This is a genomic window from Leptospira kanakyensis (assembly GCF_004769235.1).
GTDB classification, from domain to species: domain Bacteria; phylum Spirochaetota; class Leptospiria; order Leptospirales; family Leptospiraceae; genus Leptospira_A; species Leptospira_A kanakyensis.
In genome coordinates, this window is sequence record NZ_RQFG01000018.1 from 173,014 (window position 1) to 288,356 (window position 115,343).

Below are 115,343 nucleotides of genomic sequence, written 5' to 3' on the forward strand. Positions count from 1 at the left end.
TCTATATAAATTAATATATCGAGAACTTTGTAACTTCCACTTCCGAAAAGGCGACGCACACCTGATAACATAGGAATAAAAACAAAATTTGATGCAACCGTAGTGAGTATAAATAAAGTTTCTGAGTTTGTAAATAGATACCTGATGAGTACGTTGGATGTGAGACCAAGAAGGCCAAAACATAATGAAAATGCGGCAAAATCAAGTAATATGTTGTATTGTTTTTTATATTCGATAAAAAACACCAAAGCGCAGATGATTCCAATCATTAAAAAGAATGAATGGAAGAAAATTGTTGTTAGGTTCTTTAAAGCAATTTCTCTATATAGTGCAGTTTGTTTTCCAACTAAATTCTCCACAATTGTAATCACAAATAGGATACCCTTTTTGTGATACAGTCTTAAGTAATAATAATTTGAATCATCATTGGGAATTTTAACCCAATTGAATTTTGATTGGAATATATTAGGGAGTCTTTCTTGGTCTGAAAAATTTCCATACTTAAAAATGGAATCTCCGTATTCATTAAATATTTCTAAATTTAAACCACCATGTTCTATTAAAAAAAATAGTTCTTCCTTTGTTTTGTGATTCGGCAATGCCTTTGAACGTAACCAAATATATTCTGAATCTGTAATTCGTTGGAGTTCAGAGTCATTGATCCAACCTGAAATTGATTCCCAATACACTTTATGCATTTTTTGAAAATCGATTTCACCATCATCATTGGTCGGAATATCACCAACAAAATATTCAGTATTTTCAGCAAGGTAATATTCTGCTAATGAACTATCTGTTGGTTTGGTGATGGAATAAACGTAAGAGGAAATAGAAACAGAGAATACGAGAAAAAGGAGGCAGATGGATAGAGTTGGTTTTTCTAAAAATCTGCCGCCTAGGTTTAACATACCGTCAGCTTAGTCTTCTAACGAAAACAAAATAGGCAATCTGTGCGCCATTTTCTTAGGTTGTCCTTGGACATATCCTGGACTGAAACGAACACGTTTGATAAGTTTCATAGCAGCCTCTTCAAACCCATAACCAACTCGACCGGATACAATTTTTGCCGATTGTAAACTTCCATCTTCATTGACTTGAACGAGTAGTACAACTTGTTTCTCAACAATATTAGCAGCTTTGGCTTGGGGAGGAAAATACTCCCGTAAATCAAAGTCAATGATTGCAGTCGGCATTTTGTCACCATTGAAGGAGAAAAGATATCCATCTTTATCAGTTCCGTTACCAGAGAGTTGGTTGGGATTGATGTCAGAGTTATCTGGTTCATCGGCTTTGTCTTTGTTACTACCTTCCACCCATTCTTGTTTTTCTATAGGTGCGGGAGAAGATGTTCCACCAATGAGTTCGGGAGGAATGTCTTCAAAGCTAACATCTACATCTTCAAAGTTGGATTCTTCAACGACTTCGTCACCACGCAATTGACTAATCTTATAACCTGCGTAAGTTGCGGTATGGACAAACAAACTTCCGATCAAACAAATATGAAACAAACGTTCCCTATTTTCTTTGATAGAAACTTTGAATAATTTCCATAACTCCGCTAAACGATTCATTTTTTTACACTGAGGGCAATTTTAGTAACACCCGCTTTTCGGATGATTCCCATCAGCTCCGTAATTTTACCATAAGGAAGGCTTTCGTCTGCTGATAACGTCAAGCGCATGTTAGGTCTAATTTTAGCTTCTCTTTCGAGATTTCGAACCAAACCCGTAACGTCGGTATCTTTTCCTTCCAAAAGGAGAGCGCCTGTTTTTGTAATGGCAACTTGTACCGACTCGGCAACGTTCGGATCAGCAGCTTGCACTTTTGGTAAATTGATATTCAAACTTTCTTTTTTTAGAAAGTTAGCCGTTACCATAAAAATGACAAGAAGTACTAAAATCACATCCACCATTGGGGTGATGTTTATACTTCCAATTTCTTCGTCTTGTGAACCTGATGCTCCAGCCATAATTATACCTTTGTCTTATTCATTTGATAAGAGAGTAGTTCTTTTTTCAGGATTTCTAAATTCTGTAGAATTACCTTGGACTTTCTTGAAAAATAATTGTTTGCCATTACCACTGGAATGGCCACTGCAAGACCAGCCGCTGTTGCTAGTAGAGCTGTTGAGATGGAACGCATCACTACTTCTGCCCCAGAACTTCCCAAAGTTCCCAGACCATAGAAAGCCTTGATGACACCTAATACGGTTCCTAAAAGTCCAATAAAAGGAGCGTTGTTACCAAGTGTATTTAAGATAGGTAAACGTTTTTCTAATTCCAATTTTTCGGATAAGATTTGGCCATCTAAACTTTCATCCAAACCTTTGCGGCCTAATTTTAATTGTTTGAGAGCAAATTGTAGGAATCTTGTATAAATAGATTCTTCACCCGCATCCGTTTTCCAGTGAATTTCTGGTTCTTCTTGTAATGATGTTCTAACTTCGGTTAGATAATCTTCGTTTTTTTTACCTAAAGATTTTTTATAATAAATTAATCTCTCTGCAAATACGGCGAGTGCAATCACACTCGCAATTCCCATTGCAATAAAGATTAATTCTTCACCTATTTCTACATACTCTTGCATACTATTCTCCGTTTTGAATGTTGTTAAATAATAGATATAATGGAATTTGATCTGCGCTGATTTGGTTGTTTGTTGATGAAAAACAAGATCGTAAACAAGCATTCACACTTGCGCCAACTAAACTTGATTCTATTAACGCAGGAATTGTAGACTTAGTGCAAACTCCTGAATCAGTTTTTGATTTCCAATCAGTCACCTGGCAATTGAAGGCACAGGTTTGTGCAATCCCTGACATATTTTTATATGCTGTGTTTGAAAGCATTGATTGGCATGTGTTTGTTTTTGCAGAAGCCGTTGTTTCCGTAAAAGTAGTACCAATGGATGTGGCATATGCTTTAAAACATAAATCTTTGTTTGTAATCATTGATTCACATGTTTCTTGAGGTGCGTTTGCTGTCATAAGGTATTGTAACAATACAGTTTCTTTGTATGAATCTTCAAACTTTTTAGGTTCGGAACAAGAGATACCAAATATTAGACAACTGATAAGAATGAAATGTTTCATTAGAAATGCACCTCCATCCCAACGTTAAAGAAAGGAATGACTGTTCCACCTGGAAGTTGTAAAGTTCCGAAAGTATCACTCTCTCTGGGATTTGTAGCGGAGAATGGCCTCGAGTTATCATAATCAAAACCGTTTTTGTTTTTTCTCATATATACGTTTACGATTTCTAAATACCAATTTAGATATCCCCAAGAATAGTTTTCGAATATATCAAATCGAATGTCGAAACGATGGAAGTCGGTACCTCGTTTTACATAACCATACTCGGAGGTGTAAGGGTTATTGGAATATTGTGGGTTCCAATAAGTTAGTCCATTGAGTGGATTTGAAAATCTACCACCGTCATCACCAATCACTGGTCTCGAAGGAACTGATGTTAAATAACTCCAACGACCACCAATTTGATAACTTTCTGTGACTCGCCATCCATAGATAAAATTAGCAACGTGAGTTCTATCCCAAGGTGCCAACTGCTCTTTTGAGTTTGGAAAGTATGCAGCTAAAATTTTTCTCTCAATACCACCAACTTGCGAATTGTCACCTTCGTAAACTTGGTATAAGTTTGTGTTTTGAAAGGATTGTGACCAAGTATACGAAATCCAACCGAACCAATCTCTTGTTCCTGGGCGTGCATTTTTTCGAATTAGAAGTTCATATCCATGCGACCAACCGGTTGCTCTGTTTGAATAATTTAACGGACGATTGGAAACGATAGGTTGTGTTAACCACTGTCCTTTATCCGGATTTAAACCAACAGGAGTGGAAACGTATGGATCATCAATGATGGTGTCAGTGAAGTTGTTTTTAAAAACTTCCATTTTAACCTGCCAAACTTGATCAATTTTTTGATCAATCCCTGCACTGATTTTCCTTGCTCTTTCAAAACGTAAGTCAGGGTTACCTGTTTCCGGATTGAAGTTGGTTGTGAGAGGAAATCTTGAAACATCTCCACCACTTCCATAAAAAGTCAGACCTTGGCCCACTTCAGGAAATGTATAAGATGCTGTTGCTCTTGGCGTTAATGCTCCATTGCCAGTGACTTGCACATAGTCGTAACGTACACCTGGCTCAAAAGCAAAGTTTCCATATTTAAAATGTAACGTTGTATATGCGTTGTAATAAGGAGTGTTTCCTTGAATGTTAAGAGGGCGACCAACAAAGTCAGGATTTGCCGAATTGTATGGGTTAGGTGCCGGATTGGTTGGATCGCGTAAAGCAACTTCCGTTCCATAATCTCTGAAGGAAAACTTTCTAACTTCAGTTCCAAAATCTATTTTTAGAAATCGTGTCGCAGTCCAATACGCATCTTGACGAACCCCAACATAACTACCCCGTTGGTATTGTTTTCCTTGGATGGATCCAAAACCAACATTATACTCACCAATAGGATCAAAGTTAATCAGTGTAATACGGTTTTGAAACTTGTCACCTGGAATCCAAGTATAACGAAGCGCTGTAGTTCGAAAACTTTGTCCAAAACTTGCCCTTGCTCCACTGAGGAGTGCAAAAGAAGCTGCCGTTGGATCATTTGACGGTTTGTTGGGTACGTCAATGGCGAAGTTGTCTTGAGCAGTCAGGTTATAAAAAGCAATCTGATGTTCTGGCGTAAAGTTATGAACATATTTGATTTGTGAATCGTTGTAACGTGGAAGACGGATCCCTTCAGGTAATAAACCAGTAGCTCCTAAAGTTTTGTCTAGATATCCAAGTTTACCAGCAATGGCTAGATATCCTTTTCCTCCAGAAGTGGGAGTGGCCGCATAAGCAGTAGTATTCCATAAAGATACTTGAAAAGCACCTTTGGTTTTTTGAACTGAATCTACAGTTTCAATTTCGATGATACCACCGGTCGCATTATTAAAGTTTGCTGGATAAGCACCGGAATATAGGTCGATGGATTTGATTAAATCATTATGAATGACCGATGTTAATCCATCTAAGTGGAATGGATATAAAATCGGGAGGTCATCATAAAGATAGGTGTTGGCATTGGGATTGGCACCACGAACGATGATTCCATTGGCACCACCACCAAAACCGATATTGGGAATGACTCCTGGAAGAGTTTCCAATGCACGAAGAGCCTCACCAAAGGTTCCTGGCATCCTTTTGATTTCTTCGTAACGAACTTTAGTTCGGGATGCAATGGTTTTTTCTCTTTCGCCTTCGACGACGATTCCCGTTCTAGGAGCACTCGCTTTTTTTTCTGTATAAATGGTTCTTTCTTCATCCGAAGATCCAACAGAAATTTTAATTTCTTGGATCCCAGTATCACGTAATAAACGTAAGGTGTAATCTCCTGGAGTTGGGAAATCGAGTGTAACATTTCCTTCTGCATCAGTCTGTGCAAATTTTTTGGTTTCGAAAATCAAAACAGACAAATTCTTCTCGGCGATTTCTTTTTTCGGATTGATTAGTTTTGCGCGAATACTCACAGCAAAAATTGGAGATCCTAAACAAAAAAGAAAAATCCCAAATATGATTCGATTATTTAATTTGAATTTTACTGAGTTCATTGAAGTTTAAATACCATGGGAGGTCTCCCGTTTCTTGTTCGAGGTAAATGAGGGTACAGGGTAGAGGATATCCAAGGAATGGACATTCTGTACGAGTAATCGCGATCGTACAAAAATCTAAATTTCTTTGGATTGGTTTGTTTAAAATGACCAGCGGTGGGTTAGGAATGGGATTACCACATTTTTCTGAGGCAAATTTTGCCGCTGCATAGACTTGGCTCTGTGCATCATCTGTTTCGACACGATCCACAGATGGGCCACAATTAATGAGAAGTCCACTAGCAAATAAAAAAAACAATATTCGAATCTTCATTTGTCACCTTTTGGTGTTGGAGTTTCTTCTTGTCCAACCACATCTGCTGTCACATTAACAACGGTAACAAGGCCTAGTGGGAAGTATGCTTTGTCTTCTCTTTGGATTTGGATATTGATGAGAGTTTTTCCATTAGGATATTTTTCTAAAATTTGACTCATCGCAAGTTCTACGTTAGGTGCTTTTGTTACAGGAAACATTCCAAGTAAATAGAAGGCGGAATCTTGCCCTGTCCCTTTTCCTAAAATTTTATAATCTGTAGACCGGACTACTGTTGCGGAATCAAATAAATAGATGTCTTTGGGTACATGAGAACCGATGCAACCCATGGCCATTATGGCGGCAGACAAAAAACTTATAAAAATTTTGAGAATGGTAGTTTTCATTTGTGACACTATTTTTTGTTCTTTATCGTAGATTGTGATGAAAAACGAACCAAGTCACCTTTCACAGTGAATCTGTATCTTGTCACTGGGCCAAAAATTGACTTATCATTCCAATAACGAATATTTACTAAAGCATCTCCAGATTCTTCTTCCATTAACTTCCCATACAAATCAGTAATCGGTGGTTCTGTAAGAGGGACTCCAAAAACAATGAAATCGAGAGCATACCATGTAAAAGTTTTCTCTACAGTTTTTGTAGTTTCATAAGGTGTGTTTGGGATTGGTTTGTTGCTTGTGGCGATTCCTACTGAGGAAGAAGCACAATTAACTAAAATAATAGAGAAAATGAGTATAAATGTAATTTTTATAAAATGTTTCATGAGATGGACTCCGTTCGTATCTATATCCCATTTCTTGGCATTTGGTCAATGGATAATTTACGTTAACGTTCATTAACTACTTAACTTGGAATGAACGCTACATATTCCGGAGTGAAATCGGAATGGGTTATAATTTGAGAGCTTCTTTGAGATTCTGTGCGAAGGATCGGCCCACGGGTAAGGTAGTTTCGTCTTCGTTTTTCAATTGGATGGTATAGGATCCACCTTTATCATAACGTAAACTTGTAACAAAATCTAAATTAACCAAAAAACCTTTGTGGATTCTGATGAACCGTTCAGAAGGTAATTTTTCTTCAATTTCTTTTAATAATTTTGAAGTTTCATAATCTTTTTGTGAAGTATGAACCACACAACTTTTGTTATTTGCGGATATAAAATGAATGTCTTGTAATGGTAATAAATACACAGCCGAATCAGATTGAATTTTGAGATGCGTTTTTTTTTCTTCTTTGGATGGATTTGTTTGTTTTGATTCTTGAAGAAAACGAAGTGCTTTATCTACAGATTTTCTAAATCTTTCAAAGGAAAAGGGTTTGAGTAAATAGTCGGTTGCATCCAAATCAAAGGCTTCCACTGCATGTTCGCTATAGGCAGTGGTGATGATGAAAAAGGTAGATTTACCGTGTTCTTTTCGTAAAATATCCATCCCATTCACAGCAGGAAGGTTGATATCCATAAAAACTAAATCAAATTTCTTTTCTTGAAGAAGATTTAATGCTTTGTCTCCACTTTCTGCAATGCCTGCAAGTTTCAGTTCCGAACAGTTCATGATATAATCCATCATGAGCATCCTAGCTGGATATTCATCTTCAATGATTAATACTGAATAGGTGGATGAGTCCATTTTTTTTATGTTACATCAATAAAGAAAAAAGTGACATCATCCTTTAACTCTTCTTCCGAGAATTTTGAGATTTGAACAATAATTTCTTGAGACAATGATTTTATATCCTTGTTTTTTCCTCTTTCTAGAAGATCAAGTATTTTGCTTTCACCAAACAACTTATTTTCGGCGCGAGCTTCTGTAACTCCATCAGTGAAAAAGAAATACCTGTCTCCTGTTTCCATTTTGTGGATCCATTCGCTATATTTAAAAGTTTCTTTCCAACCGATGATGGGGCCTTTTACATTCATTATTTCGAATTTACCCTTGATCCGATTGTAAATCAATGGGTTTGGATGTCCTGCAGAAGAAAAAATAACTGTTTTTTCGTTTGTATCAATGAGTGCACAACAAGCGGTGATAAAATATCGACTTACAAGTGAAGTGAGTGCTTGGTTCATATGTTCCAATACTTCTTTGGGAGAGTTGATGTTTTTGGTTGATTCGCGGAATTGTACTTTTACCATAGAAGATACAAAAGCAGCAGGAACACCGTGTCCAGCAACATCAGCAATTAACAAAAGCAAACGATTGTCATCTAATTCTACCCAATCGTATAAATCACCACCAACTTGTTTCATTGGTAAATATGTTGTATGGATGCGAATGCCAGTCGTATTCGGATGTTCTTTGGGCAAAAGATAACTTTGTAATTGGGATGCAAAAAACAAATCCTGCTCTAAGTCTTCGTTTTTTTCTCTAAGTTCAATGGTTCTTTCATGAACTCGGATTTCTAAGTCTTTGGTTAAAACAGAAAGTTCTTTTTCGTTTTTTGCGTGTCGGTAAGAGATAGCAACACCCGAAAGAATCATTAAAATTAAAAAACCATATTGGGTTAAATAAATATTTTTTCCAGAGGTTACATCGATCATGATATCAACGGTCGCACCTATACAGATACAAATAAATCCTACGGTTAAGAAGTATGCTTCTGCCTTTTTTTCTTTTGCTGCCCGGATGACTCCTCGAACAATAAAAAATACAACGAGCAATAGAGAGAATTCCCAAATTCTTAAAAGTAAAATCCTCGTTGGAATTTCAATATTCCAGGTTTGGAAAAAAGCTAAAGAGAGTAAAAATAAAACTAACAAACGTTCTTTTAAATGGAATTTTGTTTGGAATAAGGAATAACTGAAAAGGAAAATGGAAACAGGGAGTAAGGTTTGTGCTGTGAAAAAAACTTTTAACCAAAAAAGAAAAGAAAAGTTTGTGTATGTATAACTTATATTTAAGAGGGGGAGTCTCCACATAACAAATATGATTGTGGATAGTAAAAGATAAAAATTTGCTTTTGCCTGTCTTTTTAAAACAATTGAAAAAATTTGGTAAGCACCAATCCCAAAAAACAACATGATGAAACAAAAGTCGCGTCCATCTTCATTGATGATGAATTCTTGTAATAAATCATAGTTTCCGATAACTGGAATTTTTCGAAAGATTCCTCCTTGAAAGGTTTTGTTGCGAAAGTGGATTTCGAGTTCTAGATGGTTTAGTTCATTTTCTTTGAGTACGGAACTTGGAATAAAATACAAACGTTTGTAATACCAATTGGGCGAATACAACCCGTCTTCTGTAAAACCGCCTGTTTCTCCGAGTAATACTCCGTTGATGAATAGTTTATCAACTTCCTGAATTCGGTTTAAGTAGATACCAAGTGGTTTGTGATTTGGTTCGTAGTAAAACTCTGTTTTGTAAGTCCCGTGAACTGGTGGGTTTAGACCCTGGAGGGAAAGGCCTTTTCCAACTTGGATGGGTTTTGTTTCCCCTTGGGACGTAAATGTCCAGTCACCAGACATAGTTGTCAGGTTTTGGGAACTTACTTTTAGTGGTTCCGAGGAAAGCGAAAATACTGTAGTAAGTAAAATGGGAAAAATAAATGAGAGGAATCTCATCGGTATCGGCTAAGGATGGTTGCGTACAGAGATAATGCAAGTTGATTTTCCATCCCCCATTCACTTTAGTTATTTTTTTGGAGAGTATCTAGATGACGATCACCCAACTTCGATATATTGTTGCCTTGGATCAGTTCAAAAGTTTTGCAAAAGCCGCCGAACATTGTTTAGTTGCTCAGCCTACACTCAGTTTACAAATTCAAAAAGTGGAACAAGAACTAGGATTCGAACTGTTTGATCGAAAAAAAAATCCGGTCATTACCACAAAATTAGGGAAAGCCGTTGTGGATCAGGCCAAAAATACTTTGAAGGAAGCCGACAAACTTTTTGAGATCGCTGGTCAATGGAAGGATGAACCTGCGGGAAATATTTCCATCGGAATCATCCCAACGGTTAGTAATTATTTAATTCCTTCCATTTACAATCGTTTGCAAACAGAGTTTTCGAAAGTAAACTTTCGTATTTCAGAATTACCCACTCTTTCCATTATCGAAAAATTGGAATCGGAAGAAATTGATTTGGGAATCCTTGCCACTCCGTTAAAAGTTTCAAACATCGTAGAACACCCGCTTTACTATGAGCCCTTTGTTGTTTATTATCCGAAAGATGCCAAAGAAAAGTCTAGTTCCGTATCCATGAAACATATTGAAAAGTATCCTTTACTTGTACTCGGTGAGGAACATTGTTTTCGCCATCAGTCCTTAAAAATCTGCAACCGTAACTCATTGGCTAAAATTGAAAGTGGAAGTGTGGAAACTTTGAAACGAATGGTTGATATGGGAATTGGCGTTACCTTGTTGCCAAAGTTGTCTGTAGATTCATCTTCCAAACGAATTGTTCCTTTTGATTCTCCGGAACCGGCCAGGGAAATTAGTTTGGTTTACAAAAAAGGTTTTTACAAAACGAAAATTCTAAAAAAACTAACGAGTTTGATTTTGAATGTAATTCCAAAAGACTACCATTCGAAGGAAAAATTCAAAATCATTGGAGTGTCACTCAACCAAGATTAACGCTAAAATAGCTTAATAGTTTTTATAAATCTTTGCATTTATAGTATTTATTTTACAAATGATCCGATTTGGGCTATATTCTTCTTAACAACAAAGGAGGATATTCAATGTCCAATATCAACACTCAAATTCCAGACTTCACTACGGAAGCTTTCCATAACGGTGCTTTTAAAAAAATTAGCAAAAAAGACGTTCTTGGAAAATGGTCCGTATTTGTTTTTTATCCGGCAGATTTTACTTTTGTTTGCCCTACTGAACTTGGCGACGTGGCAGACTACTATGCAGAACTCCAAAAAATGGGAGTGGAAGTGTATTCCGTTTCTACTGATACACATTTTGTTCACAAAGCATGGCATGAAGCAAGTGACACAATCAAAAAAATCAAATTTCCAATGCTCGGTGATGCTTCAGGAAAGATCACTCGTGGATTTGGAATTATGATTGAAGAAGATGGTCAAGCACTTCGAGGAACCTTCGTTGTGAACCCAGAAGGTGTGATCAAAACTGCTGAAATCCATGATTTAGGAATTGGACGTTCTGCTGAGGAACTAGTTCGTAAAGTGCAAGCAGCTCAATATGTTGCGAACAACGACGGCGAAGTTTGTCCAGCAAAATGGAAACCAGGTAATTCCACTTTGAAGCCAGGTCTTGACTTGGTAGGAAAAATCTAAACTAAATTAGGCGGGGTAAAACCCGCCTAAATCGGGAGGTTATTATGTTAGATGAATCAACAAAGGAACAAGTAAAACAATATTTCGAAAGAATTAAAAATCCGGTAAACATTCGTTTGTTTTCGGGAGATCATGAAAAAAGAGGGGAGTTGGTAGAATTTTTAAACGATATCGTATCACTCAGTTCTATGATCACTTTAGAAAATTCAAACGATAAAAATGATGGCCTTCGATTTGCAATTGTTGCAGAAGGAAAACCAACAGGAATTGAATTTTCTGGAATTCCTATGGGTCATGAATTCACTTCTCTCATTTTGGCAATTTTGCAGTCCGGTGGAAATCCAATTAAATTGGAAGAAGGGATTTTATCTGCAGTTTCCAAACTAACAGAACCTTTACATTTTGAAACATTTATCTCTTTAGATTGTCATAACTGTCCTGAAGTGGTGCAGACACTTAACAGTTTCTCATTGGTAAATCCTTCTATCTCTCACAATATGATTGATGGAGCTATGTATCCTGAACTTGTGAAAGAAAAAAATATCCAAGGTGTTCCTGCAGTTTTTCTAAATGGAAAACGTTTTCTTTCTGGAAAGGCAGAAGCTTCGGTTATTTTTGATAAACTTTTAGAATTGTATTCCATTCCCGAATCCAAAACCGAAAATTCTGAAATTACAAATCCAACAGAAATTTATGACGTAACTGTCATTGGTGGTGGGCCTTCCGGTGTAACGGCTGCCGTTTATTCGGCTAGAAAAGGATTAAACACCCTTGTCATTGCTGATAGGTTAGGTGGTCAAGTTAAAGACACTTTAGGAATTGAGAACATCATTTCGATACCTTATACAACTGGGCCAGAACTTACGAATGTATTGTCAGAACAGTTAGAGAAAAATCAAATTCGTAAAAAAGAAAATGTTCGTGTATTAAAAATTGAACCAGGGAAATTGAAAACCATTCATTTAAATACAGGGGAACGAATTCTTACAAAAACGATCATTCTTTCTACCGGTGCTAAATGGCGAGAACTTGGTGTCCCAGGAGAAAAAGAATTTGTGGGAAAAGGTGTTGCGTATTGCCCTCATTGTGATGGCCCATTTTTTAAAGACAAAGATGTGGCTGTGGTTGGCGGTGGTAACTCTGGTGTGGAAGCAGCTCTTGATCTCAGTGGGATAGTAAAATCAGTCACCTTGATTGAGTTTGGTGATAAACTCAATGCGGATAAGGTGTTACTGGATAAGGTTGCGGCATCTTCCAATATCAAAACCTTAGTTAAAGCCCAAACTATGGAAATCCAAACGAATACAGAAAAAGTAACAGGTCTTATTTACAAAGATAGGAGTTCTGAAAAATCAGAAACCATTCCGTTGGAAGGAGTTTTTGTTCAGATCGGACTTGTACCAAACAGTAGTTTTGTGAAGGATTTGGTTGCAACCAATCGTTTTGGAGAAATTTTAGTAGATGAAAAATGTAAAACCAATGTGGATGGGATTTTTGCTTGTGGGGATGTGACAAACACACCTTATAAACAAATCATCATTGCGATGGGTGAAGGTGCAAAGGCTGCGATTAGTGCTTTTGAATATCTTTTACACGCGGCTTGAAGATAACCATTTTTCCACTGTATTATAAAGATCGACGGAGGAAATCGGTTTGGTTAGAAAGTCATCCATTCCCGATTCCATCGCCGTATCTTTCACAGAAAAAAAAGCTCCCGCTGTCAATGCGACGATGGGAGTTCTGCGATCTAATTTTTTTTCTAAGGTTCTAATTTCAACAGATGCCGTATAACCGTCCATCACCGGCATTTGTAAGTCCATAAAAATAAGGTCTGGTATTTTTTTCTGGAACTGGTTTAAGGCATCAGCTCCATCAACAGCATATCTCAATTGAATGTTGGGATATCTTTTTAATAACATTTTCGATAGTAATCTTTTGTTTAAATCATTATCTTCCACTATTAAAATATCATTTTGGATCAGATTGTTTTCGACGATGATGGATTCGTCAGGTGTTGATTGTTTTTCTTCAAATAAATTGGAAGATACAGATCCTGAAGAATTTACATGTAAGGTTAATACAAAATAAAAGGTACTTCCTTTCCCGAGTTCACTTTCGAATCGTAAATGGGAATTCATTTTTTGAATGAGTTCACTTGTAATAGTGAGACCAAGCCCCGTTCCTCCATACTTTCTTGTGATGGATGTGTCGGCTTGCGAAAAGGAATCAAATAGTTTTGTTTGTGAACTGATATCAATTCCGATTCCGGTATCAGCAACAGAGAATTCAATATCAATAATATCATCAGACCCTTTGATTGGTTTTACAGAAACTACTACTTCTCCTTCATGAGTAAACTTAATTGCATTCCCAATTAAATTGGAAAGCACTTGTCTCACACGTAAAGGATCTAAAGAAACAAATTTAGGGAGTGCCGGATCTAAATTTAGTTTTAAAAGAATGGCTTGAGAAGCTGCTGAAATTTGGAAAAGATCTACCGTTGACCGGACTAAATCGATGAGATCTGTACTAATCAGTTCCAGATCCATTTTACCCGAATCAATTTTTGAAAAATCTAGGATTTGATTCACTAAAGATAACAAACTTTTTCCAGATAGGTAAATACTTCGTAAATATTCCTTTTGTTCGTCGGTAAGTGATGCGTGTAATAGAAGTTCTGTGAAACCAATGATTCCATTGAGTGGGGTTCTAATTTCATGACTCATATTGGCCAAAAAGTTACCTTTTGCCAAGTTGGCTGCTTCAGCCATTTCTTTTGCTTTTCGCAAAGTATATTCTATCTTTTTGATTTCAGTAAGATCGGAATTGGAACCAACCATTCTAATTTTATTACCGGAGGCATCTCTTTGGATATAACATCGAGATAAAACATGAGCATAATTTCCTTTTCTTTTTTTCATTTGAAAACTAAACTCAAAAGTTTCTCTTTGTGAATGCATGATGTTATCTAAAAATTCGGATACCCACTCCTGATCATCAGGATGGATTAAACTTTTCCAATAACTGATTTGGACATTTTCTGGTTTTTCATCGTTACCAAATTCTAACCACCATCTTCTCGAATAAATAACCGAATCGTTTGTTAGGTCCCAATCAAACCAACCATCAGAACTAACTTCCAAAATTAAGGCATAGCGTTCGTTAGATTCTTTTAGTGCACTTTCTGCACGTTTTTGTTCTGTAATGTCTTTACTTGCGCCAATGATAAATTTAAATTTCCCATCAACTTCGATAGGAGTGAGAGCTGTAGTCCAAACTTTTGTGCCCGCTGGCATCGGTATACTTTCTTCATAGGAAATTGTAGATTTTGCTTTTATGGCATTTCTAAAATTTTTGATAATAGGTGCACCTAACACCTCACCCAAAAGATCAATGGGAGTTTTGCCTTGGATCAAAGTTTGTGAGACACCAGTAGCTTTTTCGTAAGCAGAATTAATTCTGCGGATTACAAAATCTCCCGTATCGATGATTTCCACAAGAAACATGGAATCTTGGCTTCCATTAAAAAGTATATTGTTTTCGAGTAATAGTTGTTTTATGTCTAAAGATTCGTTTTTGATAAAATCTTGTAAAAAAAGTAATTCAGAAATGTCTGTGACCATTCCATCAAATCGTAAAACTTTTCCGGATTCATCTCGAATCAATCGACCTTGGCTTTGAACAAATTTGATTTGGTTGTCTTTTGTTAGGATTCGGTATCGGATTCGAAACTTATCATTTTGGTTTAACGAATCTAGCGCCTGTTTGACTATCTGTGTATCTTCTGGGTGGATCATTTTCCACCAAGCACCTAATTCTTGTTTGAAAAAATCAATGGGATACCCACTGAGAGTTTCCACAGAAGGACTGACATAAATAATTTTTAATTCAGGAAAACTAGCCGAAAAAACTACCTCCTCCATGGCGGAGAGAATTTGCATTTCCAATGAAGGAGGAGGAGTTTGCATACCACCCATTCGACGAAAAATTTTTGGGAATTTACTAACTAAATTATGATTTTCTAATAAGAAATGGGAGGGCTAATTTGGGGGTGAATTTGTTGTAACTCATTCCCAGAAAGTCCGTTTGGTTGAGGATCCGAAATTCATCAATGAAGAATGGCCAAGGAAAGGGAGCATTTTTGGTATATTCCAGAATGAGGCTTGGTTTTTCGTCAATTTTTGATTTTCCTATGGATAAATTCATGGGATAACGCATTTGGAACTCGGTTTTGTTAGGGGGTAAAAACAAATTGTAGGCAATTTCTGAGCCATCAAACGATTTCCCCCACCAGTGCCGAAACGACATAAAATTCAAACTGAAACTAGCACCCGTTTGGAACCACTTGGGGCCAATCCATTCTGCTTTAAAATTTCCAACCGGAAACGATTCAGGTGCTTTTAATTCTAAAAATTGTTTTTTGATTTGAATGAGAGACATCGTCATCAATCAAATTGCAAAAAACCAAAAGCATAGCGAAAATTCCGATAGATTTAAAAAAATATGGAAAGATTTTCCATTTCATTCAGGAAAGTGTTGGCAAGAGGAGGTGTCCATCATAGAACAGAGAACATTCGAATTGCGGAGTTCTCATGCGTAAGTTGGTATTGGCTTTTAGTTTATTATTTTTCCTTGGCTCTTGTAATTCCATCACTGGACTTTTTCGATCCATCAAACGAGTCATTTTTCCAAGTAGTTGTCGCATTGAAGTCAAACTCGACACAACAGATCTCAAATACTTAGAGGATCTTTGGGACTACCAAATTTTGGTATCAGAAGATACCAACTTAAAAGAACTCGCTTCCGCAGTAGAAATTTTACCCAAACCGTCCAATCCAAAAACAGAATTTTCCGATTATGTAAGTCGTGATTTTTCTTTAGATCATTGGAACTTTGATCCAGGTGTTGCTTATGAAATTAAAATTGGAAAATTTTATGCAGAGAACGATTGTTTCTTAGAGACACCAGTTAGTTTCAAACTTCCCGTGATGGCAAAAAAACCATCCTTCTATTTATCACGGGAAAATATTTTTGAATCCAATTTAAACAAAGTCCTTCCTATCTCTATTTCGAATGTCCCTGAATTTGAAATTCGTTCTGCAGAATTGTCTATCCCTGTTTTAGTGAATGCAGTGGCAACACTAGGCAATCGTTATTATGATTTTGAAAGCCAACTGAATTGGAAAAAAACAGTATGGAAGTCGGGGATCAAAGTGAACTCTTTTGGAAACCAAGGGATGGATATTGATCCCTATTTCGGTTCCAAACCAAACACTAAGGCATGGATTGCTTTTCAGTTAGGTGCTAAAGTCATTGGAGAAAACAACAAAGAGGAATTCAAAAAAGAATCCATTTTTTTACAATCGACTAATCTAGGAATCACAACAAAATTAGATCCTAATACCCTCCATGTATGGGTACATTCTCTATCAAAAGCAGAGCCAGTCGCAAATACAAATATGAGTTTGTATGAGAAAGGCAGTCTTCGTGGGACTTGTAAAACGGATAAAGATGGTCATTGTACTTTGCCGACAATCAATGACACAAAATCTCTCGAAAAATCAGTGTTAATTGCAGAAGATTCTTCTGGAGATAAAACCTTTCTTCATTTTAATGAAACACATATTGACGGTTATAGTGACTATTATTCAGAAAATAATGTAAAAGGAAAAATTTACTTTGATCGAAAACTTTATCGTCCGGGTGATCGAGTAGAAATTAAAGCAGTCCTTGCTGATCGAAAAAATGGAAGTCTAGTTCCTTATGCTTCTAAATCGGTAAACTTACAAATTCGTGATTCCCGCGGAAAGGATATATCCAATACAAATTTAAGTTCTACAGGGCAGGGCGGCGTATACGCTGGATATACGATTCCTTCAGATGCACCACTTGGTCATTATTCAGTTTCGGTTTACGTTCCTGGCAAATCCTATTCTGTAACTTATGATACCTTCCAAGTAGAAGAGTTCCGTCCCGTAAATTTTATGGTGAATGTGAATTTGGCAAATGCTGTTAACAGAGACCAAAATGTAAAAGGTGCTGTCGAAGGTAAGTATATGTTTGGGGCTCCAATGGGAGGAGCAAAGGTCAGTTATTCGGTATTAAAAAGAAAAAGATATATCAACTTTGACTCTTTTTCGAATTACGATTTTTCGGATACATGGTATGATTATGAGGATGAATATTCTGATAGTAATTCAGATTATATAACTGGATCGGAAGGAGTTTTAGACAGTAAAGGTTTATATAGTTTAGATATCCCCGTTCAAAACTTAACTCGTAAGTTTGTGACTGATGGCGAAGATATAGAAATTGCCGATCCTTTTAATTTAGTGGTAGAGTCTTCCGTATTTGATGTAGACGGAAAATCAGTCACCAAGTCTTCCAGTATCCCTTACAACCCATCAGAATCTTATGTTGGTTTAAAATGTAATGATAGATACCAATCTTTAGATAAACCATTTCAATTTGGTGCGGTATCTGTCAACTTACAAGGTAAAGCTGTTGCCGGTGTGGAACTAAAAGCATATATCATTTATAATGATTGGACTTCCGTTTTGTCTAAAGGTCTTGGGAAATTTTTCTTTCGTAGCAACCAACTAACGAAAAAAATTGTGGAAGTTAAAAAGTTGGTATCGAAAGTCGAAGGCGTTTCTTTCGATTATCGTGCAAAAGATCCAGGTAGTTATACTATTTTAGTTTTGAATAAGGATAAGGTTTTTTCGCGAGTTGATTTTTATGCTTACGAAAAGGAATCATATTATACTTGGGACTTTCGTGGAGACGACTCCATTGAATTACGTACCGATAAACAAGAATACAAAATTGGAGATAAGGCAAAAATTCTAATCAAATCTCCACTTCAGAATTCTCGAGTGATTGTGACTGTAGAAAGAGATTCTGTATATTTCAAAAAATCATTTTTGATGAAAGGAAATAGTGCACCTCTTGAAATTCCAATTGAAGAGTCCTATCTCCCGAATGTGGATGTCAATGTTGTTATGTTATCAGGAAGGTTGCCGGTTCCCGAAGGCCTTTCCTCTGATGATATCAAAGAATTTAACGAACAAGACTTAGGTGCTCCGAAAGCAAAAACGGGATCAGTCACTTTAAAGATTAATTTGGCTTCTAGAACGGCACCTGTAGTGATCAAAACAGACAAACAGGAATACCAACCGAGAGAACAAGTAAAACTATCAATCCAAACAAATCCTGGAGCAGAGTTGACTGTCTCAGTTGCCGATCGAGGTGTTTTGGATTTGGTGGGTTATTCCTTCCAAAGCCCAGTCCAAATGTTCTATCAATATTGGTATAATATTGTCAAAACCTTTGAACTTCGTAGTATGATCATCAAACATTATATATACGAGAACAAAGGTGATAGTCCTGGAGGAGATTACGGCGAAGACTCAGGTGGTGGGTTCTCTGCAGAATCCGAATCTGGGGCAAGGAAAGATTTTCGTTATACTGCTTATTGGAATCCAGTTGTGATTGCCGATAGTAATGGAAACGCCGACTTAAGTTTTGTTTTACCAGACAACCTAACTACGTTTAGGGTGATGGTGGCTTCCTCTGCCAATGGAAAATTTGGAGCTTCCAATTCTGAATTTATTGTTAAAAAGAACCTGGTTCTACAAAAAACGGTAGCAAGGTTCATTCGTGTTGGCGATAGTTTAGAATTAGGTGGTAGTATTACTAATAACACCAAGAAAAAAGGAAAATTTAAATACAAAATCGATTCAAAATTTTTATCCGAAGACAAAGGTTGGAATTCGATTGAACTTGCAGCGGGTCAAACCAAGGAAGTCCTTAGAACCTTCCAAATTTCCGAATCACAATATATCAAACTGAAACAAAGCCAACCTAAAGATGATATCCAATTATCCTATCAAATTTCTGTGGAACCAGAAACGGGTGCAGAGTTTGCCGACTTAAAAAAATTAGACCTCAGTGATTCACTCGTTGTCACGATGCCAATCAAAGAATTTGATCCTGTAACCTCCGTTCAGTTTTCTGGTTATACGGATTCGGAACACAAAACCTTAATATCTTTTCCGAAAAAAGAATCTATATTACTCAACAAAGGATCTTTGGACATCCGAATGTCGGGAACGGCTCTCACAGCCTTAAAATCAGCGTTTGATTTTTATGAATCCAATCCTTATTTTTGTATGGAACAAAGGACTTCTGCTTATTTACTTTCTCTTAGTGCGGGTGAGTTACTAAAAGAATTTCAATACAAAGCTCCGGCAAAAGATTCTTATGATTTTACTCAAATTGAAAAATTGTTTTTAGATGAGATGTCTGAGTTTCAAACCTCTGACGGTAGTTTTAAAGTTTGGAAAGGACATGGTCGGACTGGTTATCCTTATTTAACTGCTTATATTGTTTCGGTAATGCAGATGGGAAAAGACAAAGGAAAAAGATCGAATCCCAAGGCTTATGATTTAGCCATCCAATACTTACAAAATTATGTAAAAAATCCTACGGAAACTTCGATTCATTCCTATCAAACATTGAGTTTGATTTACTCTGTTCTTGCGAAAGATAAAAAAGATATCCATTCTTTAGAAAAAACATTGGTCGATCATTTCGAAGAATTGAATTTAAAATCTCGCGGAATTTTTCTTACATCTTATGCTGAAACCCATAAATTGGAATCTTCTGATTCTGATCCTGTGTTTAAAAAATTATTCGCTGAATATACAAATTATATAGTATATGACAAAGAATTATTCACTCTCAAACCGTTGAAAAAAAATGCAGATGAATCCTATTATTATTCGTATTATAGTTCTTCAACAGTTCTTGGTAACTATTTACGATTGTTATTGAAAGTAGATTCAAAAAATCCAAGGATTGTTGATTTGGTAAAATCGATTATGTTGGATAGGCAAAAACAGTATTGGTCAGACAGTCACAGTGTTGGAACCATTGCTCTTGCCTTGGCAGAATATAGGAATCGTTTCGAATCAACTTCTTCCGATACAGAAGGCCAGGCGATCTTTGGAGAAAAAACTTTAATAGATGAGTCTTTTTCATCTTCCTCAGATTCCATATACAAAGAAGAAATTACCTTTGACCGACTTTTCGATAGTAAGGATCCTTCTGGTAGACCATTACTATTTAAACGAACTAGTTCAGAAGGAAGACTTTATTTTCAATCTAGGTTGATGTATGTTCCGGTAAAAGATACCACCACACAAAAGTTTAATGGTCTTGAAATTAGAAAAACTTTGTATCGAATCGACGGAAGAAATTCCAATGGAGAACCTATCTTAAAAGAAGTCACAAACCTAGAACGTGGCTCTACCTATCTTGTAAAAGTAAAGATACTTAGTAATTTGGACCAAGCGTTCGGAATGATTGTGGATCCTATTCCAAGTAATACCGAAATTGTAAATACTTCGTTTTTGACCGAAAAAAAATCAGATGCCGAAGATACAGATGTTACAATTACTTATTACGGCGGATATAAAGAATATCGAGATGATCGTGTTATCTTTTCGGAAGATTACATAAAAAAAGGTGAAACGGAATTTAATTACATTCTCAGGCCAGTTGCCAAAGGGAATTCCATTATGCCAGCCTCTAAAACATTTTTGATGTATCATCCACAGTTTTATGGAAATACCAACACCATCCGAGTGAAAGTGGAGTGAGTTCTGTAAAAAAATATATAATATATTCAATGTTAGTGGGAATCTTTGTTGTCCCACTAATCGTTTTTTTATTAAGACCAATTTCTTTTGAATCCTTTCAAAACCACACAACAGTTCGTATCCTTACGAAAGAAGGTACTCTGATTGGTAGAGGAAAAAACAAAAACCAATCCAAACAAGATTGGGAAAGTATTCGCGAATACCCAGACTTTGTTCCTGAAATTTTAAAAATTGCTGAAGACAAACGATTTGATGACCACCATGGAGTGGATGTATTTGCAGGTATCAACTCCCTTGGTTCTTATTTATTTTCAAACGGTAAACGGGGAGGTGCATCTACCATCACTATGCAACTCGTACGAATACAAAATCCGGAGATACGTTCGTATCCTTTTTTGTTCCGAAAAAGTTTTGAAATTTTGGAAGCACTTCGGTACGAAGTTTGGTTATCCAAATCCGAAATTTTGGAAGCTTACTTAAATTCTGTTTCCATCTACGCGAATACAGCAGGATTTCCTTCCGCATCACTCTTATTATTTGGTAAACATATTCGTTTTTTGTCGATTGAAGAAACTGTTTATCTTACAGTTCTGATACGAAAGAATAAACCCGAATTAAAAGAACTTTCGATTCGTTATAACAACCTCCGAGATAGAATCAAATATTCAATCCCAAAGTTAGAGAATCCAAACGAACTAAAAGTTGGATTTGTCACACCAAACTTAATTAATTCTTCAGAACAATGGAAAGGAGAAAACCAACACTTCTTAAATTGGATCCGCATTTTGATTTCAAAACCATCAGAAGAATTTGTTTCATCCTTATCCTCAGAATTGAACTCCGAATTACATTCCATCGTGAATTCCGAATTGGAAGGTTTGGAAAGATGGAATGTTTCCAATGCTTCTGCCATTGTTTTGGAACGGGTTCCCGGTAAAAAAGATGAATTAGAACTCAAAGGAATGATTGGATCCAAAAATTTTTTTGAAGATGGAAATGGAATGGTAAACGGCAGTTTAGCCTATCGAGATGCAGGAAGTACGTTAAAACCATTGTTATATGCAGCTGCTATTGATAAAGGGTACTACTCAGTTAATTCGATTTTTTCTGATGAAAAATATTCTTTTTCTTTAGGACAAGGAGGGAACTACCTTCCCAGAAATGCAGATCTTCGGTATTGGGGAGATCTCACCTTAGCAGAAGCTTTAGGAAACTCGCGGAACATACCGGCTGTGACTGCGATCAATCAATTAGGAGTAAATACATTTTATCGTTTTTTGCAATCTGCAGGATTTCAACATTTAAAAGAATCCCCTCAGTTTTATGGGCCGGGGCTTGCTTTGGGAGCGGGTGGAACAAGTTTACTTCAACTAACTCGTGCTTATGGGTCATTCCCACTCAAAGGAATTCTCCCCAAAATTCGACTAGGAAAAATTGATAATCAACCATTATACTTTGGTGACTCGACCCAATTATTTTCACCAGAAACTGCAGAAGAATTAAAATTTGTTTTGCGAGATCCTAAATTAAGGCAGAGAGCTTTCGGACGAAGGAGTTATTTGGATTTTCCATTTCCTGTTTCTGTAAAAACAGGAACTTCGAAAGATTACCGAAATTCTTGGACAATTGCGTTTAATGAAAATTATGTGGTGGGTGCTTGGGTTGGAAATTTTTCTGGAGAACGAACCATGGATGTTTCCGGTTCTTTTGGAGCCGGACGAATTGTTCAAAATATTTTTCGCAGTCTGATGAAAGACAAACCAAAACTTGAATACCATGCCCATTTAACGGAAACTAGAAATTTTTGTCGATTCACTGGGAAATTAGCACAAATGAATTGCCCTTCCATTGTCCTCCGAGTTAGAAAAAAAGTAATATTTCCCGAGCCATGCGATAAACATAAAGAAGAATCTTCTGGATCTGTTTTAGGTGTGGGTTTTGTTTATCCTTCAATGGGACAAATATTTTTATACCATCCATCTTATGAAAAAGAAACACAAAGTATCCCTGTTCGAATTCGAGAAATCAAAACCTTAAAAGACCCAAAATTAATTTGGAATGACAAAGAGGAACTAAAACCATCCTCAAACGGTGAGTTACGTTTGCCTATCATTCGAGGTAAACAATCACTAGTATTGTTTGATGGAGAAATGAAGAAGGCATCTGTTGATTTCGAAGTTAAATAAGTTGGGTAATTCACTTCGTTCTTTGTTTTTAGAGAATCTTTCCAACTTACTATTGTATATTACGATTTATATTTTTTTAGGCCCTAGTACATTTTCATTCCATGTTTGGTTCTATTTTCATGGATATTTAATCACTACATTTACTGTCCTTACAGTGGTTTTAGATTTCTTTTTGCAAAAGAAGGAGAAAATTAAAAAATCAAATCAGTATTTATTGAATCGATTGGTTCTTTGGACTTTATTTGTAATGGTTCTTGGTTACCAACAGGTATACCAAACTACATTGGATCTGTCCCTTGTTGTTTATTTTTTCCATCACCTTTTTATTTTATATTCAGACATTCCCAATTTTTTATACCAATGGAACCTATGGCAATGGATTGGATTGGTGATTGGATACTATCTGATTTTGAATCAAGAAGTTTTGGATCTGAAAAAGGATTGGGTTAAGTTTCTTTTCTGTCTTTTGTTATTTGTTTCTTTCCGTTGTGTATCTGACTTAGTCAGCCCGAACACAATTCAAAATCCTAATCTTTTAACCTCGACCAGCCGACCTAAAACAGAATTACAATCCATCACTGGTACACCAAATATAGTTTTAGTTTTATTGGAAGGGGTTCCGAGAAAACACTTAAGTAAATTAAAATCTCGTTACATCGATTATTCTAAGTTAAGTGGTTCTCATTTTTGGATCCCTATGCCACATACATCTAAAAGTCTTTTTACTTGGATGACAGGAGAGTCACAACTTTCTAACACACGTATGCAACTGAATGATTCTCTATTAGACTCTAGTCTTCCAAAATTACTAGAAACAAAATATGGTTATCAGACGGAGATGATCTATACGCAGTCCATTTACTTTGAAGGGATGGAACAGTTCTTTCCAAAAATTTTTGGAGTTGTTTTGGATAAATCTGAATTAGAAAAAAAATATGGATCTCTTCATTCTTCTTTTAGTTGGGGAATGGATGACCGAGTAATACTTCCCTCGATCAAACAAATTTCTGAAAAAGAAAATAAACCGATTTTTTTGTTTTTGGGATTAAGCCAAACACATAGTCCTTACTTTGTGTCCAAAAAAAAATTTGATGGCCAATGGAAATCACCATTTGATCGTTATATGGAATCTCTTTTGGAAGATGTCGAGGTTTTGGATTCAATTATATCTTACTTAAAAGAAAACTTTTCCCGGGATACGATAGTCATTCTTTCTGCCGATCACGGCGAATCTTTTGGGGAAGAAGGAGCCCATGCTCATAACTATTCTTTATTCAATCAGGAAACAGACGTTCCTTTTTTATTGTATTTTGTCAAATCGGGACAAATATATATTCCGAAATCTGGAAGTTCCATTCATTTTAAAAATACCATTCTGAATTTGCTTGCACCTAACGTTCTGCAGGGAGACCAATTAAAACAAACAAATTTTTTTAAATCAAATTATCAATTGGATTTGGTTTTAAAAACTTGGAATTCAGAAATTCAAAAATCATGGATCACAAATGAAAAAAAATACATCTATCATAGTGATAGAGATTTGTTATTAGAAATGGATTTTGCAGAGGAAAAAAGAAGAGAAGTAACTGATCCTAAATTGAAACAAAGGGTTTTGGATCATATACATGCGGAGATTCGTTAGATAGTTCGAATACCATTTAACAATGTTAATATGGATGTTCTTAAAAAACTTTTATAATCTAAAACAAATATATCTAAACCGTTGTCTGTAACTGCTTCTCTCACTTGATTGGAAGGAAAACCATGAGACCAAGATCCAACGGCTAAGGCATGGCATTGCATCAAAAATAAAAACCCAGATTGTTCATTCATAAAAGGAAAGGTTTGGCAAAGAAGAGGTAGAATTTTATAAATTTGTTCTTTTAAACTAAGTTTGAATTCTCGAATGGTTTCTACGCTGGCATTTTTTTCTAAGATCGTAGGAACAATAGGAAGGAGTTTTAAAAATCGAACATGACGATCCATGGAGTCAACAAACCATTTGGCAAACAAATTTGCATCAATGGATTTTGTTTCTGTTAGAAAATTTTCCATGTCTAAAAACCAGGTTTCATAGTCGGTTATATGTACACGAAGGCAAAGGTCTTCTTTTGTCGGAAAGTATAAGTATAAAGTACCTTTTGCAATTTTCGCTCGTTTGGCAACTTCATCCATTGAGAGTTCCGCCCAATCTTTTTTTTGTAAAAGAAAGGCCGCCGATTGGAGAATGGATGCACGTTTGGAAAGTTTGTCTTTTTCCAATACGGCTCTTTTTTTTGGCGAACGTTCTGCAACGGGTGTGCGGCTCATACCTCCAATATGAGAAAATCCAAAAAATTACGCTAGAAAAAAATGCTTATTGACTATAGGTCAATTCAAAGCAACTAAGAGTCATTTATACGTGACTTATAGTCATAAAATTCTTAAATTTTGTTAAGATTTATTTAAATCTTTCTATACAAAACAAAATACAAGAATCAAAATTCGATACAAGATAAAGTAAAATTCTGATTTCTGCCAAATCGATAAATTAGGATGTATTTATGAAAGTTCTTCACTCTTTTGGAACCATATTTTTTGTTTTTATTTTCCTGGGTTCCAACGTTTCGTTTTTAAATGGAAAACCAAATTCTTGTCCTAAGTTCACTGAGGAACAAAAAATTGAAAAACTTTTGGTAGGAGTTGGGAAACTGAAAGGAAGTTTGATCCGCAATGGAGAAACTCATTCCGCGGAAGCTGCAGAAAAACACTTACGGTACAAACTAGAAGAAGCAAAAAAATCCTTCTTTGCTCCCGATCCCAAAGAATGGACTGCTAAACTATTTATTGAAAAAATTGCGACTAAATCATTTCTTACAGGAACTCCTTACCAAATCAAATTTTTTGATGGTAAGGAAATTAAATCGAGTGAATGGTTACTTGCCGAATTAGGTAAAATAGAATCTTGTATGTAAGATTGTTTTTCTGAAAAAAAATGACAAACAAGGGTTGTAAAAAAATAGAAACATTATATTGTATTGCTCCGTGCCAAAAGACAGGAGAAATCTATGATACGATTTTCAATTTTTTATTTTTCAATTCTATTCTTTACTTTCTCACTTTTAGCTCAAAAGTTAGAATCCGAATTTTTCTATAAAACTGATTTCAATATCCGACCAACATTTGTGGAAGAGAACAATCCTTTCTTTGTGAATGGAGGGAAGTGGATTTACTTAGGCCGGACTGCTGATTTTGACGAACCCGGTTTGTATTTTTATGATCTAACATCCAAAGAAAAAATTTATCGCCCCGTCCCTCTGGAAACTTATTTCGTTTCCCATCCAACTGAGTTTTTAGGTAAAATAGAAACGACTGGCAAACGTTTGCCTTTAACCATTTATGATTTTTTATTCTATGATGAAGGAAATCACCGCGCCGGTTTTGTAATCGAAAACAAAGACAAAGAAACACGGGCAAAACGATATTTTTTTATGGGATGGGATCTATCCTCAAACACAATTGATGTGGTAGAACAGATTTATGAAATTCCAGAAACCGATAAAAAATCTTTTGCCCAAAGCGCACAGATTGGGTATTCTGCGGAAGGTAACACTGGTTATTTTGTTTTTTCTGTGGATGCTGACTTAAAAGATAAAGAATCTGTAGATGTTACTGCTTTGATTTATAAAATTCAAAATCAGAACTTAATCAAGTTAAAGGAATATAAATCAAAATTTTATCCATACACTCCTGAATTCCATCCTGAATCAAATCAATTGGTCATTGCAGCCTATGCTGAAGAATATGAAAAAAGAAACCCAGTGGGTTATTTGTATAAGATCGATTCAAACTCATTCCAAGAATTTTTCATTCCCTCCACTCCTTATGGAATTAGTTTTTCCAAAGACGGAAAGTATTTGTATATGGCAGCAGCTGATACTGGCGAAGTTCGGATGTACAATACAGACAATCTGAGTGATGTGAAAAAATCAAAGTGGGGAACTCACGGTCATAAATTGGGATTTTGGAAAGAGGGAGAACTCGTTTGGGTTAGAAACTCAGGTCTTCATATTTATGATCCCATCACTTTAAAACAAAAGAAAGTCATACCTACCAAAAAATTCTACAAAAACCAAATCAATGTCAGTGGGTCTGCATTTTTACCATTTCGTAAGTTACTGCTTAGAAATATTTTGGAAGATGTGGCTGGCGGAGCTGCCAACCGCATCTTAATAGCGGATTGAACTGGATCCTATTTTGGAAAATATAATTTTCCGAAATAGGATGAGATTTTATTTCCAAGCATTTGCAAAATCTTTTGCATATTGAGCAAAAGAGATTGGCTCTTTTCCTGTAAGCGTTTTTACGGTGTCTAAAATAGGAGCAGAGAATCCTTCTTTTAAGGCACCGGCAATCATCACAAGAAATGCTGCATAGTCTTTGGAAAGACCAGCTGATACAAGAGAAGATTCAAATACTTTTGGATCTACATCTACGTAACCAATTTCTTTCCCACTTACTTTTGTTAAATGTTTTGCCACCTCAAAGTGGTCAATCGATTCAGGTCCCGTCAAAGTAAAAGCTTGGTTTTGATTTTTGGTAGTTGTCAAAAGCGTAGCGGCAACGGAAGCAATGTCTCTTGCGTCAATGAAACTTGTTTTAGCATTTCCGCCTGGGAAATAAATTTTTCCATCTTGTTTGATTCCAGATATCCAAAAGGTATGGAAGTTTTGCATAAACCAGTTCGGACGAATGATATTCCAAGGAATCCCCGCTCCTTCGAGTAGTATCTCTGTTTTGCGAAATGGTGCTTCTGGTGGTGCATGTTCCACACCCATTGCCGTCATAAGAACAAGTTTTTTTAAACCCACTTGTTTTGCTTTTTCGATCCAAGGGGAAAGGATTTCATATTGGTTGGTCTGGCCAGGAGGGCTTAAAAAATAAGCAGCATCCACTTTTTCCAAAACTTCCAATCCTTTGGTAAGTTCGCTAGAATCGGCAAACACCCAATGTAAGTTTGCGGAGCTTTTTTGAGATTCTGGTTTGCGAGAACCGGCATACACCTCGTGGCCCCCTTTGACTAATTCTTCTACGAGATGTCCGCCTACGAGTCCTGAGCCGCCATATACAAATACTTTCATAATCGATCCTTGATTTCGGAAATTGATCCGTTATTCTTCTTCTAGATTACTTCAAAATTCCTATACTGTCTATGTCATAAAATATTAAAAAAATATCCAATCGTATAATTCGGTGGACAATTGGAAGGATTTTGGGATAAAAGGGTATGGATCTACTTTCTGAAATTCTTTCTTCAGCCGGTTGGAAAAACGACCTGCTTTCCAAGGGACAAATTTTTGATAGTTTTGGGTTCCACTTCCCTTGCGAAAAAAGTGGGGGTTTTCATGTGGTAACACAAGGCAGCTGTTATGCGAGAATTGATGGAAGGATGATCCCTCTGCATAAAGGGGATTTGATTTTTATTACCAGGGGAACCAATCACGAATTGTTATCTGATCCCAAGGCAAAAGTTGTCACCATTGAACGATTTCTCGGTGATAAAGAAATCCGTATCAAAAAAGAAAATCCGGTTACTACCTTTGTTTCGGTTCGTTATGAAGTGCCACAAGGACCCATCCATCCATTTTTTTTGGAACTACCAGAATACATCCATATCCCATACGAAACCATCGAAGCCCACCATGCTCTCGGAGATATCATTCAAATTCTTTCGCGTGAATTAGAACTCAATCTCGGAACAGATTTAATTGTCCAAAGGTTAACTGATATTTTGTTATACTATATGTTACGGATGTGGTTAAACAATCATGAAAAATCCGAAGTAGGTTGGATCAAAGCATTTCATGATACTTTAGTTTTGTATGCCTTAGAAAAATTACACAACGGATATCATAAAGAATGGACGATTGAATCACTCGCGAAAGAAACAGGTGTGTCTCGTGCCAATCTTGCGAGCCGGTTCCGTGATGTCTTGGGAATCCCGCCAATGGAATACTTAGCAAAACTCAGAATGGAAAAAGCAAAACAAATGTTCCAAAAGGGGAATATGGGACTTGAAGAAATAGCGCAAAATGTAGGTTATGCGTCAGCTTTTTCTTTTTCGAAAGCATACAAACGAATTTATGGAAATTCACCGAGCAGAGAGTGGAAACGAGTTGTGTAAAAGTGTGCGAATATTTTCTAACTGATGTTTTTTAGGCAAGTATTCGGGGTGATTGCGAAATACCTCAGCTGCTTTCCTAATTTTCGAAGTATCTGCCATCATTGGTTTTGTTTCTTTCCATCTCCCATCTAATTTCATTTGTTCTGAAAGTTTGAGATAGGATTTGATCCTTCCGGCCCTTGTGGCATAACCGATTCGATTTTCACATTTACACTGGTTATTCGCTTTTGTAAGACTACATTCTTTTCCAAGAAAGGATTCCATTTGTTTTCTAGATCTAGATAACTTTTGGCGGAAGGCTTCAGGACGAATTCCCATCACAAGAGCTCCTTCTTCACTGGAAGTTTGGAACACTTCTCCTAAAAGATAAGCCATTCGGTAAGGCCTAGAAAGACCTTGTAACATGGAATAGGTGCAAGCTACCTGGACATGTAAAACAAGTTCAGAAACTGGCGGAGAGGATTCTTCATCCATGGTTACAGTTGGAAACTCAACTGGAGGTTGGTAGGGTTTTTGTGTTCGGTGTAATTCTTCACGGATGGCCCGCAAATGTACTTTCCTTCGTTCCATTTTTGATTTTTGTACATTGATCAAATGGTTACTGGCAATTCGATAGATCCAAGTTGAAAGTTTGCTTTCCTTCCTAAATCCACCTAAGTTCGTAATCACTTTCACCAAAATTTCTTGGGTGGCGTCTTCCGCATCTTCCGGGTTCCATAAAAATTTCAAAGCGAGAGAAAAAACCTTTGGTTGGAAGATTTGAATGAGTTCTTCCAAAGCATTTGTTTTTCCAGCAAGTGAACTTTCTAATAGTAAAAGATGCGGATCTTCGATCATTATTTTTTGTTAGCTACGTAGTGAACGACTAGAGCAAGGAAAGCTGGTAAGCCTTGTGAAAACAAAATGGAAAACTTAGCAGTTGCCGAACCATAAATCCCTGCCACTACCACACAAATGAGAAAAAACAAAATGGTTTGGAATTTTTGTGTTTGGTCTTTGATGAAAAACAAAGCCCAAAAAAGTCCAGCTGCTAAAAATCCATTATAAAGACCTTGGTTTTTTGCAAGCTTAGCAGTGATCTCTGCGGTTTCGGGTGTTAGTTGGAATACTTTCATACCAAACTCTGATTTCCAAAGGAACATTTCCAATACCAAAATGAACACATGTTCAACAGCAACAAATCCAGTCAGGATTACGGAAAGAATCTTCATATCATTCTCCTAAAGAACGGTTTTTCTATTGGGACAATTGATTTTACCGTTTGTGACAAAATGGGAAGAAAAAAATGAGAAAATTCCGCTAGTTTTGTTCTGAAACTGGCTTTCTACCGGAATGGTTTAGGTGGGTATGTATTGGAGGAACCCTTTAAGGTTCCTCACTGACGGGACGAGTTGAGATTTCTACATAGCGGGTCATACTTGGGAATTGAATGACTGTATCCAAACGAACCAATCGCCCTTGGCAAACTTCGCAAGCTTTGGATTCAAGTCCCACAGGATAGGCTGCACCTGTGGCATTGGTTTCATAATAAGCCTTTGTGAATTTACCTGATTGATCTAAACGAACGGTTAGACTTTGATTTTCATTGGTACCTGGTCCGTTTTCAATCTGGCCAAGGCTCGAGTAACGTTTATTTGTTTCTGGGCCGAGTAGTTTTGCTCGAAATTGATTTCCAGACATAAAGGAGATTGAAGGAAATACATCGGAAACTGCTTCATTTTCCGTACTGACAAATGTATGCCAAAGAGGATTCCCCAACCAATCCGTTTTAAAAAATAGAAAACTACGGAAGCCATCAGTTGCGGCTGGTAAAATAGGATTTCCAAAGTTTCCAGGATAGAATCCTCCTCCAAAAAATCCATCTTCACCAGAGATAAGAGAAGTCAAAATTACATTTGTTTGTGTTTGATCGTTTGATCCCAAGTAACTTACGTTAGTGGTTGCAAATGTTTCGGCAGAAAGGTTGATGGTGAAAGGTCTGAGGACTCCGTTGTTCGGATATGGATGTCCAGAAAATCCAGCAATATTTCCAGTAGTAACACCAGACAAAAGGATGTTTTGAAATGGACCTAAGACCGCAGATCGAATCGAAACAGTGATGTTCGGATCTCCCACAATGTATTTTTGTCGAATGGGATTTCCGTTCCCGTTAATGATTGCCCAACCAGTTTCTATAATGCTTCCACCTAAGGATGTTTGTTCTGGTGGTGCGAATTCAACAAACCCGATTGTATCTGAGTATGGACTAAGTGTTCCAAAAAAAAAGTGAACATTATCTTTTTGGTCAACGACGATTGAGGAATATGCGTCGTCCAAAGCTTCATTACTTTTGTCTAAATACGTTTGCCAGATTCGATTTCCATTTTGGTCAAATCGTACAAAAAACATAGAGTCTTCATTATATTTTTCTGAAATAGGAGTCGGTAAATTTTGTCCAGAATTCACATAGGCCTTCACCACAAAATCACCGTTTGCAAACTCCGCTAGATGTGTCGTATGTGAAATACCACTATTAAAACTTGAACCAGTCACTCCTAAATAATCCAACCATTCAATTTGAAAGTTTTTTCCATTGATGAGTGCTACAAAAAATTGAGAACCTACGGTATAAGAATAATTTTTTCCAGTATTGGAGCCATTCCAAAGCAATGCTTCTCCAGCTGCTCCAAAAACAACAAGATTTCCATTTTTCAATTTTAAGAGGTCGTAAGAATAAACTTGTCCTGCACCTGAGCCTAGTCGTATCGTTCCTTGCAAATTCGGAGAACAAAGACTATTTAAGTAGGACTCCCATAACCATGTTTCCATAAAACTTTGGGACATTGGATCTTTGGGGTTGTTTAATTTCAGTTTACAGTTGTTAAGTGAAATTAGAATCGTGAATAGAGTTAGAAGTAAAAAAAACTTCTTTTCGAAATTTATAAGTTGTTTCATCGCCAAACTAAATTTCCTTTCTGATTTGAAAGGTTTTTTCTATTTTAGACCATACTATGAGAAGTGGCGAAATTCTCAAGTCCTTTGTCTATGATATTCTTAAGTGGTAATTTATGATCTTAAGAACATTCTTATTTTTTTTGATTTAGATGATTTCTTAATTTATTAAAAATTGAATATTCAATATTTAGAATGTATTGCTTATCAAAAATACACATTCGCTACTTTAATCCTCAGTTTTGGTATATATCCTTGAGTGCGTAGCGGATATCTTTATAAATTATGGTTCCTCTGGTGCGGGAACAGTTGAAATTTCAATCCTTCTTGCCGAGGAAAGTACGGAAAAAGAAGTAACCATTGTATGAATCGTTACCATCCTTCCAGAACAAACTTCTGCTTGGTTCGAAATAAATTTTAAATTGTTTCCGCTGGAATCAGAACTTCCTTCATACAATTGAATTTTTTGAAAGGAACCTGTGGTTGGATTCATTTTTAATCTTGCTTGGCCCAATCCGTTCACAACCGATCCAGATTGGATATCCGAAGAGATTCCTGTAAATGGACTTCCGTTATCTTCTGTTAGTAGGTTAGCTGTTACTTCTCCCCTTGCACTATTGTAGATAATGTTCCCAGGGATCACATCTGGTACATTATAATTTATGGTTCCTAAATATTGGCTCCATAACAAACTAGAGGAGCCTCTATCTGGTTTTAAAATTTGATAGTTTCTTCTGCCAGCACTTCCTTGGTATGCATGAATTGTATTTGGAGTGGAATCAGGTTGGTTGATTGTTCCAATTAAATAAACCTCGTTATTGGCAAATAGAGATTTCCGAATTTTAGAAGTTGTGGAAGCTACCGTTGGGCCGTAATAACTGACGGAATCCCAGCCAAGTGCAGAATTCAAAATTCCATAAAATCCTCTTCCTTCGTTTAATCTGGGGTGACCGGAGAAAGAAACAAATTCATTGAAAGTATCTCCACCTATCAAAAGTTTATCGTTGTATGATTTAAATAGAAAGGCATCGGTAGCGGCACCAGGATTCGGTAAAAAACTTTGGCTGATTCCAGCCCCATTTCCATTCACTAAAGCCAATCCAAGTTCTTTCTGACTTGGGCTGGAAGCATTGGAGCTGGTGGATGGTGTTGGCAAACCTGGATAACTAAGACCTGTGGAATCAATGGTTGGAGTAGTTGTTTCAGATATACCTTGGTATAAAATTGCCATTTGATCGGAAGGAGTGATTGTCATTGCATAATTACTAGTATTCAGCCTTGTATTGTCTTTGTTAACATATCCTTGCCAAATGATTTCACCAGAATATTGGTTGTATCTAGAAAGAAAAAAAGCATAAGTTCCAGATTTAGCATTTAATGTATTTGCCCTTCCCGTTCCATTGACAAGAGCAAAAAATCCAAGGTCACCATTAGAAAATTCATCTACAGAAATAGTTTCTGGTTGGGGCCAATCATCTATTCCATAACTCATTTCTCCAATATAGTCTAACCAAAGAATACGAGAAAAATATCGATCAATCACAAAGACCACTCCGTTTAAAACAGAGTTTTGGTGGTTGTTATGGATTCCGTAGGTGTTTCCATTCCAAACTAAGGGTTCTTGGGTTACTGCCGTGACTACAGTATTTCCACTTCTTAAGGCTTTGATGGAAAGTGGAATGATCAAAGTATTTCCGGTTCCCATTGAAAAACTTCCTCGCAGATCTGGGATACATCTGGTATTCAGATAGGCATTCCAAAGTGCCGTTTCAAAATAACTTCTGGATCTAGGATCACTTGGATTGTTCAGGTTCAGTTTGCAGTGACTGAAGGAAAAACTAAAAACGAAAAAATGGAGAATTAGAACAGCTAAAGTATAAATTCGATTTTGTGACAGCATGATACTTTCCAAATCCATCATAAGAAATTATCGATGAAAATTATTTATTGACTTAGACTCTAAAAGAGAACAGAAATGCTGAAGATTCACAAGTCATTTGTGGGTTTTAAAATGAAAAATTCTTAGGGGATTTGCGAGGAGTCCTAGCTGAGACTGTGACATTATGAGTAAAAATCCATACGCCAGCGATTGCAGCGGAAATCCTTTCGCGTAGCGAAAGATTGGAGCGTAAAGCGCGGTCGAGCCTCGATTGGATGTATATCACCTAACCAATTCGAGGCGCCCAATAGTTTAAACAAAAAATGTTAACTTTATAGATTTAACTCAATTGCTTTTGAATAGATTAAATCATATTCTAGTTTTCTTTTTTTCCAACTCCAATCCAAATTCATAATATTTTTCACTACGATTTCTCGATCTATCGATTCGAATAAATCTTTGGCTCGCTCTAAAGCATATCCCAGCGAACCCGCGTCATTCGGTTCAAATACAATTCCGGTTTTGAATTTTAAAAGATTGGATTCTTCCACCGTATCTCTCAGTCCACCTACTCGAGAAACAATGGGGATGGTTCCATAAGAATGGCTATACATTTGGTTGAGGCCACAAGGTTCAAAGAGAGATGGCATTAGAAAAAAATCACTGGCCGCTTCGATCTTATGGGCAAGGCTTTCGTTATATCCTTTATAAAAATAAAATACATCAGGAATGGTTTCTGATAGACGAAAGAACGTTTTTTCCAATTCAGGATCACCCGAACCAAGAACCACATAACGATGTGGAAGGTGGCGTCTTTCGAGAAGGGCTTGTAAAAAAGTTGGGAACCCTTTTTGGTGAGTCAGTCTTCCGATAAGGCCAACTAGAGGTACATCGATTGGCAGAAATGGTCGTCCAATTTCTTGAAAGAGTTCTGCTTTATTTTTTAATTTTCCTTCTTTCCAATTTTTAACAGAATAGGTTTGGAAAGTTCGTTTGTCTTTTTCCGGATTCCATTCGTCTGTATCAATCCCATTCAAAATCCCTGAATAGTCACTTGCCCTTTGTCGCAAACAATAACTGAGCCCAAATCCATTTGGTTCGGAAAGGGTTTCTTGTCTATAACCAGGACTGACGGTGGTAATTTGGTTCGCGGAAAGAATTCCGGCTTTCATATAATTGCATTTGCCATCGTGGTCAAAGGGACTTGTGATGAGGCGGAAGGGTTCTTCCTTTAAAAATCCTGTCATCCAAAACGGATGGTCCCCTTGGTAAGCCAAATTGTGGATGGTGAATACACTGGGTATCGGGTTTACGGAATCTTTTTGTAAGGCAAGTGAAAGTGCTGTATGCCAATCATGGGCGTGAAACACATCAACACTTAGATTTTGGCTTAGCGCATAACAAGCATAAGAAAACATCGCAAACCGAAAGTGTTCTTCCGCATGACCATAAATGGAATCTAGTGGTTGGAATAATTCTGATTCAAAAAAGTATAACTTCACACCTCCTTCTTCTGCTTCTAAAAATCGGGAGGCCTTCAATACAGAAGCCACCACGGAATCGATTGGGGCATCTGTAGGGGGGAGGGCCGGGAACGCCTTGCCTGTAAACTGGATTGTTTTTCCCAACTTACCAATCAAAGGTAATGCGACATAAACTTTTTCGGTTTTGGCCTGCTCTTTGGTGAGAGAAGCAAGCATATCCGCTAGGCCTCCCATCTTGATGTAAGGAAAATATTCTGCCGATGCGTGTAGAATCTTCATTTTCTGTTATTGACACCGACTCGCAAAATAAGAAGCTAGAAAAACACAAAGTGAAATCGAGGAGAGATCCATGTCAGTATCTACTAATCTAAAAGGCCTTGCTGAACTCGGCCTAAAACCATCCGAAGTCTTCCATAACTTATCTTACGAAGAAATTTACCAGCACGAATTGAACAACAAAGAAGGTGTTACTTCTGATAACGGAACGATGATGGTAGATACCGGAATTTTTACGGGTCGCTCCCCTAAAGACAAATACTTTGTCGATGAACCTTCTTCCCAAAACAACATTTGGTGGGGCCCGGTCAATACAAAGGTTTCTGAAGCCATCTTCAACGAACTTTATGCAGAAGTAACCAAATTCCTAGATAACAAAAAACTTTATGTTTTTGATGGTCATGCTGGAACTAACGATGACACACGTATCTCTCTCCGTGTTGTCACTGAAAGAGCTTGGCAACACCACTTTTGCACAAACATGTTCCTTCGCCCTACAAAAGAAGAACTCGCAAAACTAAATCCAGAATTTACTATCATCAACGCTTCTGGTTACAAAAACACAAAATACAAAGAACACGGCCTTAACTCCGATGTATTTGTGATTTTCCACTTAGCAAAAAAGATCTGTATCATTGGTGGAACTGAATACGGTGGGGAAATGAAAAAAGGGATTTTCTCTGTCATGAACTACTACCTACCGCTCAAAAACGTGCTTACTATGCACTGTTCAGCTAACGTTGGTAAGGATGGAGACAGCGCTCTTTTCTTTGGTCTTTCTGGAACAGGAAAAACAACTCTTTCTACTGACCCGCACCGCAAACTCATTGGTGATGATGAACATGGTTGGGACGATAACGGAATCTTCAACATTGAAGGTGGATGTTATGCAAAAACCATCAACCTAGATCCAAAAACAGAACCAGAAATCTATGCTGCGATCCGTCGTGATGCTCTTCTTGAAAACGTTGTGTTTGATGCAGGAACTAAAAAAGTAGATTACTCTTCTGCTGCGAAAACAGAAAACACACGAGTTTCTTACCCAATTTTCCACATCGACAACATCCAACCAGGATCTAAAGCAGGTCACCCGAACACTGTGATCTTCCTTACTTATGATGCTTACGGTGTTCTTCCTGCGGTTTCTAAACTTTCTATCGAACAAGCAATGTATCACTTCCTTTCTGGTTACACAGCTAAGGTTGCGGGAACTGAGCGCGGTGTGAAAGAACCACAAGCAACTTTCTCTGCTTGTTTCGGTCAGGCGTTTATGACTCTTCACCCAACATACTATGCAAAGTTACTCGGTGAAAAAATGAAGAAACACAAAGTAAATGCATACCTAATCAACACAGGTCTTGTTGGTGGAAAGTATGGTGTAGGAAAACGTATGAACCTTCCTGCGACTCGCCAAATCATCAATGAAATCCTGAACGGAAACATTGAAAAATCCGAGTTCGAAAAACACCCAGTATTCCAAGTTTCTTTCCCAAAAACCATCGAAGGTGTGGATTCACATATCCTCAACCCACGTAACGCTTGGGAGAACAAAGAAGATTACGACAAAACAGCTGCTGACCTTGCAAAACAATTCGTTGAGAACTACAAAAAATACCTTACTGGTTCCAAAGAATTTGACTACAGCCAATACGGTCCAGTAGCGTAAGGATTTAGTTAGAAGATTTTAAACTACGCCAACTTACTTTGTTAAGTTGGTTAATTGGTTTAGATCAAAGCCGCTCCTCCGAAAGGAAAGCGGCTTTTTTTGTGCCTTAGAAGTTTTGGATTTTTATTGGTAAAGAGAATGAGTTTTCTTCTTCAAGTTTTTATAAAAACCTGAAGAAGAAAGTAGATTGGTAGGGTTTATTTCTTTTTGTTCTTAAAGATATTATTCTTTTTGATTTCAACGCAAGTTGCTCTTAACAAATCTTGTCTTTGTGCCATGATTGTATCAACAGGTTTGATAAATACATTTGCGAATACCAAAAAAATTTGTCCGACAAAGGAAAGGGACTCTCCTTTTGAAAATTCACCGAGTACATTTTCTTTTTTGTCTTTTAGAATCGACTTTACTGTAATGTTAGACCGTGTGTAAGCAGGAATGATTCCTAAAGTAGCACCGGAGATAGCAGGAGAAATTGTCGTAGATAAAACAGTAGTTTCTTCTTTGACAGTTAAGTCCCAATAATATGTAGCAAGAACATCTTCTCTGGTCGTTGAAATCTCAGAACTTTCTTTTAAAGTATCTTCCGCCATTTTTAACCAAGAATCCAATAGAACCTGATTTGTTACCGGTTGGTGAGCATCATCCACAAGGTAGTGATACTTTAGGTTTACTTTCACAACCGGATTTTGAGGTGCTTCGTATTGCCTTACAGGTTCTGTATTTTTGTATTCTCCACTTCGAAAACTGAGACAGTTGATCGAGAGGATCGTCAACAAGACCAAAAGAATTTTGTTCATTTTTTACTCCACATGCCCAAGTGAATTGGGCAGTAGACAGAGGAATAGAAGGTTTTCAAAAATAGAAAGTTTTTTCTTTTATTTTTAAGTTGTTGGATGAAAAAAGTTTGGTGTTAGTTTCCCACGGCTTGGTGTTTACACGCTTAGGATTGGTATGGGGATTTTTGTTCCATTCTAAAACCGATCGCACCCTTCGCTTCACTCTCCCGTCTCACCCAATCATATAGAAAATTTTTAAAAATTTGGAACCAAAATCATAGCAGCGATATTGATTCCTACGAGGTGGTAGGCGCTGGAAATGATGCCATATAGAATGGGCCTCGGAATGTTTGGATTGATGGCGATAGTAAAGGTATTGGCAGCTAAATATCCAATTCCAATCAAAGATCCCCATCGGAGTGCATCGGCCATTTGATTGATTTGCAAGGCGGAGAACAAAACCGCTGTGGTGACTAAATTGAATAGAGTACAAATTCCAGGGCCAATGATAAATATTGGTGCGAGTGGTTCCTGTGTTTCGTTTTCTTTTCCAAGAGAAAATCTATACGGTTTTGCAAAAAGAACAGTAAACCAAATGTAACCTAGAAAAAAATAGACAAGGAATGCCAATCCGATAGCAATCCAATTCAAATTGAATATAATTTGTAACATAAACGATCTTCCTTTGGTAGATAAGTATTGAATGTTTATAACGAATTTTTGTAAGGAAGGATTGTAAAAAATCAGGACGGTAAGATTTTTTTTACGCTAAAAATTCTGTGGGTGTTTTGCCTGTGAACGATTTGAATTCTTTTATGAAATGTGATTGGTCAAAATATCCAAAATCATAAGCAAGTTTTGTGAAAGAATTATATTTGGGAATTTCTCGAATCACCGAATTCATTCTTATGATGGAAGAAAATTGTTTGGGAGTATTTCCGATCACTTCTCGAAATTTCTTTTCAAAGGTATCGATACTTAAATTCACAATGGAGGCAATGTCTTTGATTTTAATTGTTCCTTGCGAATGATTCATTTGAGATATCGATTCTAAAATCCTTCGATCCATGGTTTTGTTTTTGATTGTTTTTAATAGAAAATTCTCGAGATGATGGATTTTTGAATGATTGTCCTTTGTTTCCTGAAGTTTTGAGTGGAGGTCATTTAAATCAGTTTTAGCAAATAAATCAAATCCAGAAATTCCAATTTCATTCAATTCATACATAGACATATTGAACAATGAAAATGCTCCCCATGGTTGGAACTTAACAATTATGATCTCGGTTCCTTTGGAGAGTGTATTGTGTTTTACCGTTTTTCTAAGCCCGGATAAAGAGATAGGAGGCAAATGATTCAGTTTTGATTGGATCCGATAGTGATGATTCCCTTTGAGTTTAATTGTCAGTACAAATGAGTGGTGTGGCAAAATTGACTTATTAAAATCCTCATCACATTGAATGAACAGATAACTCTCAATATATGGACTGAGCTGTGATTGTGGTTTGTATTCAATGACAGTTGGGATCATGAGAATTGATCCCAATCAAACATAGTTTCTGCCTTTGTAAAGGACGAAACTCCATGGTTATATCGTTAATGTGTATTCGAAACACCAAAATAGATGGAATTATGAGTATCAACCATTCGAGTGTATTTGTTTTCACCATAAACATAAAGTTGATTTGTTGCACCATAATAAGTATAAGTCGTTTGGTCCATGTTGATGGATCGAACTATTGATTGGTTTCTACTGAATCCAACGTAGAATCTTAAATTATCATAGAACTTATAAGATAATGAAATCTCTGCTTGGAATCCTAAAATTTCTGTTATGTTATTTGGATTGGATTTAACCAGGTAAAAGTATGGGCCATATGTGTTTTCATGATACACCGAGTTACTAACTCTTTGGTTGGTATAATTTCTCCTTCCATAAGTTACATAAGGATCAAAACCTAAATTTAATTCCAACCCATCAACGATTTCGATTTTACTTCGAATCGGCACTGAAATTCCATAGGAATTTATTTTGTCAGAGTTGATATTAGATGCATATTCGTAATTTTCAACTTTATAAAATCGATCGATTTTTAATATACCGAGCCCAAAGTAGAAAACCTGATTCTCAAACGGCAGATAGAAAAAATTAAACCTATACTCTTGTCTTTGTACATTGCCAAATCCATAGGTAGTCGGGAAAAAACCATTATAAAAGTAATACGCTTTGTAATAAAGATCATAAGTTTTGATATCCACCATATCAAAATCAAAACCAAATTTTTTATTAGTATTCCGATATTTAAAAAAAGGTAAATAAACAAGTTCTTTGTTGTTTTTTAATTCGGACTTGTTGTATCCAAAAGATTTAGTTGTTTCATACGGAAAATAAGTAAAATTTTGTGCTTTGAGTCCATATTCAAAAGTTGTTGGTTTATTTTTCGATTCTTCTGCATAAAGAATCGAAGTGGAGATTAAGAATATACTGATTAATGTTTTTAGTTTCATTGATTTTTGTTACCAGATAAATAAGGAAGGTTTTCTAGCGTTTACACCATTTTGGGTGACTACAAATAACTTTCCATCAAACGGATTGATTAATGCATCTGGATATGTGCCAGAATAATCTGCCTGTCCTACCGATATATCAGTATGTGTACAGTTCGATCCATTAAAATCGCATCTTGTTAATCTCGGCTTGTGTCTAATGTTATGGTCTTGGTATACAACTAAGATTTTTTGATTTAGTAGATCAAGAGTTGAGCTCATATATCTGTGACTTGTCAACATACCTGAGTTATAAGAAATATCTACGTATGTGCAGTTAGTGCCATCCAAATCACATTGAATTAAACCTGGTTTACCACCTCCGCTGGTTCCTCCGCCAATCGTACCAAAATGTACTGCTACCATTATTTTTTTGCGAATAGTATCCACGTTTAGACTAGGAAATAATCCATTCGTATTTCCTAGTGAGATGTCGGTATGCGTACAATTAGTTCCATCCAAATTACAGCGATATAAATTAGGATTTGTACCGGTGCCAATGCCCGTTGTTACAACTAATAGCTTTTTGTTAATTGGATCAATTTTTACAGATGGATAGAGTGCCGAGTTACTTCCTTGTCCCGCAGAAATGTCAGTATGAGAACAACTATTCCCGTCTAGGTTACAACGAAATAAACTAAGTTTGCCGTTGTTTGCATCATTTGTTGTTACAACTAGGAGTTTTTGATTGTAATCATCGATGACAATTTTTGGCCCGTATTTGTGTGAGGCTGAGTCTCCAGCAGAATTCGTTCCTTGGCTCGCCGAGATATCGCTATGAGTACAATTTAATCCATTTAAGTCACAACGATAAAGGCTTGGTTTGTTGTCATTGGCACCATTTCTTGCTACAACTAACAACTTTTGATTCACAAAATCTATCGCTGCATTTGGGTTACGTCCCGAGTTGGTTCCTTGTCCCGCAGATAAATCTGAGTGGGTGCAATTGGATCCATCTAAATCGCATCGAAAAAGGCTTGGTTTGCCATTATTGGAATCATTCACTGTCACAACCAATAACTTTCGGTTGATGGAATCTATATTTGCTGAAGGAATCGCTCCAGAAATGGATCCAGAACCGGCTGAATTTGATCCCTGCCCAGCAGAAATATCGACATGGATTCCTACTGTATTTGTTCCAGGAGGTGTCGTTGTTGTAATCGCACTTGCTTCAAACATTGAAACGGCACTGCTTCCCAAGGCGTTATTCACCACCACTCTAAAGTAATACAAAGTCCCACCAGTAAGTCCCGTAATCGTTGCATTGGGATCAGTCACTGGCCCAAAACTCGACGAAGCTGTTGTCACCCCAGGACTTGTACTGTAGTACACAGTGTACGATGTAGCACCAGCCACAGGCCACCATTTTACAATCGCACTCGTTCCTCCTGCTTGTGCTTCTACAAAAGCAGGAGCATTCGGTGGGCCCACATGAAAACTTTGGTTCCCTGCAGTGCTTAGGTTTCCTGCCAAGTCACGTGCCAAGTATTTGACTTGGTTGCTACCATTGGAAAGCGCAACAGGCGAAGAATACACAGTCCCATTGGTGACTGCACCACTTCCATCAAACGTAGGTTCTGTGCCGTTCAGTGTATAAATAATTTTATCACATCCACTTCCACTCGTGTCAGAACAACTAAGTTGGAGTTGTGTTCCTGAGGCAAACGGACCTGATCCAGATGGAGATGCCATCGTGACAATAGGAGCCGTAGTGTCTTTACTAGTTGTGCGAGTGGTTGATCCAAAGCTTCCTACAAGATTTGCGACACAAATGCGGATGGTATTTTCACCCTCGCTAAAATGAGAGTTTACGATTGTTGAAGTAATGTCCGTAGTCGCCAAGGCATTTCCAGTAACATTGGCATCACTTCCTGTATTGGTTAGAGCCGTTCCAGTAGAACAACTAGATCCGCCTAGACGGATTTGGTAAGTTCCAGCTTTGGAACTTTGCCAGCTGAGCGATACATTCGAAGATCCATTGATGGCTGCTGTATGGGAATTCACAGTGATGGTTGCCACCTGCGTATCCACAGTATAGTTTTGTGAACTGACTCCAGAAACATTTCCCGCTTTGTCCCGAGCCACAAACTTTGTATAGGTGATGGCACCATCTGTCATGGCAAAAGCTGCTGTGTATAAGGTTCCACTACTTACAGTTCCCGTTGTTCCTTGGATCGTCGGATTTGTTGGAGCTGAACCAGCTTGGACAGCATAAGCAATCTGCTCACATCCAGAACCACCTGTGTCGGAACAGGATAGAGAAACTGAAGTGGCTACTCCATAACTTCCTGCACCTGGATCCGCAGTCACAGTGGGTGCTGTATCATCTCGTTGCAAACTAACAGAAACAAATCCTGTCAGTCCATTGGATGCAGTCACACAGATGCGATATGTCTTTGTACCTTCGCCAGTGAAATGAGTATGGGAACGAACAAATCCTTGGTCTACGTTGGCGGTAGCAGATCCTGTTGTCGCAATAGTTCCTGAATCACAAGAACTTCCTTCTCGAACGGTAAAAGAGCCAGACCTGTCCGACCTCCAAGTGGCAGTGGAACTAGAGATTGCACCAGCGCTGGCACTAATGGCAGACGAAGATTGGCTGACAAGAGTGAGAGCTGGAATCTTGGTATCGATCGTATAGACAATGCTAATGGGTGTAGAAACGTTTCCTGCTAAGTCACGACAGATGGCTTGGAGGGTATGGCTTCCTTCTGTGGAGAGGGAAACTGCTTGGGAAGATTTTGTGATGATGGTTCCATTCTTCGGCGCGAAGGTTGGAGCCGATGCATCCAAGGTATAAACAATCGATCCTGGAGCTTTGTTATCGGAACAAGTGAGAGTTGTGGTTTGTGTTGTGGAAAAAGTTCCGGTTAACAAGGAACTGGTGATGGTTGGGGGAGTGGTATCACTCAAAATGGTGACGATAGCCGTATCGTTCGGCGTTCCATCCCCATCGGTATCAAAACCTAACGGATTTCCATTTGCATCCACTATGATGACCACAGGATTTCCTGTTCCCCCAGGCCCTGTGGTGAGAAAACCGGGTGGATTGGGACTAATATAATAATCAGGTAAGCCATCTCCATTCGTATCAACGGCATCGGGAATTCCATCGCCATTGGTATCGATCAGGATTAGGTTGGGAGTGGTTCCACCGGTCAGATTGATTCCATCGGAAACTCCGTCTCCATTAGAATCGACTAAGGTTCCATCGGGTTTTCCATCACCTGACAGATCGACTGCGGTTCCAGGTGTTAGGTTTTGAGAAGAGGAAGAAGGGGAGCCGCCGACGAGACCAAACAATAAAGCAAATACATTCGAGCCTGTTTGAGAGTTAGTACCAGGAATTGGAAAACAATAACTGGTGAATAAAGAAATGAAAAGAACTAGATAAACATGGTTTCGCATAAAGAGATTATTTTTGCCTAATATTCTAAATTAAGATTTAAAAATAAAGCTGCTGAATGTCCTTTTACAGGCAAGTAAAATAGCCTAGAGCATAAGAAAACTCCCAAATTACCGCTAGGAACGTTCTGAAATCAGTAAAAAAACGTTTTTAACGGTTTGGGATCTAAATCGCGATCGAGACGCAGTAATCAGGCGATTTTTTTTGGAATCCAATCAGCATTTTGGTAATCCAAAATTAGCCTAATGTTTATTAAAATAATTCTATCGTTTCAACAAAATGAACGAAACATCCGATTAAAAATATTCTTTGATCAATTGATAGTATGAATTCAATAATATGAAAAAACAAAAGGCAATCAATACCATTCGACCTATTGATATGGGTTTGAAAACTGGTTTGAGTTTTAATACTTTATCCCAATGTGTAGTTCCATTTTTGAATAAGTACAATATGTTAAATAGAACAAATAAAGTTGAAATTTTTGGAATCATAAAGCCCAATCCGAAGCAACAAACATAAAATGAACGGTTGAAAATTGTTGTGATGGGTATCTGTTGGTTTTCATTTTCCTTTGATACTAAGTGGATATTAAAAATCTTTTTTCCTAAACTGCCATTGGCAAAAAATTGGAAGGAAGTATCATATACAAGGAATACAATAAAAGCCAGTATATATGGGAGAATTTGGTTTAATATTTCTCCCTCAATATGAACTAAAATAAAATCTGTCAAATGGATCGATAATAATTCTGCGGCTTTAATGTCAAAAAATTTCGCGAGAATACGGGCAGTATAGTGGTTGTTAGGTTTCTGGTTCAATTTTTATTCTACAGTTTGAAATTCTAACTAGATTCTAAAGGGCTCTCTAAGTCGGAGCCCTAGAAATCATTAAAAAAAGATTTTCGCTTATTTCTTAAATGGCATCTCACCTAAATAATCTTTTTTCCCAACTTCTACTCCGTTATGCCGGAGAATCGCATAGGCAGTTGTTATGTGGAAATAGAAATTTGGGATCGCATGGTTTGTTAGATATTCAAAACCAGTCAGATATTTTCCTTCCCATCTTGGTAGAGATATTTTTGTTTCAAAGGCTGATTTGAAATCTTCTGCTTTATACGTACCTAAGTATTGGATCACCGAACTGATTCTTTGTTTTAGTTCCTTTAGGTTTGTTTCTGAATCATCGTGAACCGGTGCTTCTTTGCCCGATATCCGAGAAACACAAAGTTTCGCAGTGTCACAAGCAATTTGGATTTGTTTTGTTAATTGGAATTGGTCAGGGAAGAGTCGTGAACCCAGTAAGTTCTCAAAAGGAAATTTTTTAGTTTCGGCAAAACTTTCTGCTTTTTCTAAAATTGAAATTAAGTTCTCAAGTCCTTTTTTAAAAGAATTGATAGAGATTTCGTAGACAATGGATTCATTCATTGTTCTATTCCAAATAATTGTAATAGGTTACGCAATCGAATAAATCTAAAAATTTGGATGTAAGTTTATAAAAATTTGTTCTCGGTTGAGAAACATAGAAAGCTCGGAGTTGGCCTTATATTCATAACGAAAAGGCCAACTTTGCGGAGAAACTTATATAGCAATTCCACCAGACAAAACAAGTTCTAAAAATCCAAAATTTTGAGAAGCACGGTTGGAACCACCACTTGTGAGAACATCTGTTAGATCTATATAACCACCCTTACCACCGAGTTCCAGAAAGTAAGTTCGAGAAAACTCATACCGAGTGGCAACGTATCCAGAAACACCGTAACCAGAAAGATGGAAGTTGTTGTTTTGACCTTTCCCTAACACGCGTACGTCGCTACGACAAACCACAGGCCCTGCTCCAATTGTAGATACCAAACTAATACCGCTCATCCCATCAGAAGAAGTATAAAGGGGTGTGATCCAACCGAAGTCCAAAAATAAATAATTCAATCCATCGGTATGTTCGTATTTGAGAATGTCAGGTGTTAAGGATATGGTTTGGTCTCCACCGTGATAACCCGCCATTTCCTGCACATGTCCAGGAAAAAGATAAATAAAGGCTGCTGCTTCTGGAGACAAGGCTAGTTGGTTTTTGGCAATCACACCTGGGTCAATGTAACCGGAATACTTCACCGGTTGGCCTGGTGTGACCACATACTTCATATGATCCTGACCAAAAGCCAAAAAGAACCTGTCGGTGAAGAAATAACTAATCTTTAAATTGTATTGAGGGATTTCAAATTTGGAAGGGTTTAAATAAACCTCTGCCTTAAACGATTCCGGTTTATCTTTTGCGTTCACGTCTTTGAGAGTATACTCGTAACCCGGGCCGCGGAAATTAATATCGCTTTGTGTATAATAACTTCGATTGTAACCCCATTGGAAATTCCATCTACCCTTCTTATCAAGAATGGTTTCGGTAGGTTCATTTTCGTTGGCTGAAATGGAAGAATTAAAAAATAGGCAAACAACAAAAACAAAAAGGCAATGTTTGATAGAAATAAACAGGTGTTTATTCCTGGAATCATACAGATTGGACATAGCGCCATATTCTAGATAGATACTAAAATAGAATAGACGAATGTTTGTTTGGTTCTGAAAAAGAAGATATTTTTCAGTAGGGATAAATACTATATTTAATTTTGTTCGAATTGGATCGCGGTCTCTATGAGAGCGGAGGTTATTTTTTTCTGGAAATTTTTATTTTCTTTACTTCCTTAGATTTAAGGATTTTTGGGCGCCTCGAACTAGTTAGGTGATCTTACTATGATTCTAAACCGACCGGGCTTCCTCCGGGGTGCGCTAAACGCTCCCGTCTCACCCGAGTCGGGTGAGACCAAGCCCTTCGGATCCCGTGGCGCAGGGATGGTTACCAGATAAAGAGGGAGGGTTTGCTGAAGTTGGCACCGTTTGTGGTAACAACCAAAAGTTTTCCATTGATAGGATTGATTACCGCAGAAGGAATTAAACCTGAATTAGCTGCTTGCCCCGCAGATATATCAGTATGGTTGCAACTAGTTCCATCCAAATTACAGCGAAATAGACTTAGTTTGGCATTGCCATAATCCCCATTCTGCGTAATCACTAACAGTTTTCCATTCGTGAGATCTACAATAGCATTGGGAGAAAACCCAGAATTATTCCCTTGCCCCGCAGATATATCAGTATGGTTGCAACTAGTTCCATCCAAATTACAGCGAAACAGGCTTGGTTTGTAATTATTAAGCCTATTCTCTACGATAAGTAATAACTTACTGCTGACCCAATCTAAGACGATACTACCGTTGCTGAAAGCTAACGAACCAGCTAATTGTCCTGCTGAAAGATCGGCATGGGTGCAATTTGTTCCATCCAAGTTGCACCGGAAAAGAGAAGGTGTCCTATCGAAAATAGTGCCACCATTTTGAGTCACAACTAACAATTTGCTACTGACCTGGTCCAAGACGACTCTAGGTAGATAGCCAGAAGAATTTCCCTGCCCAGCAGAAATATCGACATGGATTCCAGTTGTATTTGTTCCGGGAGGGGTAGTTGTTGTAATCGCACTTGCTTCCAATAATGAGACAGTACTAGATCCAGCTACACTACTAGCCACCACTCTAAAGTAATACAAAGTCCCACCGGTAAGTCCTGTGATCGTAGCATAAGGATCAGCTACCGGCCCAAAACTAGTCGATGCTGTTGTGACCCCAGGACTTGTGCTAAAGTACACAGTGTACGATGTGGCGCCTGTCACAGGCCACCATTGAACAACGGCACTGGTTCCTCCCGCTTGTGCTTCTACAAAAGCAGGAGCATTGGGCGGGCCTACATGAAAACTTTGGTTCCCGGCAGTGCTTACGTTTCCTGCCAAGTCACGAGCCAAGTATTTCACTTGGTTGCTTCCATTGGATAGTCCCACTGGAGAAGAATAAACGGTTCCATTAGTAACCACACCACTTCCGTCAAACGCAGGTTCTGTGCCATTCAGTGTATAAATGATTTTATCACATCCGCTTCCACCAGTGTCGGAACAACTGAGTTGGAGCTGAGTTCCTGAGGCAAACGGACCTGATCCAGATGGAGATGCCATCGTGACAATAGGAGCCGTAGTGTCTTTGTTTGTAGTGCGTGTGGTGGATCCAAAACTACCGATTAGGTTTGCGACACAAATGCGGATGGTATTTTCACCTTCGCTAAAATGAGAGTTTACGATTGTTGAAGTAATGTCCGTAGTCGCCAAGGCATTTCCAGTAACATTGGCATTGCTTCCTGTGTTGGTCAGAGCGGTTCCAGTGGAACAACTATTTCCACCTAAACGAATTTGGTAAGTTCCCGCCTTGGAACTTTGCCAACTTAACGATACATTAGAAGATCCATTGATGGCTGCTGTATGGGAATTCACAGTGATGGTTGCGACTTGAGTGTCCACGGTATAGTTTTGTGAATTGACATTGGAAACATTTCCCGCTTTGTCCCGAGCCACAAACTTTGTATAGGTGACTGACCCATCGGTCATGGCAAAGGCTGCGGTATATAAAGTTCCACTACTGACAGTTCCTGTTGTTCCTTGGATGGCTGGATTTGCCGGAGCTGAACCTGCTTGGATCGCATAAGCAATCTGATCACATCCAGAACCACCTGTATCCGAGCAGGATAGAGAAACGGAAGTTGCCACTCCATAATTTCCAGCACCTGGATCCGCAGTCACAGTGGGTGCTGTATCATCCCTCTGCAAGCTAACAGATACAAACCCAGTCAGACCGTTGGAAGCTGTGACACAGATACGATATGTCTTTGTGCCTTCGCCAGTGAAATGAGTATGGGAACGAACAAATCCTTGGTCTACATTGGCTGTCGCAGATCCTGTAGTCGCAATGGTTCCTGAAACACAAGAACTTCCTTCTCTAACTGTAAACGACCCAGAGCGATCGGATCTCCAAGTGGCAGTGGAACTGGAAATTGCGCCAGCACTGGCGCTAATGGAAGCCGAAGATTGGCTGACAAGAGTAAGAGCAGGAATTTTGGTATCGATCGTATAAACAATGCTAATCGGTGTAGAAAGATTTCCTGCAAGGTCACGACAGATGGCTTGGAGGGTATGACTTCCTTCTGTGGATAGAGAAACCACTTGGGAAGACTTTGGAATGACAGTTCCTTGTTTGGGAGAGAAGTTAGGAGCCGATGCATCCAAGGTATAAACAATCGACCCTGGAGCTTTGTTATCCGAACAAGTGAGAGTTGTGGTTTGTGTTGTGGAAAAAGTTCCTGTTAACAAAGAACTGGTGATGATTGGGGGAGTTGTGTCACTTAGGATCGTAACGATAGCCGTATCATTGGGTGTTCCGTCTCCATCTGTATCAAACCCAAGAGGATTGCCATTTGCATCCACAATGATGACCACAGGGTTTCCTGTCCCGCCAGGGCCTGTTGTGAGAAAACCGGGTGGGTTTGGGCTAATATAATAATCAGGTAATCCATCTCCATTCGTGTCTACAGCATCAGGAATTCCGTCCCCATTGGTATCGATTAAAATTAGATTGGGAGTGGTTCCACCTGTGAGATTGATTCCATCGGAAACACCATCTCCATCTGTATCCACTAAGGTTCCATCTGGTTTTCCATCACCTGATAGATCGACTGCGGTTCCTGGTGTTAGATTTTGTGCAGAGGCAGGTGACCCGCCAACAAGTCCTAAGAGAAAGGCAAATAGACTAAAATCTGTTTGGTTGCCACCATTGGAAAAGATTCCCACGCAATGAGTATAGGAAATCAATAGAAAGGAAATTAGAGTTAGTTTTTTTCGCATAACAGGAAGCCGTTTTTTACATATTTCCAAAATAATATTCGGAAATGATAATGTGGGTTCGAACTTGGGATGCGGACAACTAATTTTCATTAGTTTGTCCAAAAAGTGAACTTTTACCGCTAAAAACGTTCCAGAAAGAGGTTTCCACCGTTTCTAACGGTTTTGAAAATAAAGGTGAGTGAACTACGATTGATCTTTCCATTGGATCCCTCGTTTTGTTAGTTCGGCTTCAAGTTTTGGGAGGGAGCTGGGACCAAACCCATGCAATCGAAGTAGGTCTTTTTTCGTATATCGAGATATATCTTCGAGTTTTGAAATCCCAAGTTCACTGATCAATGCTCTCTGGGCAGGTGCTCCGAGAAAACTTAAAAAATTAGAATCATTTGTTTTCATATGCGATTCTTCCAATGCATCACTTGGGTAAAGGGCATCTAGTAGCTTCCCCCGCTTCCGCCCCCGCCCGAGGAACCACCTCCAAAACTTCCTCCGCCACCACCACCGCCCCCGCCACCAGAGGAACCGCCCGAACTGCTCTTTTGTTTTTTGGGAATGGTTTCGTATTCGGTGGCACTATGTTTGCAGTGAGCACAATTTCGTCTGACTTCTACCTTACCTGAACTACTGTAAGTTGCTTCTGACAAAATACGACTGGATTTGCAAACAAAGGTTTCGAACTTACATTCGGGGCAGGTCTTAATCTTACGAAAGGAAGTGCCTTTATGTATGTATTCTGGATCGATATTGGGAAATTTGAGAATGGAGTTGGCCTCACATCCCGGACATACCCAAACATCGTAATCTATGGAATTCACAAGCTCCTCAGAAATTTGACCTTTCGATAAATGGGCGTTATCCTCTTCTTCCGAAAGTTTGACCATAGCGGTTCCACATTTTTTACAGTTTCGTGGTATGTTTCTAATTTTCAATAGTCGTTCGCTTAACTTTCGCAAACGTAGATCACCCCAAAAGATGGCATAAACTACAATGAAGGCGATGGTTAAGAAAATGGAAATGGGGAAAATGGCATCATCCAAAAACTCAGAGAGAAGAGTGATCGTAAAAATAATGGGTGTGACAATCACTCCATAAAACAAAGGGAAGTCTGTTTTATGAACAATATGATATTTTGCTGTCGGAGAAGGAATGATCCAAACAAAAATCCTTTGTAACAAATGTAAGAATAAAAAAAGAGAAATATAACCAAAGACAAAGTATTGTTTGTATTCTCTTGTTTCTTCCTTTTCGATTCTTTCTTGTTCTGTAAGTTTTTCGTTTAAAAGTCTGGATTCTTCATCGTTTAAAAAATAATTTCCAGTGGTATTGTATTTATCGACAGTTTCTTCTAAAATTTTCTTTTCCTCGTCAGTGAGTTGCGAGTAGGACTTCCCTTGGTAGTCATATTCATCCGTTCTTTTGGATTCGTTGGTTGAGTCATTGTTTGAAGGATAGTCACTTATATCTGTCGCAACATTTGTATTAGATGCATTGAATAGTAAGTTTTCTACGGCAATTTCTGGATGGTTCCGTTTATTGATCAGTGCGGCAACCGTATCGGCATGCCCCTTTTGAAAGTTGTCTGCTTTGAATGCGGGAATGGTGTAAGTATCAATGATTCGTTTGACTGTGACATCTGGAAGGTCTCCTTCGAGACCATATCCAATTTCGATTTCCACACGCCTTTGGTCGATGATGTGTAAAACGAGGATTCCATTGTCTTTGCCTTTTTTACCAATTTTCCAATGATTAAATAAAGCAACGGCAAAGTCTTTTGGCACATAACTTCCGATTGTTGGCAAAGTCACTACTGCAATTTCCAATCCGCTCGAGGCCTCTTCGGCACTGATTATATTGTCGATGACGGACGTGTCTGTCAAAACACCGGCACTATCTTCCACCCAACTGTTTCTGAGTTCCTTGGGGTTGGGAACTTTGGAAACGAGCGTGTCTATGGATTCTTCATGGGAGGGGGAGCAGAAGGAAATAGAAAGCAGGGAGGTTGCTACTGCGAGAGTCAGTAGAATCTTATGGAAGTAGGTTTGTCTTGGGTTTAGAAGTGCATTCACGACCGCTAAATTGTAGAAGAGCGGTTTGGAATGTCAAGTCTCAAGTTAAGGGGGAAGCCCACAAGAGGATCCACAAGTAAAGGAAATGGTTCTTGGAGTGAGAGGAGTTCCTGACTGAGAACGAATCCCGGGGCCCAAGGAAATCGTATAAGTTTCGTTAACAAAGCCGTCTGGCATTCCATGAAGTGACTGGCCTTGTATGCTAACGCTTTCTACGGAAACTGGTGGAGTGATCAAAATATTCTCAGAAAACCATGTAGAGTAAGGTACTTCATCTTCTGGAAGTAGAATGATATCTGAAAAATAGAAAGAGAGCATTGATGGAGCATTTTCTACGTAAGTATTATTTTTTGGACCCGAATCAGTAAGTTCAAAAAAACTAGGTTGGTTTCCAGGGGGATAAGCAAAAAAACTCGAAACTTCCACAAGACTAGAATTGTCTTTGATTTCCGTAACTCGAATGTCTAGCGGTGAAGAAACAAGAAGTGTGAAGCTAAAATATGAGGAGCCACCTTTTGTCACAGCAAATGTGGTGGAGCCAGTTGATAAATGAATGAAAAATCTTCCACCAGAATCCGTTGTTGCCGATGAATCTAATCCATCAAGTCCATTGGATCGGCTGTTGACGGTCAGTATTGCATTTGGAACTGCTGCACCTGTTTCATCACGAATTTGGCCAGTGATAGAAATGGCAATGGATGTTGGAGTCAGTCCCAATAGAGGGAGTCCTAGGAGAATGGATGAGTCTTCTTTGGGATCTGGAACCAGGACTTTTTGAACCAATGGGTTGTAGTAGCAGTTTACTAGGTTAAGTAGCAGAACTAAAAGTAAGGAATATTTGAGTTTACGTATGATTAACTTCATTTTCGTAAATATGGCACCTTACATGATGAGGCGCAGTAGCATAATTTTATGCTAATATATGAATTTTATGATATTATATTTTTTTGTCAAAGATAAAACGCTATATTCCATCTATTGCGTGATGGTAAAGTCAAAGATTTAGAAGGTTGGATTTAGATGTCAAATCTCTAGTTAAGGTCCGCAAGTGGCAAGGCAGGTAAAGTTAATGGTTCTTGGAGTCAGAGGTATTCCTGTGGTTGAGCCAATAATTCCGGATCCTAATGTGATTGTATATTTCGTTGTTTGTGAAGAAAATCCATCGACCAATACAATTAAAGATTCTCCTTCAACACTAGTATTTCCTAGTGAGAGCGATGGTGAAACCTGTATGTTTTCGCTCAACCAAATGGCCTCTTGACCTTCCGGGGAAGGTTGTGGTTCCAGTTTGGTCGCGGATTTGACCTGTGACTGATAAGGCGTTGCGGTAGTCAGTCCCAAAAGAGAAAGCCCTTGAATTAGGGATCGGTCTTCTTTAGAGTCAGGAACTAAGATTCTTTGAACGAATGGGTTGTAGTAACAGTTGGCTTAGTTTATCAACAGAATTAGAAGTAAGGAAAATTTAAATTTTTGTATGATAAACTTCATTTTCGTAAATTTGGCGATCAATGTATGACCTTTGCAGAGTTATATGCGAATATATGAATTTTTCGATATATGATAACTGTTTTTCAAGTGAAAAAGCGCTTTATAGGGCTGCGCATCCTGATATACAGGTAAATGTAACCTTTGTTCCAGGAGCCATCGGTTTACCTGATTTTACCTTTATTCCTGATCCAAATGTAGTTGTATATGTGTTTCCTGTACCTACGGGAGAAGATATGTTGAGATCAAATCTATTATTAGATATATTTACCGTTGAAGTGTTGAATTGTATTATGGATTGAGTTTGTATAATATTTGTAGCGATCCAAGTGCTCGCATTGGAAGCATCAATATCTAATGTTTCTGAAAAGGTAAAAGAAAATGTCGTTGGGGAAGACGTAATGTTTTCTCCATCAGCAGGGCTGGAACTTAATAGAAAAAAATAAGGAGATGGTTGTGGCGCGGAAGCAGGTGCAGCAATGAATCCCGCACCTGTTACATTTGGTCTTCCTTATTTCTGAGATGGTTTTTATTGGGAATAGAAGAGTCTATAAATTGTAAGTGATAAGCAATAGATGAAGGTTCAATTTATGATAGGAATGCAAAAAACTATAACAAATGACTAGGTGGCTAACGGAACAACTCTAAAAATATAAAACCAGTGCAAATAAAAAACTAAAAAAATTAAATATTTATCTAGATTTAGCTGAAGCATTAATCGATGAATCATTAACATGTATTTCTTTATTCCAGAAAATGAAAGGGTTAAAATCTTTTTCTAAAAATCTTTGAGTAAAAGAAAGAACTTACAAAGAAAAAGTAACTAAATCTTAGAAGCGATCTTATATAGAGGAACGAGATTAGCATAGATTTAGATATTGATTTTAGTTTTATATTAGAAATTGTTTACGTAATGCGACATTTAAAGCTCTAACTTTCCTCCTGAAATCAAGATCGTTCCTAGTTGATTGGCAAAGTTCCAACCAAAAATGTTATTTTATAGGATGTCTTTTCAATACTGTGGAAATTGTTTTTTATAAAGCTAAAGCACCGATTCGAAACCGGATTGTGGTTGGTTTCATGCTCTTACCTGTTGTAGACTTAATTCCCGGCATAAGTGTTAAAGTATAATCATTTTGAGGTAAATACGACAAACTATCTATCGCGAAATTAACATTGTTACTGGCAACACTTGCAGAATAAAGACTTAATGCGGGTGATATTAAAAAGTTTTCATTTCGCCAGCTGTTGTTATCAGAAGGTAATTCAAGATTCTCTGTAAAAAAGAAACTGAAGCCTGATCCAACTGTAATCGCATAATTTGCGTTTGCAACGACTAATCCATTGTAGGGCATTGAAGAAGTTAAGTCTAAGAATGAAATATCCCCAAGGGAAGAACTATACGCTTCTAAATTATAAACTGTATACGTTGAATTGCTGATTGAGTTTAAGGTTACGATCGGTGGTGTGACAGAAAGTTCGATTCTAAATACAGTTCCAAGATGATCCACCTCAAGGGTCATTGTCCCAGCTGAGCCTACTAATTTAAATCGACCTGCTGAATTCGTTACACTTTGATTTGTAGTATCTGTTGAATCAGCAATTTTCACGGTAGCCCCTGATACTCCCGCCCCAAGTGAAATCAATTGTCCTGTGACAATGATGGAAGAAGGTCCTAAACCAAGTAGACCAAGGGTTGAATTGTTATTTTCCTCTTCCGTCGGGTTTAAGATGCCATTCACAAACGGATTGAAATAACAATTCCCAAGCAACATCCATAAACTCAAAATCACTGAAACAGATCGTAAGTTAAGTCGATGGTTCATATCTTTTCTCCAGAATACGGGGATTGTTTTAAAAAAGAAAATTACCTTAGGTTAGAAACCTAAGAGATTAATTATATAGGAATTATGGATGTTTGGCAAGAAATTTATTGATTAATCTGATAGTTAGATGAGTTATCTCTTTCGTTCATAAAATTCTTACAGTGGCATTACACTCTCAATTCGAAACCGAATGGCTGGTTGTTTTAGAGCTTTGCCTGTTGCGGAACGAATGCCTGGCATCAAAGTCAGAACATAGTCAGTTTGTATGCCATAATTTTCTGGTGGTATAACAATGGTAATAGAGTCCGGTGAAATCCCAAGTATACCTAATCCAATCGTCGGAGATACTATGAAGTTTTGGTCTCTCCATAAGTTGTAATCTCCAACCTCCTCAAGATTTTCGGAAAATTTAAAATAAAAACCAAACCCGAGTATAGACGTATAATTGGAACTAGTAATGATCAACCCGTCATATGGTCGTGAAGAGACCAAATCAAAGTATGATGGAATTTCAGAGGTTGTAGGATACGTTTCTAAGTTAGAAACAGTATAACCAGAATTTTCTATTGAAACCAAATGAGCGATGGGGGGCATCACTAAAATTTCCAGTTTGAATTCGGTTCCATTATGATTCACTTGGAGCTGCAAAGAACCCGCAGGGCCTGTTAAATGAAAACGACCAGCTTCATTTGTAACCGTTTTGTTTGAATCCGATCCAGCGATTTGGATGGTGGCACCAACGACTGCGATACCGTCATTTGTTTTAAGTTGGCCTGTAATTCCGAAAGTTGTCGGAGCAAAACCCAATAGACCTAAAAAAGCACCCGAATTCTTTTCTTCTTCCAGCGGGTTTAAGATTCCATTCACTACCGGATTGAAATAGCAGTCAGAAAAAAAAGGAAGAAAGATAATTAGAAAATAGATCTTGTGGATTTGTATTCTCATAAATTACCCTCCAATTCTTTTTATAAAAATTTTGCTACTGAAACAAACAGTAAATCAATGCTTCAGATTTCTTACTGGGTAGATCTGGTATTGCCTTGGGAAGTAAAGAATATTAGAATTCCCCTGTCATAAATCGAATTGATGTAGGTCGTATCGATTTCCCAGTCTCTGATTTGATACTAGAATTCAAAGTGATAGTAAAAGGGGTAAAGGGAGGGAGTGAGCCACCTGCTAGAACAATGGTTACATTATCTTTAGAAATACTTGTATACTCAAACCCAATTGATGGATTTACAATTATATTTTCGGCTGTCCAAAGAGCAGAATTAGAGGGCATTTCTAAGAACTCAGAAAATTTGAATACAAGGTTACCATTGATCGTAGTTCCGTAGTTACTATTATCAACAAGGAGCCCATCATAAGGCATGGATGATGTCAACTCCAAATAAACAGGCTCTTCTCCAAGGACATAAACATCTAAGCTTTGGACTGAATAACTAGAATTGTTAATGAAGCCAACAGTCGCCCCCATTGGTGTGACCATTAATTGGATGGTTACTAAGGTACCTCCATCCGAAAATTGTAAGGTTGCCGGTCCCGTTGGGATATTTAGATAGAACCGTCCTGCCGTATTGGTTGTAGAAGAGTTAGTATTCTTCGAAGAAAATGAAGTAGTTCCTAAGCTGACCTCTACGCCAACAAGTGAAACACCCAGTTTTTTGATTTGTCCTGTGATGCTAACTGTAGATGCTGAACCCCCAGCTAATCCAAGGAGTGCGGACGAGTCAGACTCCTCTACCTTTGGATTCAGTAAGTCATTCACCAAAGGATTAAAGTAACAGTTCGTCGAAGAAAACAAAAAGACGAAACCTATAAGAATTGGTTTTCGTAGTATCGGAGAAAAATGCTTCATGGTATTCTCGGATTACTTCTTCTTCTTTAAAGCTTCTAAATCTTTTTCAAGTTGTTCTAACTCGTATTTTTCTTCTGCTTCTTTCAATTCTTGTTCGGTTCTGATTTGTTCTACTGCTTCATCTTTGATGCGTTTGATTTCGGAATCGGAAACCATGCGGAAACCATTTCCTTCGCAAACATCAACAACAATTGTCTTACGAGTGACTGTAATGAGAAATCCACCGAGCAGGGTGATTGCCATATCTGTCCAAGTTGATGTTTGTTTGATACGAACTGGGCGGTTGTCTTTGGGAAGTAATTCATCCCAATTTGGTTCGCTAAAACGTAAGGCTCCAAACAACCAAAAGTATTCTGGATATTCTTGAAAGGATTGGCACTTGGCTGCTTCGGGAGCAAGGGTGATCATGTTTCCGTCAGCCACAGAACCAAGCACAAAAGAATCACGAAGGCTATGTGTTACAACTTCGCCTCCTTCTTGTTTGGCTTTCTTTTCTGCTTCTTGTCTAGATAGTTCTTCTCTACGTTTGCGGATTTCTTCTTGTTTGGCTGCAATGGCCTTTTCTTTTTCTGATTTCCGTTTTTCTTCTTCTTCTTTACGAATGTTTTCTTCTTCCGATTCCGCAATGTCTTTGTAGATAATTTTTAGGACAGTTTTTTTGGAAATCACCATGTGTTTTCCGTTTTGTGTGTCCACTTCGACACTATCCACGTTTTGATTCGTGACGATCCCTTTGATGGATTTGCCTTGTTTGAGAAGGATGGTTTGTACTGCACTTAATGGAAAAATGAAAAATAAAAGTATAATTAAGGTTAAATTTAAGTTTCGCATTTTTTAGATCCGTTTTCTAGTATTTTCCCTATATTATTAGGATTTAGAATCATTTGCAATACCGAAATTTTTCATTTAACAGAAATACTTCGAGAAATGGGTCTCAATTTTGCAATAGTATGGATGTTTCTCGCCAAACAATCCCATTCGAACTTGAAAAAGTTGCAGATATTAGATGTAGTATGATTCGTATATTAAGTTTTTTGATTCAATGTCAGTGTTTGATTTCTATAAGTACACAATTGTTTCAGCAAAAGAGGTGGTATGAAAGAAGATCCAAAAATGCATAAAGTTCTACATTCTGTCCATTTATGGGGCATTGCTGTTGGGCTTGTGATTTCTGGTGATTATTTTGGTTGGAACTTTGGATGGTCCAAAGCTAGTTTTTGGGAATTTAGTTTTGCTGTTGTTTGGATCGCCACCTTCTACGTCCTATTTGCCCTTTGTTTTACAGAACTTGCTGCCAGCATCCCACAATCGGGTGGGCCTTCGGCTTATGCCAAAAGGGCTCTCGGAGATTTGTTTGGCCTTGTCACAGGGTATTTGGTTCTTGTGGAATTTTTGCTTGCCCCACCTGCCATTGCTTCGGCCCTCGGGGGATACATCCATTTTCTTTTTCCCGTCATTCCAGAGTTTGGTGCCGGGATTGTTATGTTTTGTTTGTTGTTGTTAATCAATTTAACGGGGATCAAACAAACCGCACGTTTTGAATTATTCGTCACACTTGTGGCCGTGTGTGGACTTTTGTTTTATTTAGGATTTTTGGTTCCACATGTATCTTTTGATCGTATTCCTAAATTTCCAGAAACTACTTCTATCTCCTGGGGTTCCGTTTTTCTTTCCATTCCTTTTGCCATTTGGTTTTTTTTGGCAGTGGAAGGTGTGGCTTTGGCTTCCGAAGAGGTGCGTAACCCTGCGAGGGACATTCCCATAGGTTACACTGCTGGTATTTTTACTTTGCTTTGTTTGGCGGGACTCATTTTTGTATTTACTGCTTCTGTTGTAGATATCAAAGAAATTTCTGAATTGGATTATCCTTTATCTTATGTATTGCAGAAGTTATACGGTAAAGATCAGGTTTGGCCTTTTGTATTTACCTTTATTGGTTTATTCGGCCTTGTGGCTTCCTTATTTGGGATCATTCTGGGTAACTCTCGGTTGGTTTATGCTATGGCAAAGGAAGGTTATTTACCAAATTACCTTTCAAAATTAAACAAAGGTTCTTCGGTTCCAGGGAATGCAGTTCTTTCAGGTGGAACCTTGGGAATTTTTTGTATGTGTTTTTTAGATACTGCCGAACTCATCACAATTTCTGCGTTAGGTGCTTGTGGGATGTATCTATTGAGTTTGGTTTCTTATTTTGTTCTCCGTAAAAAAGAACCCAATATGCCAAGACCCTACAAAGCACCATTGTATCCCATCCTTCCTGGAATTGCGCTTGTTCTTGGGATTGTGGCCTGTGGTTCGGTTTGTTTTTCCGAACCTTATTTAGCACTTGGAGTTTTAGGTTTTGGAATTCTACTTGGAATGGGTTACCATTTTCAATCCAAAAGATCACCTAGTTGAACTAACTTCCCAGTTCCATCTTTGGTTTTGTTTTTGCTTCGTGACAACGATCCAAAAACAATCTTGAAACAGAGTCGTCGGGGTTTGTATCGAGTAGTTTGGAAAATCCGTCAATGGCCTCTTCAAAATCTTCTCTGCGGAATGCATCTAGGGCGAGTGTATAATCATCTTTTGTAGCAACAAACCTAGCTGCCTTTTCTGGTTCGTATCCATCCAAAACTTCTACAACGAAAACAGATTCTGTTTTTCCTTTGATGGCCACACGGTCGAGGAGTCGGTAATGGTATCCTAATCCATCAGATGCTTCGATAAAGGTGTCTGCACTAATCACAATCCTTGAAGAAAAAAGTTTGGTGATTCCTTCGATCCGAGAGGCAAGGTTTACGGCGTCGGAAATAACGGTTCCTTCCATTCGTTTGTGTTCCCCTAAGATTCCTAAGGTGAGATTTCCTGTATGGATGCCGATTCCTACTTCGATAGGAATATAACTACAGTTAGACCTATGTCCGTTGTAAATCCGAATGGCTTCTTGCATTTCTACAGCAGCTTTGACGGCATCATTGACATCGTAGGGAAACAAAGCCATAACTGCATCACCAATGAATTTATCGATAAATCCATTGTTGTGCCTAATGATTGGGCCCACTCGTTGGAGATAACTATTTAAAAAATCAAAATTTTCCTTAGGAGTTAGTGTTTCAGAAAACTCAGTAAAGGATCTGATATCAGCAAAGAGAATGGTCATTCTTTTCTGGACTTGGTCACCAAGATCTACATGCCGAATATCTGCTTTACCCAAATGGAAGAGAAACTCTGTGGGAACAAAACGGCTAAAGGATGTGCTCAATTGTTTTTGTTCGTGGGCAAATTCTAAAGTTTTTGTGATGTTTTGACGGACAATTCGTCCGAAAGTGATGACTTGTAAAAATACAAAGACCACTACTGTGGCAGGTGCTATGTACATGGTATGGATGATGGATTCCGCATGTAACACATCATTGGTGGCACCTACAAGAACCAAAAACATTCCAAATGACAATAATTTGGATTCCATTCGATTTTTTTTGTAAGCACGATGTAGATAAACAAATACAAAAACTCCATTAGCAACAAAGGCAATTGGATAAATGGAGGCCGTTTCTGTAAAATAAACAGGCGGTAACAACAAACCTAAAGTTAAGATCGATGATAGAACATAAAAGAAAGTTCCCATTCGTTTGGAGAAGTCTTCAGGGAAAATGGTATAAAAATAATGATAGAGGAGGGGTGCTGACCAGAACCAAGAAATATATTCCAATCGTAAAAGGATCCAATACGGAACATCTACAAATTCAATTAAAATCCTTTCTCCCGTGGATATGGTTCTAAGGAAAACGGCCATAGAAAAAAGAAAGATCCCGATTGTATGTTTGCCATCTCGATTGTAAAAATACATTACGAGAAAAAATAAACCAACAAAAGCTAGAACTGATGATAACATTGTTTCATTGATCTTTCGTTTGGTGATGCGACTTTCTCCTTTTGTATAAGTAGAAAGAACGATATCAGTCCAGATCCCTCCCTTTCTATGTTCATAATTGGCAACATAGATATCTATGGTTAGGTCTGTGGTTTGTGGTAAAACAACGATGGTGGATTTAACTTCGGGTTTGTATTCGTTTGGATTGGATCCGGGAAATCCAGATCCACCTAACAACTTTCCATTTACATAAATTGCGTATGCTGTGTCTTGTTCATGGACAGTGAGAGCCATGGTTTCCGAAAGATTGTCTGCCAGTTTGAGTTTGGTTCGAAAGCTAGCATGTCCAAAACCACCAATTGATCCGTATGGCATTTTGTATCCATTCCAATGACCCGGAAGGTTCAGGAATAAATCAGAATCTGTTTCCTTTATTTGATTTGGTGCCGTATTCCAAAAAAATTTCCATTCCCCATTCAATACAACAAACGGTTGATTGGTGAAGGAATGGTTGCTCAGGTCTGAAAAACCTTTGACAATTTCTGCCTTTACATTCCTCTCCTCTGAAAGACAACTGAGATGGAATAAAATAAGAATCAGAAAGAGTTTTTTCATTTAGGCTTGTCGTTTTGGAAAAACTGTATAATCCTGAAGTTTTGTAAAATTCACTTCGTCTCTTTTGTAACCGAGTAACCCCTCTAAGGTTTGGTACCGGTTCATCCCCATACTAATTTCTATATCTTGGCCTGTAAATTGACCCGGGTGTTCGTAACCGCAGGAATGGGCCAAACTAAGAAGTTCTTTTCGAAATCCTTGGATGTACTTGGCCGCACGTTTTCCTTTGATGGTTGGATCCACTCCTCGTTGCAACCACCAGTTCTGAGTGGCCACTCCTGCAGGGCAATGGTCGGTATGGCATTTTTGTGCTTGGATACAGCCAATGGACAACATGGCTTCCCGTGCTACATTGATGAGATCACACCCCATGGCGATCGCAACAACGGCTCTGTCAGGAAATCCCAGTTTTCCAGAACCAATCCAAACAATTTGTTCGGATAGTCCTTCTTTTTGAAAGAGAGTGTAAACCCTTTGGAATCCTATTTTAAAAGGTAAGGATACGTGGTCGGCATACGTCAGAGGTGCGGCACCTGTCCCTCCTTCTCCACCATCGATGGTGATGAAGTCAGGGCCTAAAGAAGTTTCTTTCATCTGAGCGGCGAGTTCTTCCCAAAATTCAATTTCTCCGACGGCACTTTTGATTCCAACGGGTAAACCTGTTCCCGATGCAATCCTTTCAATGAATTGAACGAGTTCTTTGACATTTGTAAATTCGCTATGGGAGTTGGGAGAGATACAATCTTTGCCTTCTTCGACATGGCGGATGGCAGCAATTTCGGCGTTCACTTTTTTTGCTGGTAGGATCCCACCTTTCCCTGGTTTGGCGCCCTGTGAAAGTTTGATTTCGATCATTTTGATACAAGGGTTTTTTCCCACTTTCTCTTTGAGAACTTCCAAACTAAACTTTCCTGATTTGTCTCTGGCCCCAAAGTAACCTGTACCAATTTGCCAAACCATATCGGCTCCTTCCATATGGTAATGGCTGAGGCCTCCTTCACCTGTGTTCTGATAGGCGCCAGAATCCCTCGCACCTCGATTGAGTGCCATCACAGCATTTTTGCCTAGAGAACCAAAGGACATCGCAGAAATGTTCACAATGGAATAAGGTCTGTAGGGAAACTTACGTTTCGGCCCAATGATTTTTAAACAGGGAATACAACTTGGGTCTTGGTTGTGGATGTATGCTTTTGCTTCCGGATACGGGAAGGCTTTGTGTTTGATGATCGGATATCCCGGTTCGTATTGGATTTCTGTAGTTCCAAATCCAAAGTTATTGTTTTGGCCTTTGGCTGTGGCATAAATCCAACTCCTTTCTGTGCGATCGAAGGGACGTTCTTCTTTATCGTGAGCCACCCAATATTGCCTGAGTTCGGGCCCAATCATTTCTAAAAAATAACGAAGCCTTCCGACAATCGGGAAGTTTCTCTGAATCGTGTGCGTTTTTTGTGTGATGTCTCGGATAAAAACCAAAACAAGAAACAACAACAGTCCAACGAATGTGGAAGACAAAGGATAGGTTTCAATCCAATTGAGTATCTGATCCATAAGGGGTGCGTCCAAATCTATATACGAAGCAAAATGCTGACAAGCTAAGATTGGACGTGCGAAATTGATTCCAAAAGTTTTTCTTTTGTAAAAGGTTTGAAGATGTAGCCGGAGATGATGGGGATTTTGGCGGCACGGTCTGTGTCGGCGGTATCTACGGAAGAACTGACAAGGAAAACTTCAATGGATTTGGGGAACTTAGGGAGGATCTTTCCGAAGGCATCTAAAAATTGCCAACCATCCATAAGGGGCATATTGATATCCAAAAAAATAATGTCAGGAAGTTGGTCTTTGTTTAGGACTTCCGTTTGAAAAAAATCCAGAGCATTTTCGGCATCGGAGAAAACCAAAACATCTCCTTTGATTCCTGCGTTGGATATAATTTTTTTCGTAGTGAACTGGTAGATCTGGTCATCGTCGATGACACAAATTTTGGGATTCATAATCCACTCCCGTTAGGAAAGTACATCACAAGAATGGTTCCTACCTCTGGTTTGGAACGCACCTCGATCTTTCCTCCCACCGATTCGATTTTATTCTGAACCAAAAATAAACTTGAGACCTCTACCACTCATCTGACGATGAAAAGTCACATGATTCTGAAAAAATTGTTCTCCCTTTTGTTTGGAAGGAAACTCCCGGCCCAAGGTAAGAATCAGGTTTTCCCAAGTTAGTGCCGTCAGGAACCACCGGAAATGAGTGATTTTAGATTTTTGACGGCTTTCAATAATGGATCTTCCCATTTTTTGGGATCTGGGTCACCTTTTGCATTTTGAATTAAATCCAATATTTGGTTCAAATGGTCTGCTGATCCTTTGAGATTTTCCAGGTTTTCCAGAAGTTGTGTTTCCTTTTTTTTCCTTTCGTCAATGTCTATGATTTGGGCCAAATAGTGGATGGGATGGCCTTTATCATTACGAAGTACGGTCACAGTGATATGTGCCCAAACTTTATTCCCTGATTTTTGGATGTATTGTTTTTCTATCGAATAGTTGTCGATGATTCCTTTTTGGACTTCATCTCGGAGTTTTAAATTTTCTTCCAGTTCATCTACAGAGCTGATTTCCGAAAAATGTTTTCCAATGATTTCAAAAACTTTATAACCTAAAAAGTTGGCGAATGCTTCGTTTGCTTCATCGATAAACCCATTTTTACTAGTTTGTACAAGACCAATGGGTGAATCGTGAAACATAGTTTTGAATCTACGTTCCGCAAGTTCTAAGTTTGCTTCTGTATCTATTTTTTCAGAAATGTCCCGGGAAGAAGTGTGGATGTATTTTTTTCCTGTTGTGGGATGGATGGTCAAACGATTGTCAGACTGTAACCAAATGTAGTTTCCATCTTTGTGTAAAAAACGAAAAGTTGTGTGGATGTTCGTTTCTCCACGGAGGATCGGTTGGTGAGACCTTTCGTCGATGAGTCTTTTTTCGTCAGGGTGAAAGTAGTCGTAAGGATTTTTTCCAATCAGTTCTTCGGATTTGTAACCAATGATTTTTTCTGAATTGGGACTTACATAAATATAAGTTCCGTCTGGTTCATGTAGACATACCAATTCACGGCTAATTGCCGTTAAAAGGTGAAGTATTTCTGAATCGGGAAGTCCCACAAACGAAATCCTGTTTGGATCTTGTGGGTTGTCTATCCCAAATGTTCTTTTTGCGATCCCCGTTTCATAAAATTGTTTGGAAATCTCTTTTTTTTGAAACCAACCGTTATCAAAACCAACCGGTCTTTTATGACCCAGAAAATTGGTTCAAGGATACTCAAATGAAAAATCTATCGTATGTCATTCTAGACGGGAATTTAACTTCCGACCCAGAAGAAAGAAACATTGCAGGAGGAAAGTCTCTTGCCGTTTTTACAGTTGCTGTCAATCACACGGCAGGCAACCAAGAAGGTAAAGACAAAGACGACGTGTCTTACTTTGAAGTGGAGGCTTGGGAAAAATTAGGAGAGAACTGTGTCGAATATCTACAAAAGGGAAGTAAGGTGACGATCATGGGCAATCTCAAACAAAACCGATGGAAAAGCCCTGAAGGTGAAAATAGATCCAAAATCAAAGTGACTGCTTCCACAGTCCGGTTTGATAGTGTTCGCAAAAAAGAACCAAAAGCGGCTTAAGGAAATTTTAAGATCTTTACGGGTGTTGGAAATCCCTTCACCCGTGTTTTGGTTTATGGTGTGGGGATTGTTCTTTTTTTATGTTTTGAATGAGTGGGTGAATCAAATATGGAATGGCTGTCGTTCTGGTTTGATTTGGAATTTTCTCCCGATTCTTCTGTGAGTTTTCTTTCCTCAGTTCGATCTTCTTGTAGGGACGGTTTTCCATTTTTAATCACGGATAAAATTCGGAAATATCTAGGAGAAGAAACCAAGTTCCATTCTCTAAAATAGTATTTTGAAAATGCATGTTTGGGTCCATAAACACCGTTATTCGAATCAATTTTGTTTTTGATATTGGTTTTGAAATCCGATTGTTCTTCCTTGGTTAGGTTGGGAAACTGCGCCACTTCCCCTTCCACATAACGGTTTCGTAAAATATCCAATTCCCTGCGGTTTCGTCTTGTGACATCTTCAAAAAAATATTGATTGGGGCCGTTACAATTTCCTCCGTATGATTCACAATTGGGAGCAAGTTGCGGGTTCACATACGTGAGTTCCAAATAAATGCTTATGTACTCACCGGGGTTCGGAACTTTTCCCTCTTGGATTTCTAAAACTTGGGGAACTGTATCTCTATCCGTATATTGTCTTTCAATGGCTTCACGTGAGATTTTGGTTTCGGGGGTTGTACTATTCACTTTCACCGGTTTTTTCGATTCCCCAACGATTACTTTGTTTCGCATTACTTCTGTTTTTGTTTCCAAAATTTCATAGGCTTGAAAGTTTACTGGTTGTTTGGCGATCACTTCACCCTTTTGGTTGATTACGATGATATGATGTTCTAAGATCGTTCCCGCAATGATTTCTTCTATGATACTAATCCCTGCATCTTCAAAAAATAAATCGAGTTGGATGAAAGGAATTTTGTTTTCCGAATACTCCACACTCACCCCTGGTTCCCTGGCCAAAGTTTTTTTTTCTTCTTTGGTTTCTGAATGGGTGGCTTCCGATTTTGTAATCATACGAATGTGGTTGAGATTAATTTGTTCTGTGTGAGTCGGAAAGGACGGAGTGAATACCTGTTGCGGAGTTTGGCATCCGAAAGAAAGGACTAACAGGAAGGAAAGAAAATACACGCGGTTCATAAAGTAAGTATCGGTCAGAGATTGCCCCTAAAATTAGGGGCAATGTTGCGGTTTAGATGTGTTTTGCAGAAAGTGGAGGGAGGATTGGCCCACTCACTTGTAGGATTTCTACATACTTTCCATTCACTAAACGGAATGCTTTTTCTGGTTTGTCTTTTAAGAAGTAAACAGCTTCCATTCCTTTTTGTGTAGGAGCTTCCATTTTCAAAACCTTTCCCCATTCAGTATAAGTAAGGGTGATGGTTTGACCATCTTGGCTGTATTCTTTGACTAGTTTTCCATCAAAGTCATACTCAGCCATTGCAATTGGATTTTTATCAGTCCAGAATTCAATTAGGTTGAAAACGAGAACATCCAGAATTCCTCCAACGTAATATGCAATGGAAATTGGAAAGAGCATTAAAAGAGAACGAAAGAAACCTGCAACTTTTCCAGTTCCAATTTGAATGTTTCCATTGAAAGAGTAAACGGCTTTCGTAACTCCAAATTTTCCAAAGCAATTTGCGAATAAACCAATGGACAAAAGTCCCACAAGAGCGGCTTTTAATATTTTTTTCATTTTTTACCTCTTAGTTCTGAACAAAAAACTAAAGACCAATCCTATGTGATTCACGAATCATCTGCAAGCCGAAATGATTGACATGGTCATTTTTTCGAAGAATCTGGTCTGAATAGAAGGCATCTCCCATTGATCTTTTCCGATTTTGAATACTTTGTCTTCTTTCTCTTTGTTTTTTTTACGGTTTGGTACGTATTCCCTACCATTTTTTCGAATCAATCTAGGGAAACACGAATCCTACATATCTTCCTACTCATTAGTAGTTATTTCTTTTACATGTCTTGGGATTATCGTTTTGGTGCTCTCATCCTACTTTCCACTGCCATCGATTATTATGTAGGACTCAAACTAAGCGGAGAAACTAGGGAAAAGGTAAGATACTATCTCTTACTTTTTAGTTTGATTACAAACCTAGTGTTTATTTTGGGTTTTTTCAAATATTACAACTTTCTTGTCACCTCTATCAATACGGTCACCAATCCTTTGTTTGGTGCAGATGCCTTACCTGTTCTTAAAATTATTCTTCCTGCAGGGATCTCCTTTTTTACCTTTCAGTCTTTGTCTTATACCATTGATGTGTATCGCAAGGAAATTCCGGCCGAAAAAGATTTTATTCGTTTTGCTTTGTTCGTGAGTTTTTTCCCTCAACTGGTTGCAGGCCCCATTGTTACGGCAAGAACCTTTATGCCACAACTCTATACGCCAAAAAAACTGGAAGATATCGAGTTTCGAGTGTCGATTCGATTTTTTATGTTGGGTTATTTTAAGAAAGCAGTTTTGTCTGATATGGTCGCTCCGACCATTGACACAATTTATGCCGACCCATCTGGCCACCACGCCTACGCTTTGTTAATTGCCGCAGCGCTCGGTGGAATTCAAGTGTATTTGGATTTTAGCGGGTATTCGGATATGGCCATTGGAAGTGCCATGTTACTTGGTTATAAACTTCCGACAAACTTCAACTTACCATTCCTTGCCACTTCTGTTTCTGGTTTTTGGCGCCGTTGGCACATGACCTTAAATTCTTGGTTACGAGATTATATTTATATTCCTATGGGTGGAAGCCGCGTAACATCCGTCAGACGAAAATTCAATCTTTGGTTCACCATGTTTGTGAGTGGGGTTTGGCACGGAGCACAGTGGACTTTTGTGTTTTGGGGAAGTCTCAACGGATTTTTTTATTTTTTAGAAGAGGTTTGGAAAGAATGGTTTCCTGACCAAAAGAACGAAACGGAAACCAAACATTGGTATGCGGCTCCTCTTTGGCTCTTTCAGAATCTCCTCAATAGTTCCATTTTCTTTTTGGGTGCTGTTTTCTTTCGTTCTCTCACTTGGGAAAATGCTTGGATTCACATCCGGGGAATTTTTACATTCCAAGCGGGACAAATCCGGCCTTATATGTGGAAAGACTTCCTTTGGATTCTATTTTTCCTCTATTTAGGCCATATCATCGGTTATTTTATCTTTGAAAAGGGAAAAGGCAAACAAATCCCCGCCAGTTTGGAATTTGCCCTCTATCCCATTCTCTTTCTTGTCTTAAATTTAGCTACACCAGAAAACTCCGTTCCGTTCATTTACTTTCAGTTCTAATTTGCTTTTTTCGTTTCCAATATTAGGAATCCTTATAGCTTGTTGCTATGGAAAGTGAGCGAAGGCTACCAAGAATATCTCCCGGTGACTTTTCTGAATTTGAGGTGCAACTGGATTTGGAAGGGATCACCTTATTTGGAAAGTTAGGGAATATTTCAGAAGAAGGCCTTTGTTTTTTGGGTGAGGACGACTTACTCAGCGATGAAATTGAGTCCCAGGTTTTGGGAAGTATTGTTTGGGCAAAGGGCACCAAACGTATGTTCTTTGAAGGAACTGTTATGTGGACCCAAACCTCCAAAATCAAAAATGTAATTTATTATATCGCAGGAATCCAATTCCAAGAAAAACTAAATCTTACGGATTCTATGCTTGCTCGTAGTTTGGAGATCAAATGAAAATACTACTCCTTGGTGGAACCGGACTTATCGGTAAACAAGTGTTACTGTCTCTTGTTTTTTATCCCCAAATCAAAAAGGTAATTGTTTGGGCCAGAAGTTCCAAGTCTGCTTCCAATCCCAATGTCCCCATTGAAGTCATCCAAGTAAACTGGGAAGATTTTCAGGCAGGAAAAGTTTCCCTTCCTGATGGTTTGGATGCTGTATTTTGTTGTCTTGGAACTACCATTAACAAAGCAGGAAGCCAGGAAAAATTCAAAGAAATCGATTACGAATATCCACTCCTTGCGGCCAAACAAGCCAAATCAAAAAATGTTCCTGGATTTTATATCATTACCGCCATGGGATCTGATGCCAATTCTTCTATATTTTACAACCGAGTGAAAGGCGAAATTGAAACGGAACTTCGTAACTTACAATTTCCCTTCCTTGGAATTTTTAGACCTTCCCTTCTCATTGGCGAAAGAGAAGAAGTACGATTGGGCGAGAAGGTAGGTGAATTCCTCGGAAATCTCATTCCTTTTGGACTTCTGGGACTTAAAAAATTCAAACCCATTCCTGGTGAATACGTTGCCAAATCCATGATCCATTCTCTGTTACACGACAAACCAGAAAAAGGATTACCTCCACAAGTGAAAGTATATGAAAACGATGTCCTTTGGGAGATCGGTAAGGACCATTCTTTTTGATTCCAGACAACAAACAAAAACCCTATTCCAAAACCAAATACATCATCCTGAGTTGGGTGGTTCACTTCATCGTAAGAGTTTGGTATCTATTCATTCGAAACCAAAAGTTTATCATTCCGGACGCAAGTGCTAATGCCATTGAAAAAGGTTCTGGATATATCATTGCTGTTTTTCATGAAACAACTCTTTCTCTTTACCGGCATGCCACTCAGTATTTAAAACGAAAGAAAAAAGCGGATATGGTCGCTCTTGTGTCCCAATCCAAAGATGGTGAAATCATCCACCAAACCTTTGCTCGCTCTAACTTACGTTCTGTGCGAGGTTCTTCCACGAGAGGGGGAACAGGTGCCTTTCGTAATATCCTCAAAGAAATGAAACAAGGGGCAGTGCCTATTTTTACTGTGGATGGCCCAAAAGGCCCGAGGCGTGAAGTAAAACCAGGTGTCATTGTGACTGCTTCTCTCACTGGTTTTCCCATCCTATATTTGCATTCTTGTTATGACAGGGCTTACACTTTCAAAAGTTGGGACAGGCATTTTTTCCCTAAATTTGGAGCTCGTCTTTTCATTCAATACGGGGAACCGTTTTTTGTTCCGAAAGGTCTTTCGGAGAGCCAAATGGATGAATATGCCAAAAAATTGGAAATTGCCATGGGGAAAAATGCGGAAAACCTGGAATCCTATGTGCGGGAACGTTTCCCTGACAATTCTATTGACGTACCACCTAAACTCTAAATTTTAACCAAGTAAGGTAAAAAAATGTCATCTCTCAAAAACTATATCTTCACTTCCGAGTCCGTATCTGAAGGACACCCAGACAAAGTCTGTGACCAAATTTCCGATGCCATTCTCGATGCATATTTAGCCCAAGATCCAAAATCCCGTGTTGCTTGTGAAACTCTGGTAACAACAAACCTTGTTGTGATTGCCGGTGAGATCACAAGTAAAGGAAAAGTGGACACACAAGAAGTGGCCCGCGATGTAATTCGAAAAATTGGTTATAACGATATCAATATGTATTTCGATGCAGATTTCGCAGTGGTTTCTTCCCACGTTCATGCTCAGTCTCCAGACATTGCCCAAGGGGTAAATGAAGGAGAAGGACTCCATACAGAACAAGGAGCCGGAGACCAAGGTCTTATGTTTGGTTTTGCCATCGCAGAAACTCCAGAACTAATGCCTGCTCCTCTTTATTACTCACACAAACTTTTGGAAAACCTATCTGACCTTCGTCACACAGGGAAAATTGACTGGTTACGTCCTGATGCAAAATCGCAAGTCACCATCCAATACGAAGACGGAAAACCAAAAAGAGTGGATACTGTTGTAATCTCTACGCAACACAAACCAGGTGTGACTCACAAACAAATCGAAGAAGCAGTCATCGAAGAATGTATCAAAAAAATCATTCCTAAAGAACTTCTTACAAACACTCGTTATTTCATTAACCCTACTGGTAAATTTGAAATTGGTGGGCCACACGGTGATACAGGTCTTACAGGACGTAAGATCATTGTAGATACTTACGGTGGAATGGGTCGTCATGGTGGTGGAGCTTTCTCTGGAAAAGATCCATCTAAAGTTGACCGTTCTGCAGCATATATCGGCCGTTATATTGCAAAAAACGTAGTGGCAGCAGGACTTGCACACAAATGTGAAGTACAACTTGCATACGCAATTGGTGTTGCGGAACCAGTATCTGTTCTTGTAGATACTTTTGGAACAGGAACCATTTCTGATGAAGAAATCGCAAAACGAGTTCTTGCAAATTTCAAACTCACTCCAAAAGGAATTGTGGATGGCCTTGATCTTCTTGGAAAAGGAAGAAAATACCAAGAAACTGCGGCTTATGGTCACTTTGGTAGAACAGGTAGCACATTTACCTGGGAAAAAACTGATAAAGCAGAAGCTTTAAAAAAAGGATAAATCATGGGAGCACCTAGCCAATCCACTGCAGACAAAAAAGCAACGAGAGATGCCTACGGCGAAGCCTTAGTTGAGTTAGGTGCATCTAGACAAGATGTCGTGGTTTTAGATGCGGATCTTTCTGGTTCCACTAAAACTGCGGATTTTAAGAAAAAATATCCTGAACGTTTTTTTAATGTTGGTGTCGCTGAACAAAACTTAGTTGGTCATGCGGCAGGTCTTGCTCTTTCTGGTTTTGTGCCTTTTGCTTCTAGTTTTGCTATGTTTTTATCTGGCAGAGCTTGGGAAGTGGTGCGTAACAGTGTGGTTTACCCAAAAGTAAACGTAAAACTCGTTGCCTCTCATGGTGGAATCACTGTGGGAGAAGACGGTGCTTCTCACCAATGTATTGAAGACTTCGCCATCATGCGAGTCATTCCAGAAATGACTGTGATTTGTCCTTCTGATTTCAACGAAACCAAACAAGTCATTCACGCTATCGCTGATTATAAAGGCCCGGTGTACGTAAGGGTGGGTCGTCCTGCCATTCCTGTCATCGAAAGAGAAAATTACAAATTCCAAATTGGAAAAGCAGAAGTCATTTCTGAAGGAAAAGATGTTTGTATCATTGCCAATGGTGTAATGGTCAACGAAGCTATGATCGCTGTGGGACTACTCAAAGAAAAAGGAATTAACGCAAGCCTTCTCAATATGGCTACCATCAAACCTTTGGACAAAGATGCCATCATCGCCAAAGCAAAAGAATGCGGTGCCGTTGTGACTTGTGAAGAACACAATGTGATTGGTGGTCTTGGTTCTGCAGTTTCAGAACTTCTTTCGGAAGAGTATCCAGTTCCTGTCATCAAAGTCGGAATGAAAGATACATTCGGAAAATCAGGAACTTGGAGTGGTCTACTGGATTACTTTGGTCTCCGTGCAAAAGACGTTGTTTCCCACGTAGAAATCGCAATTTCCAAAAAGAAAAAATAAGGTTTTGGTTTCGGTTATGACCGGTGCCGGAGCTTCCCAACCATCCATCTTAGAAGAAACCGAAGTGAGGCCGCGTCGTAGTGACGGGCCTTGGAAGGTTGTCCTTTGGGATGATGACTTTCATACTTATGAATATGTCATTGAGATGTTAATGGACGTATGCCAAATGCCTTGGGAAAAAGCCTTCCAACATGCAGTCGAAGTAGATACCAGAAAAAAAACCATCGTCTTTTCTGGAGAATTGGAACATGCAGAGTTTGTCCACGAACGGATCTTAAACTATGGCCCTGATCCTAGAATGGGTTCTTCGAAAGGTTCCATGACGGCCACTCTCGAACAATAAAATATCCTAATTCTTTTTTAAAACGGAATCTGTTGTTAAATTTTGATTCCGAATCTGTATTGAAAGTTACCTAGATGTTTAAAGAAGATTACATCTTACGTTCTAACGCGTAATTTCTTTCCGGAACGAGTAACGATGAAACCGATTCATTTGTATCCACTTTGATGTTTGTTGCTGGATTGTAAGTATCTAACATATACTCTCCATCCACAATGAATTGGTAATGGTATTCCCCAGGTAATAATTTCTTTTCGAGAGTGAACACTCCCTTTCTGTCTTTTTTAAGGAAATCATGTTCTGGGTTCCAATCATTAAAACTTCCCACCACTCGAACCACTTCTGCCTCGGGTAAGTAAATTTGGAATTTAACCGTTCGTAAGTCCCGTTCTTCGTTGGCAGAATCTTCGAGAACCATGGTTTTGGTTTGGCGGTCCGTGTCTTTGTTCTCTAAGATGAAACGGGAGTAGTAGGAACCAGAACCATCTTCCAACTTATCAAAGTTTTCTGGGTCATAGGTGAGAAGTCCATTCACTCGGAATTTGTATTCGTAAACAGGATCTTCTTCATAAGTATCAGTGATTTGAGTGGGTTCGATTACTGTATAATAGATACCGTATTGGTTCCGTTTCATATCGGAACATTCCCAATTGTTAAAACTTCCGCAGATTTCTACGGCTTCCTCTCTGAGGCCGTTGTAGGTAAATAAAATTCCTCTGTGAATGAGTTTGCCAGAAGAAACATAAGACTCTACGTCTAGATAACGAATGTAACGTGGAGCGATATTTTTTTTGAGACTTTCCAGTTGCCAGAGGTAATAAACTGTATCCTGATTTTCCGTTTCATCGGACATCTCTAGTTCTTTTGAAGAAAAACTTCCAATCCAGTCCATTCCGTCCTCTGCAAAGATTCCGATTCCTGTGAAAAAGAGTAAAAATAGGGCAATACGGATGGATTTCGATTTCATCATAGGTTTGGTCGTAAAGGGTTCCTTCTAGATAATTTTCGGCAGAATTGAAAAAAGGGAGTGAAAGGTTTTTTTCCAAAGGAACCATCTGACATAATAAAAAAAATATTCTGTCATTTTGAGAATGGGCCGATAATTCATTAGGAATAGACCCTTAAATGGCTGAGCCGATAGACAAATTGAGTCCGGAAGAAATTACACAAATCGAGACGATGTTTTCGGCTCTCAATAAAAATCCGCTCTCATCGGAAGAATTGAATCCGATGGCGAAGGTTTTACGTGAGAAACTGGGATATACGAATCCCATCGCACCTGCGGAACCAGAAACCGATACCGAAGAAGATTCGGGCTCTGCCTTTGACGATTTTGATAATGAAGGGGCAGGAGATTCCAACGCCGGAGACCCTTTTACCGGACTCGATGAGGATGATGATTTTGGTCCTCCCAAACTCCCCAACCGTGAAGCCGAAGAAGACGATGGAATTGATTTAGATGAACTCCTCGGTGAAGACGGCCCGAGACCCACTCCGGCTCCTGCCGCCACAGATGATTTTGACTTTGATGCACCGACGGCTGCAGACGATGCGGATCCCTTTGCTTCCGATGCAGGAACTACGGAAGAGGCAGACCCTTTTGCAGATATGGGTTCCACTCCCGCTGCTACTGAAACTTTCGGTGATGATCCCTTTGGCAATTTAGACGCGATCGATGAAGCTCCCATCGAAGACAAACCAGCGCCAGTCATTGGTGATGATCCTTTTGCTAATTTAGGTGGGGATGACACTCCACCGACTACCGACGAAGATTTGTTTGCTGGTTTTGATAGTGGATCGGAAGGCGAGGCTCCTTCTGGAGATGATTTTGATTTTGGCGGTGGGACGGATACTCCTACTTCCGGTGATGATCCCTTTGCAGATATGGGTTCCACTCCCGCTGCTACTGAAAGTTTTGGGGATGACCCTTTTGCTAATTTAGGTGGAGATAACACTCCTTCTTCTGATACAGATTCCGCCGATGATCCGTTTGGTGATATGTCATCTCCAAGTTCTGGCGGTGATACTTTTGGAGACGATCCCTTTGCAGATATGGGTTCGACCCCCGCTGCTACTGAAAGTTTTGGGGATGATCCGTTTGGTGGTATGGACAGTCCGTCCACTCCTTCTCGTGATAATGAACCCGCTGACATGGGTGGTGGGTTTGATGATCCATTTGGAGACTTGGGTGTGGGAATGGAACCACCGAGTCTGGATGATGACTTAGGAGCTCCTTCTTTTGACGATTTGGCACCATCGATTGATGATATGCCTGTTTCCACGATGGATGACTTTGGTTCTGACGGGCCAGGGGGATTTGAGGAAGACCTCATGTCTCTTGGTAAAGAAGAGGAACCAGAAGAATCTCTCGAAGCTAACTTAACGGATGAAGAGTTAGCTGTCATCCAAGCAGAATTACTTCGTTACCCACCAAAACTCAGACGAACCATCATTGATACGATTGTGAACCAAAGGATTCCGGTTCGTAATCAAAAAGAAATCATTGAACTCATTAAGGCCCAACAAAAACCAGAAGACATTGCTAGTTACCTCAGTGGTCTTCTGGGTGAACGAGTGGAACTCAGTGATTCCACTGGTAAGTTTGCCGCTGATGGAGTTCCCATCATTGCCAGTCGGGATGCTTATACCAAAGAAGGTGCTGCCCGCAAACGAGAGTTAGTCCGTAGAACTATTTTGTCTTCTGCGGCCGCTGTATTCCTTGTATTTGGAATTGTCACACTTTGGAAGTATGTGATTGTTCCTTATCGTGCGAAAGCACAGTATGCCCTCGGACTTGAAAAAATTGAAGAGTTCAGTTATGAAACGGATGCTTTAGAGAAGAAAAAACTCCTCGCCGATGCAGAAAATTATTTTATCAAAGGGGAAGAAATTTTCCCACATAACCTAGAGTTTTTGAATAAATACTGTATTGCTTATACCAAAGCCGGTCAGTATGAAAGAGCCTTCGAAAAATGTTTTGGGAAAGTGGAACCTGATTTTGGTTATGAACTAGAAGATAAGGAACACAAAAGGGCTTGGGAAAACAGAAAAGAAGTACCAAACATTAGTTTTGCGAAAAAAACGGAATGGAATGATGCCGGTGTGGAAACTGCTGGACGTAGACCTTTACCAGAACTAACTTTTTATTTAACTTCACAAGATAAAGTTCCAAGAAAGGTTTTAAAGGCGGGAGCTTATATTGCCTCTCGTCTCAAATACAATGTCCATGATATTGATACATACATTGCCCTTGGAACGTTTCACTCCTTCCATAGAAAGGATTTTATCGAAGTTCCTCCAGGCAGTAATCGCAAAAAATATAAAAACGACCATCTGGCTATTGAATACTTCAAACGAGTGTTTACCGATGGGGGAGACCCTGATAACGTCGATGCGATTGCAGGGATTGCAAAGATATTTTACAACAAACAAGAGTTTGGAACGGCTGTTAAATACTATAACGATATCATTGAAAAGTATCCTAAAAATGCCATTGGTCATGGTGGGATTTTATCAACCTACATTGAAATGTGGAAACGTGATAAAAATCCGCAGTATGTACTCAACCATCATAGACAGGTTCGAAATGCTCTCAATATAGAAGATGAGCTTTCTCTTTTTGTTTTGGCAAAACTTGCATCCTTCTACATAGATTTAGATTCGGAAGAAGTTCGAATCAAATACAACATAAACCCAGAAGACCAAGTCACGGGTATGGAGATTGATGATAACGTAGAATACCTCTTAAACATTGCTTATGGCAAAGATGGTGGATCCAAATTTGCGGAAGGATATTACCAAAGAGCTCGGTTCTATTTCAAAAAAGAAGAAGCGGCACGTGCCCTCAAACAATTGGAACTTGCATCCACTTATGACATTCGCCATTACTTAGCAGTTCTGCTTATGGCAGAATACTATATCCAAACGGAAAATTATGATGAAGCGGTCAAACTTCTGAGAGAAGCCGATGATCGTTATCAAAATTATAGAGAAAGGCTTGGGGAAAGAGATGAGGATGAAACCTTACTCGAAGGAAGCCCTGGAAGGATTTCGTTTAACTTAGGTAAAATCCAATTTTTAGAAGCTGCTGGAATTAATGTAACAGACAATATACGAGAATTCCCTGGTAAAAAAATCTATCCAGAACGTAGTATTGGTACCCTTTCTTATGAAGAAAAAGAAAGAAGAAACGGACTTTTTATGGCTCGTGAATCTTTCCTTGCGGCCCTGGATCGTGATATCTCTAAAGATCCAAAAATTGTCAGAGAATGTTATTACTACTTAGGTTGGATTGATTACAATCATGGAGACTTTGCACAAAGTTTGGATTTTTGGGCAGAACTTCCAGAAGAAGATATTTATAATAACGCAACCTTACTTTTTGGAAAAGGAAATGCCTTCTATTATACAAGACAATACAATGCAGCTCTTGGCAACTATCTGAAGTTAAAGGATGATTTTGAACTGAAAGAACAAAGTTTAGGTCGAATCGATACAGAAAACTCAGACCATAGAGAAGTATATGAAACTCTCACGGCTCTTTATAATAATATTGGAGCGGTGTATGAGAAAAAACAAGATACCATCAATGCCCTCAAATACTATTGGAAAGCAATGGAAACAGCAAGAAAGATTGGTTCTGTGAGTGAAATTGCAAACTCCAATAAAGATTTGGTTTTTGCTCGCGCCAAACTTGACCGCGAACCATTACTCGAGGATTGGCTAGCACCAACTCTTGACCGATTGGATCAAATTAAAAAATAGATTCTAAGAAATTAGGAAGAAGATGGTGAATGGAGGATAGATGCATTCTATCCTCCGAGATTGGTTTGTTCTAAATTTGTATTTTGAATTAATGTTTGCGAAATCGTTCGCGGATCCCGAGTAGAAAGAAATAGAAAGTTTCCCACATCCTTTGGATTCGGTATGGTCTTGCGATGATCCTCCAAAGCCAAATGAGTCCTCTTTCTTTAAACCATTCAGGCGCCTTTTTATCAGCACCAGATAACATATCTAAGGCGCCACCTACACCGATCACAACGGCTTTACCAAAGTATCCAGTGTTGTTTTCGATCCAGATTTCTTGGTTGGGAAAGTCCATTGCAAGGAAAATGATATCCGGGCCAGTTTTACGAATGGCTTCTTTGACTCGCATCTCACGTTGCCTGTCCAAATGGCCTGCATGTCTGCCTACAATTCTTACTTTTGGAAAGTGTCTTGTCAGGTTGAAATAAATTCGTTCTACGATTTCGTCTTTGGCTCCAAAGATGAATGCTGTGAATTCTTTGAGTTCGGCCAAACGAATGAGATCCATCATGACAGCAATCGGAGTGACTCGTTCTTTGAGTCTACCCGAGGTCATCCAACCAATTCCCGCTCCTTCCACCAAAATGGTTCCTGCTTTTTCGGCAATCCGGTGGAGTGATTTTTTGGGACGCATCCTCATGAGTTTGATGGGATCTAAAAATAAAACATGGTGCATGCCTTCTTTTTTCTCAAGCACGCGGAAGAGTTTGGCTATGGCTTCGTCTGTAGTGACATTATCGATGGGGATTCCCAAAACTTTCAAAGTTTCCAACTTAGAAACATCGATATTTTGGTATTCCAGTAGTATATCCCTCTCGTCTTTTGAGGAATTGTGAACGATTTCGCTCAGTTGCTTCATGTAGCCGGGCTTTCCTTTCCTATCTAAAACATTATGTCCAGTACCCTCTATTGTCGCCTCTAAATTTTTAAAAACTGCCGTTTTTTCACTTGGATTGGAATCGAAAGAACGAGAAAAAGTATCAAAATGTTTCGAAGCCATCTATTTTCAATATTGATTCTCATTTTTCTCTCAAGCAGCAGTTATGCGGAAAAACTTTCCATTTATGGAACCATTCAAAATGGAACAACCGGTGGGTTTGGTAAGGCAGATTCCATTCGAATGTTAGCTTTACAAGGGGCGATGGTTCCTTTAGCAGACATTGGTCCACAATCCGGCAAGTTTCGTTTTCCCGAAACAGAATTGCCTGAAGGTGCACCCATCCTCTTACAAATCCAATACCAAGGTGTGAATTATAATAAAATGATTCCGCCAACTTCTAAGTTTCGTACATCTCCTCAGGATGTTACCGTGTTTGAGAAGGGAGCCGATCGCAAGCAAGTGGCTGTAAAAAGCTTAATGCAGGTTATGCGAGAGAAAAAGGGTCTTCGTGTTTTTAAATTGTTTTTGATTGATAACTCGAGTAAACCTCCTAAATCCTATGATTCTTCTCTTTCCCCTTTAGAATATTCCGTTGCAGCAGAAGCTACAGAAATTTTAGCACAAATCCAACAGCCAGGAAGTAAGATGGCAATTCCTCTTGGAATTCCTGAAGGAAAAAATGGAGGAAGGATACTCGATCGCGCCATCCTTCCTGGTGTTTCTGAAATGCAAATTTCTTATTTCATCCCAAATGAGTTTGATAAATTCACCGAACGTATGTTAATTGAGTCAGAAAATGGAAAATTCCCTATTTTTGTGAAACCACAAGATATGGAGATCAAAACGGGTGAAGGGACATCGGTCACCAAACTCGATAAAGACGTACCTCCTGGTCTTAGTGCTTATGTTTTAAGTTCGTTGGATTTTGGTACAGCCGTAGAATTTACTTTTTCAGGTGGAAAACCACTTCCAACTATCTCTAACAATACAAATCCAGAAATTTGGAATGGATCTATACTCACAAGTTGGGATCTTTCCCTTTTTGCTGTAGTTGGGTTTCTTGGATTTTTATTTACGCTCTCATTTATTTTTGTCTATCGAAAACAAATAGAAAGGAAAAACAATCCATGAACCAAAAACAAACAAAACGAGAAACAACCTATTTGCGATTCTTTGGCCTCGGCGAACTCGCAGATCATGGATCTAGAGGAATTTTGGCGTTTTGGGTAATTCTTGCACTCACATTCTTTTTGTTTGGTGATCAAAACTTAATTGCACCGAATATGAAAAATATTGCTGCTTCTCTTGGTATTACAAATCAAGCAGAGATCGATTGGAAATTTGGTGCAGAAGTCCCTACGTTATTTTTTATTTTAGGTGCTTTAGTTTCATTATCGATGGGGTATCTTTCACAAGCTTTTTCACGTAAACGTTTGTTAATTGCTGCTGTTTTACTTGGTGAAATTCCGTGTTTTTTATCTGGTTTCGCTACTTCCTATAATGAGTTTTTGATTTTGCGTACACTTTGTGGATTTGGATTGGGGGGAATTTTTCCTTTGATTTATAGTTTGATTGGTGATTATTTTTCAAGTCATTCAAGAGCTATTGCCACTGGTTATGTTTCACTAATGATTGGCCTTGGTGTGGGTGTTGGTCAATTGTTAGGAGGAATTTTAGGTGGAGCTGATCCCATTGATGGCTGGAGGGCTTCCTTCATTTATATGTCAGCACCTTCTTTTCTTTTTGCTCTCATTTATTTAGTGTTTTGTGAAGAACCAAAACGTGGTGGTTCAGAAGAAGTTGACGCAGCAAACACTCTTTCCCACAAAATAACATTCAAAGACTTTAAAATACTTTTTGAAAATAAAACCAACATAGGTGTGTTTTTACAAGGCATTCCTGGTTGTATCCCGTGGGGTGTGTTTTTTGTTTTTTTAGCAGATTATTACGAAAACACTTATCTGTTTTCAAAAGAAGTCGCTGCTGGTATGATCACCTTTGCTGCCATAGGTATTTTTATTGGATCATTTTTTGGGGGAGTTCTTGGTCAGTTACTTTATAATATAAAAAAACAATACCAACCTTTACTCTGCATCTTCTCCATTATATTTGGAATTTTCCCAGCAGTGTATTTGTTATATGCATTTAACATTGTTGGAAATATGGCATTATTTATTGGGCTAAACATAATCACTGGTATACTTATCTCCATCACGGGGCCGAATGTAGGTGCGGTGCTTATCAATGTGAACTCTCCAAAATCAAGAAGTGCTATCTTTTCTCTTTATAACCTGACAGACAATTTGGGAAAAGGTCTTGGGCCTGCAATGTCTGCTGTAATTTTAGGTTTAACAACCGATCGCGCTTTGGCACTATCCTTATCGATTTTGTTTTGGATCCCTTGTGCATTGGCTTGGTTTCTCATTCTTTTTAACTACGAAAAAGATGAAGAAACAATGCGAAATCGTTTGTTAACAGAAGGATAAAATTACTACAGTAATATGATCAAACATAACTTACTCGATATCGAAGGGACAACGGCACCGATTGCCTTTGTCCATCAAATCCTATTTCCTTATGCAAAAAAACATATTGTTACATTTCTGAAGGACTATCAGTTTACGGAAGTTAAATGGGAAGAAATTCGGTTGGAGTTTGAGAAGGATATCGTTTTGAGAGAAGAAAAGTTTGTATCTCGTTTTTCTAAAGGTGAAACTAATTCGAAATCGGAACTTTTGTCTTTTTCTCCTGAAATTGTTCCATCTTATTTTGAATACTTAATTGAGAAGGATCGAAAATTTGGCCCCTTAAAAGAAGTCCAAGGAAAAATCTGGAAACAAGGTTATGAATCGGGTGAAATCAAGAGCACTGTCTATCCAGACGTTCCTGAGTTTTTAAAAAAAGCACAGGAAGATGGGATTCAGAATCATGTGTATTCTTCTGGTTCTGTTGAAGCCCAAATTTTGATTTACCAATATTCAGAGTTAGGTGATTTAAGAAATTATTTTGTTTCTTATTACGATACTGCCGTTGGTGGGAAAAGAGAAAAACAAAGTTATGAGAACATTGCAAAAGAATTAAAATCTTCTCCAAACCAAATACGTTTTTTTACAGATATTGTAGAAGAGGCGGAGGCAGCAAGTGCAGCGGGAATGGATGTGGTGATCTTAAACCGCCCAGGCAATATCCCGCAAAAACCACATTCCTTTCCCGTTTGGGATCATTTTTAAGTTAGAATCCAAATACTAAAAGAATAGATTCCAATCAGTATCGGAAAGGTAACCTTCCAAAATGGATGGGCCTCTTTCAGATTCATAAATACAAAACATATAAATAGAAATTTGACCGCACTCATTAGGATCAAATTCCAATTCCCCGGAATTGTTGTACCCATTCCAAAAAAAGAATAATAAACTATGAATAATAAAATGATATAAGTGATTACGATGCTTTTCATTTTTTCTCCTATTGAATCAAATAGAGTGCAGGATAGAGTAAAAGCCAAATCAAATCGCACATATGCCAAAATACGGCTCCGGCCTCTAAGTTTTCGAACGATATTGTTTTGCGACTGATGTATATGATAAAAAGAATGATCACTCCTACAACTACATGTAAGTAATGAAATCCAGTGAGTAACCAATAATAACTAAAAAAAACATTACCATCCAAATCGAAACCTAAGTTCCATTTTTCTCGAAACTCATAAAATTTAAGAAAAAGAAAAGCAAAGCCAAATACAATAGAAGCAGATAAAAGAATAGAGAAATGGTTCAATTTCAGTTTGGTTTTATAAAATACAGCAAGAGCAATACAAAATCCACTGCTGAGTAGAAAGATTGTATTCCAAAATGCAAAAGTTTTAGTCAGTTGGGATTGCATCATCAAAAAACCACTAGGATCTTTTGATTTATCATACAAAAGCGAACCGATTCCCAAACAGAAAGTCAGAACTTCGACAAGTACAATCATCCAAATAAGGATTCCTCCAGGTGGATACCATAAAGAGGTTTCTTGATTTTGGTTGTTCTGTTGCATAAACTCCTCCAAAGTATAAGCAAATTCTAATGAATCTAAAATTCAATTCATATAACGGAATGAATTTTTATAAAGGATTTATTGGTTTTTGATTCACCAATTCCCTAAACATCCGAACACTCTGTATCATTGTTCTTTGAATGAACGGAGTTCGTAGTAATTTTGATTGATTCTAAGTAGCAAGTAACACATGTTTTATCAATCTATTGCAAATGTTATATTAAAAAATTAGAATCGTACTTGATTTGAATCAATGTAAGATTTATAATCTGCACCTACAATTCAGACAATGAAAATTAGGAGGCAAGGATGCTATCAAAATCGCAAGCCAGGGCATTCTTTTTGGGAGGCACCTTTTTGTTCAGTGCTATCTTTGTGTTTCTCACAGTGGATACCTTGCGACAAAACGATTCCCGAACCAATGCGCAAAACATGACAGCGGATGTTTTGAAAGGAAAGGAAATTTGGGAAAAAAACAATTGTATGGGATGCCATACATTGTTAGGTGAAGGTGCTTATTATGCACCAGATTTAACAAAGGTTGTCGAAAGGCGTGGTGCCACTTGGATCGATGTATTTTTAGATGATCCAGAGGCTATGTTCCCTGGAGAACGTAAGATGATCAAATACAACTTCTCAAAGGAAGAAAAGGGGCAGGTCATTGCCTTTCTTGATTGGGTTGGTAAAATTGATGCCAATGGATGGCCACCAAAACCAAATATTCCAATCGATTCTATTGCTACTCCGCAAGTTCCTCAGGTTAAATCAAATGCTGTTGTTTTATCCCAACCGGAAAAGTTCTCGCAACTTTGTGTCGCCTGTCATGCGGTAGGTGGTAAGGGGGGAAACGTTGGTCCTGCTCTTGATCATGTGGGTTCAAAATTCGATTCTGATTATCTCAATCGTTGGTTGTCAGATCCACAAGCAATCAAACCGGGAACTAATATGCCGAAATTGCCGTTAACTGATCCAGAAAGAAAAGACATCGTAACTTATCTTTCTGCGTTGAAATAAGGAGAAACAATGAGATTCCAATCACAAAAGGTCGCATATTGGTTCTTTGCAACTTGTATGTTACTCTTATCTTTACAAATCGTGTATGGCTTCATTATGGGATTTGCTCGTATTGGATTAGATGGACTACATGATTTTATTCCATTTAATACTGCTCGTGCCACACATACAAATTTACTCGTCGTATGGTTGTTAACCGGCTTTATGGGAGCAGCCTATTATATCATTCCCGAAGAATCGGACAGAGAATTATATAGTGTCAAACTTGCTTACATCCAACTTCTATCTTGGGTTGTTGTCGGAGTGATTGCCATTATTGGTTTTCACTTCAATTGGTGGGAAGGCCGTAAATTCTTAGAAATTCCAAGACCACTAGACTATTTGGTTGTTGTGAATGTTTTGACATTTTTGTTTAACATCGCGATGACGATCTGGCAGGCAAAAAAAAGAAGTACAACACAACTTGTTCTCTTCTTTGGTTTGTTATGTGCGGCTTTACTTTATTTACCAGGTATGATCTACTTTGACAACCAAACACTCGATTCCTACTTTCGTTGGTGGGTGGTGCATCTTTGGGTGGAAGGAGTTTGGGAACTCATTATGGGTGGTATCCTTGCCTTCTTACTCATCAAACTTACGGGAGTGGATAGAGAGGTCATTGAAAAATGGTTATACGTTGTTGTTGGTTTAACCTTTCTTTCTGGAATTTTGGGTACGGGTCACCACTACTATTGGATCGGAACTCCTAAGTATTGGCTTATGGTCGGTGGAATTTTTTCTGCTTTAGAACCACTGGCTTTTCTCGGGATGGCGATTTGGGCACTCAATATGTATCGCAAAAAAGGAAAAAATCATCCTAACAAAATTGCTCTTTATTGGACTTTGGGAAGTGCGATGATGTCCTTCATTGGTGCTGGATTTTTAGGTTTTGCACATACTTGGCCTTCCGTCAACCAATGGACTCACGGAACTCTCATCACTGCAATGCATGGACATCTTGCTTTCTGGGGAGCCTACGCTATGTTAGTGTTAGCTGTTATTTCTTATGCGATGCCAAATTTAACTGGGAGAAAACTATTTACTGGAATGTCAGGTTATTTGGCTTTTTGGGCTTCCAATATTGGAATGTTAGGAATGACAGGGGCACTTGCCGTTGCAGGAATCACACAAGTGTATCTGGAGCGTAAATTGGGTATGGACTTCCTTGTAGTTCAAAAAGAAATTATATTCCATTTTATTGGAATGTTACTTGCGGCTACTCTTTTTACTGTTGGTATCGCTTACTTTATTGTGGATTTCATTCGACATGGCCTTCCTTCAAATGAAGCTGTTGGAAAAAATCTTGGTGATCTCGATTAATTTATGTTAACGAAGAAAATACCCTATTACGAACCAACCGGTAAGGAAATAGAAATTTTTCAAATGGCGGCAGAGAATTCTCTGCCGCTTTTATTGAAAGGTCCCACTGGATCTGGTAAGTCTCGATTTTTGGAATATATGGCTCACCTGATGGGTCGTAGGCTCATTACTATTTTGTGTAACGATGAAACATCTTCTGTGGATCTCGTCGGAAGATTTTTAGTAAAAGGAGCTGATACCATTTGGATGGATGGTCCCTTAACAACAGGAGTCAAAGAAGGAGCCATTGTTTATTTGGATGAAATTGCGGAAGCAAGACCTGATACACTAGTAACCATTCACTCTTTAACTGACCATCGCCGTACCTTATTTTTAGAAAGGAAAAATGAAGAGGTAAGTGCACACCCTGACTTTTTACTCGTAGCATCTTATAATCCAGGATACCAAAGAGGATTTAAGGAATTAAAACCTTCCACCAAACAACGATTTCTTGGAATGGACTTTCCTTATCCGAAAAGTGCTATGGAAGAAAAAATCATTGTGGGGGAAACGGGCATCAGTGAAACACTAGCCAAAAAGTTAGTTCAATTTGCTGCTCTTGTTAGGAATAAACCAGAGTTAGGTTTGGCGGAGACTGTTTCAACAAGACTTCTTGTTTCTTGTGCAAAATTAATGGCAAAGGGTCTACCGGCTAGACTTGCAGGCAGGACAGCAATCATTTTGCCACTTTCCGATGACCAAGACACCATCGCTGCCTTACAGGACAGCTTTGATTTGATTTTTTAGGTCATAACATTGGAATGGGATCAGTTTGTATTTTACCAGGGTCATAAACTTTGGAAAAAAATTCGTAAAAAACTCACGCCGCCTAATCCGTATTATAGATATCGGATGGAGTTAGAAGAAGGCCGAATCCTAAGATATTTACAGACATTAAAAAATGAACCAACCACTCTGATATTCGGTGGGGAAAATATAATTTTTGGACAAAACTATTTGAAATTTCCGGAAGTGGTTCACTTGTTTTTATCTGAATCCATTTCCAAGAAATATGTAAGGATCTTACTTGCCTATCTCGCTTATCTTTTTAATCTCAAGGAAGTTCGAGCAAGGGAAAATGAGGATAAAAAAAAGCTAAATGAAGTAATACCTATACCTACTATCCAGTTTTATTATTTATTTCGAAATTTTTTAAATGTATTTCCTGGCATTCGTAGTGATTGGAAAGAAATTCGAATCGAGAGATTAAAAATTCGAAATAAAGATTTAACACAATACAAAAAAGCCACTTCTATATTCACTCATGCAACTTCATTGCTCTCTGATTTAAAACATGAGTTTCCCTCAGGAAAAGATTTTATATCGAAGTCTGAGAAAGAAAAAGTAAAGTCCAAAGAGTCAAAACAAAAATTGGATCCAAGTGATGTCGAAGTTTTGGAAGTGGATGAGAAAAAAATAGAAGAATATACATTAGGTCATAATTTTGAAAAAATTGAAACTGTAGAAGAGTTTGATGGACAATGGCGTGACATTGATGGTGAAGAAGATATGGATGAAGAGGAGGCCCTACAAGAGCTAAATTTAAAACATATCATTAGAACTGAAGATCCCGTCCATACCACTCGAACTAGTGAATCCGGATCTGGAACAACATTGGAAATTTTAGATGAAAAGGATATTGGAAATCATTTTTCTTATCCAGAGTGGGATTATAAACTAAAAAACTATAAACCAGATTATTGTAATGTGGTAGAAGAGTTTCCCAAACAGAAAGACATCCATTATACAAAACAAATATTAGAGAAACAACATTCCACTCTAGTGCAACTGAAAAAGAAGATGATGGCACTCTTAAACCAAACGCGAATCAAAAAGAGATTGGCGGCGGGTACCGATATTGATTTGGATGCTCTTGTTGATCGCTATGCTGACATCAAAGCAAAGATTAGTCCTTCAGAAACAATTTATATGAATCCCATTCGTGATGTTTCAGACATGGTATTGTATTTTCTAGTTGATATCAGTTTGTCTACAGATTCATGGATCCAGGAAAAAAGAATTTTAGATGTGGAGAGGGAAAGTTTACTTCTATTTTCAGAATGTTTAGAAGAACTAAAAATTCCTTTTGGAATTGCTGGTTTTTATTCCAGAACTCGTAATTTTAATCAATTCCTACATTTGAAACAGTTAAAGGAACCTTGGAGTTCTGCCCGTGATCGATTGGGGTCATTATCGCCAATTGGATACACTCGTGTTGGTCCTGCACTTCGTCATACGAGTTCCATACTAAAACAAACATCTTATAAACAAAAGTGGATCATTCTTATCACCGACGCTCGTCCCAATGATTATGATAAATATGAAGGAAAGTATGGGATTGAAGATGTGAATAAATCTGTCGGTGAATGTTTGTTAAATGGAGTTCAGGTATTTACTTTGGCAATTGGAACTGAGGAAAAACCAACAATTCCATCGATGATGAGAAATGCTAGTTATCAAATGTTGTTTCATCCAGAAAGGCTCCTCGATTCTCTGCAAGAATTCTTTCGAAGAGCCATAAGAGTTTAAACCTTGGATTTTAGGATGGTTTTCCATCTGGTCTTGGGCTAAATAAAATCTTTGTGTATTGGAGGATGAATAAAGCAAATGCTAGAATCCAAGCGATTCCGGAGAGATGGTAAGCCAAATTATACTTTCCGATGAGAGGAAGGAAAACTCTGGCCATTACTGCAAAATTCAAAATGATATAGGCACCCACTGTGAGTGGTGATGCTACAATACTCCTTCCCGTATGCCCCAAACTCACTCGAGTGATCATACCATATATAAAAACTCCAATTCCTCCAACAGTCAAACTGTGAATTGCTGAAGATACGGGAAAGTATCCGAGAGAGACCAAACTATAGAATAAAAATCCTAAACAAACCCAAAAGTAACCTGTATACAAAATCCATAGAATTGGTTTTTGATATGATTTCCAAGGTTTCCATGAAATGAATCTGACAGTGTTTGTGACAAATAAAGAAAAACAAATTAGAAATGAAATGATTAGTAGAATGTCGATTAGATTTATATTATCTATATGAATGTTGATTGAACCATTGGGTGCTAAAAAGAATTCAATCAGTTTTAAAATATAAAAAGCAAAAGGTAAGTAGGTAATAACAGATTCTAGTTTTGGCATTCGTTTGAAGGAATATCCTTGAATGACCACTCCAGAAAAAAATGGAACCACTCTTCCTCCAATAATTAAAATGAGAAAAAGTATTACAAAAATACTTAAATGGACATATAATAATGTTTGTTCTGGATCTAAAACTGAACGGGCCGAAAAACCAGCTAACAAATGGAAAATGGTAAAAATTCCATAATGAAAAACAATTGGTTTGTTGTGTTTTTGAGTTGGAACCATCAATTTTGGGTAGAGTAGGAAAATAACCATAAGATCCGAACTTATGTCTAAACCAAAAGACAAATAAGATAAAAATCCAAGTGGATACATTGAAAATCTTCCCAAGGCCCAAAAGAGTAATAGAAAAAATAAATTTTTCCCCTTTAAGATGCTTGAGTTAGTCCAGTTTTGGACTGCCGTAAAAAGAAAACCAAGGACAATCGCTTTTGAAAATCCAAAAACCATTTCATAAGCATGCCAATGGATCGAATTTATCTGAATTGGATTCGGAATTGTATTCGAAAGCACAAGTAACCAAAATCCAATCACCACAATGCTATACAAAGAACCGAACCAAAAAAAAGGGCGGAAAGCTGTGTTCCAAAAACTTAAACCAAAGAATGAAGTCTTCATAATATGATGCTAATAAAAATTAGAATCATTTCATTGATACAAATCAAGAATTAAGCTAAAATTTTAAGTAATCCTTCTTTGTCTAGAATGCTGATTTCCCCTTTTTGGGTATCCACAAGACCTTGGTCTTTTAGTTGTTTAAGGATTCTTGAGAATGTTTCCGGTCTTAAATAAAGAAGAGATGCCATTTGTGTTTGTTTTAGCTGTAGGGAATCAGGGGTTCCATAAAATAAAAAATGTGCAACCCTTTGCATCGCATCCATTGTGAGTCCACGATTGATTGCTAAATTTAAAGTTTCGATTTTATTCATCAGTGAATGCATAAGGATATGATTCAGTTCAATGTTTTTATGAATTCGACTTTGTACCTCTGTGAGAGGCATTCGTAAGATTGTGCTTTTTTTAGTAAATCTTCCCGAAGCAGGATAGGGTATTCCTTGGATCACTGCCCATTCCGCGATAATACTCACGGGTCGAAAAAAAGTTAAAGTGACTTCATTCATATTCCCATCATATTTGAACACTTGCAAATCACCTGTTACAAGTAAGTCCATATAGGCAACTTCATCTCCACCATGGAATAAAAATTCATCCTTAGAATAAGTAAGCTCCTGGCATCCTTCAAAGGCCTTCATCAAGGATTCGGAATTTAGTTGTGTGAGATACTTAATGATCATAAAATCAATTCGTATTATTTTTTCTTTTTGAAATTAGGGATTTTAATTTCAGTTTCTCTGAGAAATTTCCAATAGCGTTTGAGTGTCACTTTCCAATCTTCCTTTTGAGATTTGGTAGGAGACGACTTAGAATTGATTTCTGATTCTTTGATTGGTTGTAATTCTGATACAGGAACAATCGCAGCTATACCTAAATCAATTTTTAAATATTTCTTTTTGATGATTTTGAAATCGATTTTTGCACCTAACAAGCGAACAATTTCAAGGATGATGGCCCATTTTACTTTTACGGGAGTGAGGGTGTTGTAGTTTTCAACTAAATCACTAAATAATCTCTGAGAGACTTTAGGGTTACTATGAAATAATAAAAATCGGAAGTGAACATTCCCTCTCAAATCTTGAGTGATGATCAAATCATTATGATTGAATTCTTTGAATGGAGGAAAATCAACTAACCTTACAACGACAGAGTTGATTAAATCTAAACTATTGTGAATTTCTGTTTCTGGATTTACTTTGATAGAGTAAGTGATGTCATCTTCCGGAATCACTTCGTTGATAAAGGAGATAAAGTTTACTTGTTCTTTGAATGGAACTTCTTTTAATACTTCTAATCTTGAGAGTTCAATGATATCATCCATAACATTATCAATGGATGATTGGACATCGATTACTTCTTTTACTAAGTTTTTATCCTTCGTTTTTTGTGTGGATTCACGAAATGCAATGAGTTTCTCTTTCATTGATTTCAAAGGGCCTGAAATCATTGCATCCATATAATAAAAAATCTTTTCGCGGAGTGAGTCTGCTTCCTTCAATCTTTCATATCGATTTTGGAGTTTTCGTTTCATAATCAAAAACTGGAATCGTAGAGCAAGTGTCATCAAAATCAAATATACTAAGAAACTTGTTTCTAAAGAAGAAGGTGAGTTAAGATATCCTCTTTCAATTAATATTTCTTTTAAAATTGAATAAAGTAAATATATGAGTGCAAGTAAGTGGATTGTGGATCCACGAGTTTGGTCTCGGAATTTGTTAAAAGTTACATAGATGGCATAACCTATCACAGCGAGTAAATGGATGTCCCAATATCCAATAAAGTTATACCAGAATACAGGATTCTGAATGATCGCAAAAACTGCGATAAAGAAGAACTGCATGAATAGATAAATTCTTTGGTACTTAAAAGGTTTTAATTCAAAAAAGTCCTGAATGAATTTAATAAACCCATAAGGCAAAATTAATAAAAAAGAATACTCGATGAATTTTAAAATCGCGAACTGGTTGATTAGAAAAAACCTAACTTCGTTTTTGGATAATTCATATGCGGAAAAAATAAGAGCTAAGATACTAAAACTGAAATATTCTTTTTTGTCTCGTAAGTTGAAATAATTGATAAAGAAAAATAATGCAATGAAAAGATAAAAACCTACAAAGATTAGCTCTACTAACGAATCGTAAAGATTACCATTTAATGCTTCTTCATAGGTTACGATACGAATGGGTCCAGTAATGACACCGGCAGAAGTGGATAGTGAGGAATCAATTTTGACAATGAGAACATTTTCCCCTTCCAACAATAAATCATGTGGAATTGGATAAATTCTGGGTCTACCAAAAGCAAACTCATCAGGATCTTTTCCGAAGGCAGAATTATTTTTTCCAATGAGAACTCCATTGATAAATACTTCGTCGGATTGATAAACCTTCCCTAACTGCAAAGCTAAAGATTTTTGGTGTTGTTCTGTTGTGATTTCAAAACTTTTTCGAATCCAGATGGCACCACGATAGGATCGGTTTAAGTTTCGAAAGTTACTAGGGACAGTTGTAATATCTAAATTATTGGCGTTAAACTCGTTACTAAGAATGTCTGCATTATCGTTAAAGTAAATACCCCAGTCATCTCCATCTAAACGGAGTACGATTGTGTTTTCATCAGTGAAACGTGAACAATTACTAACTAATAAAATGAAACTTAAAATTATAATTTTATAAAAACTTAAAAATTTCATTTTTTAGGTTTCTCCGGGATACGAATTGTGAATTTGGCACCCATTCCTTCGCTTGATTTTAAACTCACAGTTCCACCTAAAAATTTTGTCGTGGCTTCCACTAAGGTAAGTCCAATTCCTGCACCAGGGATTTCGTTTTTTTTGTCACGGTATCCTCTGACAAACTTTTGGAAAATGGTTTCCATTTCTAATTGGCTGAGGCCCATCCCTTCATCCATAACAATGAGTTGGTGAAAGCCATCACGATTAAAAAATTCTATACTAATATCTGTTTTGGGGTCAGTGTATTGATAAGCGTTTTCAACAAGGTTTCTTAAAATTGAGAACAATAATTCTTTAGGGAAATAGATTTCCAAATCACCCGGTTTCACTTCCACTGAGGTATTTTTTCTGTATTGTTCCAAATGGTTCTCCACACTTGAAACACAACTTCGGATTAGTTCCGCAACAGAAAAGGATTCGTAAAAAGGAATATAAGTTTTGTCTTCTAGTTTGCGTAGAAGCATTGCTTCTTCTACCATATAACTCATATAAGATATATGGTCTTCTGCTTGTTTGACAGGATCTAATTCTTGTTTAGAGTTAGACTTTGTTTTGGTTTTCTTTTTTGCAGCGGACTTTGTTGTTGTTTGTTCTTTGGTTGTTTTTCCGCTATTCGTTGAAATATTATCTATGGCTTTTTTAATTTTTTCCATTCCTGATTTGAACTCAGAGGATAAATTGATTAAAAAACCAGTTTTGACACGTTCCATTTGGATTAATTCTTTTTCTTGTTCGATAAAGTTTTCTAAACCCAAAACAATATCGTTGGATAGTTGGATGGAAATCATCACAAGAAAAATGAGGAAACCTAAATACAAAGTGCCTGGCATAGAAATGATTATTTCTAATGCCGAGAGACTATCGATTAGAATGGTGGGTAATAACGATGCAATTCCGATGAGAATGAATTTTACTTTTGCAATGTTAGTTTTTCCGTTTTTAACAAACAAATAAATCACAAGACCCATCGCAACTGGTAAAACATAGTTAAAAAGTGCTATGACTAAAATCCAAGTTTTGGGTGTTCTAAAAAATAAAGTAATTACGAATAAAACAAAAAGAAAAACTTCATACACCAGTAAAACGGCATTACGTTTTATCTTTAGATACTGATGCATAAAATTGATAAAAAATATCGGCAAACAAATGAGAACCAAAAGTTCGGCAACATAAGACCAAGTAAAACTTTCAAAAAGGATATCTCTATGTTGGGTTCGAATTAAAACATAAATCCCCATAAAAATAGAAAAAAGCGCAAAGAAAAAGTTTTCACCAGCTCGTCCGCGAACAATGGAACCTACTAAAAAGTAAATTCCCATAAAGATAAATACATAACCACAGACCATCGCAAATGCTTCTTTGGAAAAAGCTGATTCACGTAACAGTCGTTCTTTTGCAATTGTAGGTGCTTCTTTGAGGCCATTTAGGTTTGTGGCTGCATAAATGCGAATTGCCATTATATTAAGGCCTGGTTTGAGAAGGTGAGTGGGCAGGGAATAAATTCTAATTTTTTGAAAGTCAACTTCCATTCGAGGAAGTACGGTTCCTGTTTTATCGATCAGGGTTCCATTTAGGTAAAATTCGTCGATGTCACGAATGCGACCAAGTTGGATGGCAATGGGTTCCACTGGTGTGGTATAGTTTTCGGGTAAAAAGAAAGAACATCTATACCAATGGTATCCTGTTAAGTTTTCAGTTTTTGAAATTCCATAATCAGGAACAGAACGTTTGACCCAGAAAGATTCTTCAACAGTTTCATCTCTCCAATCTAAATTATCTCCTTTACGAAATAACCAATCGGTTTTTAAAACGATTGGTTTTTCGAAAGAGGTGATCATAGTTCCACATGGTTCCGCCGCCAAACTTGATAAAGTTGGTGTTAAAACGAATGCGAACCCGAATACGAGTTGGTAAATGCGGGTTTTCGAAATCATATCGGTTCGACGTTTCGAATAGCCTCTTCGATCTCTTTGAGCTGAGTTGAAATTCTTGCGTCGATTGCTCCCACGTCTGTTTCGATGATAACACCACCACGATCCACTCGAGAATCTTCGTAAATATTGACTTTGCGAAGTGATTCCATAAGTTTGATGAGTTCGTCTTTGTGTGCTGTTGTAAGTTCCAAGTCAGCAAAGTTAACACGAATGTCGATACGGTCACGATCTTTGATTCGTTTCATTGCTTCTCGAATGTTGTTGAGTACAATTTCTTTACGTTCAATGATTTCGTCTTTGATTACTTTTCTTGCGATGACAAGAATCATTTCTACCATTTGTTTTTCGGAGGCAGCAATCATTTCTTCACGAATATCGATCGCCTTACCAATGATAGTTCCTAGTCGGTCAATGAGTCGCCTAACTTCCCCTTGGCCTTTTTTAAATCCAACTTCTCGACCTGCATCATAACCTTTTTGATATGCTTCGTGTTCAATCTCAGCCTGTTTCATTTCGGCTTCTTTGATCATACGTTCGACTTCCATCTTAGCACGATCTAAGATTTGTTCCGCTTTGGCACGGCCGGAGTCTTCTTCTAGTTTGATTTTTTCTTTGGAATCTTGAACCATTTGGAAGGCTTTGGTTCTACCTTCTTCTTCAATGGCTTTCGCTTGTTTTTTTGCGTCTTCTAATAATTGACGAACTTGTTCTTCTGTTTCTTGGCGATACCTTTGGAGTTCCGCTTCGATCTCTTCAATCGATGGACCTTGGTACTGTTCGATGATATTCCCTTCTTGGTCTATCTCGAAGTCTTCTTGTTCGTCGGTTTTATGAAATTTTTTGTACTTATCAGGAAGTTGGATCTCAACTTCTTCTTGTAAGTCGGCAATTTGGATTGGTTTAAAGACGAGTTTTGCCATATACTTACTTCAATCTCCAGAGTTTCACTTTGCCCTCATCCATTGCCTCCCGCAAGCGATCTAAGATTCCCTTTTGGGCTTCTTCGATTTCTGCTAAAGAGACAGGACCTAACGAATCCCATTCGATCTTTATTTCTTTCACAAGCCAAGATTCCAAATTGGAATAAACTTGATCGCGAAATTCTGTTTCCACTCCCTTCAATGCGCAAGCAATGACAAGAGGGTGGATCTCAGAAAAGAACCGAGTGAGGCTCGTCCTTCCTAAATGAAGGAGGTCTTCCAAACGAAAGTAGTGTTCTACTATAGTTTCGGCATATTCTGGGCTTTTTTTCTGAATTCGTTCAATTAAATTTTGAGATGGCAAAAAAGGAAGTCGAGTCAGAATTTCACCTGCCGTTTTTGCTTTGCGGCTGCGGATCTTCGAAACTGGCATTTTTTTCTGGATGAGTTCCATTTTGAACCGAAAGAAGCGCTCCAACTGATCCCTTTCCTGGTCTGAATGGTAGTCAATTTCAGAAAGTGCCAAAATGATCTCTTCCCTGTGACTTTCAGGGTATTCGGCTAAAACTTCTGAGGCAGATTCCGGGTCGGAAAAACTGAGAACTCGGGCAATGACTTCCGAAGATTCATCCATGGTCAGATTTCTGAGCATTTCCAGAGAAAACTTGGGAAGTTCGGACCAAATGGGGCCCACGCGTTTGGAATCTTCCTCTTTTAATATTTCTTCGAGTAGCGAATACAGTTCGTTTGTTTCCGGATGTTCGCTATGCGGATATTTCCCGTTGGCTCCGCCGAGAATTTGTGTATGATCATCGTCGTTCGCATAACTGCCCCCGACAGGTGGTTTCCCGTGGGAAGGTGCAGTTTTTCCACCGTTTTTGGGTGAGTATACGTTATTCGTATATTCGCCGTTGTTTCCGGTATAACCACGTCCTTGTGCATTCGGTTTCTGTGAATGACCCCCTTTTTTTTGGAGGAAATTTGTGAAGGAAAGGAGGATGTCTTTTTCCTGCCCTTTGGTTGGGGAGGGATTGGATTCTACCTTTAAAAGGAGGGATTCGATTTCGGAATCACTCAAATGAGCGAACACTTCATCCGGCAAATAGCGGCCTAAGATTTGGTAGGCAAGGGCGGCTTTATTGGAACCTGATGGGGTTTTCATTTAAGAGACATAATAGCTAAACATTGCGGTCGTACAAACCAAAAAATATTATTTTTTTAATTTCGAAAACTTCCTTTCCAAATTCTTGTCCTCCAAGTCTCTGAAGGTTAGGGATGACCCGTCAGAAACTAATCTATCTTCTCATCGCCATTTTGGTAACGGGTTGTCGCATGGTGACTCCCTCCCCCCAAATCCATTCGGGAGAATTGGATCTGCAGACTTTTCCTTTTGAGTCGGGTGGAGCTATGGAACTCCAGGGGGATTGGAAATTTTTCCCTAACCAGTTTGGAGTTCCAGAAGACGAAGTCCCTTCTTCTCATCTCCCTGTCCCCGCCCTTTGGAATCAAGTTCCCTTGCGATCGGGGTTTCCTGATGGGAAAGGATATGGGACTTACGTTTTGGATATCAAACTTCCGGAAGAAAGTCAGATATATTCGGTTTATATGCCTGAGGTGCGAACTTCATTTAAATTGATGGCAGGTAACAGGAGTTTGATGTCTGGTGTTCCTGGTGTCAGTAAAGAAACAACAACACCAAGCGCTTGGGGCCAAAGTTTTACAATTGCCGCTAAGAACCATTTACAGATCCGAATTGAGGTCAGCAATTTTCATCACAAAGAAGGTGGCCTTCCCAATGCACCTATCTTCGGTTTAGCGGAAGGTGTTCAGAATTATATTTTGGCACAGAGTACTGTGGATTTAGCTTTAACTGGCGCTATATTCATGTTTGGGTTATATCATTTTATTTTATTTTTCTATCGAAACAAACAAAGGGAAGCTTTCTATTTTGGATTTTTCTGTTTAGTGTTTGCCGTTAGGATTCCTTTTATTGGAAGTAAAACCATTTATGCGATGTTTCCAGATATCCCTTGGGATTTGGTTATCTATGTTGAGTATGCTTCCGTTTTTGTTTTGGGGATTTTGTTTTTATGGTTTGTGGACGGATTATTTCCTCGTTTCCTAGACACCAAACTCATTCTATATTTTAGCGCCTACGTACAGTTTATGTTAGTTTATGGATTAATCATTAAACCAGAAACATACACTCAGTTCGAAGTTGTATTTCAGGTATTAGGTGTGGTTTATGCTGTGTTTTTGGGAATTCGGTTGTATCAGATGGTGGTCAAAGGATTACCTGATGCAGGAATTTTCTTTTTAGGATATCTGGTTTTATTTTTTGGTTTTGTTTATGATGTTATCCTCGCGTATCGTGGAGAAGGGGATTCTACTTTATCGCAAATTGCTGTATTTTTGTTCTTTGGTGTTCAATCAACTATTGTTACACTTCGTACGGCAAGAACCTTCCGCAGAAAAATTTCTTTAAAGGATGAATTTGAGTCCATCAATGAAGAATTTATTTTAACCAATCGTTTTTATGCTAAATTCATTCCACGTGACTTTTTGACACATCTTGGTAAAGAAAGCATCGAAGAAGTTCGGTTAGGTGATAGTAGCGAAAGGGAAATGACTGTTTTGTTTGCAGATATTTGGGAATATTGGGATATTATTTATTCAATTCCTCTAGAGAACCGAATGTTATTTACCAATTCTTATTTAGGCCGGATTGGTCCTTGTGTTCGTAAAAATAATGGTTTTATCGATAAATACATTGGAAGCGCCATTATGGCTCTGTTTGATGGAGGAATTCAAAATTCCATCAAAGCTGCCGAAGACATCCAGTGGGAATTGGAAAAATACAACGAACGTAGAAGATCGTTTGGATACTTACCACTCCATGCCGGTATCGGAATTCACTCGGGAGATACCATGCTTGGAATTTTGGGAGAAGAAGAAAGGCTTGAATCTACGGTCATTGCTGACACAGTCAATCTTTCTAGCCGTATCCAAGGTTTAACTAAAAAATATGGTGCGAGGATTCTTGTAAGTCTCACCTCGCTTATGTTACACGAAGATTTGGATACAATTCCTTATCGGATTTTAGATTTTGTTCGAGTGAAAGGAAAACAAGAGACTGTGATGATCGCAGAAGTTCTAATTCCTGATATTGATCCGATATCTAATAAAAAAATAGAAAACAAAGACCAATTTGAAGCTGCAATTTTTGATTATGAACGAGCAGACTTTGTTTCCGCATTAGAAAAATTCAGAGCTGTATTTGCCGATAACCCAGATGATTTGGCTGCGCAAATTTATGTAGAACGATGCGAATATCACCAAACTGCTGGTGTGGGTGAAGATTGGGATGGGGTTTCTGCATGGGAAAAATAATAAGAACCATTCCATTTGTTTTATTCCTTTTTCTTTCTTCTGTTTTGTTTTTTTCCTGTACATCGAACTCCTCACCGGAAGCGGTCAAAGGGTATCTCGAACTTCCTCTTGAATATGTAAAAGAAAATAAAAAACTTTCTACTGGTGGTGAATGGGAATTTTATTGGGAAGAAATTTATGGGGAAAGTTTATTTGAAAAAATAAATAATCCTAACAAAACTTATGTTAAGGTTCCTTCGTCTTGGAACTCCTACCGGCCCGAGGGGGAAGGTGGTGATGGTTTTGCCGTATTTCGCCTAACGTTTAAAGTACCAGATATAAAAATTCGGTATTACCTCCGAGTCCAACCAGCAACTAGTTCTTATGAGCTCTATGTCAATCGGCAAAAAATAGCAAGTTCAGGAAAGGTAGGAACTGACGAACTTAAGTCCGTTCCCAAATACCAAATTCAATACGTATCCTTCCAACCAGAAACTGAGGAACAAGAAATACTGTTTGTGATTAGTAATTTTCATCATGCTCGTGGTGGATATAGGAAACCAATTGAAATTGGAACTAAAGAGGTCATCCAAAACCAATCTCTTATTTATTCTGCTGGTGAAGTATTTGTTTTTGGGGCAATGCTCACTATGGCATTATACCAACTCACTGTGTTTTTCTTTCGAAGAGAGGAAAAAAGCTCCCTGTTCTTTGCTTTGTTTTGTTTGTTCACAGGTTTACGATTAGTAGTTCTTGATAACTTTTATATCATGTATGCATTCCCTGATTTTTCTTGGCATTGGATGCAGGTATTGGATTATACATCGGCACCACTTCTTGTATGTTTTTTCTTAGGATACTTAAAGAGTTTATTCCCTGGAAGATCGGAAGTTCCCAAGTGGATGTTGTACTCTTGTTGGAGTATCACGGCTTGTTTTGTATCCTTTGTTATTTTGACAGAGCCAAAACTATTTACAAAAACAAATATTTTTTCACAAGTTTTAATCCTCTTTTTTAGTGTTTGTTCCTTCTATGTGATTTTAAAGATCTATCGCCAGAGGAAAAAGGATAGTAGTTTGGTTTTTTATGGATCACTTCTGCTAATGCTTGGATCCACCCATGATTTGATGGCAGGAAATTATTGGTTCCAATCCCAACCTTTAATGCCATTTTCGTTATTTATTTTCTTTTTGTTTCAAAGTATTCTCCTCGCAAGAAGGAATGCAAGGTTTTACTCATCAATGGATACCTTAACCACTGAACTGATAGAAGTAAATAATCGGTTAGATGCATCTAACCAAGTTTATGCGAAATTTGTACCTTTGCGACTCATTCAATTATTTTCTAAAGAATCAAAATCAAAAGTTAAACGTGGGGATTTTATTGTAAAACAGATGTCTGTATTGTCATCTGATATCAGAGATTTTACGGCTATCTCTGAAACTTTAAGTCCTGAAGAAACCTTTTTATTTTTAAACGATTATTTGCGTCAAGTTGGACCAACGATCCGGTCACACAATGGGTTTATTGAAAAATATGTTGGGGACGCAATTTTTGCTTTGTTTGAAAAACAACCTGAAGATGCCATTTCCGCGGCGATAGAAATGCACAAAATGATTGCAAGGTGGAATTTGGAGTCAAAACCTCATCGGGTTGGGGACATCCAAATCGGTGTGGGCATCCATTTTGGTGAGTTGATGCTCGGTATTATTGGTGAAGAACAGAGGATTGAATCAGCAGTTTTATCTGACTCTATGGGAGTTGCCAATTCATTGGAGTCGATGACAAAAAAATATGGTGCCAAAATCATCATTAGTTTGGATGCGTTACTTGAATTACAACATCCAGATTCCTATCCACATAGAATTTTAGATTTTATTAAAATTCCAGCCAAACAAAAGTTAATTGGGATTGCTCAAGTTCTAGTGGAAGGTGTGGAAGAGTCTTTTGGTTTAAAATTAAAAACCAAAGAACAATTTGAAGAAAGTGTGAATTTGTTTTGGGACGGAGAGTTTGTAAAAGCGGGTGTGGGTTTTCGTTCTGTCCTCGGAATCGACCCTTCAGACAAGGCGGCAAAATTGTATTTAGAAAGAACGGAAGTTTATGCACAAAATGGGCCTCCCCCCGGGTTTGGTAAGGGGTTTTTGGCATAAAAAAGACATAGATTCGCCCCGTATTCTGAAAAAGTTCTTGAACTTCCTCTCTAAATGAACGAGAGTCAGTAATACGGAGATTCCCATGACCCAAGCCACTCTAACACAAGCCCCAACTTCGGGAAAGGCTGTGATCCAAACAAAAAGTTTTACTCCATCCGATATTGATCGTATTTTCAAGGCGCAAAAGAAAAAGGCTTTGGAACTTCGTTTGTCGAATTTCAAAACAAGAATCACAAAACTCAAACAACTAAAGGCAGTTGTTCTCAAATACCAAAAAGAAATCCAAACGGCTCTGCATTCCGATTTTAAAAAATCAGCCGGAGAAGTGGACATTACTGAAATCCTTCCTACCATTGCAGAAATCAATGATGCCATCCGTCATGTGAAACATTGGATGCGGCCTAAGAACGTAATGACTCCTCCCACCTTACTTGGAGCTACAAGTCGCATCGTATATGAACCTAAGGGAGTTTGCCTTATCATTGCTCCGTGGAATTATCCTTTCCACCTAGCAATTGCTCCACTTGCGGCTGCGATTGCTGCTGGAAATACGATTATGTTAAAACCTTCTGAGTTTACACCGCACACTGCTGATGTCATTAAAGCAATGTTAAGTGAAGTTTTTGCTGAAGACGAAGTGGCAGTTTTTGAAGGTGATGTATCTGTTGCTACGGCATTACTCGAAGTTCCTTTTGATCATATCTTTTTTACTGGTTCCACTCCAGTTGGTAAAATTGTTATGACTGCTGCTGCAAAAAATCTAACTAGCGTCACTTTAGAGTTAGGTGGCAAGTCACCATCTATCGTTGCGGAAGATGCTGATTTAAAAGTGGCTGCCGAAAGAATCATGTGGGGAAAATTTCTGAACGCAGGACAAACCTGTGTGGCACCGGATTATCTTCTGATTCCAGAATCAAAAGTAGAAGAATTTGTTAAAAATGCCAAGGAAACAACTGAAAGTTTTTTTAAATCCAAACCAGAAAACTTTACTGCGAGCCCAGACTTTTGTCGTATCGTAAACGCTAAAAATTTCAGCAGAGTATCTTCTTATGTTGATGATGCAGTGAAAAAAGGCGCAAAAATTGCTTATGGTGGAGAAGTAAGAAGTTCTGATAATTTCATTTCACCAACCATCCTTACAAACGTTTCTTTAGACGCACGTATTATGGAAGATGAAATTTTTGGACCACTCCTTCCGATTGTGACTTACAAAACTTTGGATGAAGCCATCCAGATCATCAATGAGAGACCAAAACCATTGGCTTTGTATATTTTCACCAAAAAAAGAAGTACATCCAAATATGTGATCAAAAGAACAAGTTCTGGTGGAACTGTTATCAATGACGTCATCCTTCACTTGGTAAATTCAAATCTTCCATTTGGTGGAGTGAATCATTCAGGTCATGGTAGTTATCACGGACTTTTTGGATTCAAAACTTTTTCACATGAAAGATCTGTTTTACAAACTCCTAAGGCATCTATCGCAAAACTAATGTATCCACCTTACTCTAGTTTTGTGAGATTTATTGTGAAGTTTACAACTAAATTCTTCGTTTAGTTTTTATTCACTAGAGAAAACAAACACTCCCTGGGTAAAACCAAAGAGTGTTTTGTTAATTTTGCTACAAATTTATCGCTCTTTCTATCCAATCCTACCTATACTTGTTTTTTAGAAATTACTGATAAATATCAATTCCTAAATTGATTCTAATTCGTGACACCATCGTGATGACTATTTTTCTGGGATTATGCAGAAGGATTACTCCGCGCATTTCGATTCCTTAAGAATCACTTGGTTAAGTGAACCATTCCATCTCGGAATCCCTATCATTGACTTACAACATGTTTGGTTGGTTCATATTATCTTGGAATTGGAAGAAACGATCGTGGAATCTGAAAAAGATGGATCCGATGTGGATGTTCATTCTTCCTTTCGAAAGGCATTGGACTATGTTGCGGAACATTTTACCTTAGAAGAAGATATTTTAGAGCATTTTAACTATCCAAAATACAAAGAACATGTTCAGGGGCATCGCCAATTTGTAGAACGATTAACTGAAAAATATTACGAAGCAAAAAATAATCAAATGGCAGCTTTGGGTATTCTACAAATCCTAAAAAAATGGTTATTTCAACATATCTTACATGATGACACCGATTATGCTGAATTTTTTAAAGCAAGTGGTATTGATTTAAAATCTTACTGTAATGAAATATTAAAATCTGGTAAATATCCAATTTCCAAAGAACAACTTTTGATATACCAAAATATTGTGCAAGTGGATACAACTCACATCAATTTACATGAACAATCCATTGATATCATTCAGGAAATTAGAAACATTTGGAAAACATATAATTTGTCTACGGGAATTCCTATCATTGACTTACAACATGTTTGGCTTTTAAAAATGATTGTTGAGTTGGACAACTCGTTGAAGTTAGGTGATGGTTCCAGTGAAACTTTCCATCGGGTGATAGCCGCCGCCATCGAATACACAAAAGACCATTTTAGTGTAGAAGACAAAATCATGAGATACTTTCGATATACGGATGTGGTGCAACATATGAACCAACACAAACGTTTTATCGAATTTATCAAAATGAGAAATGATGAATTCAAATTAGGAAATCCGCGCGCCGGTTTGCATTTGGTGCAAGACCTTAGGAATTGGCTTTTGTCTCATATTGCCCTAGAGGATAAAAAAATTGGAATTGCCTTTGAGGCCCGTGTGCGGGATCTTTCTGAGTTTACTAAAAAACTGCACCAAACTGGCGAAATCAGCATTTCTCGGGAGCAAAAAAACCTCTATAAATTGGTCATGCAATCTGCCCCAGACCCTCTCGATTGATTTCCCTCGGAAATTGAATTGCCAGGTTCATTTTCCGGGAAAATCCTGTTATCAAACCCATGGAATACGAAGTCATCATCGGTCTGGAAGTTCACGTCCAGCTCAACACTCTATCAAAAATATTTTCCACAGCTACAAATGAATTCGGTGGTAGCCCCAACACTCATATTTCTACACTTTGTGTCGCTTTGCCCGGCACCTTGCCAGTGTTAAATGAAGTCGTTTTAGAAAAAGCAGTGCGTGCAGGAGTGGCCCTTGGATGTGAAATCACAAGGTTTACAAAATTTGATCGTAAAAATTATTTTTACCCGGACTTACCAAAAGGTTATCAGATTTCTCAGTTTGATAAACCCTATGCAACACAAGGTGGAGTTTATATCAAATTAAAAGGGGAAACAGAAGAAAAATTCATTCCCCTCACAAGAATTCATATGGAAGAAGATGCTGGAAAACTAATCCACTCTCATGATCCATCAATCAATCGTTCCTATGTAGATTACAACCGTGCAGGAACACCTCTGATCGAAATTGTATCGGAACCAGACATTCGTTCCTCCGATGAAGCTTATGTTTATTTGAACGAACTCAAAACAATCTTAAGATACATTCAAGTTTCTGATTGTAATATGGAAGAAGGATCCCTTCGTTGTGATGCAAACGTTTCCATCCGACCTAAAGGGGAAAAAGGATTTCGCACTCGTGTAGAAATTAAAAACCTAAACTCTTTTAAAGCAGTAAAACAAGCGATAGACTATGAAATCGAATGGCAAAAGGATATGTATTCTCGTGGAGAAACATTCCGCCAAATGACAAAACTTTGGGATGCCACTCTACTTAAAACCATTCCTATGCGTTCCAAAGAAATGAGTCACGATTATCGTTATTTTCCAGAACCAGATCTTCCAACCATTCAAATTGCTGATTCCTTTATTGAAGACATTCGTAAATCATTGCCGGAACTTCCTAGACAAAAAAAGGAAAGATACAAAACGGAACTAGGTTTACCAGATTATGATGCGGAAGTGCTCACCAGCGAACGCGAAATAGCCGAATATTTTGAACAAGCTCTCCTTGTTTCTGAAGATGCCAAAAAAACATCCAACTGGGTGAAAGATGAAATTCTTGGAATCGTAAACAAAGAAAATATTTCGATCCAAGAATTTGCCATTGATCCATTGCGCATTGGTAAACTTGTAAAACTCATTAATTCAGGTGAGATTACAGGAAAAATTGCAAAAACTATCTTTGAAGATATGTTAACTTCCAAAGACCAACCAGAGACCATTGTGGAAACAAAAGGTTTGAAAGTAGTTCGTGATGACAAAGCACTGGAAGAAATTGTAATCCGTGTGATTGAATCACAACCAGAATCGGTGGAAGGTTGGAAAAACGGAAAAGACCGAGTTCTCGGTGCCATCGTTGGTGGTGTGATGAAAGAAACGAAAGGGAAAGCCGATCCAAAACTTGTAAACGATTTGATCCTAACAAAATTAGGTCCACTCGGAGAGAAAAAGAAAGTTTAATCTAGTTCTAGTTTGTGGACAGAACCAAAGTCCACAGGTGATTTGAAGGCTTCTGCGTAAGGGATTCCGTGTTGTTTGCAAAGAGCAGCTCGGATTGTCCCTGAGTGACAAACAACAATCAGTGAGTTTAAGGATTTGTTGTTTGTTTTTTCCCAATTGATCCTCAAGGTTCCATCTTTTGTCCAATCCTTGACAAAAGAATCCATTCGAAAGATAAGATCAGTAAAAGCTTCTCCACCGGGAGTTTTTGCATGTACAAAGTCTTTCATCCAAGGGACTGTTTCTTTTCTTGGAATTTCTTCCCAAAGTTTTCCATCCCAATCTCCAAAATTCATTTCCCACAAACGTTCGTCAGTTGGAATTAGTGAATGATCTGTTGGTGAAAAATTGTATTTGGATAATAACGCCGCAGAAAGTTTGAGAGCTCTCGGTGCTGGACTGGAAAGGAAAAGGTCAAATGTAGATGGTAAATAAGAAAATGTGGAATCAGCTGTATCCTCTACAGGATATTTGAGAGGAAAGTCAGTACGACCGTAACAAGTTCCTTTCGGAGCAGTGGTCTCTGGGTGGCGAATTAAATAGAGATCCATAAAAATACTCCTGAAACCCAAATACAAGTTTCTACTACTTGTTGGACTGCTCCCAAACAATCTCCGGTAAATCCACCAATCCAACGTTTCATGAGTGAATACAAATAATACAAACAAGGAAGGATGAGGGCTAAACTTAGTAAAAATTTTGGATAAAGGTAGGTAAGAACAAAAAAAGGAATTCCACCAGAAAGACTTGCGAAGAAAGTTTGTGGCCAGGTGATTTCCTTTGCCATTGGTTTCGCATAACCTTCTTCTTTGGCATAGGGGAGTAATCTCATCATGAGAACCGAAAAAAAACGGCTAAGACTATGAGCAGAGATAAAATATAACCAAACCGAAATTAGTTGGTTTTGTTTTCCAAATGAAATCTGATCCCAATGAATTTTTATATTTTGGAGTGAATCAGAGGCACCTAAAATTTTTAGAACGAGTAGAAGGGAAATTCCTGCGGCTCCAAAACTCCCTACACGACTATCTTTCATGATTCTCAGTATGTCTTCTCGTTTCCAACCACCGCCAATTCCATCACAAAAATCAGAAAACCCATCTTCATGAAATGCTCCAGTTAGGATTAACAAAAATCCAAGGGACAATACAAAGGAAACGGAAGGCCCGAGGAATGTATGAAAAATGGTGAAAACGATCCATTGTAAGGATCCGAGTAGGATACCAACGGACGGCGAATACTTAATTGATTTATGTAACCATTCTTCTTTAAAACCAATCCATTTGGGCGAAGGAATTCTCGAAAGAAAAGATAAACAAACAAAGAATAGGCGAATTTCTGTTACGATTGTTTGCATAGATAAATTATTTTGAATCCGTATTACTTACTCCGGCATCGGCAAAGGATGCCATTTCGTTTAGAAATTTTACACTTAGTTCAATGAGTGGATACGCGGCGAGTGCACCACTTCCTTCTCCTAAACGAAGGTTGAGTCTAAGGAGTGGTCTTTGTTTCCAATGATCCAATACGACAGTATGCCCTTCTTCTTCGGATAGGTGGGAAAAAATGGCATAGTCTTTGACAGTTGGGTTTAGTGCAAAAGCAATTGCAAATGCGGCTGTGGAAATAAAACCATCGACTACAAAAGTTTTTCTATGTGCTGCTGCTCCGATCATAGCCCCGGACATCATACCAATTTCAAAACCACCAAATTCAGAAAGTATTTCTAATGGATCTTTTAGTTTTCCAGTTCTATTGAATGCTTCAGAAAGAATTTTAAATTTATTTTCTTTTCCGCTGTTATTGAGTCCAGTTCCCCTTCCAACAAGTTTTCTAAGTGGAATGTCTGTTAAATGCGATAAGATGAGAGATGCTGAAGATGTGTTGCCAATCCCCATTTCACCAAATAAAAATATATTGGTTGATTCGTATTTTGTTTCGTTTATGAGTTCTACACCACTTAAAATTGTCTCTTTAGCTTCTTCCAATGACATCGCTTTTGATTTTAAAAAGTTGGAAGTTCCTTTTCGGATTTTTCTTTCGGTTGGTTTTGGCGCATTCCCTTCCCAATCATGATCCACTCCCGCATCCACAACTTCCATATCGATATGACTGTGTTTGGCGAAGACATTCGCACAGGCTCCACCTGATAAAAAATTTAACACCATCTGCCAGGTAACATCTTTTGGGTATAAAGAAACTGGTTCTTCTGTGATTCCATGGTCTCCGGCAAAAAGGATGAGCTTTGGATTTTTTAACTCTGGGGAAGTGGTGTTTTGGATTTCCGCTAGTTGTAAGGCAAGGGTTTCCAAATCACCTAAGGAACCCAAAGGTTTGGTTTTGTTGTCTATTTTATTGCGGATGGACTTTCGCAAAACATCAGTTACAGGAGAAATGGAAGGTAGGGAAAATGGTGACATAAACAAAACCAATCTAAAAGAACCAGTATCGACTTCCATCGTTTTTGGGCTTGGACGGGACAGGGAGGTTTGGGAATTGGCAATTTGGGCCGAAAAAAACCGAAATTCTATCCTTGGGGCGCTTTACGTAGGAAGCCATTGGAGTTACTATGTCACCAAGCCATGGAAGATTTCGCCCACCTTCACTTACATACTACCTATTCCATGCTCGACGGAGCCATACGGATCAGCGATCTCATGAAACGTGTGAAGGAACTTGGCATGAGTTCTGTCGCCATTACAGACCATGGGAACATGTATGGGGCCATTGAATTCTACAAAGAGGCCGTCAAACATGATGTTAAACCCATTATTGGTTGTGAGTTTTATGTAACTCCTTCCAGAAGTGCCGAAACAGAGTTAGATGAAATTGCAGACGGTGGTGCTTATCATATCATCTTACTTTGTAAAAACGAAACGGGTTACAGAAACATCATCAAATTAGCAAGTCGATCCTTTACGGAAGGTTTTTATCGCAAACCAAGGATTGATTACGATTTATTAGAACGACATAGTGAAGGTCTTGTTTGTTTGACTGCTTGTCTTGCCGGAGAAGTCAACCGAAAGATCTTAGAAGGCAAAGAAGATAAAGCGTATGCGTTAGCTGGTAAATTACATGAAATTTTTCGCAAAGAAGATTTTTATTTAGAAATCCAAGACCATGGAATTCCGGAACAACGAACTGTGGCTGAAGCGGTTATGGGATTTTCCAAACGAACTGGAATTCCACTCGTTCTTACCAACGACTCTCACTTTTTAACAAAAGATGATAGAGAAGCGCAAGATATCTTACTTCGCATCGGTATGCGTAAAAACATCGATGATGAAATGCGATTTGGATTTAATGATAATTTTTATGTAAAATCTCCCGCTGAAATGATCGGACTTTTCCCTGATCATACAGATGCATTTTATAATACCTTAGCCATTCGAGATAAATGTTCTCTTAACTTTCAATTTGGAAATCCCTTATTACCTCCTTTTGAAGTACCAGCAGGTTTTGATACCGATAGTTATTTAGAAAAACTGGTGTGGGAAGGAATCAAAGAAAAATACCAAGAGATCACTCCTATTGTAAAAGAAAGAACAGAGTATGAGATGCAGACGATTCGAAATATGCATTTTGCCGGATACTTTCTCATTGTTCAGGATTATATTAACTTTGCAAGAAGAGCTGGAATCCCAGTGGGCCCAGGACGAGGTTCTGCTGCAGGATCAATCATTGCATACGCGCTTGGAATTACAAACGTAGATCCCATTCGTTATAACTTGCTTTTTGAAAGATTTCTCAATCCTGATAGAAAGGATATGCCCGATATTGATACGGATTTTTGTGTAGAAAGACGAGAAGAAGTAATTAATTACATCAAACATCGGTATGGTGAGAACCGTGTGGGACAAATCATCACCTTTGGATCTCTTGCTGCAAAAGCGGCGATCAAAGACGTGGCTCGAGTATTTAATGTTCCATTTTCAGAAGTAAACGAGATGAGTAAATTGTTTCCCAAAAAATTGGGAATTACCATCCAGGAAGCTGTTGATACATCCAAAGATCTTAAAGACATTGCCGAAAAATCTGATATAAACAAAAAAGTTTTTTATATTGCTCAGAAGTTAGAGGGTAACTACCGTCAGGTGGGAAGGCATGCTGCAGGTGTTGTGATTGCACCAACGGCCCTCGAAGAAATTGTTCCATTGTCCACGGTCAGTGAACCTGGTAGAGATGGTCGTTCCATTGTCACTCAGTACGATAAAAATATGTCGGAACAAGTGGGACTGATCAAAATGGATATTTTAGGTTTAAAAAACTTAACTACCATCCATCATGCAACCAAACTCATCGAAAAACGTCATGGGATCTTACTTGATTTAGATAAAATTCCGCTCGATGATCCGGCCACATTTAGTTTGTTACGAAAGGCAAATGTACTTGGGATATTCCAGTTGGATTCTTCTTCTGGAATTCGTGATCTTTTTGCCAAAGCACAAGTACAAAAATTTGAAGAGATTGCCGCCTTGCTTGCGTTATATCGTCCAGGTCCAATGGGATCGGGGATGTTGGATGACTATTTAGATCGTAAAAACGGGAAAAAGAAAGTTGTTTTTCCGCATGAAAGTTTAGCAGAAGTTTTGGGCGAAACCTACGGAGTGGTTGTTTACCAAGAGCAGGTAATGGGTATTTCACGAATTATGGGTGGATACTCGGTGGGAGATTCGGATGTTCTTCGTAAGGCGATGGCCAAAAAAGACAAATCTAAACTTCCAGCATTAAAAGAGAAGTTTGTGAAAGGTGCGATCGAAAAAAAGATCAACGAAAAACTTGCCATAGAACTTTTTGAACAGTTAGAAAAATTTGGTGAGTATGGATTTAATAAATCTCACTCAGTGGCTTATGCATTTGTCACTTACCAAACTGCTTTTTTAAAAGCCAATTATTCTATTGAATACTTAACAGCTCTATTATCTGGAGATCATTCAAAAATCACCGATGTTGTGAAATACATCAACAACGCTAAGGAAATGGGGATACGCATTTTAGGACCTGATGTCAAAGAATCAGGAATCTCTTTTGAAATCACTGATGATAAAACCGTAAGATTTGGTTTGTCCTCTATCAAAGGTGTGGGAGAACTTGCTGCTGAAAATATCATTTCCAATCGAAAATCCATCGGTGGGTACAAACAACTTGGTGACTTCACCAAAAAATTGGATACAAGACTTGCTAACAAAAAAGTACTCGAGTCCCTTGCGCAAGGTGGTGCTTTCGATTCCTTTGGTTATACACGAAAAACAGTTTTTGAATCTACTGATATCATTCTAAGTTACTCTAATAAAAAACAGGCGGAAGAAAAAGAAGGCCAGTTTTCTTTGTTTGGTGGTGCCAATGGCGGAGGGGAAGAGGAACTGAATCTTCCAAAAGATGGACTTGAGTGGAATGGTGATGAGTTACTCAAAAGAGAAAAGGAAACAACTGGACTTTATTTGTCAGGCCACCCCCTAGATAAATTTACAGAACAATTAAAAACTCTAAAACCGACTACCATAGAAAACTTAGAAGAGGTTCGTCCCAAATCAAAGGTAGAAATCGCTGGAGTTCTTTCTAAAAAAGTAGTCAAACTCACTAAGAAAAAAGAAGAGTTTGTGAACTTTATGTTGGAAGACCAAACCGGCGAAATTGAGTGTGTGGCTTTTCCTAAAACTTATGCCGAATTCAAACATTTATTCACAGAAGACAATACAGTTTTTATCAGAGGGATTTTAGAACGCCTAGATGCCGACGAATCAGAGTTAAAAGGTCAGATCATTGTCAATAAACTCGAGGAACTAAATTCGGTTACCATCGAAAAGAAAATGGAAAAAACACTCCATTTAACAATCAACATGATGGATGAAAAAAATAGAGATGTGATTTTGAAATTACAAGATGTTCTTTCCGTACATCGTGGTGCGTCTTCTGTGTTCTTCCATCTGATTGGAAATGGGGATGAAAAAAAAGTCATTCGTGCTCATGATCATTTTTCGATAGATATTACTCCTGATCTGATGAAGATGTTAACCGACATACTTGGAAAAGGAACAGTTCGTTATACCGTTGGTGAAGAAGTAAGAGTTTACGGATAAAAATTGTGGAGGGTAACTCTATATCCTTAAACTTACTACTCGAGTTTCTTTGGATGGGATCTGGCTCTGTATTTTGTTTGATCTGGTCACTTTCTAATTTAATTCAAAATCGAAAGGTATCTGGATTTGTCTGGTCTTTTATTCTATTTTCCACTGGGCTATGGTTACTCACCGGCGCATTTATGTTCACCGGGTTTTATAAATACTTTCCATCCATTACACTTGTTCATATTCCCTTTGTATTTCTATCTTCTACATTACTCTATTTGTATTTAGAATATTTGTTTTTGGAAAAACAAATTCAAATTAAGATTTATCATTTTTTTCCGGCAATCATCGCAATTTTCTTTTTGATTCCATTTTATTCAGAATCGGATCCGAAACGATTGGAGTTTTTAGAACAATTGACCCAAACAGAATATGGGTCTGTGATCGTTGGTTTGAATTTTGGAATTAAACTTTCTATCTTGTTTTCCGTAGGATTATTTCTTTTGAAAGAATGGATACCAAATGTTAGGTTGTCTGTTTTCTTTTCTAAAAAAGCAATTTATTCTCTAATATTCATTCTTCTCATTTGGATTGATCTTTTGTTAGGAAGTATTGGATTCACTTTTCAAATTCCTTTTTTTCGTAAACTCAGTGCTTATCTGCTTCCGGTTTTAATGTATTTCTATTACTTTACCCGCGAACTTTGGACACCCTTTGTATCCGATGTTCGTGATAGCATCCAAAGAAATAAATATGAAAAATCTAAATTGGTGTCGGTTCAATTAGAAACGATTGACCAAAGATTGTATGAACTAATGCGAGAAAAAGTGTATTGTGATGAAGACTTAAGCCTTTCCAAATTAGCAGAGATGGCAGAAGTCAAACCTGGTCAACTTTCGGAATACTTTCACAAACGATATGGGTTTGGATTTTATCAATACATCAATCAATATAGGATCGATGAGGCAAAACGTTTGTTATTGGAATCAGAAGAGAGATCGATTCTCTCCATTGCCGATTCTGTTGGTTTTAATTCTAAGTCAACTTTCAACCGTGTATTTTTGGAAACTGTTGGAGCCACACCAACGGAGTTTCGTAAACAATCAAAACTTAGTTAAACTGATTTAAATTCTAAGTCTCAAAGAATTCGCCAAGACGACAGACTTAAAATTCTTAATTAAAATGGTTTTCGTAACGAGGAAATTCAATGCGAACCATGATTGATTTTTATTTAGATCTTCCGGCAAAATTCGGGCACAAAAATGCTTTTGCGACCCGAACCGGTGCCGGTGTTTATCAGTTCAAAACTTACAACAATTTACTTTCCGATGCAAAAGATTTGGCTTTTGGTCTACAAGGGAGTTTGTCCGAAAGAGAAAAAGTAGCTATATTTGCTGACAATGCTTATGAGTGGATACAGACAAGTATTGCAGTCACATTACTTGGAGCTGTTGATGTTCCTCGTGCCTCCGATGTCACGGATCATGACATATTATATATTTTGAATCATTCTGAATCGAAAGTTTTATTTGTAGAGAATGAAACCGTTTTCAAAAAAGTAATTCGTTTGGAATCGGAACTTGAATTTCTAAAAGAAATTGTAATCATTTATCCTCCAAAAGATGGAAACAAAGAAATGAGTTCCAGAAAAATTAAAATATCCACCTTATTGGAGTTAACTTCAAAAGGAAAAGAACTTAGAAAGGCCGATCCATCGGATCAATTTTTTCTAAATCATACAATCAAAGAATCTGATCTGTTTACCATGATTTATACTTCAGGAACCACTGGTACACCTAAAGGTGTGATGTTGACACAAGGAAACATTCTTTTCCAATTAAAAAATCTTCCGCTGAATTTACAGAAAGGAGATCGAATTTTATCGATACTACCGGTTTGGCATATTTTTGAGAGGATATTTGAAATCTTTAGTTTGTACTATGGAGCTTGTACTTACTATAGTAGTGTTCGCACCTTAAAAGAAGATTTAAAGTTTGTGAAACCAAATTTTATGGCTTCGGCACCGCGGCTTTGGGAAAGTATTTATTCAGGAATTTTAGGAACACTGGCAAAATCATCGGTGGTAAAACAAAAGATGTTTCAAATTGCAATGTTCTTTGCCAAAAGATTTTTTGTTTCGAGACAAATCATTACTGGAAATGTTTTGGACATCCATCCGGTTGTCTTTTGGAAACAAACCATTCGTTTTGTTTACCATCTGTATCGATTCTTTTTAGTGAGTGTTCCTCATTTGGTTTTTGATTTTTTAGTTTTATCAAAAATTCGAAAAGCAACAGGTGGGGAACTTCGTGGATCTTGTTCCGGTGGGGGAGCACTGCCATACCATGTGGATGAATTTTTTAATACCATTGGAATTCCTGTTTTAGAAGGGTATGGGATGACTGAAACGGCACCTGTGCTTGCTATGCGGACATTTGAAGAAATCATTCCTGGTTCTGTCGGAAGGGTTTTTCCAAAAACTAATTTAAGGCTTGTGGATCTTCATACAGGAGAAGTTTTTTTAGATACTGAAGTTGGTAAATTTGTATTTGGAAGAAAGGGTGAAATCCATGTAAAGGGAAAACAAATTATGGCAGGTTATTACAAAAACCCAGATGCCACAAATAAAGTTTTGGTGGATGGATGGCTAAATACAGGTGACTTGGGTATTTTTACAGCAAACCATAACCTTCGAATTGTAGGACGTTCGAAAGAAACCATTGTTTTGTTAGGTGGTGAAAATGTGGAACCAGTCCCAATTGAATCCAAAATTTTGGAGTCTGAATGGATTGACCAATGTATGGTGGTAGGCCAAGACCAAAAGTATTTGAGTGTTCTTGTATATCCAAACATCACCCGCTTTGAGGAACCACTAGCGGGAGAGTTTTGGAATCAGAAAGAGGTGATTCAAAAAATTGAATCCGAAATCAAAACAAAAGTAAATTCACAAACTGGATTCAAATCGTTTGAAAGGGTTGTGGGTCTTGTGGTTTTACCAAAACCATTTGAAGTGGGTGATGAATTGACGGCAAAACTTTCTTTAAAAAGACATGTGATCACTGACAAATACAAAGCAGAGATATCTAAATTGTATACCAATCAGTCAGTAACAAGTTAATTTGTTTTAATCTGGGGTTGTAATCAATTAGTGGGGGATTAATTTCCTCCACTAATCCTTGTAATGTTGATGCTAAAACTTCTTTCTGATTCTTTTCCACTAAAATCTTTGGTTTGTACTTTGATGGTATTTTCTCCTGCTTTTAAATTCAGAATGCCTACCAAATAACGATCTTTAAAAAACAAATCATCAAAACTATGTCCCTCTTTGGTTTTCCATTTACCTTCTTCAAACCGTAACGAGGAAAAGTTGGCTTGTTTGTAAGCCTCTCCATTGAAGAGAAATTTTACATCTTTCACACCGCGGCGTTGGCTATTTTTAACACCACCGTCAATGATACTGACCGTAAGAGGAAAGGCCTTGGAAACATTGATATTGTCGCCATCATTTAAATTTGTAAAGTTTTCACCTACGTGAATGAAGAGATTGGCAATTTGTGGAGGCATCGTGTCTTCTACCGCAGGGAGATAGGCCAAAGGATCTAGAAGGGTTTTTCCATAGTCCTTTCCTAAAACAAAATGTAAGTGGCCCCCAGTCGAATGGCCTGTGTTTCCAGAGATTCCAATGGTATCACCAGCAGATATCTGTTTGCCGGTTCTTACTGTCTCATTCCTAGTGCCCCCAAGATGGTAATAACCACTCACATAACCGCTTTTATGTGCCACCCAGACAATATTTCCCGAACCTCTCTCCTCTTCAAAGGGATCATCTTCCGCATAACGGGAGTATAGAATGAAACCCTGGCTCATACTTTTGACGGGTTGTAAAACCGAAGAAATATCCAGACCATTGTGAAAATGATCCTTTCTTGATTCCCCAAAAGTACTCGTGATGAGAGCTGGCAAATCCAAACCCTGGATGGGCCAAACGAACTCGGGTTTTGTTTCGGATACAGGTTCTTCTGCGAAAATAAAACTTGCCAAGAGACCGAAGACTACAACAATACTTCTCATGTTTAGAGAAGTCTCGCAGCAGGTTCCTTTTTAGGAAAGTAGATAATGAAACTGACTTCTCATACCAACGAAGAAATTTTAGAAATTGTTAAGGCCTGCGGTGCTGGTGACCAAAAGTCGCTACAAACGTTTTTTGACATCTATTCACAAGATATTTATAATTTCCCCATCCGTGTTTTCCACTTAAGCGAGGACGATGCATCCGATTATTATATTTATGCATTCGAACGCCTAAAAACCGGGAAACGGTTCAAAAGTTTTGTGGGAAAATCCAGCTTCAAAACTTGGTTTTTTTCAGTTCTCAGAAATTTACTCATCGATTGGCAGCGCACAAAACGAGAAGTCAAAACCCAAACTGTATCCAAAGTCAATAAAGATGGGAAAGAATACAGCACCATCGAAGACGAACCGGACAAAAGGTCAGAAGCGCTGGCTTTGGCAGTGGATGTTTCCGACCAATTTAATTCGGTATTATCCACAATCAAAATTGAGAACCGTGTGGTGTTCAAACTGTCCTTTGTTTATTACCTCCATTTGGATCCGGAAGAGATCCGATTCATTGCGGAGAAAACAAATCGTTCGGATGAAGAAATCCGCATCGAAGTTCTCAGGCTCCGTGAGGAACTTTCTAGCCGCGAAGAAGAAAACTTAAAGATGGAAGATAAAATCACTTCTTTGTATTTGAATATTCTGGATTTGAAGGAACAAAAAAAATCCAAAGCCCAGGGAGATTCCGTAGAAGCACTATATTATAAAGAACGATTGGACCATGCATTGGCCAAAAAGTATGAGCAAAGGAAGAAACTCATCGAGAAAAAACAAAAAGGGCACTTCCTTGTCCGCACCCCTTACCGCGAAATTGCCCGAATCTTAGGGATTTCCGAGGGTGGGGTCAGTGTCACCTTGCTCC

The 115,343-nt window shown here is 38.1% G+C and carries 92 protein-coding genes and 1 pseudogene (2 of these 93 only partly in view); 36 read left to right on the forward strand and 57 right to left on the reverse strand.

Annotated features, from left to right (window positions below; genetic code table 11):
* The 11 genes from EHQ16_RS13305 to EHQ16_RS13355 form a co-directional block, all read right to left on the reverse strand.
* Positions 1–908, reverse strand: the start of a protein-coding gene (locus tag EHQ16_RS13305) for a sensor histidine kinase (protein WP_135633825.1). 1,009 nt of this gene lie to the left of the window's left edge; the window shows 908 of its 1,917 coding nt (coding positions 1–908); its start codon is at positions 906–908; its stop codon lies beyond the left edge, outside the window.
* A gap of 9 nt (positions 909–917) precedes the next feature.
* On the reverse strand, positions 918–1,571 hold the full coding sequence (locus tag EHQ16_RS13310) for an energy transducer TonB (RefSeq protein ID WP_135633823.1): 654 nt from the start codon (positions 1,569–1,571) through the stop codon (positions 918–920).
* Entirely contained in the window at positions 1,568–1,969 is a 402-nt protein-coding gene (locus EHQ16_RS13315) for an ExbD/TolR family protein (protein ID WP_135601354.1), read from the reverse strand. The genes EHQ16_RS13310 and EHQ16_RS13315 overlap by 4 nt, the downstream gene beginning before the upstream one ends.
* Before the next feature lie 2 nt (positions 1,970–1,971).
* The gene (locus EHQ16_RS13320) at positions 1,972–2,586 is read right to left on the reverse strand and encodes a MotA/TolQ/ExbB proton channel family protein (protein WP_135633821.1); all 615 of its coding nucleotides are present in this window, start codon (positions 2,584–2,586) and stop codon (positions 1,972–1,974) included.
* Position 2,587: 1 nt separating this feature from the next.
* Positions 2,588–3,091, reverse strand: coding sequence for a hypothetical protein (locus EHQ16_RS13325; protein WP_135633819.1), 504 nt, complete (start codon positions 3,089–3,091; stop codon positions 2,588–2,590).
* Positions 3,091–5,607, reverse strand: coding sequence for a TonB-dependent receptor plug domain-containing protein (locus tag EHQ16_RS13330; protein WP_135633817.1), 2,517 nt, complete (start codon positions 5,605–5,607; stop codon positions 3,091–3,093). Before EHQ16_RS13330 ends, EHQ16_RS13325 begins: the two co-directional genes overlap by 1 nt.
* Complete coding sequence (locus EHQ16_RS13335) at positions 5,579–5,920, reverse strand: hypothetical protein (RefSeq protein WP_135633815.1); 342 nt, start codon at positions 5,918–5,920, stop codon at positions 5,579–5,581. The genes EHQ16_RS13330 and EHQ16_RS13335 overlap by 29 nt, the downstream gene beginning before the upstream one ends.
* Positions 5,917–6,306 (reverse strand): hypothetical protein, encoded by a 390-nt coding sequence (locus tag EHQ16_RS13340; protein ID WP_244242081.1) that lies wholly within the window; start codon positions 6,304–6,306, stop codon positions 5,917–5,919. Before EHQ16_RS13340 ends, EHQ16_RS13335 begins: the two co-directional genes overlap by 4 nt.
* Before the next feature lie 8 nt (positions 6,307–6,314).
* Positions 6,315–6,686, reverse strand: coding sequence for an LIC20211 family lipoprotein (locus EHQ16_RS13345; RefSeq protein WP_135633813.1), 372 nt, complete (start codon positions 6,684–6,686; stop codon positions 6,315–6,317).
* A gap of 127 nt (positions 6,687–6,813) precedes the next feature.
* Positions 6,814–7,551: a LytR/AlgR family response regulator transcription factor gene (locus EHQ16_RS13350; RefSeq protein ID WP_135633811.1), complete on the reverse strand. Its 738-nt coding sequence runs from the start codon at positions 7,549–7,551 to the stop codon at positions 6,814–6,816.
* 5 nt (positions 7,552–7,556) lie between these two features.
* Positions 7,557–9,482: a SpoIIE family protein phosphatase gene (locus tag EHQ16_RS13355; protein WP_135633810.1), complete on the reverse strand. Its 1,926-nt coding sequence runs from the start codon at positions 9,480–9,482 to the stop codon at positions 7,557–7,559.
* Between the two features lie 92 nt (positions 9,483–9,574).
* Here EHQ16_RS13355 and EHQ16_RS13360 point away from each other — a divergent pair, with 92 nt between their 5' ends.
* The 3 genes from EHQ16_RS13360 to ahpF all read left to right on the forward strand — a co-directional run bounded on the left by EHQ16_RS13360 (position 9,575) and on the right by ahpF (position 12,767).
* Positions 9,575–10,492 (forward strand): hydrogen peroxide-inducible genes activator, encoded by a 918-nt coding sequence (locus EHQ16_RS13360; protein ID WP_135633808.1) that lies wholly within the window; start codon positions 9,575–9,577, stop codon positions 10,490–10,492.
* Positions 10,493–10,599: 107 nt separating this feature from the next.
* On the forward strand, positions 10,600–11,163 hold the full coding sequence (gene ahpC / locus EHQ16_RS13365) for an alkyl hydroperoxide reductase subunit C (protein ID WP_002979255.1): 564 nt from the start codon (positions 10,600–10,602) through the stop codon (positions 11,161–11,163).
* Between the two features lie 44 nt (positions 11,164–11,207).
* Positions 11,208–12,767 (forward strand): alkyl hydroperoxide reductase subunit F, encoded by a 1,560-nt coding sequence (gene ahpF / locus EHQ16_RS13370; protein ID WP_135633806.1) that lies wholly within the window; start codon positions 11,208–11,210, stop codon positions 12,765–12,767.
* Here the strand turns inward: ahpF and EHQ16_RS13375 are convergent.
* Positions 12,753–15,131, reverse strand: a complete 2,379-nt coding sequence (locus EHQ16_RS13375) for a PAS domain-containing protein (protein WP_135633804.1) — start codon at positions 15,129–15,131, stop codon at positions 12,753–12,755. The genes ahpF and EHQ16_RS13375 overlap by 15 nt on opposite strands.
* A gap of 43 nt (positions 15,132–15,174) precedes the next feature.
* Positions 15,175–15,609: a hypothetical protein gene (locus EHQ16_RS13380; RefSeq protein ID WP_135635470.1), complete on the reverse strand. Its 435-nt coding sequence runs from the start codon at positions 15,607–15,609 to the stop codon at positions 15,175–15,177.
* Between the two features lie 146 nt (positions 15,610–15,755).
* Here EHQ16_RS13380 and EHQ16_RS13385 point away from each other — a divergent pair, with 146 nt between their 5' ends.
* Genes EHQ16_RS13385 through EHQ16_RS13395 form a run of 3 tightly spaced genes read left to right on the forward strand, consistent with a single transcriptional unit; the run spans position 15,756 to position 24,653 of the window.
* Positions 15,756–20,825: an alpha-2-macroglobulin family protein gene (locus EHQ16_RS13385; RefSeq protein ID WP_135633802.1), complete on the forward strand. Its 5,070-nt coding sequence runs from the start codon at positions 15,756–15,758 to the stop codon at positions 20,823–20,825.
* A gap of 29 nt (positions 20,826–20,854) precedes the next feature.
* On the forward strand, positions 20,855–23,011 hold the full coding sequence (locus EHQ16_RS13390) for a transglycosylase domain-containing protein (protein WP_425269956.1): 2,157 nt from the start codon (positions 20,855–20,857) through the stop codon (positions 23,009–23,011).
* Complete coding sequence (locus EHQ16_RS13395; RefSeq protein ID WP_244242082.1) at positions 22,992–24,653, forward strand: sulfatase-like hydrolase/transferase; 1,662 nt, start codon at positions 22,992–22,994, stop codon at positions 24,651–24,653. The genes EHQ16_RS13390 and EHQ16_RS13395 overlap by 20 nt, the downstream gene beginning before the upstream one ends.
* Here the strand turns inward: EHQ16_RS13395 and EHQ16_RS13400 are convergent.
* Positions 24,650–25,321: a TetR/AcrR family transcriptional regulator gene (locus EHQ16_RS13400; RefSeq protein ID WP_135633800.1), complete on the reverse strand. Its 672-nt coding sequence runs from the start codon at positions 25,319–25,321 to the stop codon at positions 24,650–24,652. The two genes, EHQ16_RS13395 and EHQ16_RS13400, sit on opposite strands and share 4 nt — an antisense overlap.
* 233 nt (positions 25,322–25,554) lie before the next feature.
* Here EHQ16_RS13400 and EHQ16_RS13405 point away from each other — a divergent pair, with 233 nt between their 5' ends.
* Positions 25,555–25,965: a DUF5329 family protein gene (locus EHQ16_RS13405; RefSeq protein ID WP_135633798.1), complete on the forward strand. Its 411-nt coding sequence runs from the start codon at positions 25,555–25,557 to the stop codon at positions 25,963–25,965.
* Positions 25,966–26,058: 93 nt separating this feature from the next.
* On the forward strand, positions 26,059–27,234 hold the full coding sequence (locus EHQ16_RS13410; protein ID WP_135633795.1) for a YncE family protein: 1,176 nt from the start codon (positions 26,059–26,061) through the stop codon (positions 27,232–27,234).
* Between the two features lie 48 nt (positions 27,235–27,282).
* Here the strand turns inward: EHQ16_RS13410 and EHQ16_RS13415 are convergent, their stop codons facing one another.
* The gene (locus EHQ16_RS13415; protein ID WP_135633793.1) at positions 27,283–28,131 is read right to left on the reverse strand and encodes an NAD(P)H-binding protein; all 849 of its coding nucleotides are present in this window, start codon (positions 28,129–28,131) and stop codon (positions 27,283–27,285) included.
* A 146-nt stretch (positions 28,132–28,277) separates the two neighbouring features.
* Between EHQ16_RS13415 and EHQ16_RS13420 the strand changes: the two genes are divergently transcribed.
* On the forward strand, positions 28,278–29,174 hold the full coding sequence (locus EHQ16_RS13420) for an AraC family transcriptional regulator (RefSeq protein ID WP_135633790.1): 897 nt from the start codon (positions 28,278–28,280) through the stop codon (positions 29,172–29,174).
* Here the strand turns inward: EHQ16_RS13420 and EHQ16_RS13425 are convergent.
* The 5 genes from EHQ16_RS13425 to EHQ16_RS13445 all read right to left on the reverse strand — a co-directional run bounded on the left by EHQ16_RS13425 (position 29,142) and on the right by EHQ16_RS13445 (position 35,747).
* A complete protein-coding gene (locus EHQ16_RS13425) occupies positions 29,142–30,011 on the reverse strand; it encodes an RNA polymerase sigma factor (protein WP_135633787.1) in 870 nt (289 codons plus the stop codon). The genes EHQ16_RS13420 and EHQ16_RS13425 overlap by 33 nt on opposite strands.
* Positions 30,011–30,385 carry a DUF1304 domain-containing protein gene (locus EHQ16_RS13430; protein WP_135601337.1) on the reverse strand — a complete coding sequence of 125 codons (375 nt, stop codon included), beginning with the start codon at positions 30,383–30,385 and terminating at the stop codon, positions 30,011–30,013. Before EHQ16_RS13430 ends, EHQ16_RS13425 begins: the two co-directional genes overlap by 1 nt.
* A gap of 154 nt (positions 30,386–30,539) precedes the next feature.
* Positions 30,540–32,108 carry a hypothetical protein gene (locus tag EHQ16_RS13435; protein ID WP_135633784.1) on the reverse strand — a complete coding sequence of 523 codons (1,569 nt, stop codon included), beginning with the start codon at positions 32,106–32,108 and terminating at the stop codon, positions 30,540–30,542.
* 280 nt (positions 32,109–32,388) lie between these two features.
* Positions 32,389–34,005, reverse strand: coding sequence for a hypothetical protein (locus tag EHQ16_RS13440; RefSeq protein WP_135633780.1), 1,617 nt, complete (start codon positions 34,003–34,005; stop codon positions 32,389–32,391).
* 311 nt (positions 34,006–34,316) lie between these two features.
* The gene (locus EHQ16_RS13445; RefSeq protein WP_135633777.1) at positions 34,317–35,747 is read right to left on the reverse strand and encodes a glycogen/starch synthase; all 1,431 of its coding nucleotides are present in this window, start codon (positions 35,745–35,747) and stop codon (positions 34,317–34,319) included.
* 70 nt (positions 35,748–35,817) lie between these two features.
* Between EHQ16_RS13445 and pckA the strand changes: the two genes are divergently transcribed.
* Positions 35,818–37,410 (forward strand): phosphoenolpyruvate carboxykinase (ATP), encoded by a 1,593-nt coding sequence (gene pckA, locus EHQ16_RS13450; protein ID WP_135633774.1) that lies wholly within the window; start codon positions 35,818–35,820, stop codon positions 37,408–37,410.
* 197 nt (positions 37,411–37,607) lie between these two features.
* Here the strand turns inward: pckA and EHQ16_RS13455 are convergent, their stop codons facing one another.
* From EHQ16_RS13455 to EHQ16_RS13535, 17 genes are all read right to left on the reverse strand, one after another.
* Positions 37,608–38,207, reverse strand: a complete 600-nt coding sequence (locus tag EHQ16_RS13455; RefSeq protein WP_135633771.1) for a hypothetical protein — start codon at positions 38,205–38,207, stop codon at positions 37,608–37,610.
* Positions 38,208–38,441: 234 nt separating this feature from the next.
* Positions 38,442–38,858 (reverse strand): DUF1761 domain-containing protein, encoded by a 417-nt coding sequence (locus EHQ16_RS13460; protein WP_135633768.1) that lies wholly within the window; start codon positions 38,856–38,858, stop codon positions 38,442–38,444.
* A 91-nt stretch (positions 38,859–38,949) separates the two neighbouring features.
* The gene (locus EHQ16_RS13465) at positions 38,950–39,714 is read right to left on the reverse strand and encodes a helix-turn-helix domain-containing protein (RefSeq protein ID WP_135633765.1); all 765 of its coding nucleotides are present in this window, start codon (positions 39,712–39,714) and stop codon (positions 38,950–38,952) included.
* Positions 39,715–39,779: 65 nt separating this feature from the next.
* Positions 39,780–40,691, reverse strand: a complete 912-nt coding sequence (locus EHQ16_RS13470) for a hypothetical protein (RefSeq protein ID WP_135633761.1) — start codon at positions 40,689–40,691, stop codon at positions 39,780–39,782.
* Positions 40,692–40,700: 9 nt separating this feature from the next.
* Positions 40,701–44,138 carry an FN3 associated domain-containing protein gene (locus EHQ16_RS13475; RefSeq protein ID WP_135633758.1) on the reverse strand — a complete coding sequence of 1,146 codons (3,438 nt, stop codon included), beginning with the start codon at positions 44,136–44,138 and terminating at the stop codon, positions 40,701–40,703.
* A 294-nt stretch (positions 44,139–44,432) separates the two neighbouring features.
* Positions 44,433–44,957, reverse strand: coding sequence for an RDD family protein (locus EHQ16_RS13480; protein WP_135633755.1), 525 nt, complete (start codon positions 44,955–44,957; stop codon positions 44,433–44,435).
* An 87-nt stretch (positions 44,958–45,044) separates the two neighbouring features.
* Positions 45,045–45,563, reverse strand: a complete 519-nt coding sequence (locus EHQ16_RS13485; protein ID WP_135633752.1) for a DUF1993 domain-containing protein — start codon at positions 45,561–45,563, stop codon at positions 45,045–45,047.
* Between the two features lie 153 nt (positions 45,564–45,716).
* Positions 45,717–46,655 (reverse strand): hypothetical protein, encoded by a 939-nt coding sequence (locus EHQ16_RS13490; protein WP_208742298.1) that lies wholly within the window; start codon positions 46,653–46,655, stop codon positions 45,717–45,719.
* Between the two features lie 328 nt (positions 46,656–46,983).
* Complete coding sequence (locus EHQ16_RS13495; RefSeq protein ID WP_244242083.1) at positions 46,984–49,902, reverse strand: chitobiase/beta-hexosaminidase C-terminal domain-containing protein; 2,919 nt, start codon at positions 49,900–49,902, stop codon at positions 46,984–46,986.
* Positions 49,903–50,085: 183 nt separating this feature from the next.
* Entirely contained in the window at positions 50,086–50,295 is a 210-nt protein-coding gene (locus EHQ16_RS13500) for a helix-hairpin-helix domain-containing protein (RefSeq protein WP_135633745.1), read from the reverse strand.
* Positions 50,296–50,333: 38 nt separating this feature from the next.
* Positions 50,334–51,965 carry a TPM domain-containing protein gene (locus tag EHQ16_RS13505; protein ID WP_208742299.1) on the reverse strand — a complete coding sequence of 544 codons (1,632 nt, stop codon included), beginning with the start codon at positions 51,963–51,965 and terminating at the stop codon, positions 50,334–50,336.
* 45 nt (positions 51,966–52,010) lie between these two features.
* Entirely contained in the window at positions 52,011–52,829 is an 819-nt protein-coding gene (locus EHQ16_RS13510; protein WP_135633626.1) for a carboxypeptidase-like regulatory domain-containing protein, read from the reverse strand.
* Positions 52,830–53,553: 724 nt separating this feature from the next.
* A complete protein-coding gene (locus EHQ16_RS19685; protein WP_135633655.1) occupies positions 53,554–53,931 on the reverse strand; it encodes an Ig-like domain-containing domain in 378 nt (125 codons plus the stop codon).
* 553 nt (positions 53,932–54,484) lie between these two features.
* A complete protein-coding gene (locus EHQ16_RS13520) occupies positions 54,485–55,276 on the reverse strand; it encodes a carboxypeptidase-like regulatory domain-containing protein (RefSeq protein ID WP_135633623.1) in 792 nt (263 codons plus the stop codon).
* A gap of 156 nt (positions 55,277–55,432) precedes the next feature.
* Complete coding sequence (locus tag EHQ16_RS13525) at positions 55,433–56,221, reverse strand: carboxypeptidase-like regulatory domain-containing protein (protein WP_135633620.1); 789 nt, start codon at positions 56,219–56,221, stop codon at positions 55,433–55,435.
* 112 nt (positions 56,222–56,333) lie between these two features.
* Entirely contained in the window at positions 56,334–57,080 is a 747-nt protein-coding gene (locus tag EHQ16_RS13530) for a hypothetical protein (protein WP_244242085.1), read from the reverse strand.
* 66 nt (positions 57,081–57,146) lie between these two features.
* A complete protein-coding gene (locus EHQ16_RS13535; RefSeq protein ID WP_135633614.1) occupies positions 57,147–57,965 on the reverse strand; it encodes an LA_0442/LA_0875 N-terminal domain-containing protein in 819 nt (272 codons plus the stop codon).
* A 264-nt stretch (positions 57,966–58,229) separates the two neighbouring features.
* Here EHQ16_RS13535 and eat point away from each other — a divergent pair, with 264 nt between their 5' ends.
* Positions 58,230–59,531, forward strand: coding sequence for an ethanolamine permease (gene eat / locus EHQ16_RS13540; protein WP_135633611.1), 1,302 nt, complete (start codon positions 58,230–58,232; stop codon positions 59,529–59,531).
* Between the two features lies 1 nt (position 59,532).
* On the opposite strand, the gene EHQ16_RS13545 is transcribed toward eat, so the two are convergent.
* The 4 genes and pseudogenes from EHQ16_RS13545 to EHQ16_RS13560 form a co-directional block, all read right to left on the reverse strand.
* A complete protein-coding gene (locus EHQ16_RS13545) occupies positions 59,533–61,605 on the reverse strand; it encodes an adenylate/guanylate cyclase domain-containing protein (protein WP_135633608.1) in 2,073 nt (690 codons plus the stop codon).
* On the reverse strand, positions 61,606–63,153 hold the full coding sequence (locus tag EHQ16_RS13550) for an FMN-binding glutamate synthase family protein (protein ID WP_135633605.1): 1,548 nt from the start codon (positions 63,151–63,153) through the stop codon (positions 61,606–61,608). It lies immediately after the preceding gene.
* A gap of 44 nt (positions 63,154–63,197) precedes the next feature.
* A complete protein-coding gene (locus tag EHQ16_RS13555; RefSeq protein ID WP_135633602.1) occupies positions 63,198–63,596 on the reverse strand; it encodes a response regulator in 399 nt (132 codons plus the stop codon).
* Positions 63,597–63,966: 370 nt separating this feature from the next.
* Positions 63,967–64,759 (reverse strand): annotated as a pseudogene (locus tag EHQ16_RS13560) (PAS domain-containing protein); the annotation flags it as partial.
* Between the two features lie 161 nt (positions 64,760–64,920).
* Here EHQ16_RS13560 and EHQ16_RS13565 point away from each other — a divergent pair.
* The gene (locus EHQ16_RS13565) at positions 64,921–65,274 is read left to right on the forward strand and encodes a single-stranded DNA-binding protein (RefSeq protein ID WP_135633599.1); all 354 of its coding nucleotides are present in this window, start codon (positions 64,921–64,923) and stop codon (positions 65,272–65,274) included.
* Between the two features lie 53 nt (positions 65,275–65,327).
* Here the strand turns inward: EHQ16_RS13565 and EHQ16_RS13570 are convergent, their stop codons facing one another.
* Positions 65,328–66,401 (reverse strand): hypothetical protein, encoded by a 1,074-nt coding sequence (locus tag EHQ16_RS13570; RefSeq protein WP_135633596.1) that lies wholly within the window; start codon positions 66,399–66,401, stop codon positions 65,328–65,330.
* A 52-nt stretch (positions 66,402–66,453) separates the two neighbouring features.
* Positions 66,454–66,960 (reverse strand): DUF3332 family protein, encoded by a 507-nt coding sequence (locus EHQ16_RS13575; protein ID WP_135633593.1) that lies wholly within the window; start codon positions 66,958–66,960, stop codon positions 66,454–66,456.
* A gap of 129 nt (positions 66,961–67,089) precedes the next feature.
* Between EHQ16_RS13575 and EHQ16_RS13580 the strand changes: the two genes are divergently transcribed.
* From EHQ16_RS13580 to EHQ16_RS13610, 7 genes are read left to right on the forward strand one after another with little or no spacing between them, the layout of a single operon-like run.
* Complete coding sequence (locus tag EHQ16_RS13580) at positions 67,090–68,550, forward strand: MBOAT family O-acyltransferase (RefSeq protein ID WP_135633591.1); 1,461 nt, start codon at positions 67,090–67,092, stop codon at positions 68,548–68,550.
* Positions 68,551–68,597: 47 nt separating this feature from the next.
* Positions 68,598–68,945, forward strand: coding sequence for a PilZ domain-containing protein (locus EHQ16_RS13585; RefSeq protein ID WP_135633589.1), 348 nt, complete (start codon positions 68,598–68,600; stop codon positions 68,943–68,945).
* On the forward strand, positions 68,942–69,634 hold the full coding sequence (locus EHQ16_RS13590) for an NAD-dependent epimerase/dehydratase family protein (protein ID WP_135633587.1): 693 nt from the start codon (positions 68,942–68,944) through the stop codon (positions 69,632–69,634). The genes EHQ16_RS13585 and EHQ16_RS13590 overlap by 4 nt, the downstream gene beginning before the upstream one ends.
* Positions 69,631–70,368 carry a lysophospholipid acyltransferase family protein gene (locus EHQ16_RS13595; RefSeq protein WP_135633585.1) on the forward strand — a complete coding sequence of 246 codons (738 nt, stop codon included), beginning with the start codon at positions 69,631–69,633 and terminating at the stop codon, positions 70,366–70,368. Before EHQ16_RS13590 ends, EHQ16_RS13595 begins: the two co-directional genes overlap by 4 nt.
* A 24-nt stretch (positions 70,369–70,392) precedes the next feature.
* Positions 70,393–71,559 carry a methionine adenosyltransferase gene (gene metK / locus EHQ16_RS13600; RefSeq protein ID WP_135583021.1) on the forward strand — a complete coding sequence of 389 codons (1,167 nt, stop codon included), beginning with the start codon at positions 70,393–70,395 and terminating at the stop codon, positions 71,557–71,559.
* 3 nt (positions 71,560–71,562) lie between these two features.
* The gene (locus EHQ16_RS13605; protein WP_135633583.1) at positions 71,563–72,528 is read left to right on the forward strand and encodes a transketolase family protein; all 966 of its coding nucleotides are present in this window, start codon (positions 71,563–71,565) and stop codon (positions 72,526–72,528) included.
* A 16-nt stretch (positions 72,529–72,544) separates the two neighbouring features.
* The gene (locus EHQ16_RS13610; protein WP_135633652.1) at positions 72,545–72,871 is read left to right on the forward strand and encodes an ATP-dependent Clp protease adaptor ClpS; all 327 of its coding nucleotides are present in this window, start codon (positions 72,545–72,547) and stop codon (positions 72,869–72,871) included.
* A gap of 88 nt (positions 72,872–72,959) precedes the next feature.
* Here the strand turns inward: EHQ16_RS13610 and EHQ16_RS13615 are convergent, their stop codons facing one another.
* The gene (locus EHQ16_RS13615) at positions 72,960–73,838 is read right to left on the reverse strand and encodes a glycogen-binding domain-containing protein (RefSeq protein WP_244242086.1); all 879 of its coding nucleotides are present in this window, start codon (positions 73,836–73,838) and stop codon (positions 72,960–72,962) included.
* Positions 73,839–73,993: 155 nt separating this feature from the next.
* Between EHQ16_RS13615 and EHQ16_RS13620 the strand changes: the two genes are divergently transcribed.
* Entirely contained in the window at positions 73,994–77,632 is a 3,639-nt protein-coding gene (locus EHQ16_RS13620) for a tetratricopeptide repeat protein (RefSeq protein ID WP_135633582.1), read from the forward strand.
* Between the two features lie 88 nt (positions 77,633–77,720).
* Here EHQ16_RS13620 and EHQ16_RS13625 read toward each other — a convergent pair whose 3' ends face one another.
* A complete protein-coding gene (locus EHQ16_RS13625) occupies positions 77,721–78,533 on the reverse strand; it encodes a WecB/TagA/CpsF family glycosyltransferase (RefSeq protein ID WP_135633581.1) in 813 nt (270 codons plus the stop codon).
* Positions 78,534–78,659: 126 nt separating this feature from the next.
* Between EHQ16_RS13625 and EHQ16_RS13630 the strand changes: the two genes are divergently transcribed.
* From EHQ16_RS13630 to mtnC, 3 genes are read left to right on the forward strand one after another with little or no spacing between them, the layout of a single operon-like run.
* Entirely contained in the window at positions 78,660–79,685 is a 1,026-nt protein-coding gene (locus EHQ16_RS13630) for a hypothetical protein (protein ID WP_135633580.1), read from the forward strand.
* Positions 79,682–81,040 (forward strand): MFS transporter, encoded by a 1,359-nt coding sequence (locus tag EHQ16_RS13635; RefSeq protein WP_135633579.1) that lies wholly within the window; start codon positions 79,682–79,684, stop codon positions 81,038–81,040. Before EHQ16_RS13630 ends, EHQ16_RS13635 begins: the two co-directional genes overlap by 4 nt.
* A gap of 15 nt (positions 81,041–81,055) precedes the next feature.
* Positions 81,056–81,784: an acireductone synthase gene (mtnC, locus tag EHQ16_RS13640; RefSeq protein WP_135633578.1), complete on the forward strand. Its 729-nt coding sequence runs from the start codon at positions 81,056–81,058 to the stop codon at positions 81,782–81,784.
* Here the strand turns inward: mtnC and EHQ16_RS13645 are convergent.
* Both EHQ16_RS13645 and EHQ16_RS13650 read right to left on the reverse strand, forming a co-directional pair.
* Positions 81,781–82,011, reverse strand: coding sequence for a prokaryotic cytochrome C oxidase subunit IV (locus EHQ16_RS13645; protein WP_135633576.1), 231 nt, complete (start codon positions 82,009–82,011; stop codon positions 81,781–81,783). The genes mtnC and EHQ16_RS13645 overlap by 4 nt on opposite strands.
* 8 nt (positions 82,012–82,019) lie before the next feature.
* Positions 82,020–82,592, reverse strand: coding sequence for a cytochrome c oxidase subunit 3 (locus EHQ16_RS13650; protein WP_135633574.1), 573 nt, complete (start codon positions 82,590–82,592; stop codon positions 82,020–82,022).
* A 309-nt stretch (positions 82,593–82,901) separates the two neighbouring features.
* Here EHQ16_RS13650 and EHQ16_RS13655 point away from each other — a divergent pair, with 309 nt between their 5' ends.
* The 4 genes from EHQ16_RS13655 to EHQ16_RS13670 are packed head-to-tail and all read left to right on the forward strand — an operon-like array spanning position 82,902 to position 87,533.
* Positions 82,902–83,606 (forward strand): c-type cytochrome, encoded by a 705-nt coding sequence (locus EHQ16_RS13655; protein WP_135633573.1) that lies wholly within the window; start codon positions 82,902–82,904, stop codon positions 83,604–83,606.
* Between the two features lie 9 nt (positions 83,607–83,615).
* Positions 83,616–84,965 (forward strand): cbb3-type cytochrome c oxidase subunit I, encoded by a 1,350-nt coding sequence (locus EHQ16_RS13660; RefSeq protein WP_135583031.1) that lies wholly within the window; start codon positions 83,616–83,618, stop codon positions 84,963–84,965.
* Between the two features lie 3 nt (positions 84,966–84,968).
* Positions 84,969–85,751, forward strand: coding sequence for a CbbQ/NirQ/NorQ/GpvN family protein (locus EHQ16_RS13665; protein WP_135633570.1), 783 nt, complete (start codon positions 84,969–84,971; stop codon positions 85,749–85,751).
* 9 nt (positions 85,752–85,760) lie between these two features.
* Positions 85,761–87,533: a nitric oxide reductase activation protein NorD gene (locus tag EHQ16_RS13670; protein ID WP_135633569.1), complete on the forward strand. Its 1,773-nt coding sequence runs from the start codon at positions 85,761–85,763 to the stop codon at positions 87,531–87,533.
* A gap of 10 nt (positions 87,534–87,543) precedes the next feature.
* Here the strand turns inward: EHQ16_RS13670 and EHQ16_RS13675 are convergent, their stop codons facing one another.
* The 6 genes from EHQ16_RS13675 to EHQ16_RS13700 are packed head-to-tail and all read right to left on the reverse strand — an operon-like array spanning position 87,544 to position 95,517.
* Positions 87,544–88,770: an NnrS family protein gene (locus EHQ16_RS13675; protein WP_135633567.1), complete on the reverse strand. Its 1,227-nt coding sequence runs from the start codon at positions 88,768–88,770 to the stop codon at positions 87,544–87,546.
* 50 nt (positions 88,771–88,820) lie between these two features.
* Positions 88,821–89,447: a Crp/Fnr family transcriptional regulator gene (locus EHQ16_RS13680; RefSeq protein WP_135633565.1), complete on the reverse strand. Its 627-nt coding sequence runs from the start codon at positions 89,445–89,447 to the stop codon at positions 88,821–88,823.
* 14 nt (positions 89,448–89,461) lie between these two features.
* Entirely contained in the window at positions 89,462–91,459 is a 1,998-nt protein-coding gene (locus EHQ16_RS13685) for a 7TM-DISM domain-containing protein (protein ID WP_135633563.1), read from the reverse strand.
* Positions 91,456–93,435 (reverse strand): sensor histidine kinase, encoded by a 1,980-nt coding sequence (locus EHQ16_RS13690; protein WP_135633561.1) that lies wholly within the window; start codon positions 93,433–93,435, stop codon positions 91,456–91,458. Before EHQ16_RS13690 ends, EHQ16_RS13685 begins: the two co-directional genes overlap by 4 nt.
* Complete coding sequence (fliH, locus tag EHQ16_RS13695) at positions 93,432–94,355, reverse strand: flagellar assembly protein FliH (RefSeq protein WP_002973208.1); 924 nt, start codon at positions 94,353–94,355, stop codon at positions 93,432–93,434. Before fliH ends, EHQ16_RS13690 begins: the two co-directional genes overlap by 4 nt.
* A 4-nt stretch (positions 94,356–94,359) precedes the next feature.
* Positions 94,360–95,517, reverse strand: coding sequence for a FliG C-terminal domain-containing protein (locus tag EHQ16_RS13700; protein ID WP_135633559.1), 1,158 nt, complete (start codon positions 95,515–95,517; stop codon positions 94,360–94,362).
* Positions 95,518–95,630: 113 nt separating this feature from the next.
* On the opposite strand from EHQ16_RS13700, the gene EHQ16_RS13705 reads away from it, so the two are divergent.
* The 5 genes from EHQ16_RS13705 (at position 95,631) to gatB (ending at position 104,255) form a co-directional block, all read left to right on the forward strand.
* Entirely contained in the window at positions 95,631–97,745 is a 2,115-nt protein-coding gene (locus tag EHQ16_RS13705; RefSeq protein WP_135633557.1) for an adenylate/guanylate cyclase domain-containing protein, read from the forward strand.
* Positions 97,733–99,877: an adenylate/guanylate cyclase domain-containing protein gene (locus tag EHQ16_RS13710; protein WP_135633555.1), complete on the forward strand. Its 2,145-nt coding sequence runs from the start codon at positions 97,733–97,735 to the stop codon at positions 99,875–99,877. The genes EHQ16_RS13705 and EHQ16_RS13710 overlap by 13 nt, the downstream gene beginning before the upstream one ends.
* Positions 99,878–99,962: 85 nt before the next feature.
* A complete protein-coding gene (locus EHQ16_RS13715) occupies positions 99,963–101,438 on the forward strand; it encodes an aldehyde dehydrogenase family protein (RefSeq protein WP_135633553.1) in 1,476 nt (491 codons plus the stop codon).
* A 190-nt stretch (positions 101,439–101,628) separates the two neighbouring features.
* The gene (locus tag EHQ16_RS13720) at positions 101,629–102,732 is read left to right on the forward strand and encodes a bacteriohemerythrin (protein WP_135633551.1); all 1,104 of its coding nucleotides are present in this window, start codon (positions 101,629–101,631) and stop codon (positions 102,730–102,732) included.
* Positions 102,733–102,791: 59 nt separating this feature from the next.
* Positions 102,792–104,255, forward strand: coding sequence for an Asp-tRNA(Asn)/Glu-tRNA(Gln) amidotransferase subunit GatB (gene gatB / locus EHQ16_RS13725; protein ID WP_135633549.1), 1,464 nt, complete (start codon positions 102,792–102,794; stop codon positions 104,253–104,255).
* Here the strand turns inward: gatB and EHQ16_RS13730 are convergent.
* From EHQ16_RS13730 to cobT, 3 genes are read right to left on the reverse strand one after another with little or no spacing between them, the layout of a single operon-like run.
* Positions 104,252–104,845: a histidine phosphatase family protein gene (locus EHQ16_RS13730; protein ID WP_135633547.1), complete on the reverse strand. Its 594-nt coding sequence runs from the start codon at positions 104,843–104,845 to the stop codon at positions 104,252–104,254. The two genes, gatB and EHQ16_RS13730, sit on opposite strands and share 4 nt — an antisense overlap.
* Entirely contained in the window at positions 104,830–105,651 is an 822-nt protein-coding gene (locus EHQ16_RS13735; protein WP_135633545.1) for an adenosylcobinamide-GDP ribazoletransferase, read from the reverse strand. The genes EHQ16_RS13730 and EHQ16_RS13735 overlap by 16 nt, the downstream gene beginning before the upstream one ends.
* A 7-nt stretch (positions 105,652–105,658) precedes the next feature.
* A complete protein-coding gene (gene cobT / locus EHQ16_RS13740; protein WP_135633543.1) occupies positions 105,659–106,714 on the reverse strand; it encodes a nicotinate-nucleotide--dimethylbenzimidazole phosphoribosyltransferase in 1,056 nt (351 codons plus the stop codon).
* 162 nt (positions 106,715–106,876) lie between these two features.
* On the opposite strand from cobT, the gene dnaE reads away from it, so the two are divergent.
* The 3 genes from dnaE (at position 106,877) to EHQ16_RS13755 (ending at position 113,480) form a co-directional block, all read left to right on the forward strand.
* Positions 106,877–110,374 carry a DNA polymerase III subunit alpha gene (dnaE, locus tag EHQ16_RS13745; RefSeq protein WP_135633646.1) on the forward strand — a complete coding sequence of 1,166 codons (3,498 nt, stop codon included), beginning with the start codon at positions 106,877–106,879 and terminating at the stop codon, positions 110,372–110,374.
* A 5-nt stretch (positions 110,375–110,379) separates the two neighbouring features.
* The gene (locus EHQ16_RS13750; RefSeq protein WP_135633541.1) at positions 110,380–111,480 is read left to right on the forward strand and encodes a helix-turn-helix domain-containing protein; all 1,101 of its coding nucleotides are present in this window, start codon (positions 110,380–110,382) and stop codon (positions 111,478–111,480) included.
* Between the two features lie 89 nt (positions 111,481–111,569).
* Positions 111,570–113,480 carry an AMP-dependent synthetase/ligase gene (locus EHQ16_RS13755; protein ID WP_135633539.1) on the forward strand — a complete coding sequence of 637 codons (1,911 nt, stop codon included), beginning with the start codon at positions 111,570–111,572 and terminating at the stop codon, positions 113,478–113,480.
* A gap of 38 nt (positions 113,481–113,518) precedes the next feature.
* Here EHQ16_RS13755 and EHQ16_RS13760 read toward each other — a convergent pair whose 3' ends face one another.
* Positions 113,519–114,433, reverse strand: coding sequence for a M23 family metallopeptidase (locus EHQ16_RS13760; RefSeq protein ID WP_135633537.1), 915 nt, complete (start codon positions 114,431–114,433; stop codon positions 113,519–113,521).
* 45 nt (positions 114,434–114,478) lie between these two features.
* On the opposite strand from EHQ16_RS13760, the gene EHQ16_RS13765 reads away from it, so the two are divergent.
* A protein-coding gene (locus tag EHQ16_RS13765) for a sigma-70 family RNA polymerase sigma factor (RefSeq protein ID WP_135633535.1) crosses the window boundary here: on the forward strand, positions 114,479–115,343 show its 5' portion. 53 nt of this gene lie beyond the right edge of the window; the window shows 865 of its 918 coding nt (coding positions 1–865); its start codon is at positions 114,479–114,481; its stop codon lies off the right edge, out of view.

Coding starts and splice junctions, on each gene's coding strand:
- EHQ16_RS13455 (WP_135633771.1), bottom strand. CDS start 38,207: ATGAACAAAATTCTTTTGGTCTTGTTGACGATCCTCTCGATCAACTGT.
- EHQ16_RS13665 (WP_135633570.1), top strand. CDS start 84,969: ATGTTAACGAAGAAAATACCCTATTACGAACCAACCGGTAAGGAAATA.
- EHQ16_RS13615 (WP_244242086.1), bottom strand. CDS start 73,838: ATGATGAAATCGAAATCCATCCGTATTGCCCTATTTTTACTCTTTTTC.
- EHQ16_RS13650 (WP_135633574.1), bottom strand. CDS start 82,592: ATGCAACAGAACAACCAAAATCAAGAAACCTCTTTATGGTATCCACCT.
- EHQ16_RS13500 (WP_135633745.1), bottom strand. CDS start 50,295: ATGAAAACAAATGATTCTAATTTTTTAAGTTTTCTCGGAGCACCTGCC.
- EHQ16_RS13575 (WP_135633593.1), bottom strand. CDS start 66,960: ATGAAAAAAATATTAAAAGCCGCTCTTGTGGGACTTTTGTCCATTGGT.
- EHQ16_RS13610 (WP_135633652.1), top strand. CDS start 72,545: ATGACCGGTGCCGGAGCTTCCCAACCATCCATCTTAGAAGAAACCGAA.
- EHQ16_RS13660 (WP_135583031.1), top strand. CDS start 83,616: ATGAGATTCCAATCACAAAAGGTCGCATATTGGTTCTTTGCAACTTGT.
- EHQ16_RS13400 (WP_135633800.1), bottom strand. CDS start 25,321: ATGAGCCGCACACCCGTTGCAGAACGTTCGCCAAAAAAAAGAGCCGTA.
- EHQ16_RS13620 (WP_135633582.1), top strand. CDS start 73,994: ATGGCTGAGCCGATAGACAAATTGAGTCCGGAAGAAATTACACAAATC.
- EHQ16_RS13675 (WP_135633567.1), bottom strand. CDS start 88,770: ATGAAGACTTCATTCTTTGGTTTAAGTTTTTGGAACACAGCTTTCCGC.
- EHQ16_RS13430 (WP_135601337.1), bottom strand. CDS start 30,385: ATGAAGATTCTTTCCGTAATCCTGACTGGATTTGTTGCTGTTGAACAT.
- pckA (WP_135633774.1), top strand. CDS start 35,818: ATGTCAGTATCTACTAATCTAAAAGGCCTTGCTGAACTCGGCCTAAAA.
- EHQ16_RS13535 (WP_135633614.1), bottom strand. CDS start 57,965: ATGCGAAACTTAAATTTAACCTTAATTATACTTTTATTTTTCATTTTT.
- EHQ16_RS13570 (WP_135633596.1), bottom strand. CDS start 66,401: ATGAACCGCGTGTATTTTCTTTCCTTCCTGTTAGTCCTTTCTTTCGGA.
- EHQ16_RS13330 (WP_135633817.1), bottom strand. CDS start 5,607: ATGAACTCAGTAAAATTCAAATTAAATAATCGAATCATATTTGGGATT.
- dnaE (WP_135633646.1), top strand. CDS start 106,877: ATGGAAGATTTCGCCCACCTTCACTTACATACTACCTATTCCATGCTC.
- ahpC (WP_002979255.1), top strand. CDS start 10,600: ATGTCCAATATCAACACTCAAATTCCAGACTTCACTACGGAAGCTTTC.
- EHQ16_RS13445 (WP_135633777.1), bottom strand. CDS start 35,747: ATGAAGATTCTACACGCATCGGCAGAATATTTTCCTTACATCAAGATG.
- EHQ16_RS13420 (WP_135633790.1), top strand. CDS start 28,278: ATGGATCTACTTTCTGAAATTCTTTCTTCAGCCGGTTGGAAAAACGAC.
- EHQ16_RS13700 (WP_135633559.1), bottom strand. CDS start 95,517: ATGAAAACCCCATCAGGTTCCAATAAAGCCGCCCTTGCCTACCAAATC.
- EHQ16_RS13470 (WP_135633761.1), bottom strand. CDS start 40,691: ATGAAACTAAAAACATTAATCAGTATATTCTTAATCTCCACTTCGATT.
- EHQ16_RS13495 (WP_244242083.1), bottom strand. CDS start 49,902: ATGCGAAAAAAACTAACTCTAATTTCCTTTCTATTGATTTCCTATACT.
- EHQ16_RS13585 (WP_135633589.1), top strand. CDS start 68,598: ATGGAAAGTGAGCGAAGGCTACCAAGAATATCTCCCGGTGACTTTTCT.
- EHQ16_RS13645 (WP_135633576.1), bottom strand. CDS start 82,011: ATGAAAAGCATCGTAATCACTTATATCATTTTATTATTCATAGTTTAT.
- EHQ16_RS13545 (WP_135633608.1), bottom strand. CDS start 61,605: ATGAAAAAACTCTTTCTGATTCTTATTTTATTCCATCTCAGTTGTCTT.
- EHQ16_RS13390 (WP_425269956.1), top strand. CDS start 20,855: ATGTTAGTGGGAATCTTTGTTGTCCCACTAATCGTTTTTTTATTAAGA.
- EHQ16_RS13705 (WP_135633557.1), top strand. CDS start 95,631: ATGACCCGTCAGAAACTAATCTATCTTCTCATCGCCATTTTGGTAACG.
- EHQ16_RS13605 (WP_135633583.1), top strand. CDS start 71,563: ATGGGAGCACCTAGCCAATCCACTGCAGACAAAAAAGCAACGAGAGAT.
- EHQ16_RS13555 (WP_135633602.1), bottom strand. CDS start 63,596: ATGAATCCCAAAATTTGTGTCATCGACGATGACCAGATCTACCAGTTC.
- EHQ16_RS13520 (WP_135633623.1), bottom strand. CDS start 55,276: ATGAACCATCGACTTAACTTACGATCTGTTTCAGTGATTTTGAGTTTA.
- fliH (WP_002973208.1), bottom strand. CDS start 94,355: ATGGCAAAACTCGTCTTTAAACCAATCCAAATTGCCGACTTACAAGAA.
- EHQ16_RS13375 (WP_135633804.1), bottom strand. CDS start 15,131: ATGCAAACTCCTCCTCCTTCATTGGAAATGCAAATTCTCTCCGCCATG.
- eat (WP_135633611.1), top strand. CDS start 58,230: ATGAAAGAAGATCCAAAAATGCATAAAGTTCTACATTCTGTCCATTTA.
- EHQ16_RS13315 (WP_135601354.1), bottom strand. CDS start 1,969: ATGGCTGGAGCATCAGGTTCACAAGACGAAGAAATTGGAAGTATAAAC.
- EHQ16_RS13475 (WP_135633758.1), bottom strand. CDS start 44,138: ATGCGAAACCATGTTTATCTAGTTCTTTTCATTTCTTTATTCACCAGT.
- EHQ16_RS13440 (WP_135633780.1), bottom strand. CDS start 34,005: ATGCTGTCACAAAATCGAATTTATACTTTAGCTGTTCTAATTCTCCAT.
- EHQ16_RS13710 (WP_135633555.1), top strand. CDS start 97,733: ATGGGAAAAATAATAAGAACCATTCCATTTGTTTTATTCCTTTTTCTT.
- EHQ16_RS13310 (WP_135633823.1), bottom strand. CDS start 1,571: ATGAATCGTTTAGCGGAGTTATGGAAATTATTCAAAGTTTCTATCAAA.
- EHQ16_RS13490 (WP_208742298.1), bottom strand. CDS start 46,655: ATGTCCAATCTGTATGATTCCAGGAATAAACACCTGTTTATTTCTATC.
- EHQ16_RS13345 (WP_135633813.1), bottom strand. CDS start 6,686: ATGAAACATTTTATAAAAATTACATTTATACTCATTTTCTCTATTATT.
- EHQ16_RS13625 (WP_135633581.1), bottom strand. CDS start 78,533: ATGAAGCAACTGAGCGAAATCGTTCACAATTCCTCAAAAGACGAGAGG.
- EHQ16_RS13525 (WP_135633620.1), bottom strand. CDS start 56,221: ATGAGAATACAAATCCACAAGATCTATTTTCTAATTATCTTTCTTCCT.
- ahpF (WP_135633806.1), top strand. CDS start 11,208: ATGTTAGATGAATCAACAAAGGAACAAGTAAAACAATATTTCGAAAGA.
- EHQ16_RS13735 (WP_135633545.1), bottom strand. CDS start 105,651: ATGCAAACAATCGTAACAGAAATTCGCCTATTCTTTGTTTGTTTATCT.
- EHQ16_RS13510 (WP_135633626.1), bottom strand. CDS start 52,829: ATGAAGTTAATCATACGTAAACTCAAATATTCCTTACTTTTAGTTCTG.
- EHQ16_RS13320 (WP_135633821.1), bottom strand. CDS start 2,586: ATGCAAGAGTATGTAGAAATAGGTGAAGAATTAATCTTTATTGCAATG.
- EHQ16_RS13635 (WP_135633579.1), top strand. CDS start 79,682: ATGAACCAAAAACAAACAAAACGAGAAACAACCTATTTGCGATTCTTT.
- EHQ16_RS13405 (WP_135633798.1), top strand. CDS start 25,555: ATGAAAGTTCTTCACTCTTTTGGAACCATATTTTTTGTTTTTATTTTC.
- EHQ16_RS13690 (WP_135633561.1), bottom strand. CDS start 93,435: ATGATTTCGAAAACCCGCATTTACCAACTCGTATTCGGGTTCGCATTC.
- metK (WP_135583021.1), top strand. CDS start 70,393: ATGTCATCTCTCAAAAACTATATCTTCACTTCCGAGTCCGTATCTGAA.
- EHQ16_RS13655 (WP_135633573.1), top strand. CDS start 82,902: ATGCTATCAAAATCGCAAGCCAGGGCATTCTTTTTGGGAGGCACCTTT.
- EHQ16_RS13715 (WP_135633553.1), top strand. CDS start 99,963: ATGACCCAAGCCACTCTAACACAAGCCCCAACTTCGGGAAAGGCTGTG.
- EHQ16_RS13360 (WP_135633808.1), top strand. CDS start 9,575: ATGACGATCACCCAACTTCGATATATTGTTGCCTTGGATCAGTTCAAA.
- EHQ16_RS13565 (WP_135633599.1), top strand. CDS start 64,921: ATGAAAAATCTATCGTATGTCATTCTAGACGGGAATTTAACTTCCGAC.
- EHQ16_RS13550 (WP_135633605.1), bottom strand. CDS start 63,153: ATGGATCAGATACTCAATTGGATTGAAACCTATCCTTTGTCTTCCACA.
- EHQ16_RS13385 (WP_135633802.1), top strand. CDS start 15,756: ATGCGTAAGTTGGTATTGGCTTTTAGTTTATTATTTTTCCTTGGCTCT.
- EHQ16_RS13435 (WP_135633784.1), bottom strand. CDS start 32,108: ATGAAACAACTTATAAATTTCGAAAAGAAGTTTTTTTTACTTCTAACT.
- mtnC (WP_135633578.1), top strand. CDS start 81,056: ATGATCAAACATAACTTACTCGATATCGAAGGGACAACGGCACCGATT.
- EHQ16_RS13760 (WP_135633537.1), bottom strand. CDS start 114,433: ATGAGAAGTATTGTTGTAGTCTTCGGTCTCTTGGCAAGTTTTATTTTC.
- EHQ16_RS13425 (WP_135633787.1), bottom strand. CDS start 30,011: ATGATCGAAGATCCGCATCTTTTACTATTAGAAAGTTCACTTGCTGGA.
- EHQ16_RS13685 (WP_135633563.1), bottom strand. CDS start 91,459: ATGAAATTTTTAAGTTTTTATAAAATTATAATTTTAAGTTTCATTTTA.
- EHQ16_RS13630 (WP_135633580.1), top strand. CDS start 78,660: ATGTTTCGAAGCCATCTATTTTCAATATTGATTCTCATTTTTCTCTCA.
- EHQ16_RS13335 (WP_135633815.1), bottom strand. CDS start 5,920: ATGAAGATTCGAATATTGTTTTTTTTATTTGCTAGTGGACTTCTCATT.
- gatB (WP_135633549.1), top strand. CDS start 102,792: ATGGAATACGAAGTCATCATCGGTCTGGAAGTTCACGTCCAGCTCAAC.
- EHQ16_RS13755 (WP_135633539.1), top strand. CDS start 111,570: ATGCGAACCATGATTGATTTTTATTTAGATCTTCCGGCAAAATTCGGG.
- EHQ16_RS13730 (WP_135633547.1), bottom strand. CDS start 104,845: ATGGATCTCTATTTAATTCGCCACCCAGAGACCACTGCTCCGAAAGGA.
- EHQ16_RS13485 (WP_135633752.1), bottom strand. CDS start 45,563: ATGAATGAATCCATTGTCTACGAAATCTCTATCAATTCTTTTAAAAAA.
- EHQ16_RS13380 (WP_135635470.1), bottom strand. CDS start 15,609: ATGACGATGTCTCTCATTCAAATCAAAAAACAATTTTTAGAATTAAAA.
- EHQ16_RS13720 (WP_135633551.1), top strand. CDS start 101,629: ATGCAGAAGGATTACTCCGCGCATTTCGATTCCTTAAGAATCACTTGG.
- EHQ16_RS13355 (WP_135633810.1), bottom strand. CDS start 9,482: ATGAGATTCCTCTCATTTATTTTTCCCATTTTACTTACTACAGTATTT.
- EHQ16_RS13340 (WP_244242081.1), bottom strand. CDS start 6,306: ATGAAAACTACCATTCTCAAAATTTTTATAAGTTTTTTGTCTGCCGCC.
- EHQ16_RS13460 (WP_135633768.1), bottom strand. CDS start 38,858: ATGTTACAAATTATATTCAATTTGAATTGGATTGCTATCGGATTGGCA.
- EHQ16_RS13465 (WP_135633765.1), bottom strand. CDS start 39,714: ATGATCCCAACTGTCATTGAATACAAACCACAATCACAGCTCAGTCCA.
- EHQ16_RS13350 (WP_135633811.1), bottom strand. CDS start 7,551: ATGGACTCATCCACCTATTCAGTATTAATCATTGAAGATGAATATCCA.
- EHQ16_RS13680 (WP_135633565.1), bottom strand. CDS start 89,447: ATGATCATTAAGTATCTCACACAACTAAATTCCGAATCCTTGATGAAG.
- cobT (WP_135633543.1), bottom strand. CDS start 106,714: ATGTCACCATTTTCCCTACCTTCCATTTCTCCTGTAACTGATGTTTTG.
- EHQ16_RS13590 (WP_135633587.1), top strand. CDS start 68,942: ATGAAAATACTACTCCTTGGTGGAACCGGACTTATCGGTAAACAAGTG.
- EHQ16_RS13410 (WP_135633795.1), top strand. CDS start 26,059: ATGATACGATTTTCAATTTTTTATTTTTCAATTCTATTCTTTACTTTC.
- EHQ16_RS13325 (WP_135633819.1), bottom strand. CDS start 3,091: ATGAAACATTTCATTCTTATCAGTTGTCTAATATTTGGTATCTCTTGT.
- EHQ16_RS13415 (WP_135633793.1), bottom strand. CDS start 28,131: ATGAAAGTATTTGTATATGGCGGCTCAGGACTCGTAGGCGGACATCTC.